General features: G+C 74.0%; 77 protein-coding genes. 35 read left to right on the top strand and 42 right to left on the bottom strand.

The features are described from left to right. Positions 1-66: 66 nt before the first annotated feature. Positions 67-945, bottom strand: coding sequence for an undecaprenyl-diphosphate phosphatase (locus ACQKM2_RS15235; protein WP_427709851.1), 879 nt, complete (start codon positions 943-945; stop codon positions 67-69). Positions 946-993: 48 nt separating this feature from the next. Further along, positions 994-1710: a TVP38/TMEM64 family protein gene (locus ACQKM2_RS15230; protein WP_427709849.1), complete on the bottom strand. Its 717-nt coding sequence runs from the start codon at positions 1708-1710 to the stop codon at positions 994-996. 456 nt (positions 1711-2166) lie between these two features. Between ACQKM2_RS15230 and tuf the strand changes: the two genes are divergently transcribed. The 3 genes from tuf to ACQKM2_RS15215 all read left to right on the top strand — a co-directional run bounded on the left by tuf (position 2167) and on the right by ACQKM2_RS15215 (position 5136). Further along, on the top strand, positions 2167-3348 hold the full coding sequence (gene tuf, locus ACQKM2_RS15225; protein ID WP_427709847.1) for an elongation factor Tu: 1182 nt from the start codon (positions 2167-2169) through the stop codon (positions 3346-3348). A gap of 86 nt (positions 3349-3434) precedes the next feature. Further along, positions 3435-4277, top strand: a complete 843-nt coding sequence (locus tag ACQKM2_RS15220; RefSeq protein WP_427709845.1) for a patatin-like phospholipase family protein — start codon at positions 3435-3437, stop codon at positions 4275-4277. 67 nt (positions 4278-4344) lie between these two features. Further along, the gene (locus tag ACQKM2_RS15215; RefSeq protein ID WP_427709938.1) at positions 4345-5136 is read left to right on the top strand and encodes a spermidine synthase; all 792 of its coding nucleotides are present in this window, start codon (positions 4345-4347) and stop codon (positions 5134-5136) included. Here the strand turns inward: ACQKM2_RS15215 and ACQKM2_RS15210 are convergent. Together ACQKM2_RS15210 and ACQKM2_RS15205 are read right to left on the bottom strand one after the other, a co-directional pair. Next, the gene (locus tag ACQKM2_RS15210; RefSeq protein ID WP_427709843.1) at positions 5123-6433 is read right to left on the bottom strand and encodes an MFS transporter; all 1311 of its coding nucleotides are present in this window, start codon (positions 6431-6433) and stop codon (positions 5123-5125) included. The genes ACQKM2_RS15215 and ACQKM2_RS15210 overlap by 14 nt on opposite strands. Before the next feature lie 104 nt (positions 6434-6537). Beyond that, entirely contained in the window at positions 6538-7575 is a 1038-nt protein-coding gene (locus tag ACQKM2_RS15205) for a hypothetical protein (RefSeq protein ID WP_427709841.1), read from the bottom strand. A 111-nt stretch (positions 7576-7686) separates the two neighbouring features. Here ACQKM2_RS15205 and ACQKM2_RS15200 point away from each other — a divergent pair, with 111 nt between their 5' ends. Continuing rightward, entirely contained in the window at positions 7687-8124 is a 438-nt protein-coding gene (locus tag ACQKM2_RS15200; RefSeq protein WP_363055391.1) for a DUF4442 domain-containing protein, read from the top strand. 255 nt (positions 8125-8379) lie between these two features. Next, positions 8380-9048, top strand: coding sequence for a DedA family protein (locus ACQKM2_RS15195; protein ID WP_427709840.1), 669 nt, complete (start codon positions 8380-8382; stop codon positions 9046-9048). Positions 9049-9075: 27 nt separating this feature from the next. Here the strand turns inward: ACQKM2_RS15195 and ACQKM2_RS15190 are convergent, their stop codons facing one another. After that, a complete protein-coding gene (locus tag ACQKM2_RS15190) occupies positions 9076-9633 on the bottom strand; it encodes a gamma carbonic anhydrase family protein (protein WP_427709838.1) in 558 nt (185 codons plus the stop codon). Between the two features lie 145 nt (positions 9634-9778). On the opposite strand from ACQKM2_RS15190, the gene ACQKM2_RS15185 reads away from it, so the two are divergent. After that, positions 9779-10525 carry an acyltransferase gene (locus tag ACQKM2_RS15185; protein ID WP_427709837.1) on the top strand — a complete coding sequence of 249 codons (747 nt, stop codon included), beginning with the start codon at positions 9779-9781 and terminating at the stop codon, positions 10523-10525. Positions 10526-10542: 17 nt separating this feature from the next. On the opposite strand, the gene ACQKM2_RS15180 is transcribed toward ACQKM2_RS15185, so the two are convergent. After that, positions 10543-11409: an EamA family transporter gene (locus tag ACQKM2_RS15180; RefSeq protein ID WP_427709835.1), complete on the bottom strand. Its 867-nt coding sequence runs from the start codon at positions 11407-11409 to the stop codon at positions 10543-10545. A 109-nt stretch (positions 11410-11518) separates the two neighbouring features. Here ACQKM2_RS15180 and ACQKM2_RS15175 point away from each other — a divergent pair, with 109 nt between their 5' ends. Then, complete coding sequence (locus ACQKM2_RS15175; RefSeq protein WP_427709936.1) at positions 11519-12112, top strand: helix-turn-helix domain-containing protein; 594 nt, start codon at positions 11519-11521, stop codon at positions 12110-12112. A gap of 4 nt (positions 12113-12116) precedes the next feature. On the opposite strand, the gene ACQKM2_RS15170 is transcribed toward ACQKM2_RS15175, so the two are convergent. Next, entirely contained in the window at positions 12117-12521 is a 405-nt protein-coding gene (locus ACQKM2_RS15170) for a CoA-binding protein (RefSeq protein ID WP_427709833.1), read from the bottom strand. Positions 12522-12637: 116 nt separating this feature from the next. On the opposite strand from ACQKM2_RS15170, the gene ACQKM2_RS15165 reads away from it, so the two are divergent. After that, positions 12638-13267, top strand: a complete 630-nt coding sequence (locus ACQKM2_RS15165; RefSeq protein ID WP_427709831.1) for a YigZ family protein — start codon at positions 12638-12640, stop codon at positions 13265-13267. Here ACQKM2_RS15165 and ACQKM2_RS15160 read toward each other — a convergent pair. Further along, positions 13252-14541, bottom strand: a complete 1290-nt coding sequence (locus tag ACQKM2_RS15160) for a vanadium-dependent haloperoxidase (protein ID WP_427709829.1) — start codon at positions 14539-14541, stop codon at positions 13252-13254. The two genes, ACQKM2_RS15165 and ACQKM2_RS15160, sit on opposite strands and share 16 nt — an antisense overlap. 228 nt (positions 14542-14769) lie before the next feature. Here ACQKM2_RS15160 and ACQKM2_RS15155 point away from each other — a divergent pair, with 228 nt between their 5' ends. Both ACQKM2_RS15155 and ACQKM2_RS15150 read left to right on the top strand, forming a co-directional pair. Then, positions 14770-15936: an exonuclease SbcCD subunit D gene (locus ACQKM2_RS15155; RefSeq protein ID WP_427709827.1), complete on the top strand. Its 1167-nt coding sequence runs from the start codon at positions 14770-14772 to the stop codon at positions 15934-15936. After that, positions 15933-18944, top strand: a complete 3012-nt coding sequence (locus ACQKM2_RS15150; RefSeq protein ID WP_427709825.1) for an AAA family ATPase — start codon at positions 15933-15935, stop codon at positions 18942-18944. The genes ACQKM2_RS15155 and ACQKM2_RS15150 overlap by 4 nt, the downstream gene beginning before the upstream one ends. Here the strand turns inward: ACQKM2_RS15150 and ACQKM2_RS15145 are convergent. Then, positions 18934-19380 (bottom strand): Lrp/AsnC family transcriptional regulator, encoded by a 447-nt coding sequence (locus tag ACQKM2_RS15145; RefSeq protein ID WP_427709823.1) that lies wholly within the window; start codon positions 19378-19380, stop codon positions 18934-18936. The genes ACQKM2_RS15150 and ACQKM2_RS15145 overlap by 11 nt on opposite strands. A 94-nt stretch (positions 19381-19474) precedes the next feature. On the opposite strand from ACQKM2_RS15145, the gene ACQKM2_RS15140 reads away from it, so the two are divergent. Beyond that, complete coding sequence (locus ACQKM2_RS15140; protein ID WP_427709821.1) at positions 19475-19990, top strand: rhodanese-like domain-containing protein; 516 nt, start codon at positions 19475-19477, stop codon at positions 19988-19990. Between the two features lie 75 nt (positions 19991-20065). Here ACQKM2_RS15140 and ACQKM2_RS15135 read toward each other — a convergent pair whose 3' ends face one another. The 4 genes from ACQKM2_RS15135 to ACQKM2_RS15120 form a co-directional block, all read right to left on the bottom strand. After that, on the bottom strand, positions 20066-21775 hold the full coding sequence (locus ACQKM2_RS15135) for a DUF885 domain-containing protein (protein WP_427709819.1): 1710 nt from the start codon (positions 21773-21775) through the stop codon (positions 20066-20068). Positions 21776-21872: 97 nt separating this feature from the next. After that, entirely contained in the window at positions 21873-23297 is a 1425-nt protein-coding gene (locus ACQKM2_RS15130; protein ID WP_427709817.1) for a GNAT family N-acetyltransferase, read from the bottom strand. Between the two features lie 178 nt (positions 23298-23475). After that, positions 23476-25074: an alkaline phosphatase D family protein gene (locus ACQKM2_RS15125; protein WP_427709816.1), complete on the bottom strand. Its 1599-nt coding sequence runs from the start codon at positions 25072-25074 to the stop codon at positions 23476-23478. 99 nt (positions 25075-25173) lie between these two features. Continuing rightward, a complete protein-coding gene (locus ACQKM2_RS15120) occupies positions 25174-26049 on the bottom strand; it encodes an alpha/beta fold hydrolase (protein ID WP_427709814.1) in 876 nt (291 codons plus the stop codon). A 334-nt stretch (positions 26050-26383) separates the two neighbouring features. Here ACQKM2_RS15120 and ACQKM2_RS15115 point away from each other — a divergent pair, with 334 nt between their 5' ends. Beyond that, positions 26384-27136 (top strand): GntR family transcriptional regulator, encoded by a 753-nt coding sequence (locus tag ACQKM2_RS15115; RefSeq protein ID WP_125815450.1) that lies wholly within the window; start codon positions 26384-26386, stop codon positions 27134-27136. Between the two features lie 78 nt (positions 27137-27214). Here the strand turns inward: ACQKM2_RS15115 and ACQKM2_RS15110 are convergent, their stop codons facing one another. The 3 genes from ACQKM2_RS15110 to ACQKM2_RS15100 form a co-directional block, all read right to left on the bottom strand. Further along, positions 27215-28369, bottom strand: a complete 1155-nt coding sequence (locus ACQKM2_RS15110) for an ROK family transcriptional regulator (protein ID WP_427709813.1) — start codon at positions 28367-28369, stop codon at positions 27215-27217. A gap of 100 nt (positions 28370-28469) precedes the next feature. Further along, a complete protein-coding gene (locus tag ACQKM2_RS15105) occupies positions 28470-29120 on the bottom strand; it encodes a response regulator (protein ID WP_125596758.1) in 651 nt (216 codons plus the stop codon). Between the two features lie 4 nt (positions 29121-29124). Then, a complete protein-coding gene (locus ACQKM2_RS15100) occupies positions 29125-30300 on the bottom strand; it encodes a sensor histidine kinase (RefSeq protein ID WP_427709810.1) in 1176 nt (391 codons plus the stop codon). 109 nt (positions 30301-30409) lie between these two features. Between ACQKM2_RS15100 and ACQKM2_RS15095 the strand changes: the two genes are divergently transcribed. The 3 genes from ACQKM2_RS15095 to ACQKM2_RS15085 are packed head-to-tail and all read left to right on the top strand — an operon-like array spanning position 30410 to position 32575. Next, entirely contained in the window at positions 30410-31324 is a 915-nt protein-coding gene (locus ACQKM2_RS15095; protein ID WP_427709808.1) for an ATP-binding cassette domain-containing protein, read from the top strand. 5 nt (positions 31325-31329) lie between these two features. Next, entirely contained in the window at positions 31330-32097 is a 768-nt protein-coding gene (locus ACQKM2_RS15090) for an ABC transporter permease (protein ID WP_427709807.1), read from the top strand. A 40-nt stretch (positions 32098-32137) separates the two neighbouring features. Beyond that, entirely contained in the window at positions 32138-32575 is a 438-nt protein-coding gene (locus ACQKM2_RS15085) for a hypothetical protein (protein ID WP_427709805.1), read from the top strand. A gap of 13 nt (positions 32576-32588) precedes the next feature. On the opposite strand, the gene mug is transcribed toward ACQKM2_RS15085, so the two are convergent. The 5 genes from mug to ACQKM2_RS15060 all read right to left on the bottom strand — a co-directional run bounded on the left by mug (position 32589) and on the right by ACQKM2_RS15060 (position 37820). Further along, the gene (mug, locus tag ACQKM2_RS15080; RefSeq protein WP_427709934.1) at positions 32589-33134 is read right to left on the bottom strand and encodes a G/U mismatch-specific DNA glycosylase; all 546 of its coding nucleotides are present in this window, start codon (positions 33132-33134) and stop codon (positions 32589-32591) included. Further along, positions 33131-34564, bottom strand: coding sequence for an adenylosuccinate lyase (purB, locus tag ACQKM2_RS15075; protein WP_427709803.1), 1434 nt, complete (start codon positions 34562-34564; stop codon positions 33131-33133). Before purB ends, mug begins: the two co-directional genes overlap by 4 nt. 71 nt (positions 34565-34635) lie before the next feature. After that, complete coding sequence (locus ACQKM2_RS15070) at positions 34636-35418, bottom strand: SGNH/GDSL hydrolase family protein (protein ID WP_427709801.1); 783 nt, start codon at positions 35416-35418, stop codon at positions 34636-34638. A gap of 45 nt (positions 35419-35463) precedes the next feature. Then, positions 35464-36483, bottom strand: a complete 1020-nt coding sequence (locus ACQKM2_RS15065) for a hemolysin family protein (RefSeq protein WP_427709799.1) — start codon at positions 36481-36483, stop codon at positions 35464-35466. Then, entirely contained in the window at positions 36480-37820 is a 1341-nt protein-coding gene (locus tag ACQKM2_RS15060) for a hemolysin family protein (RefSeq protein WP_427709797.1), read from the bottom strand. The genes ACQKM2_RS15065 and ACQKM2_RS15060 overlap by 4 nt, the downstream gene beginning before the upstream one ends. Before the next feature lie 211 nt (positions 37821-38031). On the opposite strand from ACQKM2_RS15060, the gene ACQKM2_RS15055 reads away from it, so the two are divergent. Then, entirely contained in the window at positions 38032-38457 is a 426-nt protein-coding gene (locus ACQKM2_RS15055) for a GNAT family N-acetyltransferase (RefSeq protein WP_427709795.1), read from the top strand. Between the two features lie 30 nt (positions 38458-38487). Here the strand turns inward: ACQKM2_RS15055 and ACQKM2_RS15050 are convergent, their stop codons facing one another. Continuing rightward, positions 38488-39912, bottom strand: coding sequence for a serine/threonine-protein kinase (locus tag ACQKM2_RS15050; protein WP_427709793.1), 1425 nt, complete (start codon positions 39910-39912; stop codon positions 38488-38490). A gap of 132 nt (positions 39913-40044) precedes the next feature. Further along, complete coding sequence (locus ACQKM2_RS15045) at positions 40045-40704, bottom strand: methyltransferase domain-containing protein (RefSeq protein ID WP_427709791.1); 660 nt, start codon at positions 40702-40704, stop codon at positions 40045-40047. Positions 40705-40876: 172 nt separating this feature from the next. On the opposite strand from ACQKM2_RS15045, the gene ACQKM2_RS15040 reads away from it, so the two are divergent. Further along, on the top strand, positions 40877-41446 hold the full coding sequence (locus tag ACQKM2_RS15040; protein WP_427709789.1) for a hypothetical protein: 570 nt from the start codon (positions 40877-40879) through the stop codon (positions 41444-41446). Between the two features lie 43 nt (positions 41447-41489). Here ACQKM2_RS15040 and bioD read toward each other — a convergent pair whose 3' ends face one another. Genes bioD through bioB form a run of 3 tightly spaced genes read right to left on the bottom strand, consistent with a single transcriptional unit; the run spans position 41490 to position 44788 of the window. After that, the gene (gene bioD / locus ACQKM2_RS15035; protein WP_427709787.1) at positions 41490-42206 is read right to left on the bottom strand and encodes a dethiobiotin synthase; all 717 of its coding nucleotides are present in this window, start codon (positions 42204-42206) and stop codon (positions 41490-41492) included. A 1-nt stretch (position 42207) separates the two neighbouring features. After that, on the bottom strand, positions 42208-43524 hold the full coding sequence (locus ACQKM2_RS15030) for an adenosylmethionine--8-amino-7-oxononanoate transaminase (RefSeq protein ID WP_427709932.1): 1317 nt from the start codon (positions 43522-43524) through the stop codon (positions 42208-42210). 10 nt (positions 43525-43534) lie between these two features. Then, positions 43535-44788: a biotin synthase BioB gene (bioB, locus tag ACQKM2_RS15025; RefSeq protein ID WP_427709786.1), complete on the bottom strand. Its 1254-nt coding sequence runs from the start codon at positions 44786-44788 to the stop codon at positions 43535-43537. Between the two features lie 179 nt (positions 44789-44967). Between bioB and ACQKM2_RS15020 the strand changes: the two genes are divergently transcribed. Then, positions 44968-46140 carry an 8-amino-7-oxononanoate synthase gene (locus tag ACQKM2_RS15020; protein WP_427709784.1) on the top strand — a complete coding sequence of 391 codons (1173 nt, stop codon included), beginning with the start codon at positions 44968-44970 and terminating at the stop codon, positions 46138-46140. Between the two features lie 8 nt (positions 46141-46148). Here the strand turns inward: ACQKM2_RS15020 and ACQKM2_RS15015 are convergent, their stop codons facing one another. Further along, the gene (locus ACQKM2_RS15015) at positions 46149-46370 is read right to left on the bottom strand and encodes a DUF397 domain-containing protein (RefSeq protein WP_427709783.1); all 222 of its coding nucleotides are present in this window, start codon (positions 46368-46370) and stop codon (positions 46149-46151) included. Positions 46371-46384: 14 nt separating this feature from the next. Next, the gene (locus tag ACQKM2_RS15010) at positions 46385-47269 is read right to left on the bottom strand and encodes a helix-turn-helix domain-containing protein (RefSeq protein WP_427709781.1); all 885 of its coding nucleotides are present in this window, start codon (positions 47267-47269) and stop codon (positions 46385-46387) included. 197 nt (positions 47270-47466) lie between these two features. On the opposite strand from ACQKM2_RS15010, the gene ACQKM2_RS15005 reads away from it, so the two are divergent. The 8 genes from ACQKM2_RS15005 to ACQKM2_RS14970 all read left to right on the top strand — a co-directional run bounded on the left by ACQKM2_RS15005 (position 47467) and on the right by ACQKM2_RS14970 (position 54647). Beyond that, positions 47467-47916: an ATP-binding protein gene (locus tag ACQKM2_RS15005; RefSeq protein ID WP_125603067.1), complete on the top strand. Its 450-nt coding sequence runs from the start codon at positions 47467-47469 to the stop codon at positions 47914-47916. A 306-nt stretch (positions 47917-48222) separates the two neighbouring features. Then, positions 48223-48525, top strand: a complete 303-nt coding sequence (locus tag ACQKM2_RS15000; protein ID WP_361610790.1) for an urease subunit gamma — start codon at positions 48223-48225, stop codon at positions 48523-48525. A 14-nt stretch (positions 48526-48539) separates the two neighbouring features. Then, positions 48540-48851, top strand: a complete 312-nt coding sequence (locus tag ACQKM2_RS14995) for an urease subunit beta (protein ID WP_362463782.1) — start codon at positions 48540-48542, stop codon at positions 48849-48851. After that, positions 48844-50565, top strand: coding sequence for an urease subunit alpha (locus tag ACQKM2_RS14990; RefSeq protein ID WP_427709779.1), 1722 nt, complete (start codon positions 48844-48846; stop codon positions 50563-50565). Before ACQKM2_RS14995 ends, ACQKM2_RS14990 begins: the two co-directional genes overlap by 8 nt. Before the next feature lie 49 nt (positions 50566-50614). After that, positions 50615-51289, top strand: coding sequence for an urease accessory protein UreF (locus ACQKM2_RS14985; RefSeq protein WP_427709777.1), 675 nt, complete (start codon positions 50615-50617; stop codon positions 51287-51289). Positions 51290-51328: 39 nt separating this feature from the next. Further along, complete coding sequence (gene ureG / locus ACQKM2_RS14980; protein ID WP_427709775.1) at positions 51329-52024, top strand: urease accessory protein UreG; 696 nt, start codon at positions 51329-51331, stop codon at positions 52022-52024. Then, entirely contained in the window at positions 52021-52806 is a 786-nt protein-coding gene (locus ACQKM2_RS14975; protein ID WP_427709773.1) for an urease accessory protein UreD, read from the top strand. The genes ureG and ACQKM2_RS14975 overlap by 4 nt, the downstream gene beginning before the upstream one ends. 173 nt (positions 52807-52979) lie before the next feature. After that, positions 52980-54647, top strand: a complete 1668-nt coding sequence (locus ACQKM2_RS14970; protein ID WP_427709771.1) for an alpha/beta hydrolase — start codon at positions 52980-52982, stop codon at positions 54645-54647. 43 nt (positions 54648-54690) lie between these two features. Here ACQKM2_RS14970 and ACQKM2_RS14965 read toward each other — a convergent pair whose 3' ends face one another. The 6 genes from ACQKM2_RS14965 to ACQKM2_RS14940 all read right to left on the bottom strand — a co-directional run bounded on the left by ACQKM2_RS14965 (position 54691) and on the right by ACQKM2_RS14940 (position 59964). After that, positions 54691-55401, bottom strand: a complete 711-nt coding sequence (locus ACQKM2_RS14965) for a lysophospholipid acyltransferase family protein (RefSeq protein WP_427709769.1) — start codon at positions 55399-55401, stop codon at positions 54691-54693. A gap of 68 nt (positions 55402-55469) precedes the next feature. Continuing rightward, positions 55470-55628 carry a hypothetical protein gene (locus ACQKM2_RS14960; RefSeq protein WP_185911042.1) on the bottom strand — a complete coding sequence of 53 codons (159 nt, stop codon included), beginning with the start codon at positions 55626-55628 and terminating at the stop codon, positions 55470-55472. Positions 55629-55660: 32 nt separating this feature from the next. Next, positions 55661-56617, bottom strand: coding sequence for a cytochrome c oxidase assembly protein (locus ACQKM2_RS14955; RefSeq protein ID WP_427709767.1), 957 nt, complete (start codon positions 56615-56617; stop codon positions 55661-55663). A 91-nt stretch (positions 56618-56708) separates the two neighbouring features. After that, positions 56709-57734, bottom strand: coding sequence for a 6-phosphofructokinase (locus ACQKM2_RS14950; protein ID WP_362463759.1), 1026 nt, complete (start codon positions 57732-57734; stop codon positions 56709-56711). 236 nt (positions 57735-57970) lie between these two features. Then, positions 57971-58699, bottom strand: a complete 729-nt coding sequence (locus tag ACQKM2_RS14945; RefSeq protein WP_427709765.1) for a type 1 glutamine amidotransferase — start codon at positions 58697-58699, stop codon at positions 57971-57973. Between the two features lie 26 nt (positions 58700-58725). Further along, the gene (locus ACQKM2_RS14940; RefSeq protein WP_007262776.1) at positions 58726-59964 is read right to left on the bottom strand and encodes a Mur ligase family protein; all 1239 of its coding nucleotides are present in this window, start codon (positions 59962-59964) and stop codon (positions 58726-58728) included. A gap of 121 nt (positions 59965-60085) precedes the next feature. On the opposite strand from ACQKM2_RS14940, the gene def reads away from it, so the two are divergent. After that, the gene (def, locus tag ACQKM2_RS14935; protein ID WP_427709763.1) at positions 60086-60634 is read left to right on the top strand and encodes a peptide deformylase; all 549 of its coding nucleotides are present in this window, start codon (positions 60086-60088) and stop codon (positions 60632-60634) included. A gap of 13 nt (positions 60635-60647) precedes the next feature. Here the strand turns inward: def and ACQKM2_RS14930 are convergent, their stop codons facing one another. After that, positions 60648-61292, bottom strand: coding sequence for a TetR family transcriptional regulator (locus tag ACQKM2_RS14930; protein WP_427709761.1), 645 nt, complete (start codon positions 61290-61292; stop codon positions 60648-60650). Positions 61293-61468: 176 nt separating this feature from the next. On the opposite strand from ACQKM2_RS14930, the gene ACQKM2_RS14925 reads away from it, so the two are divergent. Then, positions 61469-62698 (top strand): acyl-CoA dehydrogenase family protein, encoded by a 1230-nt coding sequence (locus ACQKM2_RS14925; RefSeq protein WP_362463744.1) that lies wholly within the window; start codon positions 61469-61471, stop codon positions 62696-62698. Positions 62699-62755: 57 nt separating this feature from the next. Here the strand turns inward: ACQKM2_RS14925 and ACQKM2_RS14920 are convergent, their stop codons facing one another. Next, entirely contained in the window at positions 62756-63562 is an 807-nt protein-coding gene (locus ACQKM2_RS14920; RefSeq protein WP_427709758.1) for an LppU/SCO3897 family protein, read from the bottom strand. Positions 63563-63611: 49 nt separating this feature from the next. Next, positions 63612-64034, bottom strand: coding sequence for an SRPBCC family protein (locus ACQKM2_RS14915; RefSeq protein ID WP_427709756.1), 423 nt, complete (start codon positions 64032-64034; stop codon positions 63612-63614). Between the two features lie 155 nt (positions 64035-64189). Between ACQKM2_RS14915 and ACQKM2_RS14910 the strand changes: the two genes are divergently transcribed. Next, entirely contained in the window at positions 64190-64375 is a 186-nt protein-coding gene (locus tag ACQKM2_RS14910; protein WP_125815414.1) for a DUF5999 family protein, read from the top strand. A gap of 144 nt (positions 64376-64519) precedes the next feature. Here ACQKM2_RS14910 and ACQKM2_RS14905 read toward each other — a convergent pair whose 3' ends face one another. Beyond that, complete coding sequence (locus ACQKM2_RS14905) at positions 64520-66661, bottom strand: ATP-binding protein (RefSeq protein ID WP_427709754.1); 2142 nt, start codon at positions 66659-66661, stop codon at positions 64520-64522. A gap of 77 nt (positions 66662-66738) precedes the next feature. Beyond that, a complete protein-coding gene (locus ACQKM2_RS14900) occupies positions 66739-67707 on the bottom strand; it encodes a fibronectin type III domain-containing protein (protein WP_427709752.1) in 969 nt (322 codons plus the stop codon). Between the two features lie 196 nt (positions 67708-67903). On the opposite strand from ACQKM2_RS14900, the gene ACQKM2_RS14895 reads away from it, so the two are divergent. The 6 genes from ACQKM2_RS14895 (at position 67904) to ACQKM2_RS14870 (ending at position 74939) form a co-directional block, all read left to right on the top strand. Then, complete coding sequence (locus tag ACQKM2_RS14895; protein WP_427709750.1) at positions 67904-69493, top strand: ABC transporter substrate-binding protein; 1590 nt, start codon at positions 67904-67906, stop codon at positions 69491-69493. Between the two features lie 56 nt (positions 69494-69549). Next, a complete protein-coding gene (locus tag ACQKM2_RS14890; protein WP_427709930.1) occupies positions 69550-70515 on the top strand; it encodes an ABC transporter permease in 966 nt (321 codons plus the stop codon). After that, complete coding sequence (locus ACQKM2_RS14885; RefSeq protein WP_427709748.1) at positions 70508-71374, top strand: ABC transporter permease; 867 nt, start codon at positions 70508-70510, stop codon at positions 71372-71374. The genes ACQKM2_RS14890 and ACQKM2_RS14885 overlap by 8 nt, the downstream gene beginning before the upstream one ends. A 326-nt stretch (positions 71375-71700) precedes the next feature. Then, a complete protein-coding gene (locus ACQKM2_RS14880) occupies positions 71701-72585 on the top strand; it encodes an ABC transporter ATP-binding protein (RefSeq protein WP_427709746.1) in 885 nt (294 codons plus the stop codon). Then, on the top strand, positions 72578-73237 hold the full coding sequence (locus ACQKM2_RS14875) for an ABC transporter ATP-binding protein (RefSeq protein ID WP_427709744.1): 660 nt from the start codon (positions 72578-72580) through the stop codon (positions 73235-73237). The genes ACQKM2_RS14880 and ACQKM2_RS14875 overlap by 8 nt, the downstream gene beginning before the upstream one ends. 130 nt (positions 73238-73367) lie before the next feature. Next, the gene (locus ACQKM2_RS14870; RefSeq protein ID WP_427709742.1) at positions 73368-74939 is read left to right on the top strand and encodes a hypothetical protein; all 1572 of its coding nucleotides are present in this window, start codon (positions 73368-73370) and stop codon (positions 74937-74939) included. Between the two features lie 48 nt (positions 74940-74987). Here ACQKM2_RS14870 and ACQKM2_RS14865 read toward each other — a convergent pair whose 3' ends face one another. From ACQKM2_RS14865 to ACQKM2_RS14855, 3 genes are all read right to left on the bottom strand, one after another. Then, on the bottom strand, positions 74988-79262 hold the full coding sequence (locus tag ACQKM2_RS14865) for a trypsin-like peptidase domain-containing protein (RefSeq protein ID WP_427709740.1): 4275 nt from the start codon (positions 79260-79262) through the stop codon (positions 74988-74990). Then, positions 79262-79624: a CU044_2847 family protein gene (locus tag ACQKM2_RS14860; protein WP_427709738.1), complete on the bottom strand. Its 363-nt coding sequence runs from the start codon at positions 79622-79624 to the stop codon at positions 79262-79264. The genes ACQKM2_RS14865 and ACQKM2_RS14860 overlap by 1 nt, the downstream gene beginning before the upstream one ends. A 152-nt stretch (positions 79625-79776) precedes the next feature. Beyond that, positions 79777-80700 (bottom strand): ion transporter, encoded by a 924-nt coding sequence (locus tag ACQKM2_RS14855; protein ID WP_427709736.1) that lies wholly within the window; start codon positions 80698-80700, stop codon positions 79777-79779. Positions 80701-80941: the final 241 nt, after the last annotated feature.

Genomic DNA, 80941 nt, shown 5'->3' with positions numbered 1-80941 from the left:
GGGCCGCCCGGGAACGTTCCCGGGCGGCCCCCGCGTCGAGTTCCGGCCATGGTCCGGCCGGCCGGGCTAGGAGCCCGACTCGCCCGCGTGGGGGCTGAGCACGTCCGTGCCGATGAGCACGAACAGCGCGATGCCGAGCAGGATCCGGTAGACCACGAAGGGCATGAAGCTCTTGGTGGAGATGAACTTCATGAACCACGCGATGACCGCGTAGCCGACGAAGAAGGCGAGCACCGTGGCGAAGATCGTCGGTCCCCAGGAGATGTGGCCGGGGTTCTCGGCCACGTCCTTGATCTCGAACGCGCCGGAGGCCAGCACGGCCGGGATGGCCAGGAGGAAGGAATACCGGGCCGCCGCCTCGCGGGTGAAGCCGAGCAGCAGGCCGCCGGAGATGGTCGCACCCGACCGGGAGACGCCCGGGATCAGGGCCATCGCCTGGCACAGGCCGAAGATCAGGCCGTCCTTGACGCCCAGTTCCCGCAGCGTCTTGCGCTGCTTGACCACGCGGTGCCGGCCGCCCTCCTCGTCGCGCGAGGCCAGCCAGTCGGCGAAGCCGAGGACGAGGCCCATCACGATCAGGGTGGTCGCGGTCAGCCGCAGGTCACGGGCGGGGCCGGTGATCTGGTCCTTGAACAGGACGCCGAGGACGCCGATCGGGATCGAGCCGACGATGACCAGCCAGCCCATCTTGGCGTCCTGCTCGGAGCGCAGCGACTTGGTGAACAGGGAACGGAACCAGGTGGAGATGATCCGGCCGATGTCCTTGCGGAAGTAGATCAGCACGGCGGCCTCGGTGCCGATCTGGGTGATGGCCGTGAAGGCCGCACCCGGATCGTGCCAGCCCGCGAAAGCCGCGGTCAGCCGCAGGTGGGCGCTGGAGGAGATCGGGAGGAACTCCGTTAGCCCTTGGACGAGACCGAGGATTAGGGATTCGAACCAGCTCATGTCGGTGTGCGCTCGTCCTTGTGATCGTCGGGCAGTTCGGGTCCGATGCTAGGGCCCGTGGGGAGCGGCCGTGACCACTGGGGGGTGCCCGGCGGCGGGCTCGGCTTCGACGGCGGGTGCGAGGCGGTGCCGCTTGCGCCAGGCGACCGCCGCCGCGACCGCCCCGGAGACCGTGATGAAGCCGAACGAGACCAGGAACGCGGGCGATCCGGGGGAGGAGGCGCTGGCTCCGGCGATCACGTAGGCGGCGGTGTTGGGCACCGTACCGAGCGCCGTCGCGAGGAGGAAGGGGAGCCAGCCGCAGCGGGACACGGCGGCGAGGTAGTTGGCCGCGGCGAAGGGCACCCCGGGGAAGATCCGCACCGCCAGCACCGAGCGGAAGCCGTGCCGGCTGAGCTGGCCGTCGGCCGCCTCCAGCCAGCGCCCGCGCAGATACGGACGCAACGCTTCCTGCCCCATGACCCGGCCCAGCCCGAAGGCGAGCCCCGCCCCGACCACGGTGCCGCCGACGGCCGCCACCAGACCGAACTGGGATCCGAAGACCGCCCCCGCGGCGAGGTTGAGCAGCGGCCGGGGCACGAACGCGGCCGTGCACACGCCGTACGCACCCGCGAACAGCAGCACTCCCGTGCCCACCGGCAGCCCCGGCGGCCAGCCCTGCGACAGCAGCCGCTGGGGCTCGTAGAGCAGGACGCAGGCCCCGGCCGCGACCAGCAGTACGACGAGCAGCGCCAGCCGCGCCATCGGCGCGAGGAGGAGGGACATCCGGGGAGACTAACCGACACATATGGCGCCCCGCCGTAATCCAGGCCTCATCCGGACGGCATCCAGACCTCGACCGGGCCCCGGCCACGCCCCGTGCGGCCACCGTCCGGGCACCCCCCCCGGCATCGCCGCGGCCCGCTCCGGCCGGCGCGCGGGCCCGCCCCGGACGGCGTCCCGGCCTGCTCCGGGTGCGGCCGCCGCGGTAAATCGTTCGACGCCGGCCCCGCCCTCCGGCAGGATCTGCGGCATGTCCCGGTACGCCTTCCCCGCAGAGCCGTCCGCAGTCGCGGACGCGCCGAAGGCTGCCGTCCCCTCCTCGGCCTTCGCCGCAGCGGCACTCGCCGCGTTCGACGGCGCACGAAGCTGACCCTTCCCGGATAGTCCGGCGGACCCCGCAGGGGGAGGGTCGGCCGAATCCAGGGGTCCCGATCCAGCTTCGAGCCACGGGAAGAGATCATGGCCAAGACGGCCTTCACCCGCACCAAGCCGCACCTCAACATCGGCACCATGGGCCACGTCGACCACGGCAAGACCACCCTCACCGCCGCCATCACCAAGGTCCTCGCCGAGCGCGGCGGCGCCTCCTTCGTCCCGTTCGACCGCATCGACCGGGCCCCCGAGGAGGCCCGCCGCGGCATCACCATCAACCTCACGCACGTCGAGTACGAGACCGACACCCGGCACTACGCCCACGTCGACATGCCCGGCCACGCCGACTACGTCAAGAACATGGTCACCGGCGCGGCCCAGCTCGACGGGGCGATCCTCGTCGTCTCCGCCCTCGACGGGGTCATGCCCCAGACCGCCGAGCACGTCCTGCTCGCCCGCCAGGTCGGCGTGGACCACATCGTGGTGGCCCTCAACAAGGCCGACGCCGGCGACCCCGAGCTGACCGACCTGGTCGAGCTGGAGGTCCGCGACCTGCTCTCCGAGCACGGCTACGGCGGGGACTCCGCGCCGGTCGTACGGGTCTCCGGGCTCCGCGCGCTGGAGGGCGACCCGCAATGGACCGGGGCGATCGAGGCGCTGCTCGACGCCGTGGACACGTACGTGCCCATGCCGGTGCGGTACACCGACGCGCCGTTCCTGCTGCCGGTCGAGAACGTCCTGACCATCACGGGCCGGGGCACCGTCGTCACCGGCGCCGTCGAGCGCGGCACCGTACGGCTCGGCGACCGGATCAGCGTCCTCGGCGGCGACGGGGAGCCCGTCGAGACCGTGGTCACCGGCCTGGAGACCTTCGGCAAGCCGATGGAGTCCGCCGAGGCGGGCGACAACGTCGCGCTGCTGCTGCGCGGTGTGCACCGCGACGGGGTGCGCCGCGGGCACGTCGTCGTGGCGCCCGGCAGCGTGGCGCCGAGCCGGCGCTTCACCGCGCGGGTGTACGTCCTCTCCGCCCGCGAGGGCGGGCGGACGACGCCCGTCTCGACCGGCTACCGGCCGCAGTTCTACGTCCGCACCGCCGACGTGGTCGGAGACGTGGACCTGGGCCCGGCGGGCGTCGCCCGGCCGGGGGAGACGGTCGAGATGACCGTCGAGCTGGGCCGGGACCTGCCCCTGGAGGCCGGGCTCGGCTTCGCCATCCGCGAGGGCGGCCGCACGGTCGGCGCGGGGACGGTGACCGAGGTCCTCGGGTAGCCCCGGCAGTGGTGGCGGCGGTCCGGCTTTGCCAGACTGCCGTCACCGCCGCCGGCGGGCGCGGACGCGAGGGAAGAGGGGCCGACATGGGCGACGGAACGGCACTGGTGCTCGGCGGCGGAGGCCTGACGGGCGTCGGCTGGGAGTCCGGGATCCTGTACGGGCTCGCCCGGGCGGGAGTCGACCTGACCACCGCAGACCTGGTCGTCGGCACCTCGGCCGGCTCCGTGGTCGGCGCGCAGCTCACCGCGGGCCTCACGGCCCGCGAACTGTACGAGCGCCAGCTCGGCGACGCGTCCGGGGAGCACCCGGCCCGCCTCGGCGCGGGGGTCTTCGCCCGCCACGCCCTCGCGATGGTGCGCTCCCGGGACGCCGCCGCGTACCGCCGCCGCGTCGGCGCCTTCGCCCTGGCCGCGGAGACCGGCGCGGAGGCGGCGCGGCGCGAGGTGCTGGCGGCCCGGCTGGTGTCGCACGAGTGGCCCGAGCGCCGGCTCGTCGTCACCGCCGTCGACGCGCTCAGCGGGGCCCCCGCCGACTTCGACCGGGAGAGCGGGGCCGGGCTCGTCGACGCCGTCGCCGCGAGCTGCGCCGTACCGGGCGTCTGGCCGCCGGTGACGGTCGGCGGGCGCCGCTTCATCGACGGCGGGGTCCGCTCGGCGACCAACGCCGACCTCGCGGCCGGATACGCGCGCGTGGTGATCCTCGCCCCGATCGCGCTCGGAACCGCCCTGGTCCCCTCGCCCGCCTCCCAGGCGGCCCGGCTGCGGGCGGCCGGCGCCCGGGTGCTGCTGATCACCCCGTCCCCGGCGGCCCGCAAGGCCTTCGGGCGCAACGTCCTGGACCCCGCGCGGCGCGACCCCGCCGCCCGCGCCGGCCTCGCGCAGGCCGCCGGGCACGCGGCCGACGCGGCGGCCGTCTGGGCGGCCTGACAATGGTGGGGTGAGCGACGAACAGATCCCGGTGATCCGGGAAGTGGGCCAGGGCACCGCCAAGCTGATGCCGGACGTGGACCGGGAGCGGGCCTGGCTGCTCACCGTGGACGGGGCGCCCCAGTCGTACGTCGACCTCGACGAGCCCGAGCACCTGGAGTTCGAGTACGTACGCCGCCTCGCGCACGTCCTGGACTGCGCGGCGGAGCCGGGGGCGGCCCTGGACCTGCTGCACCTGGGCGGGGGCGCGCTCACCCTCCCGCGCTACGCCGCGGCCGTCCGCCCGGGGTCCCGGCAGGACGTGGTCGAGTTCGACGGCGCCCTGGTGGAGCTGGTCGAGGAGCACCTGCCGCTGGCCGCCGGGGCCCGGGTGACGGTGCACGCCGCCGACGCGCGGGCCTGGCTGGAGGCGGCCCCAGAGGCGGGCGCGGACGTGCTGGTCGCCGACGTGTTCGGGGGCTCGCGGGTGCCGGCCCAGCTGACCTCGGTGGAGTACGCGCGGCAGGCGGCGCGGGTGCTGAGGCCCGGCGGGCTGTACGCGGCGAACCTGGCCGACGGGGCGCCGTTCGGCTTCCTCAAGGCCCAGCTGGCCAACTTCGCGGCCGCCTTCGCGGAGCTGGCCCTGATCGCCGAGCCCGGGGTGCTGCGTGGGCGCCGCTTCGGGAACGCGGTGCTGCTCGCCTCGGACGCCCCGCTGCCGCTGGCCGCGCTGGCCCGGCGGTGCGCCGCCGACGCCTTCCCCGCCCGGGTGGAGTCGGGGGAGGGGCTCGCCCGGTTCATGCGCGGGGCGCGTCCGGTCGCCGACGCGGACGCGGTCTCCTCTCCGGCCCCGCCGGAGGGCGCCTTCAGCCTGGGGTGACCCCCACGGCCCCGACGGCCCCGGCGGCCTCCGCCGGGGCCGGGGCGGAACCCTTCACGGGCGGGGGCCTGCGGGTGATCCGGCGCACCTCCGGGACCAGCAGGACCAGGGCGGTGGCGGCGACCACCAGCCCCGCGCAGCCCCACAGGGCCTGGGTGCGGCCGAAGGCGGTCTCGGCCGGGCCGGCCAGGGCGGTGGCGAGCGGCAGCATGGACACCGAGCCGAACCAGTCGTAGGCGGAGACCCGGGAGAACTTCTCCTCGGGTATCTCCTGGTGCATCGTGGTCATCCAGTTCACGCCGAACACCTCGATGGCGGCGCCGCTGAAGAACATCACCGCGCACAGCCCCCAGACCGGCAGCGGCACCGCCAGGCCCGCCGACGGCAGCGCCAGCGGGAACACGCACAGGGTGCCGACCAGCAGCAGCCGGCGCGGCTTCCACACCATCATCAGGACCGCTCCGGCGATGGTGCCCGCACCGAAGAAGGCCAGGGCCACGCCCCACGGCGCCGGCCCGCCCAGCCGGTCGCGGGCGACGAGGGGCCCGTACACCGCCTCCGCCGCCCCCACGACGGCGACGACCACGGAGAACTGGAGCACGATGCTCCACAGCCAGGGCCGGGTCCGGAACTCCACCCAGCCCTCGCGCAGGTCGGCGAGCAGGCCCCCGCCCGGAGCCCGCCGGGTGGTGGGGCCGACGTCGAGGAAGGCGCGCAGGGCGCCCGCGACGGCGAAGGCCGCCGCGTCCACGGCCAGTACCCAGCCGGGGCCGACCACGGCGATCAGCGCGCCGCCGAGGGCCGCGCCGCCGATGCCGGCGCCGTTCATGGCCATGCGGAAGAGGGCGAAGGCCCGGTTGGCGTGCTCGCCGGAGACGCTGGACAGGAGCATGCCCTCGGCGGCGGGGTTGAAGAAGGCGGTGCCGGTGCCGCAGAGCGCGGTCAGCAGCATCATCTGCCACAGCTTCGGGTCGCCGGCGAGGACGAGAACGGCGAAGGCCGCCTGCGAGACGCAGTTGAGGGCGTTGGCCGCGACCATCACGCGGTGCCGCGGCAGCCGGTCGGCCAGCGCCCCGCCGATGAGCAGGAAGAGGACGAGGGGCAGCGTACGGGCGGCGGCGACGAGGCCGACGTCGGCGCCGCTGCCGCCCGCTTCGAGCACGGCGAAGGAGGCCGCGATGAGCGCCCCGTGACTGCCCAGGTTGGTGACGACCGCGGCGCCCGTCAGGAGGCTGTAGTTGCGTCCGGCCCAGGCGGGCCGGCGGCGGGGGGTCCGGGGGACGGTGTGGGGGCTCACCCCGGGACTATCCCCTGCCCCGGGCCGAGAATCCAAACGAAATAACGGAAAACGGATGATCGGCCCGGGGATCGTGCGGGGTCTTCGGCCCGGCGGGGCCGGGGTCAGCCGCCGCTGAGGCGGACCGAGCTGAGGATCTTCTCGTAGGTGGCCTGGTCGACCTCTCCGGGGACGCCGGCGGCGCCGTAGAGGACCCAGCTGGCGAAGTCACCCTGGGAGTTCTTGAAGCTGAAGGCGATGCTCTTGCCGTCCGAGGAGCACTTGTTCTCCTTGGGGACGCCGCTCACGGTCGCCGTGGCGACGTGCCCCTTGAGGCCGGAGAGGGTGGTGTACTCCTTGGTCTCGGAGATCTTGACGTTCTCCTTGGGCAGCTTCTGCGAGTAGGCCGCGTAGACCCAGCTGCCGGCCTCGTTGCGGGCGGCCTCGGCGGTGTCCTTGGCGCCCTGGCCGCCCCTGGTGCCGGTGCCGGCCAGGGAGGTGGTCTCGTCGCGCCCGTCCTTGTTGGAGTCAACCTTGCACCACTCCTCCTTGAAGTAGGCGGGTGCGGAGAACGCGACGAGCAGGGAGCCGTCCTTCTTGGTGTCGTCTTCGAAGCCGGCGATGTAGCCGGAGCCCAGCGCGTTCCACTCCGGCGGGACGTCGAAGGCGGTGCCGTGCTTCGGGTTGATGACCACCTTCCAGCCCGGGATCACGGGCTTCACGTCGCCGCCCGCGCGCGGGTTGGCGCCGCTCGGGGCGGCGGGCGCGACCGGGGTGACGGGCGCGGAGGAGGCGGCGGCCGGCTTGCTGTCGGCCTCGTTGCCGCCCTTGTCGTCGCGGGTCAGCACGAAGGCGGCGGTGGCGGCCGCGGTCACCACGACCGCGGAGGCCGCGACGATGGCCACGGTCCGGGTGGAGAAGGGGCTCCCGCCGGACGGCGGCGGCGGGGGCTGCTGCTGGGGGGCGTTGCCCCACGGCTGGACGGGCGGCGGGGTCTGGTAGCCCGCCTGCGGGTATCCGTAACCGGGCTGCTGCTCACCGAATCCCGGCTGCGGCTGCTGCTGGTACGGGTTCGGCTGTCCCGGCTGCTGCTGGTACGGGTTCTGACGCGGGTCCTGGGGGTTCTGTTCGCCCCCGGGCTGCTGCTGCTGTCCTGGCCACATGGCCGGTAACCATAGTGGGAGCGGCTGACAGGAGCCACGTCCGCCCCCTGTCAGGCTCTGGCCAAGCCCTTCTACTCGTGGGTAACATCGCGTGCCATGAGCGCAGAACAGATGAACGTGGGCGAACTGCTCGCCCAGACGGTCCCGATGGCCCGCACCCTGAACCTGGAGTTCCTGGAGACCACCCCGGAGCGCGCCGTCGTCCGCCTGCCGGACCAGCCCGACTTCCACAACCACGTCGGCGGCCCGCACGCCGGCGCCATGTTCACCCTCGCCGAGTCCGCGAGCGGCGCCATCGTCCTGGCCGCCTTCGGCGACCAGCTCTCGCGCGCCGTGCCGCTCGCCGTCAAGGCCGAGATCGGCTACAAGAAGCTCGCCAAGGGCGTCGTCACCGCCACCGCCACCCTCGGCCGCCCGGCCGCGGACGTCGTCGCCGAGCTCGACGCGGGCGGCCGCCCCGAGTTCCCCGTCACCATCGCCATCCAGCGCGAGGACGAGGCCGTCACCGGCGAAATGGTCGTCGTCTGGACGCTGCGCCCGAACGCGTAGGACACACCCCGCGCGGCGCGTCACGCCGCGAGCGGGACCCCGGAACGGCACAGTGGGGGCGGGAGCGGTCCGGCGCGGGCCGCTCCCGCCGTGCTGTCCGGGGCCGGTACGGGCGCGTCGCCGGAACCCGCGGCGTTCGCCGGTCGTTCGTCCCGAGAACGCCCGCTGTGGACGGAGGGCGTCGCGGGGAGCGGATAGGCTGCCCGTTCGGCGTGTCTCGGGGGCGCGCCGGAGGCGACGAGGGAGGACGTACCGGTGCACATCCAGGAATGGCTGGAGGAGATCCCGGCGATCAGTGTCTATCTCCTGGTGGGACTGGTCATCGGGCTGGAGAGCCTGGGCATCCCGCTCCCGGGCGAGATCATCCTGGTCAGCTCGGCCCTGCTCGCCTCGCAGCACGGGCAGATCGACCCCGTGGTCCTCGGCCTGTGCGCGATCGCGGGCGCCATCATCGGCGACTCCATCGGGTACGCCATCGGCCGCCGCGGCGGCAAGCCGCTGCTGGAGAAACTCGGCAGGCGGTTCCCCAAGCACTTCGGGCCCGACCAGGTGGCCATGGCCGAGCGCTCCTTCGACCGCTGGGGCATGTGGGCCGTCTTCTTCGGGCGCTTCGTCGCCCTCCTGCGCATCTTCGCCGGCCCGCTGGCCGGCGTACTGCGGATGCCCTACTGGCGCTTCCTCGTCGCCAACGTCCTCGGCGGCATCCTCTGGGCCGGCGGCACCACCGCCGTCATCTACTCCGTCGGCATCGTCGCCGAGCCCTGGCTGAAGCGGTTCTCCTGGCTGGCCCTGCTCGTGGCCCTGCTGATCGGGCTCACCGTGACCCTGGTCCTGCGCAGCCGGATGAAGAAGGCGGCCGCAGAGGCCCGCGCGGCCGAGCCGTCGCCGCAGCCGGCCGCCGCCCCGGCGGGCGCCCCGGACTGACGCCGAGGCCCCCGGCCGGCCGGACGGTCAGGCGCCGGGGGCCACCGAGGCGCGGTGCTGCTCCGCCAGCTCCGTGTACATCGCGGCGTTCACCCTGATCCCCTCGCGCTCCTCGTCGGTGAGCTCGCGCCGCACCTTGGCCGGCACGCCCGCGACCAGGGAGCCGGGCGGGACCACCATGCCCTGCGGCACCAGGGCCTGCGCGGCCACCAGCGAACCCGCGCCGATGACGGCGCCGTTCAGCACGGTCGCGCCCATCCCGATCAGGCAGTCGTCCTCCACCGTGCAGCCGTGCACCACCGCGTTGTGCCCGATGGAGACGCGCTCGCCGATGGACACCGGGAAGCCGGGGTCCACGTGGACCGTGCAGTTGTCCTGGACGTTGCTGTCCGCCCCCAGCGTGATCGGGCCGCAGTCGCCGCGCAGCACCGCCGAGTACCAGATGCTCGCGCCGGCGCCGAGCGTGACGTCGCCGACGACGACGGAGGTCGGGGCGGTGAAGGCCGTCGGGTCCACCGACGGCTTCCGGTCCCCGACGCCCGCGATGAGAGCCCCCGGGTGCGCCTGGTTCGGCTGATCGGTCATGGTCACTTCCCTCGTGTGATTCCGGCTGGTTCCGGATGCCGCGCCAAGTGCACCGTAGGGCACGGGACGCCGCCGCCCCGCGATGGGGTGAAGATCACAGGATCCGGGTCCCGACCTCCGGCGCGGGGCGCACTACCGTGGCCGGGTGCCGAAGAACCAGAACACGTTCTCATCCCTGGCGGCCCTGCGCGGCCGGATCGCCAGCCGCGCGGTGCACGCCGGCTGGCGCTGGATGCAGCGGGCCGGCGCGGTCACCGCCGAGCACCCGGGCCGGCTGCGCTTCGGCGCGATCGGCGAGGGCACCCGGCTCGCCTTCCCCCAGGGCACCGTCTTCGGCGAGCGCTGGATCCGGCTCGGCGGCCACTGCATCATCGCCGAACAGGTCACCCTGACCGCCGGAATGATGCCGGACCTCGACCTCGGCGCCGACCCGGTCCTGGTGCTGGGCGACGGGGTGGTCCTCGGCCGGGGCAGCCACGTCATCGCCGACGCCCGGATCACCATCGGCAACGACACCTTCTGCGGGCCGGGGGTGTACATCACCTCCACCAACCACAGCTACGACGACCCGCACGAGCCCGTCGGACGGCAGTGGCCCCGCAGCGCCCCGGTGGAGATCGGCCCGGGCTGCTGGCTGGGCACGGGGGCGGTGATACTGCCCGGTGCGAAGCTGGGCCGCAACGTCGTCGTGGCCGCGGGGGCCGTCGTACGGGGCGAGGTGCCCGACCACGCCGTGGTGGCGGGCGCGCCGGCCAGGATAGTGCGGCGCTGGGAGCCGGAGACCGGCTGGCAGCCGCCGCTGCGCACGCCCGCGCCGGTGCCGATCCCCGACGGGATGACCCCCGAGCAGCTGCGCGGGCTGGCCCTGCTGGCGGAGGCCGAGCAGGCCTGAGCCGTCCTGCGCGGGCCTCAGCCGGCGGCCAGCAGGACCGTACCCGCCAGGGCCAGGCCCGCGCCCGCCGCCTGCACGCTGCGCAGCCGCTCCTTGAGCACGGCGAACGCGGCGAACGCGGTCACCACCGGGTAGAGCGAGGACAGTACGGCGGCCACGGTGACGGGGCCGTTCTGGGCGGCGATGGAGTAGGTGCCGTTGGCGGCGACGTCGGCGAGGCCCACGAAGGCCAGGGCGGGCAGCATGCTCCACAGCACCCGCGGCCCGGTGCCCTCGGGCAGTGCCGGGACGCCGCGCCGGGTCTGGGCGAGCAGGGCGACGCCGCCGACGGTGACGTTGGTGACCCGCTGGACGAACAGGGCGAGGAACAGCCCGGTCAGGCTGGTGGAGGCCTCGGCGATCAGGGCCATGACCGCGCCGAAGCCGAAGGCCGCGACGAGGGTCAGCACCACCGCCCGCCGCTGCACGGGGGCGCCGCGCAGCTCGGGGCCGCCGGCCAGGATGATCCCGGCGACGGCCACGGCGATGCCCGCGAACTGGCCCGGGCCCGGCCGCTCGCCCACGGCCAGTCCCACCCCGACCGGCACGACCACGCCGAGGGAGCCGAGCGGGGAGACCACTCCCATCGGCCCGAGGGCCAGGGCCTTGTAGAAGGCGAGCATCGCGGCGGGGCCGACGAGGCCCGCGGCCACCGCGAACCACAGCTGCGGCCCCGCCTCGCTCCAGGCGCCGGTGCCGAGCACGATCGCGCCGAGCACGACGACCGCGGCGACCTGCGAGACCACCAGTACCGTGAGCGCGGGTATCCGCCGGGTCAGCAGGCCGCCGCCGAAGTCTGCGAGGCCCCACAGGACGGCTGTGGCCAGGGCGAAGAGGGCGGTCATGACAGGGGGCCTCGCAGTACAGTGCGGTGAACGGTGGAGTGCAGCATCGAATACACCGCAGGTTAGTTCAGTCTGTTGGACTGTGTCATCCAAAATATTGGACGGAATGGTGTCGGACCTCGAACAGCTCACCCAGGCGCTCGCCCGCAACCTCAAGCGGTGGCGGGGCGAACGCGGCTTCACGCTGGACGCGCTGGCCGCCCGCGCGGGGGTCAGTCGCGGCATGATCATCCAGATCGAGCAGGCCCGTACGAACCCCAGCGTGGGCACCACGGTCAAACTGGCCGACGCCCTCGGGGTCAGCATCACCACCCTCCTCGACCACGACCGGGGGCCGCAGGCCCGCGTGGTGATGCCGGGACAGGGGGTGCGCATGTGGTCGAGCGGCGAGGGCAGCGAGGCGCACATGCTCCTCGGCGACGACCGACGCGGGCCCGTGGAGATGTGGACCTACCGCCTGGAGGCCGGGGACGGCACGGCCTCCGACCCGCACCCGGCCGGAACCTTCGAGATGCTGCACGTGACGGAAGGCGAACTGACCCTCGACCTCGCCGACGACCGCTACGTGGTCCCGGCCGGCGGCGCCGTCTCCTTCGAGGCGAACCTCCCGCACGCCTACCGCAACGAGGGCCCCGTCCCGATGGTGATGACCATGGCCGTCTCGATCCCACCGGTCCAGGGCGCCGGCGGCCGCCCGTCCTGACCGGCTACAGGGCGGGGATCTCGATGGCGGGACAGCGGTCCATCACCATCTCCACCCCCGCCGCACGCGTCCGGGCGAAGGCGTCCTCGTCGACCACGTTCAGCTGGAACCAGACGGCCTCCGCCCCGGCGGCCACCGCGTCGTCGGCGACCTGGCCGGCCAGCGCGCTGTTCACGAAGACGTCCACCACGTCGACCTTGAACGGGATCGCCTCCAGCGACGGGTACCCCGGTTCGCCGTGCACCGTCTCCGCCTTCGGGTGCACCGGCACCACGCGCTTGCCGTACCGCTGGAGCACCCTCGCCACCCCGTAGGCGGCCCGCTCCTCGTTGTTGGACAGGCCCACCACGGCCCAGGTGTCACCGAGCTCGGTGAGGATCCTGCGGATGGTCGCCTGGTCGCCGTACACGTGCGCCGCCTCCTGCCGTGGCCGTCCGTCGGGCTCGCCCCGCCGGACCGTTCGGCAGGATCAACGGCACGGACACCCGTCCGATTCCCCGTTCCGAATCCCCGTAGGGTGGAGCGGTGAAGGCAGACCATTACGTGACCGTGGCCCGCGAAGGGACGCACGAGGCGGAGATCAACCGCTCCCGGTTCCTGTGTTCGATCGCGCCCGCCGCGACCGAGCAGGAGGCGCAGGAGTTCATCGCCCGCGTCCGCAAGGAGCACCCCACCGCCACGCACAACTGCTACGCCTACGTGATCGGCGCCGACGCCTCCGTCCAGAAGGCCAGTGACGACGGCGAGCCCGGCGGCACCGCCGGCGTGCCCATGCTGCAGATGCTGACCCGGCGCGACGTCCGGTACGCGGTCGCCGTCGTCACCCGCTACTACGGCGGTGTGAAGCTCGGGGCCGGCGGGCTCATCCGGGCCTACGGCGGCGTCGTCGGCGAGGCGCTCGACGCCCTCGGGACCATCACCCGCCACCGCTACCGGCTGGCCACCGTCACCGTCGACCACCAGCGCGCCGGCAAGACCCAGAACGACCTGCGCGCCACCGGCCGCGCCGTGCTGGACGTGCGCTACGGGGAGGCCGTCTCCATCGAGATCGGCCTCCCCGAGGCGGACGTCGACGCCTTCAGGGCCTGGCTCGCCGACGTCACCGCCGGCAGCGCGGGCTTCGAGCTCGGCGGCGAGGCCTACGGCGACGGCTGAACCCCGCGCCCGCCTCCGCCGAGCAGCCGGTCGGCATTGCGCAGGGCGTGGCGGGCGACCGCCTCGCCGAGGCGCACCCCCGCCTCGTCGGCGGTCCGGGTGTGGATCCCGGACCAGACCCGGGCGTCCACGTTGTCCCGGGTGAGCCCGCTCCACGCGGTGTACGTGCGGCGCACCCCCGGCGCGGTCGGGCTGGTGATCTCGAAGGGCGCCGTCACCGGCCCCACCAGCGCGTCCAGCACGGTCTGCGCCGCGCCGGCGTACGTGGCGTGGCCGCTGGGGTAGTCCGGGTGGGCCGGCGTCTGGTGCAGGGGCCGCCAGGCCGGGTCGGGGTCGATCGCCCCGGTCCGGATCGCGGTCACCGGCCGCCAGCGCAGGTACGTGTACTTGCCGTCGGAGGTCGCGATCTGCGTGTCGACCGAAGCCGCGTGGAAGAGCGCGACCAGCGACGCCCGGTCGGCGACCGAGCCGTGCGAACGGGCCACGGCCACCCGCAGCGGCTCCGTGAACAGGGTCAGCGAACCCCCGTACCAGAAGGAGGCCGTCTCGGTCTGGCGCGGCGTGCGCACCGTGCTGTCGGCCGAACCGTACGCCCGCACCTCCGCCAGGTCGGCCCGGTAGCCGCGGGAGTCCAGCGCGGGCGGCGGCCCCGGCCGGAACTGGTCGGCCCGCTCCAGCAGGAAGGGCCGGCCGAGCCGGTTGCCGTACTGCGCGGCCGGCGCGTAGCCGTCCGGGGTGGGCTGCCACACCCCGGGAGCGGCCGCCGGCACGCCGAACGGGGCGTTGGACGAGGCCGGGTCGAGGCCGTCCCCGGCACGCTCCGCGAGCACCGCGGCGGCCTGCCGGGCCCCGGCGGCCACGCCCCGGTCCTCGGCGGGCCCGTCCGGGATCGCGCCGAGGGTGGCGGCGAGGGCCGCGTCGAGGTCGGCCCTGCGGGACGGGGCGAGCGCGACCAGCGAGTCGTGCACGGCGGAGGCGACGGCCGCGTCCTGGAAGCGGCCCCGGCCGGAGCCGCCGGGGGCCTCGCGGGCGGCGCGGGCGGCGGCGATCCAGCCGATCGCCCAGGTGCGGCTGTTGGTGATCTGGGTCGGGGCGGCCGCGGCGGCGACCGTCCGCGCGGTGGCGTCGTACCAGTCGAGCACCACCGACCCGGCGGCCGGGCCGGGGGCCGGGGGCGCCGCGGCGGAGGGCACGGCGGCGGTGAGCGCGAGCAGCGCGGCGGCGCCGGCGGCGAGCAGCGCGGGACGGAGGCGCGGAGGTCCGGAGAGCGGCATGCCGCGAAGCCAACCAGCGGGCCGCGGGGCCTACAAGTGCCCGCAGCCGCCACCGGAGTTCGGCCACGGAGGTTTCGCACCGCCGCCACGCTCCCGCAACACCGGGCCCGCTCCGCGTCCGGGAGCGGGCGGATTTCCCGGTCGGGCGGGGGCGCGCCCGCGCACGGGTTAGCCTGGATGGTCGGTGCGGAGCCAGAGGAGAGCAAGCGTGCGGGTCGGAGCGGTCGAGTGAAGTTCCTGCACACCTCCGACTGGCACCTCGGCCGGTCCTTCCACCGCGTGAACATGCTCGGAGCCCAGGCCGCCTTCGTCGACCACCTCGTCGAAGCCGTCCGGGAGCACGAGGCCGACGCCGTCCTCGTCGCCGGCGACGTCTACGACCGGGCCGTTCCCCCGCTGCCCGCCGTGGAGCTCTACGACCGGGCCCTGCACCGGCTCGCCGACCTCGGCGTCCCGACCGTGATGATCTCCGGGAACCACGACTCGGCCCGCCGCCTCGGGGTCGGCGCCGGGCTGATCGGCCGGGCCGGGATCCACCTCAGGACCGACCCCGCCGGCTGCGCCGACCCCGTGGTGCTGGCCGACGTACACGGTGACGTGGCCTTCTACGGGCTGCCCTACCTGGAACCGGCACTGGTCAAGGACACCTTCGCCGCCGAGAAGGTCAGCCACGAGGCCGTGCTCGGCGCGGCGATGGACCGGATCCGGGCCGACCTGGCCGGCCGCGCCCCCGGCACCCGCTCCGTGGTCCTGGCCCACGCCTTCGTCACCGGCGGGCAGGCCAGCGACAGCGAACGCGACATCGCCGTCGGCGGGGTCGAGGCCGTACCCGCCTCCGTCTTCGACGGCGTCGACTACGCCGCCCTCGGCCACCTCCACGGCTGCCAGACGATCAACGAACGGGTCCGCTACTCCGGTTCCCCGCTCGCCTACTCCTTCTCCGAGACGGCCCACCGCAAGACCATGTGGCTGATCGACCTCGGCCCGGCCGGGGAGATCACCGCCGAACGGCTCGACACCCCCGTGCCCCGCCCCCTCGCCCGGCTGCGCGGACGGCTGGAGGACCTCCTCGACGACCCCGCGCACACCGCGTACGAGGACTCCTGGATCGAGGCCACCCTCACCGACCCCGCCCGCCCCGAGGACCCCATGGCCCGCCTCGCCGCCCGCTTCCCGCACACCCTCAGCCTCGCCTTCGACCCCGAGGGCCGCGAGGAGGACGGCACGGCCTCCTACGCCCAGCGCCTCAAGGGCCGCAGCGACCAGGAGATCGCCGAGGACTTCGTCGCCCACGTCCGCGGCGGCGGCAGCGCCGACGAGGCCGAGCGGGCCGTGCTGCGCGGAGCCTTCGAGGCCGTACGGGCCGAGGACGGCCGCGCGGAGGCCGGCCGATGAGGCTCCACCGGCTCCACATCACCGCCTTCGGACCCTTCGCCGAACCCCAGACCATCGACTTCGACGCCCTCTCCGGCGCCGGGATCTTCCTGCTGCACGGCCCCACCGGAGCCGGCAAGACCTCCGTCCTCGACGCCGTCTGCTACGCCCTCTACGGATCCGTCCCCGGCTCCCGCCAGGCCCCCGGCACCAGCCTGCGCAGCGACCACGCCGCCCCCGACACCCCCACCGAGGTCACCCTCGAACTCACCGCGGGCGGCCGCCGCCTGGAGATCACCCGGCGCCCCGAACAGGACCGCCCCAAGAAGCGCGGCACCGGCACCACCAAGGACAAGGCCCAGTCCTGGCTCCGCGAGCACACCGGCGAGGGCTGGACCGCGCTCAGCCGCTCCCACCAGGAGATCGGCGAGGAGGTCGAGCAGCTCCTCGGGATGAGCCGGGAGCAGTTCTGCCAGGTCGTCCTGCTCCCCCAGGGGGAGTTCGCCCAGTTCCTGCGGGCCGGCGCCGAAGCCCGCGGCCGGCTCCTCGGCCGGCTCTTCGACACCCGCCGCTTCGCCGCCGTCGAGACCCTCCTCGCCGAGCGGCGCCGCGCCGCCGAGGCCAAGGTCCGGGCCGGCGACGAGAAGGTCCTGGCCGCCGCCCAGCGGCTCGCCCAGGCCGCCGGACACAGCGCCGACCTGCGGGCCTGGCCGCTGCCCGGCCACCAGCCCGGCGACCCCGGCCTCGCCGGGGCCGTCCGCGCCTGGGCCGCCGTCGCCCGATGCTCCGCCCGGGAGCGGCTCACCGTCGCCGAGTACGCGCTCGCCGCCGTCGAGGGACGCCACGCCGCGGCCCGGCGCGACGCCGAGGAGGCGCGGGAACTCGCCCGGCTCCAGCACCGCCACGCCGAGACCGCCCGCCGGGCGGAGCTGCTGGCGCAGGCCGCGCCGGAACGCGAGCGGGTACGGGCCCTGCTGGACCGGGCCCGCCGGGGCGCCCTCGTGGCCCCCGCCCTGGAACTGCGCGGGGCCGCGGCCGCCGCCCACCTCACCGCCGCGCACGCCGAGACCCTGGCCCGCGCGGAGCTGCCCCCCGCCCTCGCCGGAGCCGGCACCGAACAGCTCTCCGCCGTCGAGCAGCGCCTGCGCGAGGACCTCGGCGCGGCCGGCGCCGCCCAGCGGGCGGAACAGCGCAGCGCCGAGATCGGCCGGGAGCGGGCCACGCTGGAACGGGAGTCCCGGGACGCCGACGAGCGCTACCAGGAGTCCGCCGAGTGGCTCGCCCGCTGGGAGGCCACCCGGACCGCCCTCCGGGAGAAGGTCGACTCCGCGCAGCAGGCCCTCACCCTCGCCGAGCAGCTGGCGGGGCGGCTGGAGCCGGCCCGGATGCAGCTGACCGCCGCCCGGCGCCGCGACTCCCTCGCCGCCGACGCCGGAGCCGCCGCGGGCGAGCTGCTGCGGGCGCGCGAGGAGTCGTCCGCCGCGCGGGAGAGCTGGCTGGAGCTGAAGGAGGCCCGGCTGCGCGGCATCGCCGCCGAGCTGGCCGGCGCGCTGACCGCCGGGGAGCCCTGCACGGTGTGCGGGTCCGCCGAGCACCCCGCACCGGCCCGCCCCGCCCCCGGGCACGTCGACCGCGCCGCCGAGGACGCCGCCCACGCCCGCTTCGAGCAGGCCGAGGAGCGCAGGGCCGCCGTCGAGCGGCGGCTCGCCGCCGTCCGGGAGGCGGAGGCCGAGGCGGCCTCCGCCGCCGGGGACGCCACCACTGCCGAACTCCTCGACCTCACCGCCGACCTGAGCGCCCGCCACGCCGCCGCCCACGCGGACGCCGCCGCGCTCCACACCGCCCGCGAGCGGCTCGCCCGCGCCGAGCGGGAGCACCAGGCGCGCAGCTCCGACCGGCTCGAAGCCGAGCGCCGGGCCGCCGCCCGGGCCTCCCGGCGCGAGGCCCTCGACGAGGAGCAGGCCTCCCTCGAAGCCGAACTGGTCCTGGTCCGCGCGGACTCGCCCAGCGTCGCCGCCCGCGCCCGCACCCTGGAGGACCGGATCCGGATGGTCACCACGGCCGCCGCCGCGCTGCGCCGGGCCGAGACCACCGCCGCCCGGCTGAAGGAGGCCGACGGCCAGCTCGCCGACGCCGCCTTCAAGGCCGGGTTCGACACCACCGAGCAGGCCGCCGACGCCGTGCTCCCCGAGTACGAGCGCACCGCCCTCCAGCACCGCCTCGACGCCTGGCAGGCCGAGGACGCGATGCTGGCCGACCGGCACGCCGAGCAGGACACCGCCGCCGCGGCCGCCCTGGCCCCCGCCGAGCCGGCCGCCGCCGCGGCCGCCGAGGAGCGGGCCGCCGCACTGCTGCGCTCCGCCGCCTCGGCGGTGGACGCCGCCCGGGTGCGGTGTGCCGAGCTGGACCGGCTCTCGCGCCAGGCGGAGCAGGAGCTGCGCGCCCTGGGCCCGCTGCGCGAGGCGTACGAGCGGGTGGCCCGGCTGGCGGGGCTCACCGCGGGCACCTCCGCGGACAACGAGCGCAAGATGCGCCTGGAGGCGTACGTACTGGCCGCACGGCTGGAGCAGGTGGCCGCCGCCGCGACCGTACGGCTGCTGCGCATGTCCGGCGGCCGTTACACCCTGGTCCACTCCGACGCCCGGTCCGGCGCACGCGGGCGCTCCGGCCTCGGGCTGCACGTGCTGGACGCGTGGACCGGCAGCGAGCGGGACACCGCCACCCTCTCGGGCGGCGAGACCTTCTTCGCCTCCCTCGCCCTCGCCCTCGGCCTGGCCGACGTGGTCACCGACGAGGCCGGCGGCATGCGCCTGGACACGCTCTTCATCGACGAGGGCTTCGGCAGCCTCGACGACCAGGCGCTGGACGAGGTGCTCGACGTACTGGACTCGCTGCGCGAGCGGGACCGCAGCGTCGGCATCGTCAGCCACGTCGGCGACCTGCGCACCCGGGTCCAGGCGCAGCTGGAGATCGTCAAGCAGCGCGGCGGCTCCGTGGTGCGCCACCGCACGGCGGGCGTCACGGACTGAGCGGCCGCCGGGCGAGCGGGGACGAGTACACGACGCTGGTGGTCACCGGGCCCAGCCCGGCGATCCGGCCCGTGACCTCCTCCAGGTGGGACATCGAGCGGGCGGCCACCTTGAGGACGAAGCAGTCGTCACCGGTCACGTGGTGGGCCTCCAGGATCTCGGAGGTGGCCTCCAGGAAGTCGTGGAACGGCTTGTAGTTGCCGTGCGGATAGCGCAGCCGCACCAGGGCCAGGATCGCCTTGCCCAGCTTCTCGTGGTCGACCACCGCCGTGTAGCCGGTGATGATGCCGGCCTCCTCCAGGCGGCGGACCCGCTCGGTGACGGCGCTCGCGGACATCGAGACCGTGCGGGCGAGTTCGGTGAAGCTGGCGCGGCCGTCCTGCTGGAGCGCCGCGAGGATCCGCCAGTCGGTGGCGTCGGGGGAATAACCGGTCATGCCGGAGGTCTAGCAGGGGAATCCCCGGGGGATCAAGGGAAAGGCCGGGGAAATCGACTTCTCGGCTTGATCATCGGATCGTAGATTTTGAGCCATGACGACGACGCAGAACCAGAACAGCACCCCCGCCACCGTCAACCCCGTGCTCCGGGTCCCCCCGGCGAGCCCGGCCGCCGCGGCCGCCTACTTCGCCGCGAGCCTGGCCTTCCACGCCGACGTGTCGGACGTCGCCGCCGCGTTCAAGGCCCACCGCGAGCAGGGTGCCGACCTCGGGTTCCAGCTGATCGACTCCCGCTCCACCCCCTCCTGGGACCAGGCCCACGTGCCCGGCGCGATCCACCTGCCCACCGCGCTGATCCCCGAGCAGGCCGAGAAGCTCCTCGACAAGGACGTCCCCGTCGTCACCTACTGCTGGGGCCCCGGCTGCAACGGCGGCACCCGCTCCGCCCTCGCCCTGGCCGAACTGGGCTTCCAGGTCAAGGAGATGCTCGGCGGCATCGAGTACTGGATCCGTGAGGGCTTCGAGGTCGAGACCTGGGAGGGCAGCCGGCAGCGCGCCGAGGCCGACCCGCTGACCGCCCCCACCGACTCGGACGACTGCGGCTGCTGAACCCGCACCGCCCGCGCGACGACGGAGGGCCGCCCACCCCCCACCAGGGGGAGCGGGCGGCCCTCCGTCATGTGCTCAGAGCCGCGACAGCTCGTCCAGCAGGTCGTCCAGACCCAGCGAACCCTGCGACAGCGCCGCCATGTGCCACTTCTTCAGGTCGAAGGACTCACCGTGCGCGGCACGGGCGTTTTCCCGCCCCAGCAGCCAGGCGCGCTCGCCCAGCTTGTACCCGATGGCCTGACCGGGCATCGACAGGTAGCGGGTCAGCTCGCTCTCCACGAAGTCGGCCGGCCGGCCGCTGTGCAGCCCGAAGAACTCCTGCGCCAGGTCGACGGTCCAGCGCTCGCCCGGGTGGAACGGCGAGTCCGCCGGGATCTCCAGACCCAGGTGCATGCCGATGTCCACGATCACGCGCGCGGCGCGCATCATCTGGCAGTCCAGGTAGCCCAGCCGCTGCTCGGCGTCCTTGAGGTAGCCGAGCTCGTCCATCAGGCGCTCCGCGTACAGCGCCCAGCCCTCGGCGTTGGCGCTGACGAGGCCCACGGTCGCCTGGTACCGGGAGAGCTGGTCGGCGACGTGCGTCCACTGCGCGAGCTGCAGGTGGTGGCCCGGAACGCCCTCGTGGTACCAGGTGGAGACCAGGTCGTACACCGGGAAGCGGGTCTGGCCCATCGTCGGCAGCCAGGTGCGGCCCGGCCGGGAGAAGTCCTCGGAGGGGTTGGTGTAGTACGGGGCCGCGGCGCCGCCGGGCGGGGCGATCATCGACTCGACCCGCTTGACCCGCTCGGCGAGTTCGAAGTGGGTGCCGTCGAGGTTCTCGATCGCCTCGTCCATCAGCCCCTGCAGCCAGGCGCGGACCTCCTCGACGCCCTCGATGTGGGTGCCGTGCTCGTCCAGGTGGCGCAGGGCGTCCCACGGGTTCGGCTCGCCCGGCAGGACCTTGGCCGCCTCGGCCTTCATCTCCGTGAGCAGCCGGTGGTACTCGGCCCAGCCGTAGGCGTACGCCTCGTCCAGGTCCAGGTCCGTGCCGTTGAAGTAGCGCGACCAGCGGGCGTAGCGCTCGCGGCCCACCGGGTCGGGCGCGTCGGCGACGGCCGGCGCGTACACGTCGCGGATCCAGTCGCGCAGTTCGACGACGGCGGTCGTCGCGGCGGCCGCCGCCCCGTCCAGCTCCGCGCGCAGGGACTCGGGCCCTGCGGAGGCGAACTCGCCGAAGAAGTCGCGGGAGCCGTCGCCGTCCTGACCGGCCCAGGTGGTGAGCTGCTCGACGAAGGTGGCGGCGGGACGCGGGCTGCCGAGCAGGCCGCGCTCCAGGCCGAGGGCGAGGCTCTCGCGGTAGCCGGCGAAGCAGGCCGGTACGGCGCGCAGCCGTTCGGCGATCGCGGACCACTCCTCCTCCGTGTCGGCGGGGGTGAGCGTGAACACCTCCCGGACGGCGTGCGCGGGGGAGTGGATGTTGCTGACGGCCCGCAGGTCTTCGTCGGCCGCGTGCACCGCGAGTTCGGCGTTCAGCCGCTCGCGCAGCAGCCGGGCGCAGCGGCGCTCGGCGTCCGTGCCGGCACCGGGCAGCCGCTCGGCGGCGTCCAGCCGGGCGAGGGTGGTGCGCAGCAGGTCGCCGAGCGCGGCGCGGCCGGCGGGGGAGTAGTCGGGCAGCCGGCCGGAGCTGGCGGCCACACCGAGGTAGGTGCCCTGGATCGGGTCGAGTGCGATGAGGTCGTCTACGTAGGCATCGGCGACCTGGCGGGGCAGACGCGCTGCGCTGTCGGTCTGGAGGGTCTCTGGCATGCGGACATCTTCGTACGGGGGAGGCCCCCTCGTCATCACCATAAGCGCTCAGCCTCCTGACGGATCGGCTGGGCGACCGGAGGCACAGGACCTGCGGTCAGCGCCCGGGGTGCTGCCGGTTCCCGTACGGGGCCTGCGCGCGCGGGAGTCCGTACGGCAGGCGCGAGACGACCGGGGTCGCGTCGAGGCGGGCGGTGATCACCAGGGTGCCCTCCTCGATCTGGTAGTCGAGGGGCAGGCCGAGGCCGCGCATGGCCGCGACCATACCGGTGTTGGAGGCCTGCGTGACGGCGTACACGCTGTCGCAGCCGGCCTCGACGGCCATCGCGATGAGGCGGCGCAGCAGCTGCGAACCGATGCCGCGGCGCTGCCAGTCGTCCTCGATGAGCAGCGCCACCTCGGTCTCGTCGCCGTCCCACAGCAGGTGGCCGAGGGCGACGAGCTTGCCGGAGGCGGTGGTGGCGGCGAGGGTGCGGCCGAAGCGGGGGCTCAGCAGGTGGCCCAGGTAGCGGTCGGCGTCGGCGACCGGGCCGTGGTAGCGCAGGCCGAGGGTGCGCTCGCTGCACCGCTCGTGCATGGCGCGGGCGGCCGGCAGGTCGGAGGCGTCGGCGCGGCGCACGGTGATCTCGTTGCCCTCGGGCAGGGTCAGCACGTCCTGGCTCCGCGGCATCCGGTGCCCGAGGCGCGCGTCGAGCTCGACGAGGGCGCGGGCGCGGGCGAACTCGGTCGGGGTGAAGGGCAGGTAGGGCCGCTCCACGGTGATCGCGCCGCCCGAGGGGTCGCGCAGCCGCATCACCGTGGCCTCCAGGACGCCCTCGACGGGGGCGTCGGCGCCCGCGTTGGGGCGGCCCGAGAGGGTGGTGGCGGGGATCGACTGGATGGTGCAGCGGCCGAGCAGCTGGCGCAGCGCGAGCGGGAGTTCGGCGGCGTCCAGGGCGGTGCGGGTGGCCAGGCCCAGGACCCGGGTCGGGGCGTCCACCAGGTCGTGGGCGTCGGCGCGCTCGATCCAGGTGCTGCGTCCGCCGGCCTGGGCGACGGCGCGGGTCAGGTCGGCGGCCGCCAGCTCGCGCGGGGCGCGCAGCAGGAACTCGTCGACCGTGCCGCCCTCGGGGAGGGGGTGCGTCTGCAGGGTCAGGATGTCGACGCCAGCGCGGGCGAGCGCGGTGCACAGCGCGGCGAGGCTGCCGGGCTCGTCGCGCACGGTCGTCCGCATCCGCCAGAGCGCGGGGTTGGCGGGCGCGGCCCCCGGAGCGGGGGCGGCGGGATCGGAGGGGGCCTTGGCCGCCGGGGGCGGCGCATGGCTGTGCCGGCGTGCCCACCAGGTGTGGAAGGCCGCCGTGACCAGGAGCGCGACGGCCGAGGCGACCAGCAGGACCGGGCCGTCCGGGCCGTGCGCGACGAGGTTGGCGATGCCGTCGGCGACCGCGACGGCGCAGAAGAGGGCGGCGAGTTCGACGAGGTCCCGGCGCCAGTGGTGGCGGTGGGGGCGCTGGGCGGCGGAGGCAGGGTTACGGTCAGTCATGCACACCACTCTGGCTCAGGGGTGTTGCGTGATCACGAACGATCTGTGACCGACTGGTTAAGCGTCGATCCAGCCGGTTTCGCCTGGTTTTCCAGCGGATTTCCACTGGTGACCGGCCGGTCGCCGGAGAGTCGGCGGAGAGTCGCCGGTCGATGGCCGGCCGGTCACCGGGCACGGGTCAGGACTGACCGACGCGGCCCGGCTGCAGGACCCGGGTGAAGAGTACGCCGCCTCCCTGGCGGCGCAGCCGGACGGTCAGCTCCCCGCTGCCGCCGTCGATCTCGACCTCGCCGTAGTACGGGGGGTTCTCCGCCGGGGACATGTTGGCGACCGGCGCCGACTGGACGAACTCCGTCTTCGGGCCGAAGGTCGCGTCGAGCCGGCCCGCCGGGAAGCCGCCGGCGCCGATCGGCCCCGACACGAACTCCCAGAAGGGCGCGAAGTCGGAGAAGGCCGCGCGCTCGGGCGCGTAGTGGTTGGCGGCGGTGTAGTGGACGTCGGCGGTGAGCCAGAGGGTGCCCGTGATGTGCTGGTGCTTGATGTGCCGCAGGAGTTCGGCGATCTGGAGCTCGCGCCCCAGCGGCGCCCCGGGGTCGCCCTGGGCCACCGCCTCGAAGTCCACCGCGCCGTCGGGGACGACGATGCCGAGCGGCATGTCCGCGGCGATCACCTTCCAGGTGGCGCGGGAGCGCGAGAGCTCCCGCTTCAGCCAGGCCAGCTGCTCGGCACCGAGGATGCCGACCCGGTCCTCGCTCTGGCGGCCGGGGGAGTTGGCGTTCCGGTACGTCCGCATGTCCAGCACGAACACGTCCAGCAGCGGGCCGTGCCGCAGCACCCGGTACATCCGCCCCTCGGTGCGCCCGCCGCGCAGGTCCGTGACCGGGAAGTACTCGCCGAAGGCCTGGCGGGCGCGGGCGGCGAGGGTGTCGACGTCCTTGACGGTGTAGCGGGGGTCGTCGAGCAGCTGCCCGGGGTACCAGTTGTTGCGCACCTCGTGGTCGTCCCACTGGGCGACCACGGGGACCTGGGCGTAGAAGTCCCGCAGGTTGCGGTCCAGCAGGTTGTACCGGAAGTTCCCGCGGAACTCGTCCAGGGTCTCGGCGACCTTGGACTTCTCCTCGGTGGTGACGTTGTGCCAGACGCGGCCGTCGGGCAGCGGCACGGCGGCCTTGATCGGCCCGTCCGCGTAGATCGTGTCCCCGCTGAAGAGGAAGAAGTCGGGGTCGCGCAGCCGCATCTCGTCGAAGACGCGGTAGCCGCCCAGTTCCGGGTTGATGCCCCAGCCCTGGCCCGCCAGGTCCCCGGACCACAGGAAGCGCACGTCGTGGCGGCGGGAGGCGGGAGTGGTGCGGAAGCTGCCGTGCACCGGCTCGCCGGAGCGGCGGGGGTCGTCGGGATCGGTGAGCACGACCCGGTAGTGGATGCGCTGGCCGGGCGGCAGGTCCCGCAGGGTCGTGGTGCCGGTGTGGTCGGTGGCGGGGCCGAGGAAGGGGCCGCCGTGGCGGCGGACGCCGTAGCGGAACGACTCGCTCGGCGAGGTCTCCACGTACATCCGGGCGGGACGGTCGGAGCGGGTCCAGACGGCGGCCGAGTGGGAGGTGACCTCTCCCGACTGGGTGCCCCACAGCGCTGCCGGGCGGCCGGATCGGACGAAGGCGGCGGCCCTGCGGGGGGAGGCCAGGGCGGGGGAGGCCAGCGCGGTGGACAGGGCCAGGCCCAGCGGGACGGCCAGGGAACCGCCGAGCAGGGTCCGGCGGGTGTGCGGCATCGGTGCCATGGGGTGCGTCTCCAGGGGCCGGCGGGGGCGGGCCGGACCAGTGTGCCTTCGCACACGGGACCGACCGCGTCGCCCACGCGAACCGTGGATGAACAGCCGTCAGCCGGTCATGTGCGGCGTGCCGGCGCCCCTGTCGTCCCGCTGCGCCTTCGCCGTGTCCCGGATGACGCGCGCCACCAGCGCCGGGTCGTCGTTCATCGGCACGTGGCCGCAGCCCGGGAGCCGCACCAGCCGCGCCCCGGGGACGGTGTGCTTGGCCCGCACGCCCTGGCGGCGCAGCAGCAGCCGGTCCCGGGTGCCCCAGGCGATCGTGACGGGGATGCCGGGCACGTCGTGGGTGAAGCGTACGGAGCCGCCCGCCGCCAGGGTCTCCTCGAAGCCGGCGGCCTCCCGCAGGGCGAGGGTCTCGGCCACCACCGCCTCCGGGGCGCGGTGGGCGGGGCGGGCGTAGATGGCGCCGGTGAGGGCGGCACGGCCGGGTCCGCTGCGCGAGAGCCGGTCCAGGGCCGGCAGGGGCAGCGCCCTGGCCCCGGCGCGCAGGGCGCGCAGCGCGGTGAAGGCGTAGCGCCGCTCGGGCTCCGACCAGAACCCGGCGGGGGAGAGGGCGGTGACCGAGCGGGCGAGGCCGGTGCGCCCCATGTTCAGGGCGAGCAGCCCGCCCAGGGAGTTGCCCGCGACGTGCGGGCGCTCGACGCCGAGCGCCGCGCAGAGCGCGCCGAGGGCCGGGGTGACGGTGGCGAGGTCGTAGGGGACGCCCGCGGGCAGGGGTCCGGAGGCGCCGAAGCCGGGCAGGTCGACGGCGATGACGTCGTGGTCGGCGGCCAGGACCTGGGTCACCGGATGCCAGGCCTGGAGGTGGTGGCCGATGCCGTGCAGCAGGAGAAGCGGTTCGCCGGCGCCCTTGCGCTCGTAGGCGACGGTGGCGGTGCGGGGGCCCAGCGGCGAATCGATCGTGAAGGAGACCGTGGCGGTCATGCTGCTCCTCGTCGGGTGGACGCGTATGAGACAGGCCGTCAGTAACGACTGCGTCCATGATTACCGTCGAGTAGCGTCCGGCTACAAGCCTTTGCGAAGTCCGCGCGACGAGCAGGTGCCGAGCGAGAACATCCTGTGAACGGGTTGCTACATATGCCCGATCTGCCCGGCAAAGCGGCGAGGATTGGTCTTGACCAAGGGGGTGCGCCGTCCTATCGTCGCGGATAGTGCAGGAACCTTTAATAAACAAGGGCGCGGAACTGCGGCGCGAAACAGCCGCTGGAACACGGCGATGCCGGACACGGTGACAGCGGCGATTGCAGGAGGAGTCAGGGTGGGGACGACGCAGCTCGAATCGGTGCCGGAGCCGAAGTACTGGCACCTGAAGACCGTGCTCAGCGACGCGCTGGACCAGGACTTCGCGGTCGGCGAGGTCCTGCCGAACGAGCGTGAGCTCGCCGCGCGCTTCGGAGTCGCCCGCGCCACCCTGCGGCAGGCCCTGGAGCAGCTCGAACTCGAAGGCCGCCTGCAGCGCCGCCGCGGCGTCGGCACCACCGTGGCCCCGCCGCGCGTGGGCGTCGCCGTCGGCAGCGCGCAGCAGGGCTGGCCCGGCGAGGGCGCCGACGGCTGGGAGGCCGTCGACGCGGTCGAGACCGTCCCCGCCGCCGCCGTCCTGGGGGTCCTCGGGACCGCCGCCGACGAGCCCGTGCACACCGTGCGCCGGACCCGCGTCACGCAGGGCCAGGCCGTCGCCGCCGAGCTGCTGTACGTGCCCGCCGCCTCGGTGCCCGGGCTCTCCGCCATCGACGCCCCCGCCGGCCCCGCCCGGGCCCGCGCCGTCATGCGGGAGCTCCAGCGGCTCCCCCTGGAAGGGCAGGACCGCTCGGTCGAGCTGGGCTCCGCCCGGGCCGACGACGCCAAGGAGCTGGACCGGCTGCCCGGCGCTCCCGTGCTCCTCGTGACCACCCGCTACTTCACCGCCGCCGGCACCGCCGCCGTCTCGGTGGCCACGTACCGCGCCGACACCTGCCGCCTGACCTTCGGCGACTCGGGCGTGGAGATCACCGAGACCCGCGCCGCCTCCTGACCGCCCCGCACACGGACCCCGGGCGCCCCACGGGCCCCGGGGTTCTCCGTACCCGGCCGCGCCGCCGCCCCCGCAGGGTCAGCGGCGGGCGGTGACCGTCCGCTCCACCGCGAAGAGCTCTTCCTCCACGTGGCCCAGGGCCAGCCGCAGGGCGCCCGTCGCCACGGCGGCCTCGCCGAGCATGGACAGCGCCACCCGGGGCGGGCGCAGGCAGTAGCGCTCCAGCTCCCGGCGCAGGGGCTCCAGGACCCCGTCCAGTCCGGCCGCCCAGCCGCCCACGACCACCAGCTCCGGGTCCATCGCCAGCACCAGCGCCGCCACGTCGTGCACCAGCCGCTGCAGGAACCGGTCCACCGCGGCCACCGCCCGCTCGTCGCCCCGCTTGGCCATCGCGAACACCTCGGCGACCGCCGGCTCGTCCAGCGGGTGCAGGGGCTCGCCCGTCGTCGACAGCAGCCGCTCCGGGGTGGCCTCCCGGCCCAGCAGGTGCAGCGCGCCGATCTCGCCCGCCGCCCCGCCGAAGCCCCGGTGCAGCCTGCCGCCGATCAGCGAACCGGCGCCCGGGCTGAGCCCGGCCATCACGAACACCATGTCGTCGATGTCGCGCGCCGCGCCCTTCCAGTGCTCGGCCAGCGCCGCCGCGTTGGCGTCGTTCTCCACCTGGACCGGGCAGCGGAAGGAGCGCCGCAGCCGCTCGCCGAGCGGCAGTCCCGTCCAGCCCGGCAGGGCCGTGCCCAGGCGGACCGTCCCGTCCGCCTCGACGATGCCGGGGCTGCCGACACCGACCGCGCGCAGCGAGTCGCGGGGGATCCCGGCCCGGCGCAGCAGTTCGGCGACCGCCGTCCTGACGCGTTCCAGGCGCTCATCGGCCGAAGCGGTCTCCGAGACGTCCTTGGTGCCGGCCCCGATGACCCGGCCGTCGAGCCCGGACAGCAGCACCGCGATCCGGTGCGAGCCGATCTCGATGCCGAGCAGGTGACCCGCCTCGGCGCGGAAACGGAACCTCCGCGCCGGCCGGCCTTGGCGGCGGGCGCCTTCCTCGGCGACCGCCTCGACCACCAGGCCGGTGCCGATCAGCCCCTCCACGACCCCCTCGACGGTCGGCCGGGAGAGCCCGGTCACCCGTGTGAGATCGGTGAGGGTGGGCGATCCGGCCGCCCGCAGCGCGCGAAGCACCACGGCCGAATTGATGCGCCGGAGCAGAGAGGGATCCCCGCCGGTCAGCTGCCCCAACGTGTGTCCTCCCAGCTAACGACCTTGTCAGGCGGATCGTACTGCGCCCCCGGCGCGGCGGCGAGAAGCGGCCCCCCGCCGGCCGGAACCGGCCCTCGTCTCAGGCCGGCGAGACGAAGCCGGACTCGTACGCCGCGATCACCGCCTGGGTCCGGTCGCGCGCCCCCAGCTTGCCGAGGACCGCGCTCACGTGGGACTTCACCGTCTCCGTCCCGACGATCAGCTCGCGGGCGATCTCCACGTTGGTCAGCCCCCGGGCCATGAGCCGCAGCACCGCCTCCTCCCGTTCCGTCAGCGCGGCCCGCTCCAGGACCGCGCGGGCCTCCCGGTTCCCGTACTCGGCGGCGAGGGCCCGCACGGCCGCGGGGAAGAGCAGGGTCTCGCCCTCGGCCACGAGCCGCACCGCGTGCACGATCTCCGAGGGGCGGGCCCGCTTCAGCAGGAAGCCGTCGGCTCCGGCGCGCAGCGCCTGGTACACGTACTCGTCGTTCTCGAAGGTGGTGACCACGAGGATCTTCGGAGGGGAGTCCACCGACCGCAGGACCGCCCTGGTCGCCTCGATCCCGTCGAGCAGCGGCATCCGTACGTCCATCGCCACCACGTCCGGCCGCAACTGCCGCACGAGCGGGATGACGGACGCCCCGTCCGCCGCCTCGCCCACCACCTCGATGTCGGGCTGGGCCTCCAGGACGGCACGCAGACCCGCGCGCACCAGGGGTTCGTCGTCGACGAGCAGTACGGTAACCGGCATCCGGTCAGGGTATTCGCTCCAGCGGAAGCCGCGCGCACACCCGCCAACCACCCTCGTGGAGCCCGGTTTCGGCCTCGCCGCCGAGCAGCGCCGCCCGCTCCCTCATGCCCCGCAGACCGCTCCCGCCGCCCCTCGTGACGGAAGGACGATCAGGCAGCGGGTTCGTCACCTCCAGTTCCAGCCGGCCCGCGGCCATGTCCACCCGAACCCGGACGGGAACGGGACCGCAGTGGCGCAGCACGTTGGTGAGCGCCTCCTGCAGGATCCGGTACCCCTCACGGGTGACCGGTCCGGGCAACTTCTCCAGCGGACCCGTCAGCCGGGCGTCGACCTCCGCCCCCGAGGCGCGGGCCGACTCCAGCAGCCGGTCCGCCTCCATCAGGGTCGGCCGCTGCGACGGCGGCTGCGCGGACTCCCGCAGCACCAGCAGGACCCGCTCCAGATCCTCCAGCGCGGCCCGGCCGGTCTCCTCGATCGCGCTCAGCGCGCGGTCGGTGAACTCGGGATCTCCGGCGGCCCGCGCGGCACCCGCCTGGATGACCGCCACCGTCAGGGCGTGCCCGATGGAGTCGTGCAGCTCGCGCGCGATCCGGGTCCGCTCCAGCAGCTGCTCCGTCCGCGCCTCCAGCGCGGTCAGCCGCTCGGCGGCAGACGGCCCCAGGAGGAGCCGGGCGATGGTGGTGATCAGCTCGCCGAGCAGGACCACGATCAGGACGAGCAGGAGGAGCGGCACCGGCACGAGGAGGGCCGCCGCCCAGCGCGACGGGGCGAACGGCACGGCGAGGTCCGAGCCGAGAGGGTGCCCGAGGGCGATCGTGATCAGCTCGATGGCCTGGACCGGCAGCCACACCGTGGCGAACATGGCCGCACCGGCGACGACGAGGCGTATCTCCAGCCACAGCACCGTCCGCCACCGGTCCGCCCAACGCGCCGACGGGGCACTGCCGATGAGGCCGTCCTCATCGCCCCGGTCCTGCGGAGTGAGCAGGAACCGCGCCTGGAGCCCCTCGGCCAGCCGCACCCACGGCACGAAGCCGAACGGTATGACGATGAGCAGCGGCATCCACGGGGCGCGCGGGTTGATGAACATCCACAGGGCGAGCAGCAGCACCGGGACGCACAGGTGCAGCCAGCGCGAGTACGTCACCGGCCGGAACGGGGCACGGAGCAGTCGGATCATGCCCCCCATCGTGGCAGCGGACGGGTCGGTGCCGTCTCCCCCACGTGGGGGAGAGGGCACCCTCGCACGGGGGAGGGAGGTGGCCGGGGCGGACGGCGAATCTTGAGCCATGAACCGCATCGAGATCCGCGAACTGACCAAGGACCACGGCACCCGACGGGTCGTGGACCACCTCACCTTCGACGTCCTGCCGGGCAGGGTCACCGGGTTCCTGGGGCCCAACGGCGCCGGCAAGTCCACCACCATGCGCCTGATCCTGGGCCTGGACCGGCCCACCACCGGCAGCGCCGTCATCGCCGGGCGCCGGTTCACCGACCTGCGCGACCCGCTGCGCGAGGTGGGCGCCCTGCTCGATCCGCAGGCGCCCCGCGCCGGGCGCAGGGCCCGGGACCACCTCCTCGCGCTCGCCGTCGCCAACGGCATCCCGGCGGCCCGGGTGGACGAGGTCCTCGAACAGGCCGGCATCGCGGCGGTCGCCCGCCGTCGGACCGGCACCTTCTCACTCGGCATGCGCCAGCGCCTGGGCATAGCCGCCGCCCTGCTGGGCGACCCGGCGGTCCTGCTGCTGGACGAGCCGACCAACGGCCTCGACCCGGAAGGGATCATCTGGATCCGCGAGCTGATGCGAAGCCTCGCCGCCGAGGGGCGGACGGTCTTCGTCTCCAGCCACCTGATGGCCGAGTCCGCCTCTTTCGTGGACCACCTCGTCGTCCTCGGGCAGGGCAGACTGCTCGCCGACACCCCGCTCCGGGAGTTCATCGACGCCCGCAGCACCCCGAGGGTGCGGCTGCGGACCGCCGACCCGGACCGGCTGGCGGCCGCCCTGGCCCGCGAGGGCCTGCACATGGCCGCCGCCGAGGACGGGCGCTGGACCGTCGACGGCGTACAGGCCGAACGGATCGGGGCCCTCGCCGCCCGGGAGGGCATCGCCGTACTCGAACTCTCCGACGAGCGGGCCTCACTGGAGCAGGCCTACCTGGAACTCACCGCCGACCGCACCCCCTACTCCGCCACCGCCGCCTGAACCCGATGGGAGCCACCGCCGTGACCGCCGCCGCCCTGCCCACCGCCCCCGTCCTGCACTCGGAATGGATCAAGATACGGTCCGCCCGCGCGGTCCTCGGATCGCTGGTGGCCGTTTTCGCCGCCACCGCGGGCGTCACCGTCCTCACCGCCGCCGCCATCGGCACCTCCGAGCCCGGAGCCATGGGCGAGGACCGCCTGCTCGGGGCGTTCTTCGGAATCAACTTCGGTCAGATAGCGGCCATCGCCTTCGGCGCGACCGCCTTCGCCGACGAGTTCCGGCCCGGCGCGCTGAGGGTCTCGCTCACCGCCGTGCCCAACAGGACCCGCCTGTACCTGTCCAAGGCCGCCGCCGTGGCCGGCCTCGCCTTCGTCGTCGGACAGTTCACCGGCCTCGTCACCTTCGTCGCCGGGCAGGCGTTCATGGGGGACGACGCCCTCTCCCTCGGCGACCCCGGGACGGTGCGCGCCGTCTTCGGCAGCGGCGTCTACCTGACGCTGATCGCCTTGCTGTCGGCCGGTCTCACCGCGCTGGTGCGCAGCGGCGCCCTGGTGATGAGCCTGCTCATACCCTTCCTGCTGATCGTGCCCTTCGTGGTGGGCCAGGTCGTGGGCGGGGCCATGCAGTTCATGCCGGACCGGGCGGGCCAGATGGTGATGAGGGCGCAGGCGGACGGGTCGCTGGGGCCCTGGAGCGGTCTCGCGGTGGCCGGGCTGTGGGCCCTCGCGGCCCTGGCCGCGGGCTGGCTGGCCGTGCGGCGCCGCGACGCGTGACACCGGGCCAGTTGTCAGTGCTCCGCCCGATACTGACGGCATGACCACGGCAGACCATCTCGACACGATCGACCGGCTGCGGACACTGGCATTCCCGCCCGGCCCGGTCGTGTCCGGCGAACAGAGCGCGGGCCCGGGTCACCACCTGGTGCAGCTCAGCCGGACGCGCGACTTCTGGGACGACGACGGCTCCGGCTGGGAGGAGGCCGAGGAGCAGATCAGCGCCGAGTACGCCGCGCTCACCCAGGCCGTGACCGACCGGTGGGGGCCGCCGCAGGTGTTCGCCCTGGCGTCGCTGCTGGACCGGGGGTTCGACGGGGAGGAGATACCGGAGCCGTGGGACGAGCTGTGCAACACCACCGACCACGTGCACCTGTGGCGGGTCGGGGACCGGTGGCTGGTGGTCTGCGTGACCCAGTGGGACAGGGAGTTCCCCTTCATGCTGACGGCAGGGGTCACCGTCGTCGACCCGCCGTAGCCGGCGGCGGGAGTCAGGAGCCGTCGGATTCCGCGGCCAGGCGCAGGCGGGCGTATTCCTCGGCCATGGACTCGGCGGTCCAGTGGGCGTTCAGGCCGCTGGGGTTGGGCAGGGCCCAGATGCGGGTGGCGCCGATGGTGCGCTCCTGGGGGCCGATCCGGGCCTTCCGCTCCCCGAAGGCCGTGCGGTACGCGGTGACGCCGACCACGGCGAGCCACTGGGGGCGCAGCCGCTCCACCTTGGCCGTCAGGATCCGGCCGCCCTCGCGGAACTCCTCGGCGCTCAGCTCGTCGGCGCGGGCGGTGGCCCGGGCGACGACGTTGGTGATGCCCAGGCGGTAGGACAGCAGCTCTTGCTGCTCCTCGGGGGCGAGCCTGCGGGGGGTGAAGCCCGACAGGTGCAGGACCGGCCAGAAACGGTTGCCGGGGCGGGCGAAGTGGTGGCCCGTCGCGGCGGAGAGGAGACCCGGATTGATCCCGCAGAACAGCACACGCAGACCGCCCGCGACCACGTCCGGGAGGACGCGGCCGCGGGCGGCTTCGAGCTCGTCGGGGGTCAGAGGATCGACCCCGGAGCGTAACCGGCGGCCTCCGGGTGCTCCTTGGCTACGGCCTCGATACGGGAGACCACGGCGGCGACCTGGTCACCCGCGGCACCCGTGAAGGAGAGCTTGTCGGCCATGAGGGCGTCCAGCTGCGCACGGTCCAGCGGCATCCGCTCGTCGGCCGCCAGCTTGTCCAGCAGCTCGTTGCGCTCGGCGCCCTGCTCGCGCATGGCCAGAGCGGAGGCCACGGCGTGCTCCTTGATGACCTCGTGCGCGGCCTCGCGGCCCACACCGGCCCGCACCGCGCCCATCAGCACCTTGGTGGTGGCGAGGAACGGCAGGTAGCGGTCCAGCTCGCGGGCCACGACGGCCGGGAAGGCGCCGAACTCGTCGAGGACCGTCAGGAAGGTCTCCAGCAGGCCGTCGAAGGCGAAGAACGCGTCGGGCAGGGCCACCCGGCGGACGACGGAGCAGGAGACGTCGCCCTCGTTCCACTGGTCGCCGGCCAGCTCGGCCGTCATCGAGGCGTAGCCGCGCAGGATGACCATGAGGCCGTTCACGCGCTCGCAGGAGCGGGTGTTCATCTTGTGCGGCATCGCGGAGGAGCCGACCTGGCCGGGCTTGAAGCCCTCGGTGACCAGCTCGTGGCCGGCCATCAGGCGGATCGTCTTCGCGATCGAGGAGGGGGCGGCGGCCAGCTGGACCAGGGCCGAGACCACGTCGTAGTCCAGCGAGCGCGGGTAGACCTGGCCGACCGAGGTGAACGCCTGGGCGAAGCCGAGGTGGGTGGCGATCCGCTGCTCCAGGTCGGCCAGCTTGGAGGCGTCGCCGCCCAGCAGGTCCAGCATGTCCTGGGCGGTGCCGACCGGGCCCTTGATCCCGCGCAGCGGGTAGCGCTGGAGGAGGTTCTCCAGGCGGTCGTAGGCGACGAGCAGCTCGTCGGCGGCGGTCGCGAAACGCTTGCCCAGCGTGGTCGCCTGCGCGGCCACGTTGTGGGAGCGGCCGGCCATGACCAGCTCGGCGTGCTCGCCGGCGAGCTTGCCGAGGCGGGCCAGGACGGCGACCGTGCGGTCGCGCACCAGCTCCAGCGAGAGCCGGATCTGCAGCTGCTCGACGTTCTCGGTGAGGTCGCGGGAGGTCATGCCCTTGTGGACGTGCTCGTGGCCGGCGAGGGCGTTGAACTCCTCGATCCGGGCCTTCACGTCGTGCCGGGTGACCTTCTCGCGCTCGGCGATGGAGGCGAGGTCGACGGTCTCCAGGACGCGCTCGTAGTCGGCGAGGGCGGCGTCGGGGACCTCGATGCCGAGGTCCTTCTGGGCGCGCAGCACGGCGAGCCACAGCCGCCGCTCCAGCGTGACCTTGTACTCGGGGGACCACAGGACGGCGAGCTCCGCGGAGGCGTAGCGGCCGGCCAGGACATTGGGGATGCGGGGCTTGGCAGTCACGTGTAGGGATTCTACTTGGGCCGCGGCTGTGCGTTTACGCAGGTAGGGGCAGCCCTCGGGATTGTGGGTTGCTACGAGAGCGGCGGGGTCCCGTACGGCAGCAGCTCCGGCCGCTTCGCGGGGCGGCCGTCCCCCGAGGAGCGGCCCGTCAGCCGGCGCCCGATCCAGGGGAGCAGGTGCTGCCGGGCGAAACGCAGGTCCTCGGCCCGGCGCACGGGCCAGCCCGGCGCGGTGGCGGGAGGCAGCGGCGCCCGCCAGTCCTCCTCGGCCGGCAGGCCCAGAGTCTGCCAGACGGCCTCGGCCACCCTGCGGTGACCCTCCGGGGTCAGGTGCAGCCGGTCCACGTCCCACAGCCGCGGGTCCCCGAGGACGGGCGCCCCGTACAGGTCCACCAGCAGCGCCCCGTGCCGTGCGGCGAGTCCTTCGAGGATGCCGAAGAGCTCCTCCATGCGCGGCCGGAAGCGCTCCATCACCGGGCCGTCCCGGCCGGGCGAGCGCATCAGCACCAGGTGCTTGCACGACGGGGCGAGGAGCTCCACCGCGCCCTCCAGGTGCGCCCGGACCCGGCCCATGTCCACCTTGGGGCGCAGCGCGTCGTTGAGCCCGCCCACCAGGGTCACCACGTCCGCGCCCATCGCGGCGGCGGCAGGGGCCTGGTCCTCGGCGATCTGGCCGATCAGCTTGCCGCGCACCGCGAGGTTCGCGTAGCGGAAGCCCGGCTCGCGCGCGGCGAGCCGGGCGGCCAGCAGGTCGGCCCAGCCCCGGTAGGAGCCGTCCGGCAGCAGGTCGGACATCCCCTCGGTGAAGGAGTCCCCGACCGCGACAAAACTGGTGTACGACGCATTCATCTCCATGGCGGAGCGATGCTACCGCGCGGTACGGCTTCCTTCCCAGGCCCTCTAGGCGGAGGCGGGCCGGCCGAACAGCTCGCGCAGCACGTCCTCCATCGTCACCAGCCCGGCGAGGGCCCCGTCCGCCCCGAGGACCGCTGCCAGGTGCGTACGGCTGCGCCGCATGGCGGTCAGCACGTCGTCCAGCGGGGTCTCCGCCCGTACCTGCGCGATCGGGCGCAGCGCGGACTGCGGGAAGGGCTCGTCCCGTTCCAGCACGTCCAGGGCGTCCTTGACGTGCAGGTACCCCAGGATCCGCTGCCGGGCGTCGACCACCGGGAAGCGGGAGTACCCCGACTCGGCGGACAGCGCCTCCAGAGCGGCCGCGGTGATGCCCTGCCGGGCCGTGACGACCCGGTCCACGGGCAGCGCCACGTCCGTGACGGGGCGCCGGCCCAGTTCGAGGGCGTCGTGCAGCCGCTCGCTCGCCCGGTCGTCGATGAGCCCGGCGTCACTGGAGTCCTTCACCATCCGGGCCAGCTCGTCGTCCGAGAACGTCGCCGCGACCTCGTCCTTCACGTCCACCCGCAGCAGCCGCAGCAGGGTGTTGGCGAAGGCGTTCACCGTGAAGATCACCGGCCTGAGCCCGCGGGTCAGGGCGACCAGCGGCGGCCCCAGCGCCAGAGCGGTGCGCACCGGCTCGGCCAGCGCCACGTTCTTCGGGACCATCTCGCCGAACAGCATGTGCAGGTACGTGGCCAGCGCCAGGGCGATCACGAAGGAGATCGCGTGCGTCACTCCGGACGGCACCCCGACCGCGTCGAGCAGCGGGCTCAGCAGATGCGCGATGGCCGGCTCGGCCACCACGCCGAGCACCAGGGTGCACAGGGTGATGCCGAGCTGCGCCGCCGCCATCAGGGCCGACACGTGCTCCAGGCCCCACAGCACCGCGCGGGCCCGCCGGTCGCCCTGCTCGGCGTACGGCTCGATCTGGCTGCGCCGGACGGAGATCAGCGCGAACTCCGCGCCGACGAAGAAGGCGTTGACGACCAGCGTCGCCAAGCCGATCAGCAGCTGGATCGCGGTCATCGGGTCTCCTCCCCGGTCTCGTCGCCGACGGGTCCGTCCGGTTCGTGCAGGAGCACGCGGGCGGCCCGGCGCCCACTGGCGTCGACCACGTCCAGGCGCCAGCCGTCCAGCTCCAGGCGGTCGCCGACGGCCGGGATCCGGCCCAGCTCGGTGGCTATCAGCCCGGCCAGGGTCTCGTACGGTCCCTCGGGCACCCGCAGGCCGATCCGCCGGAGCTGGTCGGTGCGCGCGGCGCCGTCGGCCGAGTACAGGGCCCGGCCCGCCTCGTCCGTGCCGGCCGGGGCCAGGTCGGGGGTCTCGTGCGGGTCGTGCTCGTCGCGCACCTCGCCGACGACCTCCTCGACGATGTCCTCCAGCGTGGCCACTCCGGCCGTGCCGCCGTACTCGTCGATCACCACGGCCATCGTCTGCCTGCCCGACAGCCGGTCCAGCAGCCGGTCCACGGTCAGCGACTCCGGTACCAGGAGCGGCTCGCGCAGCAGCCCGGACACCGGATGGCGGTGCCGCTCGGCGGCGGGCAGGGCCAGTACGTCCTTGATGTGGACGATGCCGACCACGGTGTCGAGGCTGCCCCGGTAGACGGGGAAGCGCGACAGCCCGGTGGCCATGGTCGCGTTGGCCACGTCCTCGGCGGTGGTGTGCACGTCGAGGGCCGTGACCTGGACGCGCGGGGTCATCACGTTCTCCGCGATCAGGTCGGCGAGGTTCAGGGTCCGCACGAACAGCTCGGCGGTGTCCTTCTCCAGCGCGCCGGCCTTGGCGGAGTGCCGGGCCAGCGCCACCAGCTCCTGCGGGCTGCGGGCGGAGGCCAGCTCCTCGGCGGGCTCCATGCCCATGCGCCGGACCATGTGGTTGGCGGTGGTGTTCAGGTGGCTGATCAGCGGCCTGAAGGCGCGCGAGAAGACCCGCTGCATGGTCGCCACGCGTTTGGCGATCGCCAGCGGCGAGGAGATCGCCCAGTTCTTGGGGACCAGTTCGCCGACGACCATCAGGACCACCGTCGACAGGGCGGTGCCGAGGACCAGGGCGGTGGAGGACGCGGCGCCGGCCGACAGGCCCATGTCCTGGAACGGGCCCGTGAGCAGGGCCGCGATCGAGGGCTTGGAGATCATGCCGATGACCAGGCCGGTCACGGTGATGCCGAGCTGTGCTCCGGAGAGCTGGAAGGTGAGGCTGCGGACCGCGGCCAGGGCGCTGTCCGCCCCGCGCTCGCCGCGCTCGACGGCCCGTTCGAGCTCGCTGCGCTCGACGGTCGTCAGCGAGAACTCGGCGGCGACGAACACTCCACAGGCGAGACAGAGCAGCAGCGCCACGATGAGCAGGAGTACCTCGGTCATCGATCGTTCACCTCCGTCCCATGTTCGGTCAGGAGGAGGGGGGCCGCGCGATGTCGCGTGCCGGGATGTCGGTGACTGGGAGGCTCGCCCATGGGCGGACGCTCACACCTTTCGTCGTGGATCGGGGAAACCGTTCACCACATGGTAAAGGAAAGGCAAAGGGAATGGCTCATCCTTTTGGGCGAGCGGCCGCGGATGGTGGGATCCGGGAATGAACGATCTTCACATCGGCCCCGCTTCGCCCCCTGACCTGCCCGCCGTCCTGGAGTTCTGGAAGGGCGCCGCCAAGGGCGCGAGCATCAGCGACGACCTGGCCGGAGTCGAACGGATGCACGCGCGCGACCCCGAGGCCCTGCTGCTCGCCCGGCGCGACGGCGAGCTCGTCGGCACCGTGATCGCGGGCTTCGACGGCTGGCGCTGCCACCTCTACCGGCTCGCCGTGCACCCCGGCCACCGCCGGCAGGGCATCGGCTCCGCGCTGCTGGCGGCCGCCGAAGAGCGGTTCGCGGCGCTGGGCGGCCGGCGCGCCGACGCGATGGTGCTCGACGGGAACGGGCAGGCGCACGGGGCGTGGCGGGCGGCCGGCTACGGCCCCGAGGACATCTGGACCCGCTGGGTCAAGCCGCTCGCGGGCTGAACCGCACCCCGGACGGCCGACCGGGTGAACTCATTTCTCGCACTGGGCCGTCAGGTTCCGTTCCTCCTCCGTGAGGACGGAGTCCTCCCCGTTCTCCCCGGCGTTCTTGGCACAGGCCGAGGCCTGGAGGCCGAGCTGCGCCGCCCGGGCCCGCGCCTCGTCGAGACCGTCGGCCGTGATCGTCGCCTCCACCTGCTTGCGCTGGTACACCGGCAGGTACCGCAGCTCGATCTCGGGGTGATCGGTCTCCAGCTCCCACAGGGGCGTGCCGCCCAGCTTCTGGCTGATGCCCCGGAACACCGCGACGTGCCCGTCGTTCACGCCGACGAAGTACTGAGTCCGGGTCCACTGGTAGCCGCCGTACGAGCCCCCGGCCACCAGGACCGCCGCCACCGCGAACAGGACCACGCCGCGCAGGGCCCTGCGCGGTGGCGGCGCCTGCCGGGGCGGCGTGTAGCGGGGGCCGGGCGTCCTCCCGGCGGAGGCGCGGCGCCGGGAGGGGAGCGCTGCGGCGGCACGGCCCCCCGACGCGGCCGCGGGCCGCGGCTCCGGCTCCGGCTCCGGCTCCGGTACCGGCCTCGGCGTGGTCGGCGCGGCCTCCGGAGCGGAAGGAGGGAAGGCGGGCTTCGGCGGCACGACCGGCGCGAGCAGCTCCATGGCGCCGGCCACCGTCAGCCGCGCGTCCGGGTCCCTCTCCAGCAGCCCCATGATCAGCGGCTCCAGGCGGCCCGCGTGCCGCGGCGGCGGGACGGCCTCGTGCACGACCGCGTACTGCGAGCCGACCTTGGTCTCCCGCTTGAACGGCGACACGCCCTCGACGGCCTCGTACAGGGTCGTCCCGAGGGAGAACAGGTCACCCGGGGCGCCGCCCTTCTCGCCCCGGGCGCGCTCCGGCGAGAGGTACGGCATCGAACCGATGACCACACCGGTCCCCGTCAGGCCGTCGTCCGCCTCGTTGAGGGCGATCCCGAAGTCGGCCAGCAGGATCCGGTCGTCCTCGGTCAGCATCACGTTGGCCGGCTTGACGTCGCGGTGGACGATGCCCTCCGCGTGCGCCGCGCCGAGCGCCTTCAGCAGCGCCGACGCCACCTGCGCGACCTCCTCCACCGGCAGCCGGTGCTCCACCCGCAGGCGTTCCTGCAGCGTCGAGCCGCTGACGAGCTCCATCACGATCCACGGCACCCCGCCCACGAGGGTGACGTCGTGGACCGTGACCACGTTCGGGTGATCGCGCAGTCTGGCCGCGCTGCGGGCCTCCCGCAGGGCGCGCTCCAGACGGTCCGCCGGGTCGGGGGCCGAGGGCCCCGAGGGCAGGAGCAGCTCCTTGACGGCCACGTAGGTGTCGAGCTGTACGTCGTGCGCCTTCCAGACCCGCCCCATCCCGCCGGCCCCAAGGGCCCGGACCAGCCGGTACCGGTGGTTGACCAGCTGTCCCGGCTGCGCCTCGTGTGCCACGCTCCCCCTCCGCTCCACTCCTGACACGACCCCGGGCCGCGCCGGACCGCGCGGCCCCGGCTCGATTGTGGTGCCTGCCGGGGGCGTCTGACTGCCGGTCCGCCGGAAGGGGTACGGGAACGGTCCGGCGGTTCAGTCGTCCAGGCGGCGGGCCGAGCCGATGACGCAGTACGACGTGGGGAGCGCCGGGCCGCGCTCGGGCAGGCGGAAGGAGCGGTGCGAGGTGATCCGGAATCCGGCCGCCTCGATCGCGGCGAGCGGGTCGCGCGCCGTGTGGCAGCCGCCGAACAGGCGGGGCCACACCGTCCGGTCGAGTGCCCGCTGGACGCCGGCCATCCCCGGGCCGGGAGCCAGCCCGTGCTCCAGGAACCGGAGTTCGGCGCCCGGGCGCAGCACCCGGTGCAGTTCGGCGAGGGCGCGCGGCAGGTTGCGTACGGTGCACAGCACCAGCGAGGCGACCGCGACGTCGAAGGCCTCGCTCTTGACCGGGAGCGCCTCGGCGACACCCGGTACGAGGTCCACCGGCACCTCGGCGCGCAGCGCGGCGGCCGCGGCGAGCCGGCGCAGGGTGCGCTCCGGCTCGATGGCGACCACCTCGGACACGGCGGCGGGGTAGTGGGCGAAGTTCAGGCCGTTGCCCGCGCCGATCTCGACGACCCGCCCGGAGACGCCCTCCAGGAGCTCCCGGCGCAGGGCGCCGATGCCGGCGCGGGTTTCGGCGGCGGTGCTGGCGCGGGCGTAGAACCGGGCGAAGTACGGGTGGTGGACCGGATCGGGGACGGGGCTGGGCATGGCGGGCCTCCGGGCGCGGACGGGCGGCGGACGGACGACACGGCTGCGCGTGCCCTTCGGGGCTGTTCCCCACCCGGGCCCGCCCCGAAACCGGCTCCGTTCGGGCGACGGAAGCGATAATCGGCTCTCCGGCCACCGCACTTGGGGCCGCGCACAGGAGGAGAGCGGAACCTTGACATCCCGTACGACAGCCGTCCGGGGCGCGGCCGCCGCGCTGCTCGCCGCCGCGGCCCTCCTGCTCGCCGGCTGCGATTCCGCCCCGGCGCCGGCGCCCCGGGCCCAGGCGCCCGCGGCCGATCCGAACGCCGCGTTCCTCGCGGAGGTCGCCGCGCGCTGTGCCACCGCCACGGCCCCCGCCTCGCCGACGGCCGCCGCCACCGGGGGCACGCCGGCGGATCCGGAGTCGCGCAAGTACGCCGAGAACCACGCCTACCGGCAGCAGACGGAGCTGGGCCCTGCCGCCCGCTGCCGAGGGGAGGCCCACGCGGCCCGGATCAGGGCGAAGCTGGCCTCCGCACCCGCGGCGAACCCGGCCGAGCTGACCGGGCTGCTGCGCGGCCTCGGCTACCCCGTCGGCAGCGGTGACGTGTACGAGGGGAACCCCGCCCAGGGACCGGGCTTCGCGCTGATGCTGCCCGGCACGGGCCCCTGTGTGTCGGGGCGGGCCGCGGACCCCGCCCGGGTCGAGGCGCACGGGGTGTACGTGGAGGGCGGCTGCAAGGAGCCGGCGGGGGGCCACTGACCCGCCGCCGGCGCCCGCCGCGCGTCACGTCAGGCGGGCCGCTTCAGGCCGGCCACCGGGCGAGGAAGGACTCCGCCGACCAGGTGCCGTCCAGCGGGGCGCCCAGCCACTCCGGCGCGGCCGCGCGGAAGGCGGCGGGCTCCAGGGCGCCGGCCCCCTCCGGCACGGCCCCCAGCAGCGGGAGCCCGGACTTGGGGAGGTCGGCGAGGTTGCACCGGGAGGCCAGGTCGGGGGCGGCGGGCCAGCTGCCGACCACCACCCCGAGCGCGCTGACGGACCGGGCCGCGAGGGCCTCGGCCGTCAGGTCGGTGGCGTTCAGCGTGCCCAGCCCCGCAGGGGCCACGACCAGCACCGGCGCCGCCATCAGCCGCGCGACGTCCGCCAGGGTGTGGCCCTCCTCGTCGAAGCGCACGAGCAGCCCGCCCGCGCCCTCCACCAGCACCAGGTCGTGCTCGGCGGCCAGCCGGGCGGCCGCCTCCGCGATCCCGGCGGGGGTCAGCGTCGCCAGCCCGGAGCGCCGCGCGGCGGTGTCCGGGGCCAGGGGCTCGGGGTAGCGGGCCAGCTCCCGCGCCGTCACGGCCGGGCCGGCGAGCCGTACGACCTCGGCGGCGTCACCGGGCTCGTCCGGGCCGACCCCGGTCTGGGCGGGCTTGAGCACCGCCACCGAGCGCCCGGCGGCCAGGGCGGCCGTCGCGACGGCCGCGGTGACCACCGTCTTGCCGATCTCCGTGCCGGTACCGGACACGACGACTACGGACATCTCAGCCTTCCTGCGCCGCTGCGACGGCCGCGCGGCAGATCCGGGCCACGTCGGCGTCGCCGGTGACGAACGGGGGCATGGTGTAGATCAGGTCGCGGAACGGGCGCAGCCAGACGCCCTCGCGGACCGCCGCGCGGGTGGCGGCCCACACGTCGACCGGGTGGTCGAGCTGGATCACGCCGATGGCCCCGAGCACGCGTACGTCCTTGACCCCGGGCACGGCGCGGGCCTCGGCGAGGCCCTCGCGCAGGCCCGCCTCGATCCGCTTGACCTCCCCGGCCCAGTCCTGGCCGAGCAGCAGGTCGATCGAGGCCAGGGCCACGGCCGTGGCGAGCGGGTTGCCCATGAAGGTCGGCCCGTGCGCCAGCAACGGGACCTCGCCCTGCGAGATCCCGTCGGCGATCCGCTCGGTGCACAGGGTGGCCGCGAGGGTGAGGTAGCCGCCGGTCAGGGACTTGCCCAGGCACATGACGTCCGGGGTGATGCCCGCGTGGTCGGCGGCGAAGAGCGCGCCCGTGCGGCCGAAGCCCGTCGCGATCTCGTCCAGGATCAGCAGGACCCCGTACTCGTCGCACAGTTCGCGCAGCACCCGCAGGTGGCCCGGGTGGTGGAAGCGCATGCCGCCCGCGCCCTGGACCACCGGCTCCACGATCACCGCGGCCAGCTCGTCGGCGTGCGCGGCGACCAGCGAGCGCAGGTGGTCCGCGTACGCGGGGTCCACGGGGGTGTCGAAGTCCCCGGGCGGGGCGTCGGCGAAGACCTGCCGGGGCAGGTGGCCCTGCCACAGCTCGTGCATGCCGCCGTCGGGGTCGCACACGGCCATCGGCTGCCAGGTGTCGCCGTGGTAGCCGCCGCGCCACGTCAGCAGCCGGGTCTTGCCGGTGCGGCCCAGCGAACGCCAGTACTGCAGGCACATCTTGACGGCGACCTCGACGGCCACCGACCCGGAGTCGGCGAGGAAGACGTGCTCCAGCCCGGCCGGGGTGATCTCCACCAGCCGGGCGGCCAGCCGGACGGCGGGCTCGTGGGTGAGCCCGCCGAACATCACGTGCGACATCCGGCCCAGCTGCGAGGCCGCGGCCTCGTTCAGCACCGGGTGGTTGTAGCCGTGGATCGCCGACCACCACGAGGACATGCCGTCGACCAGCTCCTCCCGCCCCTGGGCGGGGGAGGCGAGCCGCAGCCGGACCCCCGAGGCGGAGGAGACCACGAGGGTCTCCTGCCGCCCGGGCATCGGGCCGTACGGGTGCCAGACGTGCTGCCGGTCCAGGGCGAGCAGGTCCGCGGTGTCCGACGCGGGGTCGAGCGGGTCGTGCAGCGGGAACCGGTCACGCATTGGGGGCGATGTCCGTCCCCGCGCCGCGGCGGCGCACCGCCACCAGGTCCGAACGCACCTCTCCGGCCTCCGCCTGGGCGGGCGCAGGTGCCTGCGCGGCGTGTCCGGAGCAGCCGCCGCAGGCGGAGCCGCAGCCGTGGGCCCCGGCGTCGGCGCCGGCGTCGGCACCGGCCGCGGAACCGCAGCCGCCGGCCGAGGAACCGCACATGCCGCCGGCGGGCGCGGCGGCCGCCGCGGCGTCGGCGCGGTGCGCGGGCAGGGTGGTCGTACCGGCGCCCTCCACCTCGAAACCGGCGTCCGCGATCATGTCGAGGTCGGCCTGGCCGGCCTGGCCCTCACTGGTGAGGTAGTCGCCGAGGAAGATGGAGTTGGCGATGTTCAGCGCGAGCGGCTGCATCGAGCGCAGGTGCACCTCGCGGCCGCCGGCGATCCGGACCTCCACGTCGGGGCAGACGAAGCGGACCATCGCGAGGATCCGCAGGCAGCGCTGCGGGGTGAGGTTCCACTCCTTGGCCAGCGGGGTGCCCTCGAAGGGGATCAGGAAGTTGACCGGGACGGAGTCCGAGTCCAGCTCGCGCAGCGAGTAGACGACGTCGACCAGGTCCTCGTCGCTCTCGCCCATGCCGGCGATCAGGCCGGAGCAGGCCGACAGGCCCGCCGCGTGCGCCTTCTGCACCGTGTCGACGCGGTCCGCGTAGGTGTGCGTCTTGGTGATCTGGCCGTACGTGGCCTCGGAGGTGTTCAGGTTGTGGTTGTAGGCGTCCGCACCCGCCTCGCGGAGCTTCTCGGCCTGGCCCTCGGCGAGCAGGCCCAGGCAGGCGCAGACCTCGACGCCCTCGTTCTGCTCCTTGATGGCGGCGATCGTCTCGCCGACGCGGGCGACGTCGCGGTCGGTCGGACCGCGGCCGCTGGCCACGAGGCAGACCCGCTTGGCGCCGCCGGCGACACCGGCCGCGGCCGCCTTGGAGGCCTCGTCGGGCTTCAGCCACGTGTACTTGAGGATCTCGGCCTTCGACCCCAGGCGCTGGGAGCAGTACGAGCAGTCCTCGGGGCAGAGCCCCGATTTCAGGTTGACCAGGTAGTTCAGCTTGACGCGGCGCCCGAACCACTGGCGGCGCACCTTGCCGGCAGCGGCCACCACGTCGAGCAGTTCGTCGTCGGAGGTCGCCAGTACGGCGAGCGCCTCCTCGCGGGTCGGCAGCTCGCGCCGCAGTCCCTTTTCCACCAGGGTGTTCAGCAGGTCCATGCGCCCGATCCTGTCCCACGCGACCACTCCCGGCCAAGGAGAGATCGGACAACATGGCCGGAAGGAGGTGTGTGGATCGCCACACCAGCCCCTCGCGTCACGGCGGATAGGGTCGAGCAGATCTGTCGACTGCCGACAAAACGCGAGACACATCGCGAGACGCGACGCGAGGACCGCCGATGACCCAGCACACCCCGCAACCCGAGGACGTCTTCGCCTGGATCGACGGCGCGGAGCGCGTCCGAGAGCAGGCGGGGCTGGTGCGGACCCTGCGCCCGAGGCCCGCCTCCTCGCCCCTGCTGGACCTGGCGAGCAACGACTACCTGGGGCTGTCCCGGCACCCGGAGACCGTACGGGGTGCCTGCGCCGCGGCCGAGCGCTGGGGTGCCGGTGCCACTGGATCACGCCTGGTCACGGGCTCGACCGAACTTCATGCCGAACTGGAGCGGGAGCTCGCCGCGTTCACGGGCTTCGAGTCCGCTCTGGTGCTTTCGTCCGGATACGCCGCGAACCTGGCCGCCGTGACCGCGCTCAGCGGCCGGGGCACGCTCGTGGTCTCCGACGCCGGGAACCACGCCTCCATCGTCGACGGCTGCCGGCTCTCGCGGGCCGAGGTCGCGGTCACCCCGCACGGCGACCCGGAGACGGCCCGCAAGACCCTGGCCGGGCACGAGGGCCGGGCGCTGCTGGTGACCGACTCGGTCTTCTCCGTCGACGGGGACGCCGCCCCGCTCGACGGCTACCACGCCGCCTGCCGGGCCGAGGGCGCCGCGCTGGTCGTGGACGACGCGCACGGGCTGGGGGTGCTGGGCGAGGGCGGCCGCGGCGCGCTGCACGCCGCCGGGCTCGCGGGCGCGCCGGGGGTGGTCGCCACGGTGACCCTCTCGAAGTCACTGGGCAGCCAGGGCGGCGCGGTGCTGGGGCCGGCCAAGGTCATCCGGCACCTGGTCAACACGGCCCGCGCCTTCATCTTCGACACCGGGCTGGCCCCGGCCGCCGCCGGTGCGGCGCTGGCGAGCCTGCGCCTGCTGGAGCGGGAACCGGAGCGCGCGGCCCGGGTCCGGGAGGTGGCCGCCGAGCTGCACGGGCGGCTCACCGCGTCCGGCCTGACCGCGGCCCGGCCGGACGCGGCCGTGGTGTCGGTTCGGGCCCCGTCGGCTTCGGCGGCACTGCGCTGGGCCGCCGACTGCCGCGAGGCAGGTCTGTCCGTGGGGTGCTTCCGTCCGCCGTCGGTGCCGGACGGCATCTCCCGGCTGCGGCTGACGGCTCGGGCGGATCTCACGGGGGACGAGATCAGCCGGGCCGTCGGCACGGTCCTCGGGACCGCTCCGGCCGGGGCCACGGACCGCTAGGCGTCACGTCACACGTGCACGTCCGCCCTTACGGAGGCGAGGAAGCCGTCCCAGGCCGGCCCGGTGAAGAGCACGGCCGGGCCGTCCGTCCGCTTGGAGTCGCGGACGGCCAGCAGGCCGCCGCTGAGGGCGGCGGCTTCCACGCAGTTGTTCATTCCGGTGCTGCGGCTGCTCCGCCGCCACCGCGCGCTGTTCAGAAGTCCGCTGGTGGATAAGGGGGTTGCGGACACGGGGGTGCCTCCTTTTACGCGTCGTCAGCGATAGAGCTGATCAGATCCGACGAGTCACGGGGCGGGAGGGCGTGCGCCTGGATGGTGCGGAACGCGGCGCTGTACGCCTCTAGGTCTTCCTTCCGCTCCAGATAGAGGCTACTCGTCAAATGGTCGAGCACCACCACATCCAGATCGGCGATGTTCGGAAATGAGAAAATTACGAACGGTCCGGTCAGGCCGAGATGGCCCCCCACGGTGAACGGCAGCACCTGGAGCCGCACTTGGGGCAGCCGCGCCACCTCCACCAGGTGCCGCAGCTGCTCCTCCATCACCCCCGGCCCGCCGATCTGCCGGCGCAGCACCGCCTCGTCCAGCACGGCGCTCAGCTCCAGCGGCGGATCGGACCGCAGCACCGCCTGCCGGGCCAGCCGTACGTCCACCAGCGCGTCCACCTTCGGCTCCGGCAGCCCGCCCAGCGCGGCCCGGGTCACCGCCCGCGCGTAGTCCGGCGTCTGGAGCAGCCCCGGCACCACCGACAGCTCGACGGTCCGCGCCGACCGGGCACCGGCCTCCAGGCTGATGAAGTCCCGGTACTCCTGCGGGAGCAGGCCCCGGTAGTCGTGCCACCACTGCCGCCCCCGCGCCGCCTCCCCGCTCGCCGCCGGGCCGGCCGCCGAGGCGCCCAGGGCCTCCAGCAGTGCGCGCTGCTGGGCGCTCACCACGTCCCCGTAGGCGTCCAGCAGCAGCCGGATGTCCTCCGTCTTCACACCGCTGCGGCCCGTCTCGATCCGGCTGACCTTCGACTGGTGCCAGCCGACGATGCGGGCCACCTCGCCGCTGGTGAGTCCGGAGCGGTCGCGCAGGGCGCGCAGCTCCTCGCCGAGTTTGCGCCGACGTACCGCGGGACCGTGCTGCATACCCGCTCTCCTTCCACCGGCACACCTCGCACCAGTCTGCCGTCCAAATACGCTCTTCCGTAGCAGAGTTCACCGCATTGAGCGACAGATATATGCATATCTTGGGGGAACGGCGGAAACGGCGGCACGATGGGTGGCACTCTGGCGCTCAGCGTAGATCCGGGGCGGCTCCGTCCCGGTGGGAAAGGGACGTCGCCATGGCAGATCAGCTGGAAGCATCCGTCACTCTGCCGAGCGATCCGGTGTCGGTGGCCGCCGCCCGCCGCTACGTGGCGCGGGTACTGAGCGACTGGGGACTGCCCGAGGACGCGGGCACCGCGGACACCGTCCGGCTCATCGTCTCCGAACTCGCCACCAACTCCGTGCAGCACACCTTCGGCCAGTCGCCCACCTTCACCGTCGACGTCCGCCTCGAACGCGAGGAATGGCTGCGCGTCGGAGTGACGGACAGCCACCCGCGCTGGCCCAAGCGGCTCCCCGCCGCCGTCCAGCAGGACAACGGCCGCGGCATGGTCATCATCCGCTGGCTCGCCGCCGAGGCCGGCGGCCGGCTCTCGGTCACGCCCACCGAGGACGGCGGCAAGACCGTGTGGATCGCCCTGCCCTGGCCCGCCGACGCCTCCGCGCGCACCCTCAGGGGCTGTTGACCCGCCGGCCGCCGGCCGTAGCCGTATACGAACCGCCCCGCCGGGACCGGGGCGGAACCGAACCGAGTGCCTCCCCGAAACGTGGGTTAACTCGGCGGAAAACTGCGCGCCCTACGGTATGTTCCTCGCTCTTCCGCCAATGATCACCCACGCTCCGGTAAAGCGGCGGTGATGGGAGCGGAAAGGCTCGGCCTGTGTTGGGCAAGAGACGCTTGGCACGGATAAGCGCAGGTCAACAAAGTGTTGACGGCCGGTACGGTCGCTCCGGCGCGACGAAGACCATGTCCCGGAAGCTGGGTGATACAGGTGCAATTGACACCACATGAACAAGAGAGACTCCTGATCCATGTGGCCGCCGACGTGGCCGAGAAGCGCAGGGCGCGCGGGGTGCTCCTCAACCACCCCGAGGCCGTCGCCCTGATCACCTCGCACCTCCTCGAAGGGGCCCGCGACGGGCGGACCGTGGCCGAGCTGATGGCGTCCGGCCGCACCGTGCTCACCCGGGCGGAGGTCATGGAGGGCATCCCCGAGATGATCCACGACGTCCAGGTCGAGGCCACCTTCCCCGACGGCACCAAGCTCGTCACCGTCCACGACCCGATCGTCTGAGGGGGAGCAGCAGCATGATCCCCGGCGAGATCGTCCACGGGGACGGCCCGGTGCGCCTCAACGAAGGCCGCCCCGTCACCCGCCTCACCGTCCTCAACGCCGCCGACCGGCCCGTACAGGTCGGCTCCCACTACCACTTCGCCGAGGCCAACCCCGGCCTCGACTTCGACCGGCGGGCCGCGCACGGGCAGCGCCTGAACATCGCCGCCGGCACCGCCGTCCGCTTCGAACCGGGCATCCCCGTCGCCGTGGAACTCGTACCGATCGGCGGACTGCGCACCGTTCCCGGACTGCGCGGCGAGACCGGAGGGCCGCTCGATGGCTGAACTCTCCCGCCGGGCCTACACCGACCTTTTCGGGCCGACCACCGGTGACCGGATCCGGCTCGCCGACACCGCCCTTTTCGTCGAGATCGAACGGGACCTCAGCGGCGGACCCGGCAACTCCGGCGACGAGGCCGTCTTCGGCGGCGGCAAGGTCATCCGCGAGTCCATGGGGCAGGCCCGCACCACGCGCGCCGAGGGCGCCCCCGACACGGTCATCACCGGCGTGGTCGTCCTCGACCACTGGGGCGTCGTCAAGGCCGACATCGGCATCGCGGACGGCCGCATCTGCGGCATCGGCAAGGCCGGCAACCCCGACACCATGGACGGCGTCGACCCCGCACTCGTCATCGGCCCCGAGACCGAGATCATCGCGGGCAACGGGAAGATCCTCACCGCCGGCGCCATCGACGCCCACGTGCACTTCATCTCCCCGACGGTCGTCGACGAGGCCCTCGCCTCCGGCATCACCACCCTCGTCGGCGGCGGCACCGGCCCCGCCGAGGGCTCCAAGGCCACCACCGTCACCCCCGGCCCCTGGCACCTGGCCCGGATGTTCGCGGCCCTGGAGGCCTACCCCGTCAACATCGGCCTGCTCGGCAAGGGCAACACCATGTCCCGCGAGGGCATGCTCTCCCAGCTGCGCGGCGGAGCACTCGGCTTCAAGATCCACGAGGACTGGGGCGCCACCCCCGCCGCCATCGACGCCTGCCTGGCCGTCGCCGACGAGACCGGCGCCCAGGTCGCCATCCACACCGACACCCTCAACGAGGCCGGCTTCGTCGCCGACACCCTCGCGGCCATCGCCGGGCGGACCATCCACTCGTACCACACCGAGGGCGCGGGCGGCGGCCACGCACCCGACATCATCACCGTGGTCTCCGAGCCCAACGTCCTGCCCAGCTCCACCAACCCCACCCGCCCGCACACCCTCAACACGGTCGAGGAACACCTCGACATGCTGATGGTCTGCCACCACCTCAACCCGGCCGTCCCCGAGGACCTCGCCTTCGCCGAGTCCCGGATCCGGCCCTCCACCATCGCCGCCGAGGACGTACTCCACGACCTCGGGGCCATCTCCATCATCTCCTCCGACTCCCAGGCCATGGGCCGCGTCGGAGAGGTCGTGCTGCGCACCTGGCAGACCGCCCACGTGATGAAGCAGCGCCGCGGCTTCCTGCCCGGCGACGGCCCCGCCGACAACCACCGCGCCCGCCGCTACGTCGCCAAGTACACGATCAACCCCGCCGTGGCCCAGGGCCTCGCCAGGGAGATCGGCTCCGTCGAGGTCGGCAAGCTCGCCGACCTGGTGCTGTGGACCCCCGCCTTCTTCGGCGTCAAGCCCGAGCTCGTCGTCAAGGGCGGCCAGATCGCGTACGCGCAGATGGGCGACGCCAACGCCTCCATCCCCACCCCGCAGCCGGTCCTGCCCCGGCCCATGTACGGCGGCATCGGACGCGCGCCCGCCCTCAACTCCTTCAACTTCACCTCGCAGGCCGCCCTCGACGACGGCCTCCCCGAACGCCTCGGCCTCGGCAAGAGGTTCACCGCCATCGAGAACACCCGAAAGCTCGGCAAGTCCGACATGCGCAACAACGACGCCATGCCCAGGGTCCAGGTCGACCCCGACACCTTCACCGTCACCATCGACGGCGAGGCGGTGGAGCCGGCTCCGGCGGCCGAACTGCCCATGGCACAGAGATACTTCCTCTTCTGATGGGCTCCCGACTCCTGATGGGCTCCCGACTGCTGACGGGCTCCCGCCGATGAGCCTCGCCGCGCTGCTCGTGCTCGCGGACGGCCGATTCCCCGCCGGAGGGCACGCCCACTCCGGCGGGGCGGAAGCCGCCTGCAAGGCCGGCCGCATCCACGACGCCGCCACCCTGGAGCAGTTCTGCCGGGGCCGGCTGCACACCGCCGGGCTCACCGCCGCCGGGCTGGCCGCGGCCGCCGCCCTCGGCCTCGACCCGGCCCTGCTCGACGCCGCCGCCGACGCCCGCACCCCCTCGCCCGCGCTGCGCGCCGCCGCGCGGCGGCTCGGCCGGCAGCTGCTGCGGGCCGCCCGCGCCACCTGGCCCGCCGCCGAACTCGACGCGCTGGCCGCCGCCTTCCCGCGCGGGGCCCACCAGCCCGTGGTGCTCGGCCTCGCCGCCCGGGCCGCCGGGCTCGGGGCCCCGGACGCCGCGCACGTGGCGGCGTACGAGAGCGTCAGCGGGCCGGCCACGGCGACGGTACGGCTGCTGGGCCTCGACCCCTTCGAGGCGAGCGCCGTCCTCGCCCGCCTCACCCCCGACCTGGACGCCGTGGCCGCCCGGGCGGCCGAGGCCGCCCTGCTCGCCCGCACCGAGGGCGCGGACGTCCTGCCCGCGGCCTCCTCACCGCTGCTGGAGATCGCGGCGGAGGCACATGCCGACTGGGCGGTACGCCTCTTCGCCTCCTGAGCGCGAGCGCCCCCACCCCCTCACCCCTGGAGACCTGCCGTGCACCTCGACCACGACGTGACCTACCCCCACCGCCACACCCACGGCGCCGCCCCGCTGCGCGCCGACGGCACCCGCCGCGCCCTGCGCGTGGGCCTCGGCGGACCCGTCGGCTCCGGCAAGACCGCCACCGTCGCCGCCCTCTGCCGCGCCCTGCGCGCCGAACTGTCCATGGCCGTCGTCACCAACGACATCTACACCCGCGAGGACGCCGAGTTCCTGCTCCGCGAGGCCGTCCTGCCCCCCGAGCGGATCAGCGCCGTCGAGACCGGAGCCTGCCCCCACACCGCCATCCGCGACGACATCTCCGCCAACCTGGAAGCCGTGGAGGAACTGGAGGAGGCCTTCCAGGGCAGCGCCCCCCTCGATCTGATCCTCGTCGAGTCCGGCGGCGACAACCTGACCGCCACCTTCTCCCGGGGCCTGGTCGACGCCCAGATCTTCGTCATCGACGTGGCCGGCGGCGACGACATCCCCCGCAAGGGCGGCCCCGGCGTCACCACCTCCGACCTCCTCGTCGTCAACAAGACCGACCTCGCCCCCCACGTCGGCTCCGACCTGGAACGCATGGCCCGCGACGCCGCCGCCCAGCGCGGCGGCCTGCCCGTCGCCTTCCAGTCCCTGCGCGGCCCCGAAGGCGTCGCCCCGGTGGCCGACTGGGTGCGCGGCCGGATCGCCGCCTGGACCGTACGGTGACCAGCGCGCCCCCCGCCGCCCCCCACCCGGCCTCCCTCCGCGCCACCGCCCGCATCCGCGCCGCCGCCGACGGGCGCGGCGGCACCGCCCTGCCCCTGCTGGCCGGGGAGGGGCCGCTCGCCCTGCGCCGCACCCGCAGCGAGGACGCCGAGGCGGGAGTGATGCTGGTCGGCGCGATGAGCGCCCCCCTCGGCGGCGACCACCTCGCGGTGGAGGCCGAGGCGGGACCCGGCGCCCGCCTCGCCCTGCGGTCGGCGGCCGCCACCCTGGCCCTGCCCGGCCGGACCGGCGAGAGCGCGCGGTACGACGTGCGGATCGCGGTCGCCGACGGGGCGGAAGTGCGCTGGCTGCCGGAGCCGCTCGTCTCCGTGCGCGGCAGCGACCTGCGCGCCACCACCCGCGCCGAACTGGCCCCCACCGCCCGCCTCCTGCTGCGCGAGGAACAGGTGCTGGGACGCAGCGCCGAGCCCCCCGGCCTGCTGCGCAGCCGGCTCACCGTCACCCGGGCCGGCCGGCCCCTGCTGGACCAGGAGCTGTCGTGCGGTCCCGGGGCACCGGGCGGCTGGGACGGCCCGGCCGTCACGGCGGGCCACCGCGCCCTCGGCCAGCTCCTGGTGGTCGACCCGCGCTTCGAGCAGGACCCGCCCCGGGCCGCCGTCCTGGGGGAGTTCGCGGCGGCCACCCCGCTGGCCGGACCCGCCGTGCTCGTCACCGCCCTCGCGCCGGACGCGCTGCGGCTGCGCGAACTGCTCGACGGGGCGCTGCGCATGTACGGGTGGTGACGGGGGGACAGAATCGGGGCCAATGGGACACCGCTCAGCGGTACACACCTTTCCGGTTATCGGGTTGGCAAAGAACTGGACCGTGCTCTGTTGCCGGGTACCGGTCAGACGAAAGGATCCCCCTGTCCCAAACCTGCCGCTCCGGGCGGCACATGACCAGGGGGATCAACCACGTGATACGCAACGCGACGCTGGGGAGCGCCGCCACTCTCATCACCGGTGCGCTGGCCGCGGGCCTGCTGCTCGCGCCGCCGGCCTCGGCGGCTCCGGCCGGCCGGGACAGCGGCGGTGCCGAGGCGATCGGCGTCCAGATCGCCGCCGCGCGCGCCGCGCGCGCCGGCGTCGACTGGAAGGACTGTCCTGCCGACTGGGGCTTCGAGAAGCCGATCCAGTGCGGCTGGGTCAAGGTCCCGCTCGACTACACCAAGCCCTTCGGCAAGACCATCGAGCTCGCCGTCGACCGTGCCGTCAGCACGGGCACCAAGGAGGAGCGCCAGGGCGCCCTCGTCTACAACCCGGGCGGCCCGGGCGGTTCCGGCATGCGCTTCCCGCGCCGGGTCACCACCAAGAGCCCGCTGTGGGTCAACACCTCCAAGGCGTACGACTTCGTGGGCTTCGACCCCCGCGGCGTCGGCCACTCCGCGCCGATCTCCTGCATCGACCCGCAGGAGTTCGTGAAGGCCCCCAAGGCCGACCCGGTCCCGTCCAGCGAGGCCGACAAGCGCGCCCAGCGCAAGCTCGCCGCCGAGTACGCGGACGGCTGCAAGGAGCGCAGCGGCGAGATGCTGCCGCACATGACCACGCCGAACACCGCGCGCGACCTGGACGTCATCCGGGCCGCCCTCGGTGAGCAGAAGCTGAACTACCTCGGCGTCTCCTACGGCACCTACCTGGGCGGGGTCTACGCGACCCTCTTCCCGACCCACGTGCGCCGCATGATCGTCGACAGCGTCGTCAACCCGGCCACGGACAACATCTGGTACCAGGCCAACCTGGAGCAGGACGTCGCCTTCCAGATGCGCTGGAACGACTGGCAGGACTGGGTCGCCAAGAACGACGCCGTCTTCCACCTCGGCGACACCCGCGCCAAGGTCGAGGCCAAGTACCAGGAGCTGCGCGGCAAGGCCAAGGCCAACCCGCTCGGCGGCGTCGTCGGCCCGGCCGAGCTGATCGGCTTCTTCCAGGGCGCCCCGTACTACGACTCCTCGTGGGTCCCGGTCGCGCAGGCGTTCAGCGCCTGGGCCGCCGGTGACGAGAAGCCGCTGATCGAGGCCATCGCCCCGGACATGTCCGACACCAAGGGCAACGCCGCTTCCGAGAACAGCAACGCCGTGTACACCGCGGTGGAGTGCGCCGACGCCAAGTGGCCCACCAGCTGGGCCAAGTGGGACCGGGACAACTCCGAGCTGCACAAGAAGTACCCGTTCCTGACCTGGTCGAACGCGTGGATGAACCTGCCCTGCGCGACCTGGAAGTCCAAGCAGAGCACCCCGATCGAGGTCGGCGCCAAGCGCGGCATCGCCCCGGTCCTGATCGTCCAGTCCGAGCGTGACGCGGCCACCCCGTACGCGGGCGCCGTCGAGCTGCACCGCCGCCTGGCGGGCTCGCGCCTGATCACCGAGCAGAACGCCGGCTCGCACGGCGTCACCAGCCTGGTGAACCCCTGCATCAACACCCGCGTGGACGCCTACCTGCTCACCGGCAAGGTCGACGCCCAGGACGTGAAGTGCGGCCCGCACGCCACCCCGGTGCCCCCGGCCCCGGCCGCGGCGAAGTCCCTCGCGGAGGCCCCGGCCGCCGCGCTGCCGCAGAACGAGGAGCTCCCGGCGGTCGTCCGCTAGGACCCGGACCCGGCAGCACCCCGTAAGAAGAGCGGGAGAAGGCTCAGCGCGAGGAGCGCCGGGCCTTCTTCCGCTTCTCCTCCTCCTCGGCCTTGACCTCGGCCGCGTACCGGTCCACGTACTCCTGGCCGGAGAGGCCCAGGACCGCGTACATGATCTCGTCCGTCACGGCGCGCAGCACGGCCCGCTCGCCCTCCATGCCCGCGTACCGGGAGAACTCCAGCGGGGCCCCGAAGCGGATCGTGACCCGTCGGATCTTCGGGAGCTTCTGGCCGGGCGGCTGGATCTCGAAGGTCCCGACCATCGCGCACGGCACCACCGGCACCCCCGCGCCCAGGGCCATGGCCGCCACCCCGACCTTGCCCTTGTAGAGCCGCCCGTCGTGGGAGCGGGTGCCCTCCGGGTAGATCCCGAGCAGCTCGCCCCTGGACAGCACCGCGAGCCCCTCGCGCAGGGCCGCCTGCCCGGCGTCCTTGCCGGAGCGGTCCACCGGGATCTGCCCGGCGCTGCGGAAGAAGGCGGCGGTCAGCCGGCCCTTGAGGCCGGGCCCGGTGAAGTACTCGGCCTTGGCGAGGAAGGTGATCCGGCGCGTGAGGATCGCGGGCATCAGGAAGTGGTCCGAGAAGGACAGGTGGTTGCCCGCGACGATCGCGGCGCCCTCCGGGGGGATGTTCTCCAGCCCCTCGATCCGCGGCCGGAACAGCAGCCGCAGCAGCGGACCGAGCAGTACGTGCTTGAGCAAGTGGTAGAACACCAGGCCGCTCCCGTCGATGCCCCTATGTCACGGCCATCCTACGGACAGTCAACGCGGGGCCGGGAGGGTCAGGCGCTGCGCGAAGCGGCCAGCCCCATCGTGAGCAGCCCCAGCACCACCCAGCCGAACCACAGCCAGCCGTTGCTGCCGAGCGCCACCGAGTACGTGGAGACGGCCACCAGAGCGGCGAAGGTCGTGACGGCCATCGCCTTAACGGATCCGGTCATGCCCCATGGTGGCGCCTGATGCGGGCTGCGCGCTACTGGCCGCGCTGCTGGAGCGAGGCGAGATACGCGTTGTAGGCGGCGAGCTCCTTGTCGCCGTCCCGGTCGGCGGCCCGGTCCGAGCGCCGCGCCACCCGCTGCTCCGAGTGGTACCACTGGTAGACGAGGGCGATCAGCACCAGCACCGAGGGGATCTCGCTGAAGGCCCAGGCGATGCCGCCGCCCCACTGCTGGTCGAGCAGCGGGTCGATGTCCAGGGAGGCCGACGGGTTCGCGTACGTCTTGATCATCGGCTCGCTCGCCATCATCAGCGCGATGCCGAAGAAGGCGTGGAAGGGCATGCCCGCGAACAGCTCCAGCATCCGCATGACGTAGCCGGGGCGGTGCGGCCCCGGGTCCACGCCCATGATCGGCCAGAAGAAGATCAGGCCGACGGCGAGGAAGTGGACCATCATGCCGATGTGGCCCGCCCTGCTCCCCATCAGGAAGTCGAAGAGCGGGGTGAAGTACAGCGCGTAGAGGCTCGCGATGAACATCGGGATGGTGAAGGCCGGGTGGGTGATGATCCGCATGTACCGGCTGTGCAGCAGCATCAGGAGCAGCTCGCGCGGCCCCTTGTGCCCGCGCGCCGCCGGCGGCAGCGCCCGCAGGGCCAGCGTCACCGGCGCCCCGAGCAGCAGCAGGATCGGGGTGACCATGCTGATCACCATGTGCTGGACCATGTGCACGCTGAACATGACCATGCCGTAGTCGTTCAGCTTGGTGCACATCACCAGCATCACCGTCAGCACGCCGGTGACGAAGGCGACGGTCCGGCCCACCGGCCAGGAGTCCCCGCGCCCGCGCAGCCGCCACACGCCCCACCCGTACAGGGCGAGCCCCAGCAGCGAGCCGAACAGGAAGAAGGCGTCGAAGGAGAACTCCAGCCCGCGCCCGAGGGTGAACGGCGGCAGGTCCATGTCCATGTCCATGCCGTGCCCGCTGTGATCCATGCCTTCACTCCCTTGACTGTGGCGCCCCACCACAGTAGTGCCGCCCCCGGACGCGATCGCGTCCGGGGGCGGTCTCAGAAGGGGGGAAACATCACAGAACGGTCTGGGCCTCGTCGTAGCGGTCCGTCGGGACCGTCTTGAGGGTCGAGGTGGCCTCGGCGAGGGGGACCATCACGATGTCGGTGCCGCGCAGTGCCGTCAGCATGCCGAACTCGCCGCGGTGCGCCGCCTCCACCGCGTGCCAGCCGAAGCGGGTGGCCAGGACCCGGTCGTAGGCGGTGGGCGTGCCGCCGCGCTGGACGTGGCCCAGGATGACCGGGCGGGCCTCCTTGCCCAGGCGCCGTTCCAGTTCGACGGCCAGGATGTTGCCGATGCCGGCGAAGCGCTCGTGCCCGTACTGGTCCTTGCCGCCCGCCTGGTACTCCATCGTGCCGGGGAGGGGCTTGGCGCCCTCGGCGACCACGACGATCGCGAACCGCTTGCCCGCCGAGAAGCGCTCGCCGACGATCGCCGTCAGCTCCTCGATGTCGAAGGGGCGCTCCGGGACGACGATGGCGTGCGCGCCGGCCGCCATGCCCGAGTGCAGGGCGATCCAGCCGGTGTGGCGGCCCATGACCTCCACGACCATCACGCGCTGGTGGGACTCGGCGGTGGTCTTCAGCCGGTCCAGGGCGTCGGTGGCGACCCCGACGGCGGTGTCGAAGCCGAAGGTGACGTCCGTGGAGGAGATGTCGTTGTCGATGGTCTTCGGCACGCCCACGATCGGCAGGCCGCCCTGGGCGAGCAGGTTGGCCGCCTTCAGGGTGCCCTCGCCGCCGATCGGGATGATGGCGTCCAGGCCGAGGTCCGCCACGTGCCCGCGGGCCCGCTCCACGCCGTCGCGCAGGTGCGCGGGCTGGACCCGGGAGGAGCCGAGGATGGTGCCGCCGCGGGCCAGGATGCCGGCGACGGAGTCCAGGTCGAGCTTGCGGTAGTCGCACTCCAGGAGGCCGCGCCAGCCGTCGTGGAAGCCGATGACCTCGTCGCCGTGGTCGACGACGGCGCGGTGCACGACGGAGCGGATGACGGCGTTCAGGCCGGGGCAGTCGCCGCCGGAAGTGAGCACACCAATGCGCATGGCAGGAAGAACCTTTGCAACGTGGGCCGACGACCGGACCACGTCGTCCGGTTGGAACTACCCGTCACCCTACAAGCGGTTTCCCACTGGACTGAACCATCCTCCACAGGATGGTCGGAACAAACAGAAGATCGTACGAACGCACACCGACCGAACGCACACCAGCCCCACGCACACCGGCCCGGACCCCCGAGGGGATCCGGGCCGGAAGCCGTGCGGCAGGCGCGCGAGCGCCCCTACGCGGACTGCGTGGCCGCCGCCATGCGCTCCGCGCGCAGCGCGTCGTACCAGCGGTCGTCTATGGCCGGCAGCGCGTTCACGTCGAGGGCCAGCTTCAGCAGGTGGTCCGCGATGAGCGGGTTGCGCGCCATCACGGGGCCGTGCATGTACGTGCCGAAGACGGTGTCGTTGAACGCGCCCTCGGTGCCGTCGCCGGTGCCGTTGCCGCGGCCCATCGTCACCCGGGCGAACGGCCGCGCCGACGGGCCCAGGTGCGTGACGCCCTGGTGGTTCTCGAAGCCCGTCAGCTGCGGCAGGCCCAGGCGCGGGTCGATGTCGGCGATGACGTCGCCGACGCACCGCTCGCCCTCGCCGCGCACGGTCACCACGTCCAGCAGGCCCAGGCCCGGCTGGCGCTCGCCCATGTCGTTGACGAACTCGTTGCCGAGGATCTGGTACCCGGCGCAGACGGAGAAGACGATCGCCCCGTTCGAGACGGCGCGCTCCAGGCCGCCGTCGCGCAGCAGCCGCTCGGCGGCCAGCCGCTGCGGCCGGTCCTCACCGCCGCCGATCAGGTAGATGTCGCCCGAGGTCGGGATCGGCTGGTCGCTGCGCACGTCCACGCGCTGCACGTCCAGGCCGCGCTGGCGCGCCCGGCGCTCCACGACGAGGCAGTTGCCCTGGTCTCCGTACGTGCTGAGCAGGTCGGGGTAGACCCACACCAGACGCAGGCTGTTGTCGCTCATGCTCTTGTCCTTCGAAGGTCTGGGTACTAGTTGCCGACGCGGCGGCGCACGTCCTGGAAGGCCGTGTAGTTGGCGATGAGCTCGATCTGCCCGGGCGGCGCCAGCTGGACGGCCTCGTCGAGGGTCTCGCAGACGCGGAAGTCCAGGCCCGCGACCTCCAGGCGGACCGCGAGGTCGAGCTTGCGGTCGCCGATCACGAAGATCGGGTGCCCGGCGAGGCGCGGGTAGTCCACGTCCCACAGCCAGGAGGTGTCGGTGCCGTCGGCGCCGCGGGCGTTGACCGCGAGGACCACCGGCGCCGGGGGCCCGTCGATCAGCGAAAACGTTTCGAGCCAGCCCGCCGGGTTCTTCGCGAGCAGCAGGCGCAGGTCGCGGTTCATGAAGCTGACCACGTCGTAGCGGCCGGCCACGGCCTGCACCTGGTACATGCGCTCCAGCGCGACCTGCGGCGGCACGCCGAACACGGCGGCCACGGCGGCCGAGGTGGCGGCGTTGGCCTTGTTGGCGCGGCCGGGCAGCTGGAGGTGGATCGGCCAGGCGCTGCCGTGCGGGTCGAGCACGTGGTCGCCGGAGAGCACCCAGCTCGGGGCGGGGCGGCGGAAGCCGCACTCGCCGCAGAACCAGTCGTCGCCCGGGCGCTGCATGACGCCACCGCAGGAGGGGCACGACCAGGCGTCGTCCTTCCACTCCTGGCCGGCCGCGACCCAGACCACGTTCTGCGACGAGGACGCCGACCACACGATCAGGGGGTCGTCGCAGTTCGCGACCACGACGGCCTTGGAGCCCTGGAGGCCCTCGCGCCACTTCTCGGCGAGCATGCGGGTCTCGGCCGCGCGGTCCAGCTGGTCGCGGGAGAGGTTCAGCAGGGCGATCACCTTGGGGGTGACGTCCCGGGCCACCCCGGCCAGGTACTTCTCGTCCACCTCGATGACGCCGTACTTGGCGTCCGAGCCGCCGGCGAGCGCCGAGGTGATGCCGGCGGGCATGTTCGCGCCCAGCGCGTTGGACACGACCGGACCGCTGGCCCGCAGGGCCTCCGCGATCAGGCGGGTCGTCGTGGTCTTGCCGTTCGTCGCGGAGACGAGGACGACATCGAGATGCTGCGCCAGCGCGCCGAGAAGATCGGGGTCCAGCCTGAGTGCGACCTTGCCTCCGATCACCGATCCGCTTCCGCGTCCCGCGGCCCGCGACACCGCCGCCGCGGCCTTGCCCGCCGTCACGGCCAGCTTGGCCCGCGGCGAAAGCGGCTCCGTGTTGCCTGCCATCGTCCCTTGTCCTCCTAGCGTCGGTCGCCCCAGCCTATCCAGTACCGGCCGCGGCCTTGACCGCGGCGCCCCAGGTCGCCGCGGATCTACTCATATATTCGCCCGTCGTACCCTTACCGCCATGCGACAGCGTCCCCTCCCCGGTACCACCGGTTCCGTACGCCCGATGACCCTGCTGGGCGAACCGGTGCTGCACTCTCCCTGTGCCGAGGTCACCGACTTCGGGCCCGAACTCGACCGGCTCGTCGAGGACATGTTCGCCACGATGTACGCCGCCCAGGGCGTCGGGCTGGCCGCGAACCAGATCGGGACCGGGCTGCGGGTCTTCGTCTACGACTGCCCCGACGACGAGGACGTCCGCCATGTGGGACACGTCGTCAACCCCCGGCTGGTCGAGGCGGACGGGGACGAGTTCCGCGGCCCCGAGGGCTGCCTGTCGCTGCCCGGCCTGGAGGCGGGCACCGTCCGCTTCGACCGGGCGGTCGTCGAGGGGGTCACCACCGACGGGTCCCCGGTGCGCGTGGAGGGCACCGGGTTCTTCGCCCGGTGCCTCCAGCACGAGTGCGACCACCTCGACGGCACGGTCTACGCGGACCGGGTGACCGGCCTGCGCGCCCGCCGGCTGCGCCGGGCCATCGCCAAGGCGCCGTGGGGCGCCGCCCGCGCCTGAACGGCGGCGGGGGTCAGAAGCCGGGGCCGTCCGCGCGGTTGCCCGCGGTGGCGAGGCGGCCCCAGAGCAGGTCGGTGAGGCCCTCCACCAGCGCGGCCCGCTCGCAGGGGCGCTCGCCGAGCCACCAGTCGCCGGCCGCGTGCATCATGCCGACGATGCCGTGGCCCCAGATCCGGGCGAGCTGCTCGCCGCCGGGGCCGAGGTCGACCCGTTCGCCGACCACCTTCGCCAGTTCCTCGCCGAGCCGGCGCAGCAGCGGGGCGGAGTGCAGGCCGACGTCGAAGCCGCGCTCGCTGCTCTGGGAGTCCTCGGCGGGGTGCATCAGGAACCGGTAGACCTGCGGGCGGGCCTCGATGGCGGCGAGGTAGGTGTCCAGGGTGGACTCCACCCGCTTGCGGCGCTCGGCCGGGGCGTCGAGCGCGGCCCGCAGGGAGTCGAGCAGGGCGTCGGTGTGGCGGACGGCGAGGGCCTGGTAGAGGCCCGCCTTGTCGCCGAAGTGCCGGTAGAGGATCGGCTTGGTGATGCCGGCCTCGGCCGCGATGGCGTTCATCGAGGCCTTGGGGCCGTCCCTGAGCACGACGCGGTCCGCCGCTTCGAGCAGCTCGCGCCGGCGGCGTTCTCCCGCTCCCGGCTCGCCCGGCTGCTGACTGGTCTCCATGACGTGTTTCTCTCCCCGCCCTTGCGATGTGCGTGACGCCCACGCAACGTAACACCCCGCGTACCCCCGTCACCGAATCGGCGGCGCTTGACAGTGCTTACCAGCCGGTAACAGACTGTGGCCACGGTGAGGGTTACCGGCAGTAACGGTAACCGTGTGAGACAGCTGGAGGGGACATGGCGGAGTTCACCATGGAGCTCAACGACGACCAGAAGCAGGTCCGGGACTGGATCCACGGCTTCGCCGCCGACGTGATCAGGCCCGCGGCCGCCGAATGGGACGAGCGGGAAGAGACTCCGTGGCCCGTCATCCAGGAGGCGGCCAAGGTCGGCATCTACTCGCTGGACTTCTACGCCCAGCAGTTCTTCGACCCGACCGGCCTCGGCATCCCCATGGCCATGGAGGAGCTCTTCTGGGGCGACGCCGGCATCGCCCTGTCCATCGTCGGCACCGGCCTCGCGGCCATCGGGGTCGTCGCCAACGGCACCGAGGAGCAGATCGGCACCTGGATCCCGCAGATGTACGGGACCCCGGACGACGTCAAGGTCGCCGCCTTCTGCTCCTCCGAGCCGGACGCCGGCTCCGACGTCGGCGCGATGCGCACCCGGGCCGTCTACGACCAGGCCAAGGACGAGTGGGTGCTGAACGGCACCAAGACCTGGGCCACCAACGGCGGCATCGCCAACGTCCACATCGTCGTCGCCGTGGTCGACCCGGAGCTCGGCACCAAGGGCCACGCCTCCTTCATCGTGCCGCCGAACACCCCCGGCCTGTCCCAGGGGCAGAAGTTCAAGAAGCACGGCATCCGCGCCTCGCACACCGCCGAGGTGGTCCTGGAGGACGTACGGATCCCCGGCTCCTGCCTGCTCGGCGGCAAGGAGAAGCTCGACGAGCGGCTCGCACGGGCCCGCGAGCGGGCGGCGGCGGGCGGCGGAGAGCGTGTGAAGAACGCCGCGATGGCCACCTTCGAGGCCTCCCGGCCGGCCGTCGGCGCCATGGCCGTCGGCACGGCTCGCGCCGCGTACGAGGTCGCCCTCGACTACGCGAAGACCCGCACCCAGTTCGGCCGCCCGATCATCGACAACCAGGGGGTGGCCTTCCAGCTCGCGGACATGCGCACGCAGATCGACGCCGCCCGGCTGCTGGTGTGGCGGGCGTCCTGGATGGCGGTCGCGGGCAAGCCGTTCACCTCGGCCGAGGGCTCCATGTCGAAGCTCTTCGCGAGCGAGGTGGCGAAGAAGGTCACCGCCCAGGCGGTCCAGATCCTCGGCGGCAACGGCTTCACCCGGGAGTACCCGGTGGAGCGGATGCACCGGGACGCGGCCATCTACACGATCTTCGAGGGGACGAGCGAGATCCAGCGCCTGGTGATCGCCCGCACGCTGTCGGGCATGCCGATCCGCTAGCCGCGGGCTTCCCCCCTCCGTACGTCCGCCCCCGGAGACCCCGGGGGCGGACGTACGTCACCGCAGGGGGGTGAGGCAGTTCAGGGTCCAGCCGTCCCCGCCGCCGTACTTCGGGTCGGAGAGGTAGTCGCCGGCGGCGCAGTGCTCCCCGCCGGTCAGCCGCTTGCCGACGCGGAACTCGGCCCGGGCCGACCCGCAGTCCGTGACCACCAGGTCCTGGTCCTTCCAGTCGCCCGCGTTGCGCACGCACTGGCCGACCGCCAGCACCGGCGGGGCCGCCTCGCGGAGCAGCAGGCCGGTCACGACGAGCGCCGGGATGCCGAGGGCGATCAGCAGGGCCGGTACGAGCAGGAGCAGCGCGGGCGGGCGCCGCCACAGCGGCTTCCCCGGGTCCAGCGGGGGCCGGAAGCCGCCCGCCGGTTCCGCGAGGCGCCGGAACGCCGCCCGGGGGCCGAGGTTGAGCAGCAGCGTGAACGGGGTGATGAACAGCGAAAGCGGCCCCCACCAGCCCTGCCAGAGGGTGTCCGAGGACATCCGGCGGTAGGTGGCCGTACCGCAGTCGCGGCAGAACGGCCCGGGCAGGCTGAGGAACCGCATCACCACGAGCAGGCCCTGGTGGCCGCGCACGGTGGCCGGGGCGGCGGGCCGGCACCCGCACACCCGGCAGCCGGCCCCGGCCTGCTGCGGCGGCACGGCGTACGCCGGCGGGGCGTACGACCCCGGCTGCGCGGGGTACCCGCCGGGCTGGGCGGGGTACGTGCCGGGCTGCGCGGGGTATCCGCCAGGCTGGGCGGCGTACGGCCCCGGCTGCGGGGGGTACGGGCCGTACGGGCCGGCGCCGTACCGCGGCGGGGGTGTGGCCAAGGAACCCTCCCGGGGGTGCGTGATGATCACGGCACCCTAGCCGGGCCCGTCAGGGCCGCAGCAGCCGGACCAGGGCCCGGGCGAAGAGGTGGTGGCCCGCGCGGGCCACCAGGGGGTCCAGGACGCGGGGGAGGGGGCGCAGCCGCAGGTCCTCGCGCCAGTGGACCTCGGTGCCCCCGCCGGGGGCCGGCCGGAGCTCGATCTCGGCCCAGCCCGTCACCGTCCTGCCGCGCTTCTCCAGCCGGACCAGCCGCGGGGGCTCCCAGACGACGACCTCCATGGTGTCGTCCAACGTGATGCTTCCCACTCCCGTGCGCGCCGTGAAGCGCGTTCCGGCGCGCGTCGGCGGCTCCGTCTCGATGATCGTCCGGGTCAGCGGCACCTGTTCGCCGTGGCGTTCCCAGTCCGTCAGCCGCCTCCACACCTCGGCCGGCGGGAGGGGCGTGCGGCGAATGATCCGGATAACGGGCATGAGCGCATGGTAAGCGGGCATACACACCCTGAACTGGACGTCGAATATGGCTTCCGCCGGAGGGCGGCGATCGGTAATACTCACCGCCACCGTGGATCGTGGGTTCGACCGGGTGACCACCGGCCTTCCCGCCCCACACTGCGAGGAGGTGCGCCATGTGCTCCCACCAGCCCCCCTGCCCGCCCGCCGACAGCGCCGACCACGAGGCCGCGCGCGTCGTGGCCTCCCATCCCGAACAGGGCTGGAGCCTGCTCTGCAACGGGGTGGTCATCTTCGACGACACCGGTGAACTGCTCCCCGAAGGCCGGACGGTGGAACCCCGTCGTCCGGCGCTGGTCTGAGCGAGGAGGCAGCATGCGCCAGCAGCTGATCCGCAAGCCCGTCCCCAAGCCCGCCCCCCGAGACCTGGACCTGCGCACACCGTCGGGCAGACCCCTCCCGTACTGACGGGAGCCCAGGCATTACGCGGCCCACCGGCTGCCACGTCAGCCGGTGGGTGCCGCCGCACCGCCCCGGAACGCGGTCTCGTACGCCGCGTCGCCGATCGCCGCCCTGGCCTGCCGCTCGCCCTGGTCCCGCAGGGCCGTCAGCGAGGGCGAGCCCATCTGCGGCCTGCCCACCGTGCGCCACCAGGCGTGCCCGGTGCCGAGCAGGCGCGCCGCCAGCTCCCCGTCACCGAGGGCCGCCACCGCCGCCGCGAGCAGGTCCAGGCCCAGCGCGATGCCGAAGCGGTCGCCGAGCAGCCGTTTCCCGGACAGCATGGCCCGTACGTGCCGCGCGGCCTCGCCGTACTGGCCGAGCCCCAGCGCCGCGACGGCCAGCACGTAGTCCGCGTACGCCCGCAGCCAGCGCTCGCCCAGGTCCGCGCACGCCTCGCGCAGCCCGTGCGCCTCCTCGGCGGCCTCCTCGAAGCGCCCGAGGTCGCACAGGGCGTACGCCGTCACCAGCCGGCACAGCAGCCGGCCCGGCCCGTCGGCCCGCCCCTCGTGGGAGGCCCGCGCCCGGGGCCCCGCCAGCGCGAGCGCCCCCACCGGGTCGCCCGGCATCAGGATCGACACCCCCCGCAGGTAGGCGGCGCGCAGCCGCAGCTCCGGGTCGGCGAGCAGCGCCGCCGCCCGGACGCACTCGGCGCCCATCTCCTGGGCCCCGTCCATGTCGCCCTGGAGCAGCATCGTCAGCCCGAGCGCCCACTGCGCCCGGACCCGGGCGGCCCCCGGTTCCGGGGCCCCGCGCAGGGCCCGCTCCAGGAAGCCCCGGCCCTCGTGGACGTGCCCGCACGAGAACCAGAAGAACCACAGGGCCCCGGCCATCTCCAGGGCCGCCGAGGGGTCCGTGCCGAGCAGGTGCTCCAGGGCGGTGCGCAGCTGGGCGTGTTCGGCGCTGGTCCTGCGGTACCAGTCCAGCTGGCCGGGCCCCAGCCAGCCCCGGTCGGCGGCCGCGCAGAGCGCTGCGTACCAGTGGGCGTGCCGGTCCGCGACGGCCCGCACCTCGTCCAGCTCCGCGAGCCAGTCGCGGCCGAACTCCCGGATGGTGTCGAGCATCCGGTAGCGGGCCCCGGCCCCGCGTTCCCGGGAGCGCCGTACGACGGACTTCGCGACCAGCCCCTCCAGCACCCGCTCCACCCGGGCGGCCGGCAGCGGCCCGCCGGCGCACACGGCGCGGGCGGCGGCGATGTCGAAGTCCCCTGTGAACACCGAGAGCCGCGCCCACAGCAGCCGCTCCACCGGCTCGCACAGCTCGTGGCTCCAGCCGATCGCGGTCCGCATCGTCTGGTGCCGGGGCGGGAGCGCGGCGCGGGCGGCGGACAGCACCTCGAAGCGTGCGCCGAGGCGCTGCGCCATCTGCTCCAGGCTCCACAGCCGCATCCGGGCCCCGGCCAGCTCCAGGGCGAGCGGGATGCCGTCCAGCCGCCGGCAGACCTCGGCGGCCGTCCGGGACCGCGCGGGGTCGGCGAAGACGGCCGAGGCGGCGGGGCTGGCGGCGAGGGCGCTCGCCCGGAAGAGGGCGAGGGCCTCGCTGTCGGGCCCCTCGCAGGGCAGCGGGCGGACTTCGAGCACCGTCTCGCCGGGGGAGTCGAGCCGCTCGCGGGAGGTGGCCAGGACCGTCAGGCCGGGTGCGGACTGCAGCAGTTCGCCCGCGAGGTGGCGGACCTCGGAGACCATGTGCTCGCAGGTGTCGAGGACGAGCAGCAGGGCCTTGTCGGCCATCCACGCGCACAGTTCCTCGTCGAGGGGGTGCACGGAGTGGTCGGCGAGGCCGATGGCGTGCGCGACGGTCGTGGTGAGCAGCGCGGGGTCGCGCAGCGGCGAGAGCTCCACCCACCAGATCCCGTCGGGCCAGGCGCGGCCGGGGCGCAGGCCCCCCGGCCGGGGGGCCAGGCGGCGGCGGGTGGCGGCGCGCAGGGCGAGCCGGGACTTGCCGACGCCGCCGACCCCGGTCAGGGTGACCAGCCGCCGTTCGCCCAACAGGACGTCCAGGTTGCCCAGTTCGGCCTCGCGGCCGATGAAGCCGGCCGCTTCCGGGGGCAGGTTGCCCGGCAGGTGTCCCGGGCCGGCGGCCGGGTCGGGTGCGGGGTCCCCGCACGCGGAGTCTGCCTGATTGTGGTTGACCGAGTACTCACCGAACACGGATGTATTGTGCGCGATCTTCTTTCGCGGGGTCTGCCGTTCGGGGCGGATGGCCCCTGGGGCGGGGCCGATCGGGGTCAGCCGGCCAGCAGGATCCGCCGTTCCTCGGAGAAGGCGCCCCAGTTGCCGTCGGGCAGCCGGGCGCGGAGTTTCACCGTCCATGCCGTCCCGGCCGGTTCGGTGGCGGTGAGCCGGTAGGAGGCCCGGCCCTCGGGTACGGCCCCGGCGCCGAACTGGATGACCGTGACGGGCCGGTCGTTGACGTAGAGCTGGTACTCGCTCGTCGCGCGGCCGGTGCCGGGCGCGGTCCAGGTCAGCTCCACGGCGCCGGGGGAGGCGGCGGCGGTGAACGAGCCGGGGGCGGTGTCCGGGGCCCGGCCGGGGTCGGCGGGGGTGGTCACGGCCACCGGCGGGCCGTCCGGGGAGGAGTTGTCGAAGCCGTCGCGGGCGCGGACGGTGAACACGTAGGCGGTGCCCGGCTGCAGCCCGGTGACGGTGGTGGAGCCGTCCGTGCCGGGGGCGGTGTGGACGCGGATCCCGGCCTGGTAGACGTCGTACGCGGTCACGCCGGTGTCGTCGGTCGCCGCGCCCCAGCTCAGCCGGGCCTCGAAGGGTCCCTCCGCGCGGCCGGTGGCGGTGGGCGGGGCGGTGGGGGCCCGGTGGTCCTCCGCCTTGGCGGCCGGGGTGGTCGCCCCGGCGGGGGCGCTGAGCGGGGAGCGGTTCCCGGCGGCGTCCTTGGCGCGGACGGTGAAGGTGTACGCGGTCCCCGGGGCGAGGCCGGTGATGTCGGTCATGGTCTTGTCGGCGGGGAGTTCCCGGACCAACTGGCCGCCCTGGAAGACCTGGTAGCCGCTGACCCCGTCGGTGGTGGCGGGCGTCCGCCACATCACGTGGACCGAGGTGGCGCTGCCCGCCTGCGCGGTGAGCCCGGTGGGGGCCGGCGGGGGCCGGGTGTCGCCGTCGGCGCCGCAGGCGGCCAGGGCGGCGGCCAGGCCGAGGGCGAGCGCCGCCGCCCCGGCGCGGCGCGGGGAGGTGGTGCCGCGCACGGGATGCCCCTTCCGGCATGGGTCCGTTATTGGTCTAGACATATATGGCACGGCCGGGGCGGGCCCACAAGACCCCGGGGCCGGCGGCCGCTACCGGGGGCGCCGGTCTGGGCGGGTTCGTCTCCATCTGCTCTTGTCTGGCATTATTGCGATCTCTTTGCAATAACGGATGATTTTGAACAGGGATGTGCACAGCATGACGGCCCGGACAGTACGGGGAGCGGTCGGCGCGACGCTCGCCACCGCGCTCATCACGGGCCTGGCGGCCTGCTCGAACCCCTCCGGGGCCGCTTCGCCGGCGGACTCGGCGGTGGTCGGCATCGCGACCGAGCCGGAGAGCCTCAGCCCCCTGCTCGGCTACGGCAAGGACGGCAACTCCAAGATCTTCGACGGGCTGCTCACCCACGACGCGGACATGAAGCTGAAGCCCGCGCTCGCCGAAGCCCTGCCCGAGGTCTCCGCGGACGGCCGCACGTACACCTACAAGCTGCGCCAGGGCGTGAAGTTCAGCGACGGGGAGCCCTTCACCGCCAAGGACGTCGAGTTCACCTACCGGACGATCCTCGACCCGAAGACCAACAACGCCTCCAGGACCGAGCTGGACGCCGTCGAGAGCGTCACCGCCCAGGGCGCCGACAAGGTGGTCTTCACCCTCAAGTACCCCTACGCCCCGTTCGCCGAGCGGACCGTGCTGCCCATCGCCCCCGAGCACGTCGCGGGCCGCCAGGACGTCAACAGCGGCGAGTTCACCACCAAGCCCGTCGGCACCGGCCCGTACCTGCTGACCGGCTGGTCCAAGGGCGAGAAGATCAGCTTCCGGGCCAACCCCCACTACTGGGGCGGCGAGCCCGCCGTGAAGAAGTTCACCATGGCCGTCGTCAAGGACGACGACGTCCGCGCGACCCGGCTGCGCGCCGGGGAACTGGACGCCGCCATCCTGCCCCCGAACCTCGCCCGGGGCTTCGCGCAGGACAAGGCGCGCAAGACCTTCGCCGCCAAGACCTTCGACTACCGCAACGTGACCCTGCCGACGCACCACCCCGTCACCGGCGACGTGGCCGTGCGCCGGGCGCTGGACATCGCCGTGGACCGGCAGGCCATGGTCGACAAGCTCCTCGACGACGCGGGCAAGGCCGCCTACGGGCCCGTGCCCACCGACAGCCGCTGGTTCACCCCGGGCACGGAGCGCCCGTACGACCTCGAACGGGCCAGGCAGATCCTCGACGAGGCCGGCTGGAAGCCCGGCGGGGACGGCATCCGCACCAAGGACGGGGTCCGCGCCTCCTTCCCCCTCTGGTACACCACCGGCGACAAGATCCGCCAGGACCACGCGCTGGCCTTCGCCTCCGACGCGAAGAAGGCCGGCATCGAGGTGAAGACCGAGGCCGGGACCTGGGAGGTCATCGAGCCCCGGATGAAGACCGACGCCGTCCTCGCCGGCGGCGGCTCACCGGCCGACCCCGACTTCGACCAGTACCAGCTGCTGACCTCCTCCCTCGCGGGTGACGGCTTCAACAACATGGCCCAGTACGCCAACCCGGCCGTCGACCGGGCCGTGGCCGACGGCCGCACCAGCGGCGACCCGGCCGCCCGCAAGGCCGCCTACGACACCGTGCAGCGCGAACTCGTCCAGAACCCGGGCTACGTGTTCCTCACCCACATCGACCACCTCTACGTGGTCAACGACAAGTGGGAGGGCCCCTCCACCCAGGTCGAGCCGCACGACCACGGCCTCGGCTCCGGCCCCTGGTGGAACGTCGAGAGCTGGAAGCCGAAGCAGAAGTGACGTTTCGCCACCGGCAGGGGCGCAGCCGTCCCGGCCGCCCCCGGCCCTGGGGGCCGATGGCGCGGATGGCGGGACGGCGGACCCTGTCCGCCGTCCCCGTCCTCCTCGCCGTCACCTTCGGGGTCTTCGCCGTCGCCGCACTGTCCCCCTTCGACCCCGTGAAGGCATACGCCGGCACCGCCGGACTCACCGCCTCCCAGGCCGAACTCGACCAGCTGCGCGCCAACCTCGGCGTGGACCGGCCCTTCCCCGCCCAGTGGTGGGACTGGCTCACCTCCGCGCTCACCGGCGACCTCGGCGACTCCGCCGTGATGCGCCAGCCCGTCGCCGACGTCATCGCCGAACGCGTGGGCTGGTCCGCGCTCCTCGCCGGCTGCGCCTTCGCCGTGGCCGTCCTGCTGGGCACGCTGCTCGGGGTGCTCGCCGCCCGCCGCCAGGGCGGGGCCCTGGACCGGGCCGCGTCCGGCCTCGCCTACACCCTGGAGGCGGCCCCCGCCTTCTGGCTCGGGCTGCTCGCCGTCTGGTTCTTCTCGGTACGGCTCGGCGTGCTGCCCTCGGGCGGCCTCACCGACGCCGCCGACGACACCGTCACCCTCTCCGGGGTCGCCTCCCACCTGGTGCTGCCCGCACTGGTCCTCGGCGTCTCCCAGCTGCCCTGGTTCTTCCTCTACGTACGCCAGGGCGTCGCCGACGCCCTCGCCGAGGACCCCGTACGCGGCGCCCGCGCCCGGGGCCTGTCCGAACGGCGGGTCCTGCTGGGCCACGGGCTGCGCTCCGGCATGCTGCCCATGCTCACCCTCGTCGGCTCCCGCGTCCCCGAGCTGATCACCGGCGCCCTGCTGGTCGAGACCGTCTTCAGCTGGCCCGGCATCGCCGCCGCCACCGTCACCGCCGCCACCTCGGTGGACTTCCCGCTGCTGGCCGCGCTCACCGTCCTGGCCACCGCCGCCGTACTCGCCGGCAACCTGCTGTCCGACCTGCTGTACGGGCTGGCCGACCCGAGGGTGGGCTTCGATGGCTGACACCGCCTGGCGCCGGCACGGCCCGGACCGCCGCTCCACCCGCGCCCTGCGCGTGCGCACCGCGGCCGCCGTCACCGCCCTCCTCGTCCTCACCGTCCTGCTGGTGCCCGCGCTGGTCCGGTTCGACCCGCAGGCCGTGGACCTCTCCGCGAAGCTGCTGCCGCCCTCCTGGCAGCACCCCTTCGGCACCGACGACCTCGGCCGCGACCTGCTGCTGCGCTGCGTCCACGGGCTGCGCGTCTCCCTGCTGGTCGGCGTGGTCGCGGCGCTCGTCGCCACCGTCCTCGGCACCGCCGTCGGCGCGGCCGCCGGAGCCCTCGGCGGCCGCACCGACCGGCTCCTGATGCGGGCCGTCGATGCCCTCTCCGCCATCCCGCACCTGCTGCTGGGGATCTTCGTCGTCGCCCTGTTCCGGCCCGGCATCTGGCCCGTCGTGGTGTCGGTCGCGCTCACCCACTGGCTCTCCACCGCCCGCATCGTGCGTGCCGAAGTGCTCTCGCTGCGGGGGCGCCCCTACGTGGACGCGGCCGTCTCCGGCGGCGCCTCCCGATGGCGGGTCACCGTCCGCCACCTGGTCCCCGGGGTGCTGCCGCAGGCCGGACTGGCCGCGGTGCTGATGATCCCGCACGCCATGTGGCACGAGTCCGCGCTGTCCTTCCTCGGCCTCGGCCTGCCGGCCCACCAGGCCAGCCTCGGCACCCTCGTCCAGGCCGGCCGCGGCTCGCTGCTCGCCGGCGACTGGTGGCCCACCCTCTTTCCGGGCCTCTTCTTGATCGTTCCGACCTTGGCGGTCGCGGGCCTCGCGGGAGCCTGGCGGGAGCGCTTGAGCCCCCGCCGCCGCTCGGAGCTGACCCTTTGAATCCTCCCCCCGCCGAAGCCGGGGGATTCCTGGCTCACGCCGCTCGGGCGCTCAGCGAGCGACAGAGTCTTCCGCGATCAACACCAGCCGGGTTGAAACCAGCCCGGGTTTATGAAGTTGTGGAGGTTGCCGTGCCGGCTTGGTTCTCGCTCGGCTCGTTGTGCGCGCTTGGTTCTCGCAGCGCACGACATGCACGCTACCCGGCGGCGCTTGGCCCTGGGGGCGAAACACCGTTTTCTGCCCGGAGGATTCCGATTCCGCCCCGGCTTGACGGCACCCCCACGGGGCCCGTTCTCACCCTGGACCGGCTTTCCGTCCGCTTCCGCATGCGCGGCGGCCGCCCGGTCGAAGCCGTCACCGACGCCACCTTCACGCTCGGACCCGGTGAATGCCTCGCCCTCGTCGGCGAGAGCGGCTGCGGCAAGTCCGTCCTCGCCTCCGCCCTGCTCGGCCTGCTCCCCGGCAACGCCGAGACCGCCGGATCGGCCCGCCTCGGCGACGGCCTCGACCTGCTCGCCGCCGACGAGAAGACCCTCGCCCGCACCGTACGCGGCCGCCGCGTCGGCCTGGTCCCGCAGAGCCCCGCCGCGCACCTCACCCCCGTCCGCACCGTCCGCTCCCACCTGGAGGAGACCGTCCGGGAACTCACCGGCACCCGCGACCCGCGCGGGGCCGCCGAAGCCGCGGCCGCCCGCGCCGCCTTCCCCGCGAGCCACCTCGACCACCACCCCCACCAGCTCTCCGGCGGCCTCGCCCAGCGCGCCGCCACCGCCCTCGCCCTCATCGGGGACGCGCCCCTGCTCCTCGCCGACGAGCCCACCACCGGCCTCGACCGGGACCTCGTGGAACGCACCGTCGACGAACTGCGCGCCCACACCCGGGACGCCGGCCGCGCCCTGCTGATGATCACCCACGACCTGGCGGCCGCCCAGCGCATCGCCGACACCGTCGCCGTCATGTACGCGGGCCGGATCGTGGAACTCGCCCCCGCCGACACCTTCTTCGGCACTCCCGGCCCCCGCCACCCCTACGCCCGGGGCCTGCTCGACGCCCTGCCCGAACGCGCCTTCACCCCCATCCCCGGCGCCCCGCCCGAGCTCGGCGACCTGCCGCCCGGCTGCGCCTTCGCCGACCGCTGCGCCCTGGCCGACGACACCTGCCGGGCCGGGCGCCCCCCGCTGACCGAAGGGGTGGCCTGCCACCGTGCTTGAGCTCAAGGGCATCACCGCCGGCTACGACCGCCGGGGCCCCGTCGTACGGAACGCGCACCTCGCGCTGCACCCCGGCGAGGCCCTCGGGCTGCTCGGGCCCAGCGGCTGCGGCAAGTCCACCCTGGCCCGGGTCGCCGCCCTGCTGCACCGGCCCGACCGGGGGACGGTGGCCTTCGACGGCCGCGCGGTGACCGGCTTCCGGCACCGCGCCCCGCGCTCCCTGCGCACCGCCGTCGGCGTCGTCTTCCAGCAGCCCCGGCTCTCCGCCGACCCCCGCCTCAGCCTCTACGACCTCGTCGCGGAACCGCTGCGCGCCACGGGCCGGCGTGCGGAGGCGGAAGCGGCCGTCGCCGGGCTGGCCGACCGGGTCGGCCTGGGCCCCGGCCTCCTCGCCCGGCGCCCCCACGAGGTCAGCGACGGCCAGCTCCAGCGCGCCTGCCTGGCCCGGGCACTGGTGCTGCGGCCGCAATGGCTGGTCTGCGACGAGATGACCGCGATGCTCGACGCCTCCACCACCGCCGCCCTGGTCGGGGTGGTCGAGGAGTACCGGAAGGAGACCGGAGCCGGCCTGCTGGCCGTCGGGCACGATCCGGTGCTCCTCGGCCGCTGGTGCGACCGCACGGCGCACTGGAGCGACATCGCGGACAGTTGATCGACTTGTTGCACCTTCATGAATCATCCGGTCCTTCCATGGACTCCTCGGGCAGTGCGATCTAGCGTCTGGCGGCGGCGCGATGTCAGACGCAATGTCAACAACACTGAGGAGCAAGGAGGATGACCGGATGTTCCGAAGAGCGCTGAACTGCGCCGCGGTCCCAGCCATCGCCGCCCTGACGGTGCTCGGCGGGCTCGCCCCCGCCGCCCAGGCCGACGAGATCCCCAAGGCCCCGGGCCACCGCCTGGTCAGCCACTACGAAGGCGGACCCGCGACCGCCGCCCCGCTGCCGGGCGAGGCCCCGCCGCAGCACCCCTTCCTCGCGCCCAACGGCCGCAGTGGCATGCACTCGGACGCGGGCGGCAGCGCCACCGCCCCGTGGTCCGGCCCCCTGGGGAAGAACCCCCAGGTCACCAGCGAGAAGATCGCCGCCCTCGGCGGCGAGTGCGCCACCGCCACCTTCGACACCGGCGGCCGCCTCGTCACCGTCTGCGGCACCTTCTCCGGCTTCAAGGTCAAGCTCCTGGAGCCCCGTACGCTCGCCACGCTCGCGGAACACCAGCTCCCGCAGCGCTCCTCCACGGTCGAGGCGATCACCTCGCTCGACTTCGCGAAGATCTTCAAGGACACCTCGGGCGGCGCCTACTTCTACCTGGACAACCAGGACCGCGCGGTACTCGCCGACTCCCGCCAGCACATCCTGCGCCTCTCCCACTCCCAGAACCCCGACGGGAGCTGGAAGTTCACGGTCGACGACGACTGGGACCTCACCGGCCAGGTACCGCACGACTGCGTCAGCTGGACCAACCTGTGGCCCAGCGGCACCTGCGACCCCGTCACCTCGGTCATGCCCGACTGGAACGGCCGCATCTGGTGGGTCACCCGCCAGGGCCGCGTCGGCACCGTGGACCCGGCCGGCGGACAGATCCGGTCGATCCGGCTGGAGGGCGAGGAGATCCAGAACTCCTTCTCCGTCGCCGAGGACGGCGTCTCCATCGTCACCGACCACGCCCTCTACAGCTTCCGCACCCGCGCCGACGGCACCCCCGAGGCCCAGTGGCGCCAGACGTACGACCGCGGGACCGGGACCAAGCCCGGCTCCGTGAACCAGGGTTCGGGCACCACCCCGGACCTCTTCGGCAACGGCTACGTCGCCATCACCGACAACGCCGACGACCGGATGAACGTCCTGGTCTACCGGCGGGGCGCCGACGTCCCCGCCGACCGGCGGCTGGTGTGCAAGGTGCCCGTCTTCCGATCCGGCGCCTCGACCACCGACAACTCCCTGATCACCTGGGGCAACAGCATCATCGTCGAGAACAACTACGGGTACGAGAACCCCACCTCGCTGCTCCTGGGCAAGTCGGTCGTCGGCGGCGTCAGCCGCATCGACGTCCGCGCCGACGGCAGCGGCTGCGACACGGTGTGGGAGAGCGCGATCCGCGCTCCCTCCGTGGTCCCCAAGCTCTCCACCGCGAACGGGCTGCTCTACTTCTACGAGAAGGAGCCCAACTTCTGGGGCATCGACTCCTGGTACCTCACCGCGGTCGACTTCCGCACCGGTGAGCGCCGCTGGCGGCAGCTGACCGGCACCGGACCCCTGTACGACAACAACTGGGCGCCGATCACCCTCGGCCCCGACGGCACGGCGTACGTCGGCGTGTTCAACGGCATCGTCGCCGTCCGCGACGGCGGCTGACCCCGCCGCCGCGTCCGGCCCCCGCCCGCACCCCGGGCGGGGGCCCGTTCACTGCTTCAGCGCGGCGCAGGCGTCGGAGCGGGCGCCGGGCGGGAGGAGTTCGCGCTCGGGCCCGGTCAGGGCCCGGGCGGCCAGCTCGCAGGCCCGCCTGCGCCAGGTCTCCGGGTCCAGGGGCAGCACTTCCACGGCGGAGCCGTCCGCCCAGGCCAGCTTCGTGCCGTCGGCCGACCAGTCGCCGGTGGCGCCGTAGCCGGGCGTGAAGTGGTGCAGTTCCGTGCCCTTGTCCACGTCCCAGAACGTGAAGGCGTTGGTTGTGGCGACGGTGCTGAGCCTGGCCGAAGTGGGAAAGCCGTTCAGCCACTGGACCCCTTGGTAGGCCAGGTTCTTCCACTTCTTCGTGTCCATGTTCCGGATCCTGAGGACGCCGTCCGTGGTGACGACGGCGAGGAGGCGCCCGGTCGGGTCGAAGGCCATGTGCCGGGGCGGCCCCTTGTCGGTCGTGAAGGTCTCCACCGCCGCGCCTTTGTCGAAGTCCCAGAGCTGGACCTCGTCGCCCCCCGTACGGACGGCGGCCTGCTGGTGACCGGGACGGGCCGCGGCGAAGACGTCGGCCGCCCGGTCGGACAGCTCGACCGGTTCCTGGGTGGACGGCCGGTACGTCCTGCCCACCTGTGACCCGGCCTTCAGGTCCCAGCGGGACACGTAGGAGACGGCCGACACCACCGCGTGGTCGTCTCCGTCGTACCAGACGTTGACCCAGGCCGGGGTGTGTCCCGTACGGGGGTCCGCGCGGGTCGGATCGATGCCCGGGGGAGTGGGCAGGGTGAGCCGGCGGGCCTCGGTGAGCGGTGTACCGCCCCCCGTCCCCACGTCCCACACCAGGACCCCGGCGCCGTCGGTCGTGACGGTGAGCAGCCGTCCGCCGTTCGGGCTGAACACCGGATAGATCCGGGCGAGCGGGGCGGAGGGCCGCACGGCCGCGAGCTGGCGGCGCGTCCCCAGATCCCACAGGCGCAGGGTCGCGCCGTCCGCGTCGACGCTGGCGACCCGGCCGTGGTCCACGTCCACGGTCCGGATCAGGCTCGTGAGCATGGCGCTGTCGAAGGCGGTCGGCCGGGGCACCTTGGCGACCGCGACGGTGCCGCCCACGGTGACCGCCACCTTCATCGCGTCGGGAGGTCCGGCGAGACTGACCGCCGGCAATGTCGTGGAACCCGCGACGAACTCGTCCTGCTGGGCGGGGGCGGGCAGGTCGAGGACGGCGGGCAGCCCGTCCTGGAGGTCCAGTACCAGGAACCGATAGCGGCCCAGGCTCGCACCGAACCGCTGTACGGGGTTGAGCAGGAAGCGGCCGGTGCGGTCGAGCCGGGGTGTGTACAACGGGCAGACGGCCCCCAGCCGGGTCGTGCTGTACTCCTTGCGGACCCGGGGCTGCCCGCCGAGGTCCCATACCTGGAGTACTCCGTCCGCCGTGCACCGCGCGAGCGTGGAGCCGTCCCCGCTGACGGTGACCTGGCCGGTGTCCTGGCTCCCCCAGGGCTCCTCGTCGCGGCGGCCGTCGGACAGCCGCCAGCGCACGAGTCGGCCGTTCGCACCGGCGGCGGATCCCTCCGGGACGATCCGGCCGACGATCACGCCGTCCGGCCCGAACCAGGCGTGCGAGACGTTCCAGCCGCTCGGCGCGGCGAGCGTGCCGCCGACGCGCGTGCCGTCGGCCGCCTCCCACACCGACACGCCCTCGCCCGGGGAGGCGGCGAGTACGCGCCGCCCGGAACCGTCGAAGCGGACGTCGGTCGCCGGCCGGGCGTTCGTGCGGGCCTCGTCGACTCCACGCAGTTTCACCCCGCGCCAGCTGCCGTCGGGGGCCCGGACACCCACGGTCACGAGGCCGAAGGGGGTGGAAGTGGCGATGCTGCGGCCGTCGGGTGAAGCGGTGACCAGGTCGGCGTCCTTCCTGATGCCCTTCACCTCCGGACGTCCCGAACCCAGGTCCGCCCCGTGGACGTCGCCGGACCCCAGACCGATGGTGACCCGCCGCCCGTCCTCGCTCAGCACGGCGTGGCGCACCTCGCCGCTGCCCTCGTAGACGACCTGCTCGACGTGGCGCATCCGTACGTACTGCTCGAACAGTGCGGTCTCGGCCTCGGGCCCCGGGGCCGTGCGGTACGCCGCCGCGCTCATCAGCGCCGAGGTGGCGAGCGACACGTCGTCCAGCCGCCCCGCCAACTGCGCGATCTGCGGCGACGCGGCCTTGCGCAGGTCCTCGTCCAGCCTGCCGTTCGCCCCGTACAGCTGCCACGACGCGAGCACGGCGACGGCCAGCAGGACGGCCAGCAGGGTGATGCCCGCCTGCCTGAGCCGGCGGGAGCGTCGGGTCTGGGCCGCCTCCGCGGTGCGGCGGGTCAGGCCCGCTTCGAGGAACTCCCGCTCCCGCGCCGAGAGTTCGTCGCCGCGCAGCCCCGTCTGGATGACGGCGGCGTCCAGCGGCGCGCCCGTCGGCAGCTGGTCGTGGGGCCGGCCGAGTTCCTCCCAGCGGTCCAGGTCGCGCCGGAAGCCCGCCCGCCAGGTGAGGAACTCCCGGTCCTGCGCGACCCGGCGGGCCAGCGTGGGCCAGGCTCCGATCAGCGCCTCGTGGGCCAGTTCGACGGTCTGGCCGCGCTCCGCGTCCCCGCCCACGACGAGGATCCGCCGCTCGGCGAGCAGGCCGGCGATCCGCCACCGCTCCTCCCCGGCGTCCGACCGGCTCAGCACCGCGCGCAGCGGGGCCTCGCCGCCCGGCGCCATCCGCACCAGCGCCGTCAGCAGCCGCAGGGCCTCCTCCTCGTCCACCTCCGCGACGCACCCACGCCAGGCCGCCTCCGCGTGCCGGCCCAGGGCACCGCGCACACCGCCGATCTCCTCGTACGAGGCGAAGCGCAGGCGGCCCAGGGCCCGCTCGTCCCACAGCCGCGCCAGTACGAACCCCAGCAGCGGCAGCGCCCCCGGCTCGGCGCCGGCGTCGTCCAGCATCCGGGTGACGAGGCCGGGGTCGTACGACACGGCGGGGATCCGGGCCAGCGGCCGCAGGATGACCTCGGACATCTGGGCCCGGGTCATCGGCAGCAGCGGCCGGACCGCCGCCCGGCCGAGAGCGGGGCCGAGGACGGGGTGCGCGAGGGCCGCCTCCAGGAAGTCGGCCCGGAGCGTGAGCAGCACCCGCAGCCCGGCGGGGTGCGGCTCGGGGAACAGCAGCGCGGCGGAGCCGTCGTCGCCGGAGCGGCCCTCCGCGAGCAGCGCCTCGGCCTGGTCGAGCACGACGAGCAGCCGGCCCGCCCGGTCGCCGAGGGCCGACCGGGCCGCCGCGGCGAGGCCGCGCCCGGCCAGGTCCTCCTCCAGCTCCCGCGGCCCCGCCGGCCCGCCGCCGAGGCGGGCCAGTTCCGAGGCGAGCGCCGTGCGGACCGGCAGCCCCTCGGCGGCCCGCACCACCAGCACCTCGTACCCCCGGGCACGCAGCCGGGGCACCACCCCGGCCAGGGCCAGCGAGGACTTCCCGCAGCCGGACGGGCCGACGAGGGCCACCCGGGAGCGCGGGCCGCCGTCCAGCAGCCCGGCGACGTCCTCGGCCTCCGGGTCCCGGCCGAAGTACACCTCCGCGTCGGCCTCCCGGAAGGCGGCGAGGCCCCGGAACGGGGAGGCGGGGCTCAGCAGCGGGCCGAGCGCGGGAACCTCGGCGATCAGGGTCCGGGTGGGGATCACGAAGCTCTGCCGGTCCCCGGACAGCTGGGCGGCCACCACCATGCCGACCACGGCCCCGGCCTCCTCGTCCCAGACCGGGCTGCCGCTGAAGCCCCGGTCCACGGGGACGCCCTGCCGGTCGGCGCCCGACAGCTGCACCCAGTTCTCGGCGGTCCAGCCGCGCAGCCGGCCCGCGTGCCAGACGCCGCCCGGGAAGGCGCCGGTGAAGCCGGCCACCCGTACGGCGTGGTCCCAGACGCTCGTGGGGGAGGCCATGGCGAGCGCGCCCGCACCCGCGACGGGCGCCCGCAGCCGCAGCACCGCGATGTCCCCGGTGCCGTCCGCCCGCAGCGGAACCCAGTGCTCCACCTCGGCCGCGACCTGCCGGGAGGCCCCGGACAGGGGGCGGTCCAGGGTCAGGGCGCCCGTCGGCGCGGGGACCTGCCCACGCGGCGCGCCGAGCGCGTCGGCGACGACGTGCGCGCAGGTCAGCGCCAGGTCGGGGGCCACCAGGAAGCCGACTCCGACCGGTCCGGCCGGGCCCGCGACCCGGACGATGGCGGAGCCGAGGACGGCGTCCGGCGGCCCCTCCGCTCCCGCCGCGGCCATCAGGGGGTGCTGTGCGGGTCGTCCTGCGGGGCCCGGGAGTTCCAGGTCAGGGTCACGGCGAAGTTGGCCTGGGTGGCGGTGCTGGCCACCACGATGTCCGCCTCGGCCGACAGGGAGACCCCGAACTCCAGGGTGATCTCGTCCGGCCGGTGGGCGAGCCCGGCGAGCCGGCCCACGAAACCGTCCGCCAGCGGCCGGATGCCGTCCAGCATCTCCCCGAAGGAGCGCGACGCCCGGACGACGGGGCCGCCGCCGCGCCCGACCCGCGCCAGCGACTCGTCGACCTCGCGGATCTGCACCCGCACCACCCCGTCGGTGCCGTCCCCGAGGGGGACCTCGACCGTACGCACCTCGGCACTCATGCCCGCCCACCCTCCCCGTTGCCCAGCGGCTCGGCGTCGTGGGCAACTCTCGCACGGCACGCGGGAGTTGGGGCAGGGGCCGGGGGTGACGGCGCCGGGGATGGCCGAAACCCGGCCGCCCGCTCCCCGGCGGCCGCCCCCGCCGCGGGCCGCTACCTGGCCGCTTCGAGCCGCCGCTCCGCCAGGAGCTCCGGTTCCGGGGCCGGAGGCGGTACCGACTTGGCCAGATCGAGGCTCGCCTCCAGGTCGTCCAGCGCCAGGCGGGCCGCGGCGATCCGGTCCCGGACCTCGTCCGCCGGGTCCGTGGCGTTCGCCGCGCGCTCCCGGGCGCGCGCGTCCGCCTCCTCCATCTCCCGCGCCTCGTCCAGCGAGTTGAGCACCACCCCGATCAGGACGTTGACCAGGACGAAGGAGGCCAGCAGGGCGTACGAGGCGTAGTAGAGGATGCTGAACCGGGAGATCTCCAGCCCCGCCCGCACCGCGTCCGTCAGCCCGTCCAGCGTGGTCAGCAGGAACAGCGTGAGCGCGGCCCGCCCGATCGAGCCGTAGTGCTGCGGGTCGGCGGAGGCGAAGCCCACCCAGCCGACCATGGCGTACACGTACACCACCAGCGCGCCGACGAACAGGAAGCTGGCCGTGCCCGGCAGGCTGCGGCCGACCGCCAGCAGCAGGATCCGCAGGTGCGGCAGGAAGCGGGCGGTGCGCAGCACGCGGGCGAGGCGCAGCAGCCGCAGCACGGTGGCGTTCTCGCGCAGGAACGGCAGGAAGGCGGAGGTGACGATCAGCAGGTCGAAGATGTTCCAGGGGTCCCGGAAGAATGCTTTCGGCCGGTCGGCGTGGGCGCCGACGCGCAGCAGCATCTCCAGGGTGAAGAGGGTGAGGCAGGACTGTTCCGCGGCCTGGAGCACCTGGCGGTACTCGGCGGCCAGCCCGCTGTACGTCTCCAGGCCCATCAGCGCCGCGTTGAGCAGGATCACCGCGAAGACGCCCATTCCGAACGGAGGGGCCTCGGTGATGCTGCGGCAGCGGGCGGCAAGTCTCCGCCGGCCGGATCCGGCCGGCATGGGGTCCGTCATCGTGTCCCTCGTACTCGTGCTCGTGCGGCCCGTGAGGCCGTGGTCGGCGTCGTCGCACGGACCGGCGCGGGGCGGGGGCGCGCGCGCCGGTCCGTACGTCCTGCTAACGCCGTACGGCCGAACGGGTTTCACGTGGTCACGCGAAACGGCCCCTTCCGGGGGCCGCGCGTCCCAGCCGCCGCGCCTGCCCATCTGCTCCAGGAAGCGGAAGGTGGGTACCGGTTCGAAGGTCGCGGACCAC

Source organism: Streptomyces sp. NPDC004126 (assembly GCF_050275515.1).
GTDB lineage: Bacteria > Actinomycetota > Actinomycetes > Streptomycetales > Streptomycetaceae > Streptomyces.
This window is presented reverse-complemented; position numbering and strand designations above follow the sequence as displayed.

What these genes read in the sequence shown, in the direction of transcription:
- ACQKM2_RS15235 (WP_427709851.1), bottom strand. Translation starts at nt 945, where the DNA reads ATGAGCTGGTTCGAATCCCTAATCCTCGGTCTCGTCCAAGGGCTAACG.
- ACQKM2_RS15230 (WP_427709849.1), bottom strand. Translation starts at nt 1,710, where the DNA reads ATGTCCCTCCTCCTCGCGCCGATGGCGCGGCTGGCGCTGCTCGTCGTA.
- tuf (WP_427709847.1), top strand. Translation starts at nt 2,167, where the DNA reads ATGGCCAAGACGGCCTTCACCCGCACCAAGCCGCACCTCAACATCGGC.
- ACQKM2_RS15220 (WP_427709845.1), top strand. Translation starts at nt 3,435, where the DNA reads ATGGGCGACGGAACGGCACTGGTGCTCGGCGGCGGAGGCCTGACGGGC.
- ACQKM2_RS15215 (WP_427709938.1), top strand. Translation starts at nt 4,345, where the DNA reads ATGCCGGACGTGGACCGGGAGCGGGCCTGGCTGCTCACCGTGGACGGG.
- ACQKM2_RS15205 (WP_427709841.1), bottom strand. Translation starts at nt 7,575, where the DNA reads ATGTGGCCAGGACAGCAGCAGCAGCCCGGGGGCGAACAGAACCCCCAG.
- ACQKM2_RS15200 (WP_363055391.1), top strand. Translation starts at nt 7,687, where the DNA reads ATGAACGTGGGCGAACTGCTCGCCCAGACGGTCCCGATGGCCCGCACC.
- ACQKM2_RS15190 (WP_427709838.1), bottom strand. Translation starts at nt 9,633, where the DNA reads ATGACCGATCAGCCGAACCAGGCGCACCCGGGGGCTCTCATCGCGGGC.
- ACQKM2_RS15180 (WP_427709835.1), bottom strand. Translation starts at nt 11,409, where the DNA reads ATGACCGCCCTCTTCGCCCTGGCCACAGCCGTCCTGTGGGGCCTCGCA.
- ACQKM2_RS15160 (WP_427709829.1), bottom strand. Translation starts at nt 14,541, where the DNA reads ATGCCGCTCTCCGGACCTCCGCGCCTCCGTCCCGCGCTGCTCGCCGCC.
- ACQKM2_RS15150 (WP_427709825.1), top strand. Translation starts at nt 15,933, where the DNA reads ATGAGGCTCCACCGGCTCCACATCACCGCCTTCGGACCCTTCGCCGAA.
- ACQKM2_RS15145 (WP_427709823.1), bottom strand. Translation starts at nt 19,380, where the DNA reads ATGACCGGTTATTCCCCCGACGCCACCGACTGGCGGATCCTCGCGGCG.
- ACQKM2_RS15140 (WP_427709821.1), top strand. Translation starts at nt 19,475, where the DNA reads ATGACGACGACGCAGAACCAGAACAGCACCCCCGCCACCGTCAACCCC.
- ACQKM2_RS15135 (WP_427709819.1), bottom strand. Translation starts at nt 21,775, where the DNA reads ATGCCAGAGACCCTCCAGACCGACAGCGCAGCGCGTCTGCCCCGCCAG.
- ACQKM2_RS15130 (WP_427709817.1), bottom strand. Translation starts at nt 23,297, where the DNA reads ATGACTGACCGTAACCCTGCCTCCGCCGCCCAGCGCCCCCACCGCCAC.
- ACQKM2_RS15125 (WP_427709816.1), bottom strand. Translation starts at nt 25,074, where the DNA reads ATGGCACCGATGCCGCACACCCGCCGGACCCTGCTCGGCGGTTCCCTG.
- ACQKM2_RS15120 (WP_427709814.1), bottom strand. Translation starts at nt 26,049, where the DNA reads ATGACCGCCACGGTCTCCTTCACGATCGATTCGCCGCTGGGCCCCCGC.
- ACQKM2_RS15105 (WP_125596758.1), bottom strand. Translation starts at nt 29,120, where the DNA reads ATGCCGGTTACCGTACTGCTCGTCGACGACGAACCCCTGGTGCGCGCG.
- ACQKM2_RS15100 (WP_427709810.1), bottom strand. Translation starts at nt 30,300, where the DNA reads ATGATCCGACTGCTCCGTGCCCCGTTCCGGCCGGTGACGTACTCGCGC.
- ACQKM2_RS15095 (WP_427709808.1), top strand. Translation starts at nt 30,410, where the DNA reads ATGAACCGCATCGAGATCCGCGAACTGACCAAGGACCACGGCACCCGA.
- ACQKM2_RS15090 (WP_427709807.1), top strand. Translation starts at nt 31,330, where the DNA reads ATGGGAGCCACCGCCGTGACCGCCGCCGCCCTGCCCACCGCCCCCGTC.
- ACQKM2_RS15085 (WP_427709805.1), top strand. Translation starts at nt 32,138, where the DNA reads ATGACCACGGCAGACCATCTCGACACGATCGACCGGCTGCGGACACTG.
- ACQKM2_RS15070 (WP_427709801.1), bottom strand. Translation starts at nt 35,418, where the DNA reads ATGGAGATGAATGCGTCGTACACCAGTTTTGTCGCGGTCGGGGACTCC.
- ACQKM2_RS15065 (WP_427709799.1), bottom strand. Translation starts at nt 36,483, where the DNA reads ATGACCGCGATCCAGCTGCTGATCGGCTTGGCGACGCTGGTCGTCAAC.
- ACQKM2_RS15060 (WP_427709797.1), bottom strand. Translation starts at nt 37,820, where the DNA reads ATGACCGAGGTACTCCTGCTCATCGTGGCGCTGCTGCTCTGTCTCGCC.
- ACQKM2_RS15055 (WP_427709795.1), top strand. Translation starts at nt 38,032, where the DNA reads ATGAACGATCTTCACATCGGCCCCGCTTCGCCCCCTGACCTGCCCGCC.
- ACQKM2_RS15045 (WP_427709791.1), bottom strand. Translation starts at nt 40,704, where the DNA reads ATGCCCAGCCCCGTCCCCGATCCGGTCCACCACCCGTACTTCGCCCGG.
- bioD (WP_427709787.1), bottom strand. Translation starts at nt 42,206, where the DNA reads ATGTCCGTAGTCGTCGTGTCCGGTACCGGCACGGAGATCGGCAAGACG.
- bioB (WP_427709786.1), bottom strand. Translation starts at nt 44,788, where the DNA reads ATGGACCTGCTGAACACCCTGGTGGAAAAGGGACTGCGGCGCGAGCTG.
- ACQKM2_RS15020 (WP_427709784.1), top strand. Translation starts at nt 44,968, where the DNA reads ATGACCCAGCACACCCCGCAACCCGAGGACGTCTTCGCCTGGATCGAC.
- ACQKM2_RS15010 (WP_427709781.1), bottom strand. Translation starts at nt 47,269, where the DNA reads ATGCAGCACGGTCCCGCGGTACGTCGGCGCAAACTCGGCGAGGAGCTG.
- ACQKM2_RS15005 (WP_125603067.1), top strand. Translation starts at nt 47,467, where the DNA reads ATGGCAGATCAGCTGGAAGCATCCGTCACTCTGCCGAGCGATCCGGTG.
- ACQKM2_RS14995 (WP_362463782.1), top strand. Translation starts at nt 48,540, where the DNA reads ATGATCCCCGGCGAGATCGTCCACGGGGACGGCCCGGTGCGCCTCAAC.
- ACQKM2_RS14990 (WP_427709779.1), top strand. Translation starts at nt 48,844, where the DNA reads ATGGCTGAACTCTCCCGCCGGGCCTACACCGACCTTTTCGGGCCGACC.
- ACQKM2_RS14985 (WP_427709777.1), top strand. Translation starts at nt 50,615, where the DNA reads ATGAGCCTCGCCGCGCTGCTCGTGCTCGCGGACGGCCGATTCCCCGCC.
- ACQKM2_RS14960 (WP_185911042.1), bottom strand. Translation starts at nt 55,628, where the DNA reads ATGACCGGATCCGTTAAGGCGATGGCCGTCACGACCTTCGCCGCTCTG.
- ACQKM2_RS14955 (WP_427709767.1), bottom strand. Translation starts at nt 56,617, where the DNA reads ATGGATCACAGCGGGCACGGCATGGACATGGACATGGACCTGCCGCCG.
- ACQKM2_RS14950 (WP_362463759.1), bottom strand. Translation starts at nt 57,734, where the DNA reads ATGCGCATTGGTGTGCTCACTTCCGGCGGCGACTGCCCCGGCCTGAAC.
- ACQKM2_RS14945 (WP_427709765.1), bottom strand. Translation starts at nt 58,699, where the DNA reads ATGAGCGACAACAGCCTGCGTCTGGTGTGGGTCTACCCCGACCTGCTC.
- ACQKM2_RS14940 (WP_007262776.1), bottom strand. Translation starts at nt 59,964, where the DNA reads ATGGCAGGCAACACGGAGCCGCTTTCGCCGCGGGCCAAGCTGGCCGTG.
- def (WP_427709763.1), top strand. Translation starts at nt 60,086, where the DNA reads ATGCGACAGCGTCCCCTCCCCGGTACCACCGGTTCCGTACGCCCGATG.
- ACQKM2_RS14930 (WP_427709761.1), bottom strand. Translation starts at nt 61,292, where the DNA reads ATGGAGACCAGTCAGCAGCCGGGCGAGCCGGGAGCGGGAGAACGCCGC.
- ACQKM2_RS14925 (WP_362463744.1), top strand. Translation starts at nt 61,469, where the DNA reads ATGGCGGAGTTCACCATGGAGCTCAACGACGACCAGAAGCAGGTCCGG.
- ACQKM2_RS14915 (WP_427709756.1), bottom strand. Translation starts at nt 64,034, where the DNA reads ATGCCCGTTATCCGGATCATTCGCCGCACGCCCCTCCCGCCGGCCGAG.
- ACQKM2_RS14910 (WP_125815414.1), top strand. Translation starts at nt 64,190, where the DNA reads ATGTGCTCCCACCAGCCCCCCTGCCCGCCCGCCGACAGCGCCGACCAC.
- ACQKM2_RS14895 (WP_427709750.1), top strand. Translation starts at nt 67,904, where the DNA reads ATGACGGCCCGGACAGTACGGGGAGCGGTCGGCGCGACGCTCGCCACC.
- ACQKM2_RS14890 (WP_427709930.1), top strand. Translation starts at nt 69,550, where the DNA reads ATGGCGCGGATGGCGGGACGGCGGACCCTGTCCGCCGTCCCCGTCCTC.
- ACQKM2_RS14885 (WP_427709748.1), top strand. Translation starts at nt 70,508, where the DNA reads ATGGCTGACACCGCCTGGCGCCGGCACGGCCCGGACCGCCGCTCCACC.
- ACQKM2_RS14880 (WP_427709746.1), top strand. Translation starts at nt 71,701, where the DNA reads ATGCGCGGCGGCCGCCCGGTCGAAGCCGTCACCGACGCCACCTTCACG.
- ACQKM2_RS14870 (WP_427709742.1), top strand. Translation starts at nt 73,368, where the DNA reads ATGTTCCGAAGAGCGCTGAACTGCGCCGCGGTCCCAGCCATCGCCGCC.
- ACQKM2_RS14865 (WP_427709740.1), bottom strand. Translation starts at nt 79,262, where the DNA reads ATGGCCGCGGCGGGAGCGGAGGGGCCGCCGGACGCCGTCCTCGGCTCC.
- ACQKM2_RS14860 (WP_427709738.1), bottom strand. Translation starts at nt 79,624, where the DNA reads ATGAGTGCCGAGGTGCGTACGGTCGAGGTCCCCCTCGGGGACGGCACC.
- ACQKM2_RS14855 (WP_427709736.1), bottom strand. Translation starts at nt 80,700, where the DNA reads ATGACGGACCCCATGCCGGCCGGATCCGGCCGGCGGAGACTTGCCGCC.